Annotated in this window: 83 protein-coding genes and 1 pseudogene; 48 read left to right on the top strand and 36 right to left on the bottom strand. The window is 52.6% G+C overall.

All coding sequences use genetic code 11. The features are described from left to right. The first annotated feature begins 131 nt into the window (after positions 1 to 131). Entirely contained in the window at positions 132 to 317 is a 186-nt protein-coding gene (locus tag GGR27_RS12635) for a hypothetical protein (protein ID WP_168037837.1), read from the top strand. Next, positions 314 to 1,132: a hypothetical protein gene (locus tag GGR27_RS12630; RefSeq protein WP_168037835.1), complete on the top strand. Its 819-nt coding sequence runs from the start codon at positions 314 to 316 to the stop codon at positions 1,130 to 1,132. Before GGR27_RS12635 ends, GGR27_RS12630 begins: the two co-directional genes overlap by 4 nt. 116 nt (positions 1,133 to 1,248) lie before the next feature. Here GGR27_RS12630 and GGR27_RS12625 read toward each other — a convergent pair whose 3' ends face one another. From GGR27_RS12625 to GGR27_RS12600, 6 genes are all read right to left on the bottom strand, one after another. Continuing rightward, the gene (locus GGR27_RS12625) at positions 1,249 to 1,671 is read right to left on the bottom strand and encodes a hypothetical protein (protein ID WP_168037833.1); all 423 of its coding nucleotides are present in this window, start codon (positions 1,669 to 1,671) and stop codon (positions 1,249 to 1,251) included. A 121-nt stretch (positions 1,672 to 1,792) separates the two neighbouring features. After that, positions 1,793 to 3,079: a cation:proton antiporter domain-containing protein gene (locus tag GGR27_RS12620; RefSeq protein WP_168037832.1), complete on the bottom strand. Its 1,287-nt coding sequence runs from the start codon at positions 3,077 to 3,079 to the stop codon at positions 1,793 to 1,795. Between the two features lie 56 nt (positions 3,080 to 3,135). Further along, positions 3,136 to 3,861, bottom strand: coding sequence for a hypothetical protein (locus GGR27_RS12615; protein WP_168037831.1), 726 nt, complete (start codon positions 3,859 to 3,861; stop codon positions 3,136 to 3,138). A gap of 1 nt (position 3,862) precedes the next feature. Then, a complete protein-coding gene (locus tag GGR27_RS12610) occupies positions 3,863 to 6,253 on the bottom strand; it encodes a hypothetical protein (protein ID WP_168037830.1) in 2,391 nt (796 codons plus the stop codon). Between the two features lie 349 nt (positions 6,254 to 6,602). After that, a complete protein-coding gene (locus GGR27_RS12605; protein WP_168037829.1) occupies positions 6,603 to 7,979 on the bottom strand; it encodes a serine hydrolase domain-containing protein in 1,377 nt (458 codons plus the stop codon). Between the two features lie 241 nt (positions 7,980 to 8,220). Next, a complete protein-coding gene (locus GGR27_RS12600) occupies positions 8,221 to 9,108 on the bottom strand; it encodes an ROK family protein (protein ID WP_168037828.1) in 888 nt (295 codons plus the stop codon). A 398-nt stretch (positions 9,109 to 9,506) separates the two neighbouring features. On the opposite strand from GGR27_RS12600, the gene GGR27_RS12595 reads away from it, so the two are divergent. Further along, positions 9,507 to 10,025, top strand: a complete 519-nt coding sequence (locus GGR27_RS12595; protein ID WP_168037827.1) for a hypothetical protein — start codon at positions 9,507 to 9,509, stop codon at positions 10,023 to 10,025. A 93-nt stretch (positions 10,026 to 10,118) separates the two neighbouring features. Here the strand turns inward: GGR27_RS12595 and GGR27_RS12590 are convergent, their stop codons facing one another. Continuing rightward, entirely contained in the window at positions 10,119 to 13,157 is a 3,039-nt protein-coding gene (locus GGR27_RS12590) for a T9SS type B sorting domain-containing protein (RefSeq protein WP_168037826.1), read from the bottom strand. A 280-nt stretch (positions 13,158 to 13,437) separates the two neighbouring features. On the opposite strand from GGR27_RS12590, the gene GGR27_RS12585 reads away from it, so the two are divergent. Then, on the top strand, positions 13,438 to 14,886 hold the full coding sequence (locus GGR27_RS12585; protein ID WP_168037825.1) for an MBOAT family O-acyltransferase: 1,449 nt from the start codon (positions 13,438 to 13,440) through the stop codon (positions 14,884 to 14,886). A 164-nt stretch (positions 14,887 to 15,050) separates the two neighbouring features. After that, positions 15,051 to 15,800, top strand: coding sequence for a hypothetical protein (locus tag GGR27_RS12580; RefSeq protein WP_168037824.1), 750 nt, complete (start codon positions 15,051 to 15,053; stop codon positions 15,798 to 15,800). Between the two features lie 125 nt (positions 15,801 to 15,925). On the opposite strand, the gene thrS is transcribed toward GGR27_RS12580, so the two are convergent. Beyond that, positions 15,926 to 17,854 (bottom strand): threonine--tRNA ligase, encoded by a 1,929-nt coding sequence (gene thrS / locus GGR27_RS12575; RefSeq protein ID WP_168037823.1) that lies wholly within the window; start codon positions 17,852 to 17,854, stop codon positions 15,926 to 15,928. Between the two features lie 242 nt (positions 17,855 to 18,096). Here thrS and GGR27_RS12570 point away from each other — a divergent pair, with 242 nt between their 5' ends. From GGR27_RS12570 to GGR27_RS12555, 4 genes are all read left to right on the top strand, one after another. Next, complete coding sequence (locus tag GGR27_RS12570; RefSeq protein WP_168037820.1) at positions 18,097 to 19,299, top strand: hypothetical protein; 1,203 nt, start codon at positions 18,097 to 18,099, stop codon at positions 19,297 to 19,299. Continuing rightward, a complete protein-coding gene (locus tag GGR27_RS12565) occupies positions 19,296 to 20,297 on the top strand; it encodes a vWA domain-containing protein (protein WP_168037818.1) in 1,002 nt (333 codons plus the stop codon). The genes GGR27_RS12570 and GGR27_RS12565 overlap by 4 nt, the downstream gene beginning before the upstream one ends. 123 nt (positions 20,298 to 20,420) lie before the next feature. Beyond that, entirely contained in the window at positions 20,421 to 21,260 is an 840-nt protein-coding gene (gene lgt / locus GGR27_RS12560; RefSeq protein WP_168037816.1) for a prolipoprotein diacylglyceryl transferase, read from the top strand. A 167-nt stretch (positions 21,261 to 21,427) separates the two neighbouring features. After that, positions 21,428 to 22,522 carry a hypothetical protein gene (locus GGR27_RS12555; protein WP_168037815.1) on the top strand — a complete coding sequence of 365 codons (1,095 nt, stop codon included), beginning with the start codon at positions 21,428 to 21,430 and terminating at the stop codon, positions 22,520 to 22,522. A 143-nt stretch (positions 22,523 to 22,665) separates the two neighbouring features. Here GGR27_RS12555 and GGR27_RS12550 read toward each other — a convergent pair whose 3' ends face one another. Next, a complete protein-coding gene (locus tag GGR27_RS12550; protein ID WP_168037814.1) occupies positions 22,666 to 23,643 on the bottom strand; it encodes a DUF6807 domain-containing protein in 978 nt (325 codons plus the stop codon). Between the two features lie 350 nt (positions 23,644 to 23,993). Between GGR27_RS12550 and GGR27_RS12545 the strand changes: the two genes are divergently transcribed. Next, positions 23,994 to 24,548: an outer membrane beta-barrel protein gene (locus tag GGR27_RS12545; protein WP_168037813.1), complete on the top strand. Its 555-nt coding sequence runs from the start codon at positions 23,994 to 23,996 to the stop codon at positions 24,546 to 24,548. A 467-nt stretch (positions 24,549 to 25,015) separates the two neighbouring features. Here the strand turns inward: GGR27_RS12545 and GGR27_RS12540 are convergent, their stop codons facing one another. The 3 genes from GGR27_RS12540 to GGR27_RS12530 form a co-directional block, all read right to left on the bottom strand. Next, complete coding sequence (locus tag GGR27_RS12540; RefSeq protein WP_168038428.1) at positions 25,016 to 25,861, bottom strand: metallophosphoesterase; 846 nt, start codon at positions 25,859 to 25,861, stop codon at positions 25,016 to 25,018. A gap of 161 nt (positions 25,862 to 26,022) precedes the next feature. Beyond that, positions 26,023 to 26,595 (bottom strand): pseudouridine synthase, encoded by a 573-nt coding sequence (locus tag GGR27_RS12535; protein ID WP_168037812.1) that lies wholly within the window; start codon positions 26,593 to 26,595, stop codon positions 26,023 to 26,025. 10 nt (positions 26,596 to 26,605) lie between these two features. Beyond that, positions 26,606 to 28,276, bottom strand: a complete 1,671-nt coding sequence (locus GGR27_RS12530; protein ID WP_168037811.1) for a hypothetical protein — start codon at positions 28,274 to 28,276, stop codon at positions 26,606 to 26,608. A gap of 316 nt (positions 28,277 to 28,592) precedes the next feature. On the opposite strand from GGR27_RS12530, the gene hisF reads away from it, so the two are divergent. Continuing rightward, positions 28,593 to 29,351, top strand: coding sequence for an imidazole glycerol phosphate synthase subunit HisF (hisF, locus tag GGR27_RS12525; RefSeq protein ID WP_168037810.1), 759 nt, complete (start codon positions 28,593 to 28,595; stop codon positions 29,349 to 29,351). 191 nt (positions 29,352 to 29,542) lie between these two features. Here the strand turns inward: hisF and GGR27_RS19840 are convergent, their stop codons facing one another. After that, positions 29,543 to 31,675, bottom strand: coding sequence for a 4Fe-4S binding protein (locus GGR27_RS19840; protein ID WP_209037938.1), 2,133 nt, complete (start codon positions 31,673 to 31,675; stop codon positions 29,543 to 29,545). 56 nt (positions 31,676 to 31,731) lie between these two features. After that, positions 31,732 to 33,111, bottom strand: coding sequence for an NAD(P)/FAD-dependent oxidoreductase (locus GGR27_RS12510; RefSeq protein WP_168037809.1), 1,380 nt, complete (start codon positions 33,109 to 33,111; stop codon positions 31,732 to 31,734). Positions 33,112 to 33,803: 692 nt separating this feature from the next. Between GGR27_RS12510 and truA the strand changes: the two genes are divergently transcribed. Then, a complete protein-coding gene (gene truA / locus GGR27_RS12505; protein ID WP_168037808.1) occupies positions 33,804 to 34,604 on the top strand; it encodes a tRNA pseudouridine(38-40) synthase TruA in 801 nt (266 codons plus the stop codon). 20 nt (positions 34,605 to 34,624) lie between these two features. On the opposite strand, the gene GGR27_RS12500 is transcribed toward truA, so the two are convergent. Continuing rightward, entirely contained in the window at positions 34,625 to 35,143 is a 519-nt protein-coding gene (locus tag GGR27_RS12500; RefSeq protein ID WP_168037807.1) for a class IV adenylate cyclase, read from the bottom strand. Positions 35,144 to 35,273: 130 nt separating this feature from the next. Here GGR27_RS12500 and GGR27_RS12495 point away from each other — a divergent pair, with 130 nt between their 5' ends. Further along, entirely contained in the window at positions 35,274 to 35,573 is a 300-nt protein-coding gene (locus GGR27_RS12495) for a helix-turn-helix domain-containing protein (RefSeq protein WP_168037805.1), read from the top strand. 75 nt (positions 35,574 to 35,648) lie between these two features. Here GGR27_RS12495 and GGR27_RS12490 read toward each other — a convergent pair whose 3' ends face one another. Beyond that, positions 35,649 to 36,410 carry a hypothetical protein gene (locus GGR27_RS12490; RefSeq protein ID WP_168037803.1) on the bottom strand — a complete coding sequence of 254 codons (762 nt, stop codon included), beginning with the start codon at positions 36,408 to 36,410 and terminating at the stop codon, positions 35,649 to 35,651. Between the two features lie 101 nt (positions 36,411 to 36,511). Then, positions 36,512 to 37,552, bottom strand: a complete 1,041-nt coding sequence (locus GGR27_RS12485; protein WP_209037937.1) for a helix-turn-helix domain-containing protein — start codon at positions 37,550 to 37,552, stop codon at positions 36,512 to 36,514. A gap of 705 nt (positions 37,553 to 38,257) precedes the next feature. On the opposite strand from GGR27_RS12485, the gene GGR27_RS12480 reads away from it, so the two are divergent. The 10 genes from GGR27_RS12480 (at position 38,258) to GGR27_RS12440 (ending at position 53,568) form a co-directional block, all read left to right on the top strand. Beyond that, positions 38,258 to 41,398, top strand: a complete 3,141-nt coding sequence (locus tag GGR27_RS12480) for a DEAD/DEAH box helicase (RefSeq protein ID WP_168037801.1) — start codon at positions 38,258 to 38,260, stop codon at positions 41,396 to 41,398. A 127-nt stretch (positions 41,399 to 41,525) separates the two neighbouring features. Continuing rightward, entirely contained in the window at positions 41,526 to 41,831 is a 306-nt protein-coding gene (locus GGR27_RS12475; RefSeq protein ID WP_168037799.1) for a GIY-YIG nuclease family protein, read from the top strand. Positions 41,832 to 42,543: 712 nt separating this feature from the next. Beyond that, on the top strand, positions 42,544 to 43,293 hold the full coding sequence (locus GGR27_RS12470) for a DUF4391 domain-containing protein (protein ID WP_168037797.1): 750 nt from the start codon (positions 42,544 to 42,546) through the stop codon (positions 43,291 to 43,293). A 205-nt stretch (positions 43,294 to 43,498) separates the two neighbouring features. Next, positions 43,499 to 45,409, top strand: coding sequence for a site-specific DNA-methyltransferase (locus GGR27_RS12465; RefSeq protein WP_168037796.1), 1,911 nt, complete (start codon positions 43,499 to 43,501; stop codon positions 45,407 to 45,409). 181 nt (positions 45,410 to 45,590) lie between these two features. Next, positions 45,591 to 47,552, top strand: a complete 1,962-nt coding sequence (locus GGR27_RS12460) for an ATP-binding protein (RefSeq protein WP_168037795.1) — start codon at positions 45,591 to 45,593, stop codon at positions 47,550 to 47,552. 98 nt (positions 47,553 to 47,650) lie between these two features. Continuing rightward, the gene (locus GGR27_RS12455; protein ID WP_168037794.1) at positions 47,651 to 50,641 is read left to right on the top strand and encodes a restriction endonuclease; all 2,991 of its coding nucleotides are present in this window, start codon (positions 47,651 to 47,653) and stop codon (positions 50,639 to 50,641) included. 50 nt (positions 50,642 to 50,691) lie between these two features. Continuing rightward, entirely contained in the window at positions 50,692 to 51,273 is a 582-nt protein-coding gene (locus GGR27_RS12450; RefSeq protein WP_168037793.1) for a hypothetical protein, read from the top strand. Positions 51,274 to 51,447: 174 nt separating this feature from the next. Next, positions 51,448 to 51,579 (top strand): hypothetical protein, encoded by a 132-nt coding sequence (locus tag GGR27_RS20295; protein WP_262887734.1) that lies wholly within the window; start codon positions 51,448 to 51,450, stop codon positions 51,577 to 51,579. A 157-nt stretch (positions 51,580 to 51,736) separates the two neighbouring features. Further along, positions 51,737 to 52,462 carry a hypothetical protein gene (locus tag GGR27_RS12445; protein WP_168037792.1) on the top strand — a complete coding sequence of 242 codons (726 nt, stop codon included), beginning with the start codon at positions 51,737 to 51,739 and terminating at the stop codon, positions 52,460 to 52,462. A gap of 230 nt (positions 52,463 to 52,692) precedes the next feature. Next, on the top strand, positions 52,693 to 53,568 hold the full coding sequence (locus GGR27_RS12440; protein ID WP_168037791.1) for a hypothetical protein: 876 nt from the start codon (positions 52,693 to 52,695) through the stop codon (positions 53,566 to 53,568). Positions 53,569 to 53,630: 62 nt separating this feature from the next. On the opposite strand, the gene GGR27_RS12435 is transcribed toward GGR27_RS12440, so the two are convergent. Genes GGR27_RS12435 through GGR27_RS12410 form a run of 6 tightly spaced genes read right to left on the bottom strand, consistent with a single transcriptional unit; the run spans position 53,631 to position 62,398 of the window. Next, complete coding sequence (locus GGR27_RS12435; protein WP_168037790.1) at positions 53,631 to 55,160, bottom strand: tetratricopeptide repeat protein; 1,530 nt, start codon at positions 55,158 to 55,160, stop codon at positions 53,631 to 53,633. Beyond that, entirely contained in the window at positions 55,150 to 57,360 is a 2,211-nt protein-coding gene (locus tag GGR27_RS12430) for an ATP-dependent DNA helicase (protein ID WP_168037789.1), read from the bottom strand. The genes GGR27_RS12435 and GGR27_RS12430 overlap by 11 nt, the downstream gene beginning before the upstream one ends. 55 nt (positions 57,361 to 57,415) lie before the next feature. Beyond that, entirely contained in the window at positions 57,416 to 59,104 is a 1,689-nt protein-coding gene (locus GGR27_RS12425) for a DNA-binding transcriptional response regulator (protein ID WP_168037788.1), read from the bottom strand. After that, a complete protein-coding gene (locus GGR27_RS12420; RefSeq protein ID WP_168037787.1) occupies positions 59,101 to 59,709 on the bottom strand; it encodes a hypothetical protein in 609 nt (202 codons plus the stop codon). The genes GGR27_RS12425 and GGR27_RS12420 overlap by 4 nt, the downstream gene beginning before the upstream one ends. Beyond that, the gene (locus GGR27_RS12415) at positions 59,709 to 61,070 is read right to left on the bottom strand and encodes a hypothetical protein (RefSeq protein ID WP_168037786.1); all 1,362 of its coding nucleotides are present in this window, start codon (positions 61,068 to 61,070) and stop codon (positions 59,709 to 59,711) included. The genes GGR27_RS12420 and GGR27_RS12415 overlap by 1 nt, the downstream gene beginning before the upstream one ends. Further along, on the bottom strand, positions 61,067 to 62,398 hold the full coding sequence (locus GGR27_RS12410; RefSeq protein WP_209037936.1) for a reverse transcriptase family protein: 1,332 nt from the start codon (positions 62,396 to 62,398) through the stop codon (positions 61,067 to 61,069). The genes GGR27_RS12415 and GGR27_RS12410 overlap by 4 nt, the downstream gene beginning before the upstream one ends. Positions 62,399 to 62,886: 488 nt before the next feature. On the opposite strand from GGR27_RS12410, the gene GGR27_RS12405 reads away from it, so the two are divergent. The 4 genes from GGR27_RS12405 (at position 62,887) to GGR27_RS12390 (ending at position 67,133) form a co-directional block, all read left to right on the top strand. Next, entirely contained in the window at positions 62,887 to 63,915 is a 1,029-nt protein-coding gene (locus GGR27_RS12405; protein WP_168037785.1) for a helix-turn-helix transcriptional regulator, read from the top strand. A 38-nt stretch (positions 63,916 to 63,953) separates the two neighbouring features. Continuing rightward, positions 63,954 to 65,111 (top strand): PDDEXK family nuclease, encoded by a 1,158-nt coding sequence (locus GGR27_RS12400; RefSeq protein WP_168037784.1) that lies wholly within the window; start codon positions 63,954 to 63,956, stop codon positions 65,109 to 65,111. A gap of 67 nt (positions 65,112 to 65,178) precedes the next feature. Beyond that, complete coding sequence (locus GGR27_RS12395) at positions 65,179 to 66,057, top strand: DUF922 domain-containing protein (protein ID WP_168037783.1); 879 nt, start codon at positions 65,179 to 65,181, stop codon at positions 66,055 to 66,057. Positions 66,058 to 66,401: 344 nt separating this feature from the next. Then, complete coding sequence (locus GGR27_RS12390) at positions 66,402 to 67,133, top strand: hypothetical protein (protein WP_168037782.1); 732 nt, start codon at positions 66,402 to 66,404, stop codon at positions 67,131 to 67,133. A 66-nt stretch (positions 67,134 to 67,199) separates the two neighbouring features. Here GGR27_RS12390 and GGR27_RS12385 read toward each other — a convergent pair whose 3' ends face one another. Further along, a complete protein-coding gene (locus GGR27_RS12385) occupies positions 67,200 to 68,195 on the bottom strand; it encodes a hypothetical protein (RefSeq protein ID WP_168037781.1) in 996 nt (331 codons plus the stop codon). Between the two features lie 546 nt (positions 68,196 to 68,741). Between GGR27_RS12385 and GGR27_RS12380 the strand changes: the two genes are divergently transcribed. The 7 genes from GGR27_RS12380 (at position 68,742) to GGR27_RS12350 (ending at position 77,209) form a co-directional block, all read left to right on the top strand. Continuing rightward, positions 68,742 to 69,140: a hypothetical protein gene (locus tag GGR27_RS12380; RefSeq protein WP_168037780.1), complete on the top strand. Its 399-nt coding sequence runs from the start codon at positions 68,742 to 68,744 to the stop codon at positions 69,138 to 69,140. Positions 69,141 to 69,147: 7 nt separating this feature from the next. Next, entirely contained in the window at positions 69,148 to 69,696 is a 549-nt protein-coding gene (locus tag GGR27_RS12375) for a helix-turn-helix domain-containing protein (protein ID WP_168037779.1), read from the top strand. 10 nt (positions 69,697 to 69,706) lie between these two features. Next, positions 69,707 to 70,144, top strand: coding sequence for a hypothetical protein (locus GGR27_RS12370; protein WP_168037778.1), 438 nt, complete (start codon positions 69,707 to 69,709; stop codon positions 70,142 to 70,144). Positions 70,145 to 70,273: 129 nt separating this feature from the next. Beyond that, complete coding sequence (locus tag GGR27_RS12365; protein WP_168037777.1) at positions 70,274 to 71,734, top strand: DUF3375 domain-containing protein; 1,461 nt, start codon at positions 70,274 to 70,276, stop codon at positions 71,732 to 71,734. Beyond that, complete coding sequence (locus tag GGR27_RS12360) at positions 71,727 to 72,326, top strand: DUF4194 domain-containing protein (RefSeq protein ID WP_168037776.1); 600 nt, start codon at positions 71,727 to 71,729, stop codon at positions 72,324 to 72,326. The genes GGR27_RS12365 and GGR27_RS12360 overlap by 8 nt, the downstream gene beginning before the upstream one ends. A 145-nt stretch (positions 72,327 to 72,471) precedes the next feature. Further along, a complete protein-coding gene (locus tag GGR27_RS12355; protein WP_168037775.1) occupies positions 72,472 to 75,900 on the top strand; it encodes an ATP-binding protein in 3,429 nt (1,142 codons plus the stop codon). 115 nt (positions 75,901 to 76,015) lie between these two features. After that, positions 76,016 to 77,209 (top strand): Wadjet anti-phage system protein JetD domain-containing protein, encoded by a 1,194-nt coding sequence (locus tag GGR27_RS12350; RefSeq protein WP_168037774.1) that lies wholly within the window; start codon positions 76,016 to 76,018, stop codon positions 77,207 to 77,209. A gap of 330 nt (positions 77,210 to 77,539) precedes the next feature. On the opposite strand, the gene GGR27_RS12345 is transcribed toward GGR27_RS12350, so the two are convergent. The 4 genes from GGR27_RS12345 to GGR27_RS12330 all read right to left on the bottom strand — a co-directional run bounded on the left by GGR27_RS12345 (position 77,540) and on the right by GGR27_RS12330 (position 86,068). Continuing rightward, complete coding sequence (locus GGR27_RS12345) at positions 77,540 to 80,206, bottom strand: hypothetical protein (protein ID WP_168037773.1); 2,667 nt, start codon at positions 80,204 to 80,206, stop codon at positions 77,540 to 77,542. Between the two features lie 410 nt (positions 80,207 to 80,616). Next, positions 80,617 to 82,887 (bottom strand): T9SS type B sorting domain-containing protein, encoded by a 2,271-nt coding sequence (locus GGR27_RS12340; protein WP_168037772.1) that lies wholly within the window; start codon positions 82,885 to 82,887, stop codon positions 80,617 to 80,619. 234 nt (positions 82,888 to 83,121) lie between these two features. After that, positions 83,122 to 84,141, bottom strand: coding sequence for a hypothetical protein (locus GGR27_RS12335; RefSeq protein WP_168037771.1), 1,020 nt, complete (start codon positions 84,139 to 84,141; stop codon positions 83,122 to 83,124). Then, positions 84,134 to 86,068: a phospholipase D-like domain-containing protein gene (locus GGR27_RS12330; RefSeq protein ID WP_168037770.1), complete on the bottom strand. Its 1,935-nt coding sequence runs from the start codon at positions 86,066 to 86,068 to the stop codon at positions 84,134 to 84,136. Before GGR27_RS12330 ends, GGR27_RS12335 begins: the two co-directional genes overlap by 8 nt. Before the next feature lie 309 nt (positions 86,069 to 86,377). On the opposite strand from GGR27_RS12330, the pseudogene GGR27_RS20595 reads away from it, so the two are divergent. The 4 genes and pseudogenes from GGR27_RS20595 to treY all read left to right on the top strand — a co-directional run. After that, positions 86,378 to 86,662: pseudogene (locus tag GGR27_RS20595) on the top strand (5-methylcytosine restriction system specificity protein McrC); the annotation flags it as partial. Positions 86,663 to 86,665: 3 nt separating this feature from the next. After that, positions 86,666 to 86,890, top strand: a complete 225-nt coding sequence (locus tag GGR27_RS20095; protein ID WP_245184655.1) for a hypothetical protein — start codon at positions 86,666 to 86,668, stop codon at positions 86,888 to 86,890. 586 nt (positions 86,891 to 87,476) lie between these two features. Continuing rightward, the gene (gene treZ / locus GGR27_RS12320) at positions 87,477 to 89,285 is read left to right on the top strand and encodes a malto-oligosyltrehalose trehalohydrolase (RefSeq protein WP_168037769.1); all 1,809 of its coding nucleotides are present in this window, start codon (positions 87,477 to 87,479) and stop codon (positions 89,283 to 89,285) included. Positions 89,286 to 89,288: 3 nt separating this feature from the next. Further along, a complete protein-coding gene (gene treY, locus GGR27_RS12315) occupies positions 89,289 to 91,496 on the top strand; it encodes a malto-oligosyltrehalose synthase (protein WP_168037768.1) in 2,208 nt (735 codons plus the stop codon). Here the strand turns inward: treY and GGR27_RS12310 are convergent. Continuing rightward, a complete protein-coding gene (locus tag GGR27_RS12310; RefSeq protein WP_168037767.1) occupies positions 91,493 to 92,752 on the bottom strand; it encodes an ATP-binding protein in 1,260 nt (419 codons plus the stop codon). The two genes, treY and GGR27_RS12310, sit on opposite strands and share 4 nt — an antisense overlap. A 367-nt stretch (positions 92,753 to 93,119) precedes the next feature. Between GGR27_RS12310 and GGR27_RS12305 the strand changes: the two genes are divergently transcribed. Both GGR27_RS12305 and GGR27_RS12300 read left to right on the top strand, forming a co-directional pair. After that, positions 93,120 to 94,829 carry a glycoside hydrolase family 13 protein gene (locus GGR27_RS12305; protein ID WP_168037766.1) on the top strand — a complete coding sequence of 570 codons (1,710 nt, stop codon included), beginning with the start codon at positions 93,120 to 93,122 and terminating at the stop codon, positions 94,827 to 94,829. A gap of 33 nt (positions 94,830 to 94,862) precedes the next feature. Further along, positions 94,863 to 95,180: a low molecular weight protein tyrosine phosphatase family protein gene (locus tag GGR27_RS12300; RefSeq protein ID WP_168037765.1), complete on the top strand. Its 318-nt coding sequence runs from the start codon at positions 94,863 to 94,865 to the stop codon at positions 95,178 to 95,180. Positions 95,181 to 95,266: 86 nt separating this feature from the next. Here GGR27_RS12300 and GGR27_RS12295 read toward each other — a convergent pair whose 3' ends face one another. Together GGR27_RS12295 and GGR27_RS12290 are read right to left on the bottom strand one after the other, a co-directional pair. After that, the gene (locus GGR27_RS12295; RefSeq protein ID WP_168037764.1) at positions 95,267 to 96,154 is read right to left on the bottom strand and encodes a toxin-antitoxin system YwqK family antitoxin; all 888 of its coding nucleotides are present in this window, start codon (positions 96,152 to 96,154) and stop codon (positions 95,267 to 95,269) included. Between the two features lie 60 nt (positions 96,155 to 96,214). Further along, on the bottom strand, positions 96,215 to 96,823 hold the full coding sequence (locus GGR27_RS12290) for a Uma2 family endonuclease (protein ID WP_168037763.1): 609 nt from the start codon (positions 96,821 to 96,823) through the stop codon (positions 96,215 to 96,217). 274 nt (positions 96,824 to 97,097) lie between these two features. Between GGR27_RS12290 and GGR27_RS12285 the strand changes: the two genes are divergently transcribed. Then, a complete protein-coding gene (locus GGR27_RS12285; RefSeq protein ID WP_168037762.1) occupies positions 97,098 to 98,174 on the top strand; it encodes a hypothetical protein in 1,077 nt (358 codons plus the stop codon). Between the two features lie 55 nt (positions 98,175 to 98,229). On the opposite strand, the gene GGR27_RS12280 is transcribed toward GGR27_RS12285, so the two are convergent. The 3 genes from GGR27_RS12280 to proS all read right to left on the bottom strand — a co-directional run bounded on the left by GGR27_RS12280 (position 98,230) and on the right by proS (position 101,566). After that, positions 98,230 to 99,156 carry a mechanosensitive ion channel family protein gene (locus GGR27_RS12280; protein WP_168037761.1) on the bottom strand — a complete coding sequence of 309 codons (927 nt, stop codon included), beginning with the start codon at positions 99,154 to 99,156 and terminating at the stop codon, positions 98,230 to 98,232. Between the two features lie 233 nt (positions 99,157 to 99,389). Further along, the gene (gene tnpA / locus GGR27_RS12275) at positions 99,390 to 99,866 is read right to left on the bottom strand and encodes an IS200/IS605 family transposase (RefSeq protein ID WP_168037760.1); all 477 of its coding nucleotides are present in this window, start codon (positions 99,864 to 99,866) and stop codon (positions 99,390 to 99,392) included. A gap of 230 nt (positions 99,867 to 100,096) precedes the next feature. Beyond that, the gene (gene proS, locus GGR27_RS12270; protein WP_168037759.1) at positions 100,097 to 101,566 is read right to left on the bottom strand and encodes a proline--tRNA ligase; all 1,470 of its coding nucleotides are present in this window, start codon (positions 101,564 to 101,566) and stop codon (positions 100,097 to 100,099) included. Between the two features lie 314 nt (positions 101,567 to 101,880). Between proS and GGR27_RS12265 the strand changes: the two genes are divergently transcribed. Then, a complete protein-coding gene (locus GGR27_RS12265; RefSeq protein WP_168037758.1) occupies positions 101,881 to 103,119 on the top strand; it encodes a hypothetical protein in 1,239 nt (412 codons plus the stop codon). A 378-nt stretch (positions 103,120 to 103,497) separates the two neighbouring features. Here the strand turns inward: GGR27_RS12265 and GGR27_RS12260 are convergent, their stop codons facing one another. Continuing rightward, entirely contained in the window at positions 103,498 to 104,334 is an 837-nt protein-coding gene (locus GGR27_RS12260; RefSeq protein WP_168037757.1) for a carboxypeptidase-like regulatory domain-containing protein, read from the bottom strand. A 393-nt stretch (positions 104,335 to 104,727) separates the two neighbouring features. On the opposite strand from GGR27_RS12260, the gene GGR27_RS12255 reads away from it, so the two are divergent. The 6 genes from GGR27_RS12255 to GGR27_RS12230 all read left to right on the top strand — a co-directional run bounded on the left by GGR27_RS12255 (position 104,728) and on the right by GGR27_RS12230 (position 111,049). After that, positions 104,728 to 105,501, top strand: coding sequence for a glucose 1-dehydrogenase (locus tag GGR27_RS12255; RefSeq protein ID WP_168037756.1), 774 nt, complete (start codon positions 104,728 to 104,730; stop codon positions 105,499 to 105,501). A gap of 192 nt (positions 105,502 to 105,693) precedes the next feature. Beyond that, positions 105,694 to 106,920: an acyl-CoA dehydrogenase family protein gene (locus GGR27_RS12250; RefSeq protein ID WP_168037755.1), complete on the top strand. Its 1,227-nt coding sequence runs from the start codon at positions 105,694 to 105,696 to the stop codon at positions 106,918 to 106,920. Continuing rightward, positions 106,913 to 107,992, top strand: coding sequence for a phosphotransferase family protein (locus GGR27_RS12245; RefSeq protein ID WP_168037754.1), 1,080 nt, complete (start codon positions 106,913 to 106,915; stop codon positions 107,990 to 107,992). Before GGR27_RS12250 ends, GGR27_RS12245 begins: the two co-directional genes overlap by 8 nt. 24 nt (positions 107,993 to 108,016) lie before the next feature. Further along, positions 108,017 to 108,637 (top strand): hypothetical protein, encoded by a 621-nt coding sequence (locus tag GGR27_RS12240; RefSeq protein WP_168037753.1) that lies wholly within the window; start codon positions 108,017 to 108,019, stop codon positions 108,635 to 108,637. Next, positions 108,634 to 109,449, top strand: a complete 816-nt coding sequence (locus tag GGR27_RS12235; RefSeq protein WP_168037752.1) for a tetratricopeptide repeat protein — start codon at positions 108,634 to 108,636, stop codon at positions 109,447 to 109,449. The genes GGR27_RS12240 and GGR27_RS12235 overlap by 4 nt, the downstream gene beginning before the upstream one ends. 262 nt (positions 109,450 to 109,711) lie before the next feature. After that, entirely contained in the window at positions 109,712 to 111,049 is a 1,338-nt protein-coding gene (locus GGR27_RS12230; protein WP_168037751.1) for a patatin-like phospholipase family protein, read from the top strand. A gap of 214 nt (positions 111,050 to 111,263) precedes the next feature. Here GGR27_RS12230 and GGR27_RS19835 read toward each other — a convergent pair. Next, on the bottom strand, positions 111,264 to 111,559 hold a 296-nt coding region (locus GGR27_RS19835; protein ID WP_209037935.1), incomplete at its 5' end, for a hypothetical protein.

Genomic DNA, 111,559 nt, shown 5'->3' with positions numbered 1-111,559 from the left:
GTTCGGGCCGGAGGCCCTCGGCCTAAGGTTGGACACGTGCGCTTCGAACCAGCCCCTAAACTTGTTTATCCGCAAAAACCTTTACCTTAGTACGTACGCTGTAGCACCGCCGCGCGCCAAATATTCACAAAATGACCGTCGTACAGAGCGATAAATTCAGGAAGATCAAAGAGGAAGACCCCACTAAGATCGACAAACTCATCCGCCACTGGGTCCGGCGCGGGCTTGGTTTTTCCGCCGAGCCGGTGGAGGTCGAGGGCAAGCGCTACATCCTTAAGCCCGTCATTTCCGCGGAGCCCATCGACTTGCCTCGATGAATATTGCCTTTGGTGCGCTCGTCCTGCTGATTGCCCTTTTACCGGGCATCGTATTCCGGTTTTCGTACCTCAAGAGCAATTCTATTCGCAAGTCCATTAATTCCGGACTCCTCAGCGAAGCTATTTTTATTCTAATTCCGGCCCTGCTCGTTCACCTGGTTTGTACGCCCCTGGCGGAAAGCTGGTCGGGCCGTCCCTTCGAATTCGATCAGTTTTTCTACCTCATCGTGCCGCCGGGGAAGGACGGTTTGCTGGATTTGCAACTGATTGAGAACAGCCTCTCCCCCTTCTTTCTTTATATTTTGCTCGCCACCTGCTTTGCTTTTGGCGTTGCTAAAGCGGTCCGCTACGTGGTCGTCTACTACGACCTCGACAGTCGTTTCAAGTTCTTGCGCATCTACAACGAGTGGGACCGTTACTTTACCGGCCACGCCCTTTCCCAAAAGGACCGCAAAAAGGTCGATTTTGTCTACGTCGATGTCGTCGTGACCATCGGTGGTTCCCGAATGCTCTACAAGGGAACGCTCGACAGCTACACCCTCAACGACGCCCACAGCATCGATCAACTTACCCTCTCCCAAGTATACCGCCGCCGGCTAGACGACGACGGCTTCGAGCTCGACCGCGCCACCGGCGAATCACCGTCACCCGCCACGAGCAAGCGCTACTACCAAATGCCGGGCAACTACTTCATCATTCCCTTCGCGAGCGTCCAGAACTTTAACATCACCTACATTATGCTAGAGGAGATCGCCGAGGAAGAAGCGCTTCCCGAAACGGTACCAGCAGTGGGCACGGATGCGGGTGCCGGGTAGGTGGGGATTAAGGAGCAATGATTGAGCGTGTTCAGTCCGGATAATTCCGAAGAGTTAGCAGAGAAAGTTGTTGGTAGTTTTAGCTAACTACTTTATCACGATCACGGAATGCTCAATCACCCGGGCGGTTCTCTCCGGTCCGTGAGCAAGCTCCTTACTGAAAATTCTTCATCCGCCCCCACTCCCTGTTCGCTGAAGTGCACCCGCAATTGCAATTCCACTGAGTAACGCAGCGCATCCTCCTGGTGCAACCGGAAAGACCGCACGGAACACCGATTGTGCGCGCCACCTACGTAGATGCTTATCTCGGTTTCCACTAAAAGCCGGGCGTGCGCGCGTTCGGTTTTGGAACCGACGAGAAGGTCTTCGTCCACCCAGTCTAGCATGACCTCGGTGTCCTCTTCGCCGTCCAGGTAAGGGAAAGGGGCGAGGGGGATGAGTATTTGCAGGTAGTTTACCCCGGCCTCCGGATCGAGTTGGTAAATACTGATCGTGCCGGCAAGGGCGCTGGTGTTTTGCTGTAAATTAATGTGGTGCATGGGAGGGGAACAAACAAGGGGGATGGTTCGTCAACTGGACTTGAAGTCATGAAGTAGGTCGGGGTCGCTCCGCGTCGCTAAATAACCTTGCACCCGCGTCAGCGGCAAATCGGTAAAGCCGTTACACTTCTTCTTTCACCGCCCCCACCTGCGGCACCCGGTAAGTGGTGTAGCCAATCGGATTTGCCCGCGCCTTCTTGATGGCCCGGCCGGAGCGGTGCTTATCGAAGATCATCGCGCCGGTCATAATTAGGCTGGTGCCGAAAATGACGAAGAGCAGAATGCCCGCGTCAAAACCTTTCACCAGCGCGACTTCCGGAATGTCGTTGAACAACAGCACGGTGATGAGGCCACGCGGGGCGACGAACAACTGGGGCATGATGTCCTTACCGACCAGCAGGCGTAGGAGCACGAAGCGGATCAGGTAAATGGACAACAGGATCGCGAGACTAACCAGCGCGACTTCCAAACTAAAGAGCGACGTAATGGCAATGGTGAGACCGAAAACCACGAAGAACAGCGTCCGAATCACGAAGGCGGTTTCCATCGTGATGACGTGCAAACCCTCGTAAATATCACGGGCCTTACGCAGATCGAGGAAGCGCTTCATCGGGCCCTTGAAGAAAAGTTTCATGTTGGCGATCATGAGGCCAAAGACCAGAATCATGATCAGCGAAGAAAGGTGGTACGTCTTGCCGATGGCGTAAAACATCATCAGCACCGCGATGAGCAGGAAGAGTTTGGTGTGGCTCTTGATGCCCTGAAAAACCACGAGGACAACGTAGGAGATCAGCAGGGAGCCGAAGACCGTCAGGCCAGTCAGGCCGAGAAAGGTGCCGAAGCCGCCGCCCTGGTGGTCGCCGCCGCCCGCGATGTCGGAATCGTGGCCCAGTTGCCCGGCCAGGAAGAAAAACAGCATGATGCCGAGGATGTCGGAAAACGTGCTTTCGTAAATGTGGAATTCCTTTTTGTCGCCGCGCAGCTCCGTAACGCTGGGGATGATGATCGCGCTGGAAAGGATGGACAGTGGCGTAGCGTACAGCCAGGCCGACGTGCTCGACATGCCGTCGATGAAGTACATCAGCAACTCGGCCGCAATCCAGGTGGAGGCGAGCAGCCCCACGAGGGCGATGCCGAAAGATTTAGCGATCGGCCAGTATTTTTCCGGCTTGAGTTCCAGCTCCAGGGCAGCTTCGAGCACGATCATGATCAGGCCGATGGTACCGAGTGTCTTCAGGGTGCCGCCGAGTTCCATGTCCATCATGAACGGGAAAATGTACTGCAAACCGATACCCAAAAAGATGAGCATCAGCACGGACGGGATGCTGGTCCGCTTGGAGATCTCCCCGAAAAAGAAAGAAAGAATGATCACGACGGAACTGCCGATGATGAGCGAATAGGTATCCATGGTTATTCTTTAAGATTGGCGTAGCTGCGTTGCTGGCTACGGCGCTTTAGGGTAGATTATTTGGCGGGGAAGGTCGAGGTGTTATACCCCCATTCCCCGAGCAGCGAGCGAAAACCGTTGGTGTACCGCTCGTCGACCAGGAGTACTTTTACGTACATCTCAGCGCCCTCCGTCGCTGGTGACTCGATTTCGGGCCGGTACGACCAGTCCAGGTACGGGCAGTTCAGTAGCAGCTGATCCAACGTAGCGTTCAGCCTTTCTTTTTCTTCGTCCGGGTTCACGGTCAATTCCAGAAAATTACTGAGTTGGTTACCGCTCACGAGCGTCAGGCCGTGCTCCCGAAGTTTGGTGTAGTCCACGATTTGCGTGCCGACGTTCGTCTGCAGGACCGCCGCCAGCGGGCCGAGCGAGCGGACGATGGCTTCTTGCCCTTCGAAAAATACTTCCTGCCCTTTCTTTAGGTGTGTCGTTAGCCGCAGAAAGCGCCCGTTGAGCAAGTTGCGAATTGGCGACCAGGCCAGCGCCACCACCACGGCCAGCACGACGCCGTGGGTAACCACGTTGATGCGCAGGTAGAGCACGATCAAAATGACGACCGCCACCAGTTCGTACCCCACGCGGAGGCCACGCCCGAACCGCAGCAACCTGAGGTTGCTACTTTCCCGTCCGGTCAGGAGCCGCTTGATCAAGGATAAGTTCAGGATGATTACGTAACCCAGAATTAGTACGGCCGCGACCTTTAGGAAGAAACTCCACTGTACGGTAGAAATGAATTGTTCCATATCAGATTTCTTGGGATAGGTGAATATTCGAAGCCGGGATGAACCCGTGACTGGCCAGTTCCCGCTCGACGTCACTGACGACCGCCGGCAGGATTTGCAGCATACCGTTCGGGCCGCGAACGAGAATACCCAACTGGAGGTAGCGCTGAATCAGTAACTGAAACTGGTCGTTAAAAAGCGGACCGAACTGTTTCCGGAGTTGGTATTCCGAGGTAGACCGATCAACGAGGATGGCCCGCAGGAGAATGCCCGCGTCTTTGGAGAGCACCACGTCGAGGCTATTCTGTGCGAGGTGGTCCACCCTGACGCTGTCTTCATCGTGGGGCCGGATAGCGTAGGCCCACTGGCGTAAACCTTCCCCAACGTGCCCGTGAGCGCGGTAAGTGAACGTTTTGATGAGCCGTTCGAGCTTCAGTGGGCTCAGCTCCTCCCCGTTGTCGTCCACGATCTGCATTTGCGTGGCGCCGTGGCGAATGTAGATGGCCTCCCCGATCTCCTGGGGCGTGAGCCGTCGCATGGGGAACGTGGCCTGGAAGTAGCGGTCGACGTCGAAGTGCATCCGCAGTTGATCGTAGAGCAGGGCATCGGCGCAAACGACAAAGAAGAGTTGCCCGGCGTGCTGGTCCAGCTTATCGAGCAGCCCCCGCACGTCGGTGGCCAGCGGCGAATCGCGGTCTTCCCACCGGGCCAGATCGTCGATCAGGACCATCCGTTGTTTCCCACGGCCATTGGCGATCACGAACTTGAGGGCTTCCTCCAGGTCTTCGGTCGGCTCCAAAATACGCCCGCCCATGGTCAGCCGCTCGTTGGGGCGCAGGTCGACGTAGCGGTTCTGAAAATACCGGTGGCCGACCATCTCACCGAAAAAGGTTTTTCCCGAGTGGCGGCTACCCGTCACCAGAATCGCGCCCCGGAAACCGAGGGTCCAGTTCTTAACGATTTCTCCCGTCCGGTCGAGTTCCCGCTGCCGGCCCACCCGAAAAGACTCGCCGAGGTAACCGGAGTTAACGAACATGCCTTCGTAGTGAGAAGTCGCGGGGTTTGGTCGCCGGGTGTTGACCAGCCGGACGACGCGTTCCGCCGGGCTCAACCCTTCGCTCTGGAAGCTGTCGATCCCCTTGTTGACCAAGCGCTGCCACTTACCCACCGCCCAGTCGCGAAGTTCCACCAGCCCCGATACCTGGGATTTTCGGTACTGACTGAAAGTCTGCTGTAGGTTGAGTTGCAGAAATTCCGGGCTGAAGGCGTGCTTCACGGATACTTCTTCGTGAAGGATAGTAAGCGTCTTTTCCCGCAGCGCCGTTAGCCCTTCGGCTGATTTGCGCAAGTTTTTCACCAACTGCTGCATGGTCCGTTGAATTTCTTCGTCGGCGGTGCTCTGGTCTTCCTGCTGGTCGAACTCCAGGCGGTTTTCGCCGGTGCGGAGGGCGACCAGGAGGCGGTTGTTGATCTGGTTACGGCGGTTGTAGAGGTCCTGAATTTCGGACATCAGTTCCGACTGCAACCAGGCGCTGGTTTCCTGGCCAAGGTCGAGTTCATTTTGCTGCAAGAGCCCGTGGTCGGTCCCGATGATTAGGTCGGTTTCCCCGGGCAATTCCGTGGTTAGCGCGCTCAGCCCTTCGATGAAAGCACCGACCGTTTGCGGGGCCGGGGTTTTGCTGGAGTTCGTGCGTAATTGCTTGATCAGCTCGCGCGCGCTGACCGGTTCGTCCGCCCCTTCGGCTCCCCGCAGACTGGCGTCGAGCGAATCGTTGAGTTGGTTCAGGTAGTCCAGATAGTCGTCAAAGGCACTACCGAAATGATGGTGAATGCGCGCGAAGATCAGCCGCGTTTTCTCCAGCAGGAACGCCTGCCGGTCGAGCTCCTCGATTTGCGCGACGAGGACGGCAAACTGCCCTTCGTGGGCGGTGAGCGGGCTTTTCTCGAGTTTCCACTTGCTCAGGTGCTTTTTGAGGTAGATGGGCCGGTTACCCATTTCGTGCAGGCCGTCGAGTAGGTGCCGCGACGCTTCCGTCGCCTGCAGTTGACTGTCGCGGTCGAATTCGTGGAGTGTGTCCGCGGCCAGTTCACCTTCATTGACCAACACCTGCCCGCGGTGGCGTTCGAAGACGACGTTGCGCAGCAGGATCAGAAAATCTCGTGCTTCGTTTAGCCATTCGTAGACGACGTAGTAGGCCACCTCGTTACCCGCATCGCCGGCCTCAATTTCAAGTTGCGCGGCCCGCCCCACGGCCTGGATTGCCCCGACGATACCAAGATTAGCGTCGACAACCTGCCGTAGCTCCGCCGGGGAGTCATCCGGGGTTCTGGTCGCGGCGAGTCGATCCGCAACGTCATGCTCCAGGGTAGCCAAGAGTTCTCCGAGGGCGGGTTGGGTGGTGGTACCTGTCATGTCAATCGGGGTAAAGGAGCGCTAACTCTTGGGGGATCGAATAAGGGGCTCCAAGGTAAGCAAGTCCGACGGATCATTAATGTCCTGCGCACGTGCAATTATTGTCGGGCAACTTTTTTTGCGCGAGCGACCCGAATAGGTTGGCACTTAATAATTGCGGTAAGGCACCTGACTTTGGACGCGGGGGGGCCGTTCCCCCCGTAGTGTTGAACCCCATAGGTGCATCGCGACGCACGCTCGCCCACTATCTTGGTTGCCAAACGTCTACGAAAGCATTGGTGGATAACCAAGCATAATGACTCACCTTCCCGAACCAGTCATTTATTATAAAAAATGCCCCGCTAAAACCTCACAAGCGCATCCCTTTTATCTCCTTCCCCCGCTGATAAAAGATCAGACCAGTCACCTCTCCGGCTTCATCTTGCGTAAAGGTAACGTCGATGGGTTGGCCGTCCAGGTAAAAGCCAGCGGGGGCGTGGGGAGTGAGTGGGAATGGCGGATAATTAGGCAGCTCCATCATCAACCGATCTTTTTTGACTCTAAAGGTTAGTTCGGTCTTCTTCTCTCCTTCCAAAAGAAACTTACCGGTAAAGGCCCTGAACGTCTTGGGGTCGGCCGCGACCGGGCGAAACAATCGTGGGATCACGACTTCCTTGCCGCGGAGAAAGTCGTCGGCAATGCGGGCGAGCGGTACGTAATCAGAACCGTAATTACTCAGCATGATGATAACGTGGCCCCGCTCGGGGTAGCGCTCCAGATAAGTCAGGTAACCCGCCCAGCTACCGTTGTGGCTGAGGTTGAGGCCAAGATCCTCGTCCTGCATCACTTCCTGGCCAAAGGCGTAACCGGACAGTTCGCCGGGGGTAGTAAGTACGGTAGCTTTGCTTGCGGGAAGCAATCGGTTCGTTCGCATTCCTTCCGCGTACTGAAACAGATCGTCGGTCGTCGAGTGGACCATCCCGTCGCCGACGACGTTGGCCAGGAGGTAGGCCCCGTCGGGATCCTCCCCCTCGTCGAGGCGGATCATTTCACCGGTCTTCTCATCGGGCCCGTAGCTGCCGGCGGTGTTATCGTCAAGTTGGGAAGTGGGGGTGGGCACGGAGGTACGGTTCATGCCCAGTGGGCGGAACACGCGTTCCTTTAGAAAGTCTCCGTAAGTCTTACCGCTAACCCGCTCGATCACGGAGGCGAGGAGCACATATCCGGTATTGCTGTAATCGCTGGCCGTGCCCGCCGGGAAATCTGCCTTGGGCCGTTTCTCGGCGAGGAGGTTAATCACCAGCTCGTTGTCGTAAATCCGTTCGAACGATCCGGACTCAAGGACGGCGTCCATATAATTGGGCAGTCCACCGTAGTGGTGAATGAGATGGCGCAGGGTGACGCCTTCATAAAAGGCCAGTTCCGGAATGTACTCGCCCAGTAAGTCATCGTAGTTAAGCTTTCCGTCGTTTTCGAGCAGCGCGATGCCGAGAGCCGTGAACTGTTTAGAAACCGAAGCGAGACGAAAGACGGTCGCGCTGTCGAGTTGGCTGCCATCCTCGAGCTGGCGATTACCGAAGGAGCCGCGGTAGACAACCGCCCCGTCTCTGGCGACGAGAACATTACCGTTGTACGAGAGCTCCGCCGCGGTAGCGTCGAGGGCGGTGGCCAGCGCTTGCACGTCAGTCTGGGCCGTTAGCGTATGAGTAAGAAGTATCGGTAAGAACAGGAGTAGGCGGGTGACCATGGTACGTGAAGGGTTGATTAGGTAGAATGCGTAGCCAGAAATATTGCCGCCGTACTTCGTGCCACCACAAGATAAGCAAGTGGACGGGTAAATCGAAAAGAGGCAAAATCAGGTTCTGTGCTGAGATCAAACAAGCCGACTCCCCTCCTCCCCGGGACGGTACGCACTTTCAATTCGTTGGCCGTGCTTCGTTTGGCCCCGTAGGAACATCCCCACAAAAACTCGGCACCCGCGCCAGCGCCTACAACAGAGCCGCCCCGAACACGCCCGCCGAATCCCCCAACATAGGCCGCAGAAACACCGTATCCATCCGCGGATTAAACAAGTGATCCGCCACCCGTGGCACGCCCAGCGTGTACAGTTCCTCGATGTTCCCAAGCCCGCCGCCCAGCACGATCGCGTCCGGATCGAGGACATTAATGATCGTCGCGATGCCCTTGGCGAAAAATTGCAACCAACGATCCAGCGCCCGGACGGCGTGGCGATCACCCGCCCGGTAAAGCGGCACGATCTCCCGGACGCTCCGGTAAGTACCGCTCAGGTTGGCGTAGTAGCGCTCGATGGCTGGGCCGGCCAGAATTTGCTCCGCGCAGCCCACCCGGCCGCAGTAGCAGTGGCCGCCGGAATTATCCAAGAACATGTGGCCCCACTCGCCGCCGATCCCCTGCGCGCCGGCCAGGATTTGTCCGTTAATGACGATGCCGCCGCCCGTCCCCGTGCCGAGAATGGCACCGAAGACGACCTTGGCGTTGGGCACTTTATCGGGGACGCTGCCCATCAGCGCTTCGGCCACGGCGAAGCAATTAGCGTCGTTGGCCAGGGTGAGCGGCACGCCAATGGCGGCTTCCAGGTCCTTACCCAACGGCCGGCCGTTGAGGACGACCGTATTGGAATTTTTCATCAGCCCCGTCGGCGGGTCGATCGTGCCGGGGGTGGCGACGCCGATTTTTTTGGGCTTTAATTTAGTTGCCGACTCCATTTGTGCCACGAGCAGCGCGATGCGGCTCACGATGTGTTCGTAGCCGCCCGCGCGTTCGGTGGCGATGCGGCGGCGGTCGACTACTTGGTTAGTGTCGTTGAGGATTACGCCTTCTATTTTGGTGCCGCCCAGGTCTATTCCCCACTTCATTTTTTTGGTTTTTGGGTAATTTACGGAAAACCTCCTCTCCCTCTTATCCCTCTCCAAAGGCAGAGGGACGATTCATTGTCGAGGATTATTTTGAGTTGACTGCGTATGGGGAATGGACTAGACACATTAAGTAGCGTAGCCATTTTGATAAATTGTAGAGATAGTAAGGCATCCAGGTAGAGCTGTAAGAGAAGATGATGGAAAAATTCATCTGTCATATTTCTCACACTCCAACGACTATCACGTCTCCCCTCTCCTTTTTGGAGAGGGGCCGGGGGAGAGGATTTCTAAACCACACCCCAACACCACCCAACTTCCACCGTTAACCTAACATCGAAAACAAAACCCCACCCAACCAAGCCCCCTACGAACGCGTGATCCGCGTAGCCTGCCTCCTGATGCTGAGCCTTCTGATCGCCACTTACCTCTTTCCGGACTTCACCGCCGGGGGCTGGTTCACCACGGTCGTCTACGCACTGGCGGTGGTTATTTTTGGGATGATCGGTCTGGAGATCTACAACGTGAATAAGCTCTCCGGTCTGGGGCAATTCTACGTTTTACGGAATTTCACGTTTTACGGTCACCTCGCTACCTTGGTAGTCGTGGTGGGAATAGTGCTGATGGGTTTACTGCGAGACGACACGTCCGGTGCGGACACCTTTCCGTTTGCCGGCCTGGTCGCCTTGCTGTTCGGTTACGCGAGCCAGACTTATTCCTACGTCTATCTGGATTCCGTTGTGCTTCGCAACCGGATCGGGACGACGACCAATACCATTCCGCTGTTTAACATCGACCGGGCGGAGGAAAGCGACGAGGGGCTTTACGTGACGAGTAATGACGGCGGGGCAATATTGATCGAGCGGGGTAATCTTTCGGCGGAAAATTATGCGGCGTTGAGGGAAGGTTTGCTGGATTGACTCATTGTGAGGGCAACTCTGCTCTTCCCGTAAAATCCCTGCACCCGCGTCCGCGCCGCATAAATATGGAGAACTTTACTTTCTCTCGCTAACCTAGCGCGTCAGCGTCACGTCCCCGGAAAGCGTCTCCACATCACCGTTAACGAACTCCACGACCGCACGGTACACGAACACCGCCGGGTTAATCGCTCGCCCGTCGACGTTACCGTCCCAACCCAGAGAAGGGTCGTTCGGGAGGAAATTTTCGTTCTCAAACACTAGCCCGCCCCAACGGTGGTAGACGCGCAGTGACGTCACTTCCCGCACCGCCCGGCCCGCGAAGACGGTGAATCCGTCGTTACGCCCGTCGCCGTTCGGACTGAAGCCAGACGGTACGTAAAGCGGCTTTTCGATGAGCACGTTGACGCGCAGGCCGACCGAATCCGTGCAGCCAGCGGCATTCACGCCGACCACCACGTAGTCCGTCGTGCGGACGGGTGCGGCGCGGACGCGGGTGCAGAGTGGATCCAAACAGAGCAAGGAATCCGGGCCCCAGAAATACTCGACCGGTACGTAGTTGGACGTGGCCCGCAGGATCGTATCGAAGCCCAGCAAGATGGTGGTTTCCCGCCCCGGGTCGACGACGAATTCATCCGGTTCCGTCAGGCTCCCCGCTAGGGAGTCCGTGCACCCGTTCGCGTCCTGCACGTAAAGCGTGTACTCACCCGCCAGCAGGCTGGTGAGTACCGAATCGAGCTGGAAGTTTTCCCCATCCGCGCTGTAAGTATATCCCGGAGAACCGCCCGTGGCGGCCAGTGCAAACCCGCCCGTCGGCTCCCCGAAGCACAACAGGTCATTAGTCGCAACGATACGCGGAATAATCTCGTCCGGCTCCGTAACCAAGAAGGCATCCCGCGTTTCGCAGCCATTCGTATCCGTCAGTAGGACGGTATAATTGCCAGCTTCCAAGCCCTGGCTGGTTTCCTCCGTGAAGGCGGTACCGTCGAGAAAATTCACGCCGTAGCCCGGCCGGCCGCCGGAGGCCAGGGTGTCGAGCGTCCCGTCGCCGTCCCCGAAGCAGGTAATGTCCGTTCCGTCGACCGAGAAGTTGATGACCGGCGGTTCCGTGATTTCGATGGGAAAAATACCCAAACAGCCGGTCGCGTCCCGCGCGGTCACCGAATAAGCACCCGGCGGGAGGCCGGTCCGGACGTTGTCGCCCTGAAAGCCGTCGCCGAGGCCAAAGTCGTACTGATAACTCGGCGTCCCGTTGGCGATGCGAATGGTGATGGCGGCATTTTCGTCACCGGCGCAGACCGGTTCGGTGAAAATTTCCTCGCCCTGGACCAATCCCAGTTCCAGTTCCCGCACTTCGATGTCCTGGTTGATCGGACAATCATTGGCATCCCGGGCGCGCACGTTGACCGTCCGCGAGGCGATCGACCCCAGCTGGTTATCGTCCGAAAAAGGAGCGCCGTCGAAACTGTACGTGTACGGCCCCTCGCCACCGCCGGTGACGGTAAACTCCAGCGCTCCGTTCGTCGCCCCGCCACAGTCCGGTTGGGTGACGAGGGTGTCGAAGGTAAAGGGGTCCGGTCCGCCCACTACGAAGCTGAACGCTTCCGTGCAGCCGGACTCGTCGCTTACCGTGACGGTGAAATCGCCGACGTCGAGCGTGGCGATGTCTTCGGTCGTCTCCCCGTTGCTCCAGACGTAACTAAGGGTCGTAGGGGAAAAACCACTGCTGGCCGTTAGGTCGATCGCACCCGACATGTCGTTGGGGCAAGTCAGGTCGGACGGGCTTCCCGTGGCGCTAAACTGGCCCTCGCAACAGGTGACGGTGACTTCCTGGAGGTTAGCAATTTCGCGGCATTCACGTTCGGTTTCGATAATGAGTTGAACGTTGGGGCTGCCGGGCGCACCGAAAACGATGGAGTGGGGCCCGGGCCCGCTGGCGAGGCGGGGGGTAGCCGTCGGGCCGAAGTCCCACTCGCGGCTGACGATGGCGTCGAGGGAAGTAGATCGATCTTCAAAAACTAAGGCGTCGCCCACGCAGATTTCACTGGTGCTGACGGTGAAGTCAGCTTCGGGGCCCACGAACGTCCCCGTTCCACCGAACTCGATGGCAAAACCGTCGCCGGAACCACTGAAGTTCATGATCACCAGCGCGTAGCTGCGGCCGGCAACCATGTCGATCGCGCTGACGAAATTATCGTCGCCATCGTCACAGCCACAGTTTTCGGCAACGTCGTTGCTGCTTTCCCTTAGACCGGTTGCCCGCAAACAGGGGCGATTGTCCAGGTCATCTTTTCCGTTAGTCTCCCCGGAGAACATCTGGCGCAGAACCGTGCGGCTTCCGCAATCGTCGAGGCCGTTCGCTAGTTCGTACACGACGAAGTCGATGTCTTCGTTGAAGGCAACCCCGGAGGGCGTGATGGTAAAACCCAGGGTACCCGCCCGGTCGCAAGTCCATTTGTACCAAGCTGAGTTTTCTTCGGTGGGCCGTAGGTTACATTCAACATCGGCGAGCAGGCGATCATTCACGTCCCCCGACCCCTGAAGAAAATCAACGGCGAACGGCGACTTATCGCACAGGATGACCCCGGTCCCACAGTCACTACTGGGTTCAACGACCTGATCGAATTGATTAACGCAGAGCTGAAACGTGCCCTGATTACCGTTGCGCGCGCTGACCTGAATGCGGTAGGTCTGGCCGGTGATGAGTTCGTTAAAAATGATGTTGCCACCGTTCGGTAGCTGCCCCGAGCGGGGGTCGACCACGGGTGAGCGGCAGCCAAGTTCTTCGCCGAGCGCCCCGCAGCCACCGGCGTAGAACGCGAACTGGGGCGCATTTATCGTCCCGCCGGGGCCGGGGTTGACGTCGCCGGTCACGATGATGTTGGCTGAGTTGCGCCGGGCAATAAAGGTGAACCACACGTCGCGGACTTGGTCGCGCTCATCGATACACACGGCGTAGTCGCCGGGAGCTTCAAAAGAGCGCGTCGCGCCCACGTTGGTAAATTCCCCGACGGCGGAACAGTATTCCAGCTGGTCGGGCAGCACTACGGCGCCGGCGCACTCGTCGTTGGCGGGTTGTGCGTAAAGGACTAAAGAGGATGTAATAAATAAAAGGGTCAGGTAAAGCTTAGGCATAGGGCGGTGACTATCCGGTAGTAACTGTAAGATAGACGCGGGAAGTGTGCCTAAACGTTGGGTTTAAGTTAGTTAACTTGGTTTTAAGGGCTGGGGCGGCGGCGGCCGAGTGAGGGGACAAGAAGCAATAGTAATAATTACCATATATTTAGGCCATCGACAATAGCACAAAAGCTAGTTGCTTCAGTCGCGAGTATGGTGCTCTTCTCCGCAAACAGCGCGCGCCCACCGTAGAACGAACTTTTGATTTATCTTCGGTAAAAATCCGTAGCTGTCCTTTATGCTCTTCAATACGCCCGAATTTGCGGTTTTTCTACTGGTCGTCTTTGCCATTTACTGGCTAGCTTTGGGTGGGCGGCGGCGGGCTCAAAATGGCTTTCTGCTACTGGCTAGCTATTTTTTTTACGCTTGCTGGGACTGGCGTTTTCTGTCGCTCATCATCTTAAGTACGCTGGTAGATTACACCATCGCTCGAGCCCTTGCTGCGACCGTAAAACTTACGACTCGGCGCCTGTTGCTGGGGCTTAGTTTGGTAGTCAATTTAGGAATTCTGGGCGCTTTCAAATACTATAATTTCTTTCTGGACGCACTGTACAGCCTCCGCCCGGATTTACAAACGGCCCTGGGCTTTAACAGCCTTGATGTGTTGCTGCCCGTCGGCATTAGTTTTTACACCTTCCAGACCCTTAGCTACACTATCGACGTGTACCGGCACCAACTAAAACCATCGAGCGACCTAATTTCTTTTGCCGCATTCGTCAGCTTTTTTCCTCAGTTGGTGGCGGGCCCTATTGAGCGGGCGACAAATCTGCTGCCGCAGTTTAACGGCAACCGTCATTTCGACCGGGTAGCGGCTACCGACGGTCTTCGACAGATTCTCTGGGGTCTAGTCAAAAAAGTTGTTATTGCGGACACCTGTGCGCCTTTCGTCAACGAAATCTTTGCCGGAGCACCTGACATGAATGCTAGCGCGCTTCTCTTTGGTATCGTCTTGTTCTCGTTCCAGATTTACGGAGATTTCTCGGGTTATTCGGACATCGCAATTGGTACCGCTCGGCTTTTTGGTTTCAACCTAAAACGTAATTTTGCCTTCCCCTATTTCTCGCGGGACGTTGCTGAGTTCTGGCGGCGCTGGCATATTTCCTTGTCCACCTGGTTTCGAGATTACCTATACATTCCGATCGGAGGAAGCAGGAGGGGTAAGTGGACGGTCGTCCGCAACGTTTTCATCGTCTTTCTGGTCAGTGGTTTTTGGCACGGTGCGAATTGGACTTTTCTGGCTTGGGGCTTTATGCACGCGCTGTTCTTTCTGCCCCTTCTGCTGACGAACAGCAATCGCAATCACTTAGGCATCGTCGCACAGGGCAAGCTGCTTCCATCCTGGCGGGAAGCTATTGCTGTTCTCATCACATTCAGCCTGGTGAGCCTGGCCTGGGTCTTCTTTCGCGCGGATTCCATCGGCCACGCGTTCGTCTACCTCCGGGGCCTGGTATCACCGAGTCTTTTGGCAATACCCTCGGTAGCAGAATCGAAAGATCTAGCGGCGGCTTGCTTGCTAATTCTTGGATTTACGTTGGTAGAGTGGCTTGGCCGCGCGGATGAATACGCGACGGAAACTTTCTTGCTCCGGTACAGTACGCCAGTGAGATTTGCCGCCTATTATCTTCAATTATGTTTCGTTTTCTGGTGTGCCGGTACGGAGCAGGCCTTTATATACTTCCAATTTTGAAAGCTTTCCTACTCCGGTTTTCTTTGTTCTTTTTACCACTTATTCTAGCTGGGCTAGGTCTGGAAGCTTTGGTCCGGCATATTCCAAATGACTTCCAGGTAAAATACCGCGAACTTAACCGACTCATTACATCTACGGAAACGTTAATCCTAGGAAATTCGCACGTGGTCTACGGTATCAACCCTGCCCTCCTCGAACGGCCAGCTTATAATGCCGCGTTCGTCTCCCAATCGCTGGACGTCGATGCGGCAATTTTGAAAACCTACCTGCCTCGCGCACCCCGGCTCCGCACCGTCATCCTTACGGTAGATTACACCGCACCGGGTTACAGACTTCACCGATCTGCCGAAAATTGGCGGGCTAAGAACTACCTGCTGTATACACCCGTAGAAGTACCCCATAAGCCCGCCCATCATTTCGAAGTACTAAGCCTTCCTTTACCGATTTCCGCCGAACGGATATGGGAATATTACGTAGAAAATAAAGATCCGGACTTGATAACACGAAATTTAGGTTTTGCCGTAAGCGTAGTTCAGGGGGAAACGGAATTCAACAATAATGGTCGAATAGCGGCTGGTCGCCACACCAATTATGACGAACTCATCCGCCAAGAAAATGAAGCATCGCTGGTGAAAATAGCAGAATTGTGCCTCCAGGCGAACGTGAAGCTTCAACTAATTACGCTACCCTATCACGAGGATTATATGGTAAACCGCGAGCAGTCTCAAGTAGCGCTTCAGGAGGAAATGATCACGAATTTGACTGATCAATTCAGCAACGTCAGCTACGATGATACCGCCGCCAGGGATCAGTATTCCGAGAATAACTTTCGCGATTCGGACCACCTAAACGAGCGGGGGGCGACTGTATTCACCACTCGGCTGAATGCACTTTTAAGAGGCGGTAGGCGGTAGGCGGTAGGCGGTAGGCGGTAGGCGGTAGGCGGTAGGCGGTAGGCGGTAGGCGGTAGGCGGTAGGCGGTAGGCGGTAGGCGGTAATTTCGGGATCTACCAGCCTACCGCCTAATTCTTCCTACCGCCTACAAGACTAATTGCTCACAAAAAAACGCCGCAAACTCCGGCAACGTCATTGTCCCCTTATCCCCTTCGCCCTGAACGCGAACGGCGACGCTAGCGGCCGCTACCTCGTTTTCACCGACGATGAGCATGAAGGGAATGTGCTGGGTTTCGCTGTCGCGAATCTTGCGGCCGATGGTCTCGTTGCGGTCGTCGACCAGGCCGCGGATGTCGTGCTCGGCAAGTTGCTTTTGCACGTTCCTGGCGTAGTCGTTGAAGCGCTCGCTGATCGGGAGGATCGCGAACTGCTCGGGGGCCAGCCAGAGGGGGAATTTGCCGGCGGTGTGCTCGATGAGGATGGACACGAAACGTTCCATGGAGCCGAAGGGGGCGCGGTGGATCATGACCGGGCGGTGCATCTCGTTGTCGGAGCCGACGTACTCGAGTTCGAAGCGATCGGGGAGGTTGTAGTCGACCTGGACGGTGCCGAGTTGCCACTGGCGGCCGAGGGCGTCGCGGACCATGAAGTCGAGTTTCGGACCGTAGAAAGCGGCTTCGCCGTAAGCGGTGACGGTCTTGATGTCGATCTCCTTACAGGCGTCGATGATGGCCTGCTCGGCGGAAGCCCAGTTGGCGTCGGTGCCGATGTATTTATCGGGCGTTTGGGGATCGCGGAGGGAGATTTGGGCAGTCACGTCGTCGAAGCCGACCATGCCGAGGACTTCCTGAACGATGTCCACGACGGCGATAAATTCCGCCTTAACCTGCTCGGGCATGCAGAAGATGTGGGCATCGTCCTGCGTAAAGCCCCGGACGCGGCTCAAACCGTGTAATTCGCCGGTTTGCTCGTAGCGGTAGACGGTGCCGAACTCAGCCAAGCGCAAGGGCAGTTCCTTGTAAGAGCGCGGCCGGAATTTATACATCTCGCAGTGGTGCGGGCAGTTCATCGGCTTGAGGAGGAATTCTTCGCCCTCACGTGGGGTCTTGATGGGTTGGAAGCTGTCTTCACCGTACTTGTCCCAGTGGCCGGAGGTCACGTAAAGCTCTTTCTTGCCGATGTGAGGCGTAGCGACCTGCTGGTAACCGGCAGCTTCCTGCTTCTTTTCGAGATAATTGGCCAGGCGTTGGCGGAGTTGGTACCCCTTCGGCAGCCACATCGGGAGGCCGGCACCGACCTTTTCGGAGAACATGAACAGTTCGAGTTCCTTACCGATTTTACGGTGGTCGCGCTTCTTGGCTTCTTCGAGATTGTGGAGGTACTCCGTAAGGTCTTTTGCCTTGGGGAAGGAGATGCCGGAAAGGCGGGTAAGTTGCTTGTTGCTGTCGTCGCCGCGCCAGAAAGCACCGCCGACTTTCATCAGTTTGACGGCTTTGATCGCGCCGGTATTCGGAATGTGCGGGCCGCGGCAGAGGTCGGTAAATTCACCCTGGGTGTAAAAGGTAATGGTGCCGTCTTCCAGCGTTTCGAGGAGTTCGAGTTTGTATTCGTCACCCTTTTTGGTGAAGTAGGCCACGGCTTCTTCCTTGCTCACTTCTCGACGAACGTAATCGTTTTTCTGCCGCGCCAGCTCGATCATCTTCTTCTCAATCTTCGGGAAATCTTCGGTGCTGATGGATTCACCGTTGGGCGGCTCGACGTCGTAAAAGAAGCCGTTTTCGTTGGCCGGGCCGTAGCCGAATTTGATGCCGGGGTAAAGCGCTTCGAGCGCTTCGGCCATCAGGTGGGCGGTGGAGTGCCAAAAGGTTTCTTTACCCTTGTCGTCGTTCCAGGTGTGAAACACCATGGTTGCGTCGGCGGTCAGGGGCAGGTCGCGGTCGGTCAGTTGGCCGTTGACGGTGGCGGAAACGACGTTGCGGGCCAGACCGGAACTGATGCCCTCGGCCATCTGGAAAGCGGAGGTGCCGGGCTCGTACTGGCGGACGTTGCCGTCGGGGAATTTGATGTTGATCATGGGGGCTAAAGCTGTTTTTTCCCTGCTTACGGATGAGGGGGCGGCAAAGGTAGTGATTTGGTGGGCGCGGTCGCGGGTGCGGGGTTTAGGCGGTAGGAAGAAAGAGAGGCGGTAGGCGGGTAGGAAGATTAGGCGGTAGGTGCGCGACGGAACTACCGCCTACCTTCCTACCGCCTACAAGCCTACTTACCGCCCATTTCTTTTTTACCTTTACGACTAAACACAAGGCACCAAAACCCACCATGCGCGCCAGCTTATTCACCCTCCTTTTCTTCGCCAGCCAACTAGCCCTGCCCGCCCAGCAGAGCACGAACGAACGCGTGCTAGCCCGTGCGGAACTGGCCAGTAAGGATATCGAAATCGGTGACCAAATTTTCCTAAAGGTTAATCTTTCCGCACCGCCGGGGACGGAGATCGGGGCACTGGAACCCACCTACCTGAATACCCTGACCGGGATTGAGTTAGTAGAAGGCAAAGCACTGAACGTCGTAGCCGAAACACCAGAACGCTTATTGGAGCAACGCTTCCTCATCACCAGCTTCGATACCGGCTACATCGCCATCGCGCCACTACCCTACGTCTACCAACTAGCGGACGGGACGCGCGACACGACCTACACGAACGATTTACTTCTCCACGTCAGCGCCTACCCGGTGACGGACGATTCGGAGCTGCAACCGATCAAGCCCATCATCGAGGAGCCCCGGAACTGGCTGGATTTTTGGCCGCTCTACTTAATTATCTTACTTGGTGCGGCCGGCTACGCCGCTTACGTGATTGCCAAGAACCGCAAACGCATCGCCCCGCCACCACCGCCACCGCCGCCGGCGGATTTACAGGCCCTTAACGCGCTGAAGGAGTTGGACGGCAAGCAACTTTGGCAGAAGGACGAAACGAAAACTTACTACACGGAACTGACGGACATTCTGCGGACTTACTTACAGGATCAATTCGGCATCCAGGCAAGGGAAATGACCTCGCGGCAAACCGCTGCGGCGCTGAAGAAAAGTGTCGGTATGAAGCCGAACCTGCTCACGGAATTATCCGAACTCCTTCAACTCTCCGACTTGGTAAAATTCGCCCAGGCCACCCCGGCGGAAGAATTGCACCCCCGGAGTTTGGAACGGGTGCGAAAATTTGTGCGTGCAACGGCCGAGAAAGAGGCAACCGTTCCGGAAATGGTAAAGCCGACCAGTACGGAAGCCCCGACGTCTACTTCCGACATAGTTGACGGACCGGGCGGAACCGTAATCGTGGAGACCAAGATCGACCAGGAGGTAAAATCCCAAAAAACCCCGCTCCCTCCCCCCGACATTGCATCCCGACAAAGTACGGGACTAGCTGATGGCCAGCCCGCGACCGCGCCCAACCCCGAAAAAAACAACGAAGTAAAAGCGCCCACCGAACTACCAGACCAAGAGACCAAACCACCAACCGACCAATGACCGGCTTCTGGAACCAATTCGAATTCGTCTTCCCCTGGCTGCTACCGCTCGTCATCGTCCCGCCCCTGATTTTTCTGTGGCAACTGCGGCGCGACGGCGAAGTATCGCTGCGCCTGCCGAGCACCGAATCCGTCCGCAACCTGCGGAGTTGGAAGAGTGTCGTCCGCCCCTGGTTACCATTATTACGCGTCGCCGCCTTGTGTCTTTTCATCATCGCACTGGCCCGCCCGCGCCTCGACCTGAGTGAAGAATCCGTAACCGCCGAAGGCATCGACATCGTCCTGACGATGGACCTCTCGACCTCGATGGGCGCCACCGATTTCCAACCCAACCGCCTCGAAGTAGCCAAAACCGTCGCCCGCAACTTCGTCCAACAACGCGAGTTCGACCGCATCGGCCTCGTTGTCTACGCCGGCGAAGCTTACACGAAAAGCCCGCTGACGGTCGATAAAGAGATCGTAGACCGCTTCATCGCCGAGCTGGAGATGGGTGAAATCACCGACGGCACGGCCATCGGCACCGGTCTGGCCACTGCCGTCAATCGGTTGAAAGACAGCGACGTCGCCAGCAAGATCATCATCCTACTCACCGACGGCGAAAACAACGCCGGCTACCACAGCCCGGAACTCGCCGCCGAACTCGCCAAGGAATACGGCATCCGTGTCTACACCATCGGTGTCGGGTCCGGTGAGGCGACCTACATGCCCTCCAGCCCCCTCGGCGGCGGTGGCTACGCCTTCAAGCCCACCCGCGGCACGGTCGACGACAAACTCCTCGCCTACATCGCCGAAACCACCAACGGCCGCTACTTCCGCGCCCGCGACACCGAAGAACTCGAATCCATTTACGGCTACATCGACGAGCTGGAAACGACGGAGATCGAGACGACGATCTTTAAGCGGTACGAAGAACGGTTCGGTTATTTCCTGCTGATCGGCTTAGGTTTCCTCCTACTGGAAACCGTCCTCCGTTACACCATCCTGAAAAGCGTTCCGTAACGAACGTACCTTAGCACCTCATTTTACTCGATGGAGCGGCTTTGCCGCGACGATCTCGTGCGGCAGCCAAATCGCATATCGAGTGCACGAAGTACTGTGAAACAAATCGCATATCGCATATCAATGCTAGCATACATAACCTGGGACGTAAGCCCCGAAATCTTCTCCCTCGGCCCCATCCACGTCCGCTGGTACGGCCTCATGTTCGCCTTCGGGTTCATGATCGGCTTCGCGCTCGTGCGCCGGATGTTCCTGCGGGAAGGGGCACCGGAGGAATGGCTGGATTACGTTTTCTATTTCCTGATCGGCGGCACGATTCTCGGCGCGCGGTTCGGCCACGTGCTGTTTTATCAGTGGGATTATTATAGCAGTAACCCGGGGCAGATTCTTAAAATCTGGGAAGGTGGTTTGGCGTCGCACGGCGGCGTGATCGGGGTGGTGACGGCCTTGTGGTTGTTCAGCAAGATCATCTCCAAGAAATCATTTTTCTGGATTTCGGATAAGGTGGCCGCGCCGATCGCGTTGGTGGGGGCGATGATTCGCTTCGGTAATTTGATGAACAGCGAGATCGTGGGCGTGCCGAGTGAGCAGCCGTGGGCGTTTTTGTTCGTGCGGGCGCGGGGGGTGTTATCGGAGGTGCCGCGGCATCCGGTGCAGATTTATGAGTCGTTGAGTTACCTGTTCACGTTTCTCGTCTTGATCGCCCTTTACTGGCAGCGGGATATGTGGAAGAAGCCGGGGTTCCTGACGGGGCTTTGGTTCGTGATGATCTTTGGCTTCCGGTTTATTTGGGAGTACTTCAAGTCGGACCAGGGGGGATTCGGACAGGCCTTGACGACGGGGCAGTGGTTGAGCGTGCCTTGTGTTTTACTGGGGTTGGGGATGATTGCGTACAGTTACCGGGCGCGGCCCTTCAGTCCTGCGGGTGAAGAGTTGGATAGTGGTGCACTTCCCCGCCGGTAGAAAGCTATGAATCAGGGGGCGCTGTCCCGATAGCTATCGGGAGTGCCATGTTCTTCAGGAGGAGTTGAAGTTAGATAAATAGGGCAATCGAGTTTTGCAACCTATTTTAGTCGGGCAATACGCAACCGTACGCCGATGCGCTCGTCGCTGGTTAAAATACATTCGTCATGGCTTTTCGCAGTTTCGCCTCCTGTTTTTCACCCGTTCCATTTCTCCGACCGGGGACGACTAGGTTTTATCGAGCCGTGGCCGTCGGGCTACTGCTCCTATTTTGCGTGACGGCTGGTAAAGCGCAGGCTCCCTCCCCCGAACCTAGCACCCGCGACAGCGCCCTGGTGATTACCTCCGACGTAGATCTATTTTGGTCCGCCTACGACCGGATCGTTGAAGAAGAAGACCACGCTAAACAGTTGCAGCTCATCAACACCCTGTACATCGAGCCGGGGACGGAAGGCCTGACAAAATTCATGGCTTCCCGGGATTACACCGACACGATGTACGTCAAACTGATCAACGCTTTTCCAAAATTCTGGACCTCGGTGCGCGCCAATACGCTTCAGGCCCACACCGTTCGGCCACGGGTAGCTGGTTACGTAGCCAGGCTGAAAGAATTATTCCCGGAAATGAAACCGGCAAAAATTTATTACGCCATCGGTGGCCTGAACTCCGGCGGGACCGGGGAAGCGGGCACCGTGATGATGGGTACCGAAGTCTCCGCCGGCGACCCGAGCGTCGACGTTTCCGAATTCGACTCGGACTGGCTGGCCGGCGTATTCAAAAACCAGACGACGGAAAACCTCGTGGTGCTGGCCATTCACGAGTACGTACACACTCAACAAGCCGAATACACCGACCCGGAAGGCGTCAACGTAGCGGCCGTCGCGCTCGTGGAAGGCAGCTGTGATTTTATTTCCGAACTCGTCGTCGGGCAACCCCTTCCGGCTACCTACATGAAAGTCGGGCGGGAACGCGCGGGCGAATTGAGGGCGGCATTTCTTCAGGATCTTTACGGTACCGACTTCAACCGCTGGGTTTACAACGGCGGCGATACCGACCTCGGCGCGGCGGATCTGGGTTACTACGTAGGTTACGAAATTTCCCGCCGCTACTACGAGAACACACCGGATAAGCGGACCGCAATCAGCAGCATCATCCGGTCGGACTGGACGGACGCCAAGCTGCTGGATAGCTTCATCATTGCTTCCGGCTACTATACGGAGGAGGAACTCACGACCGCGCGGAGCCTACTGAAGAAAGAGTGAAATTGTTAGTATTCTGTCCCGAATAACTTTTAAATCTACCCCGTCAGCCAGCTACACCAGAGTAAGTAGCGCCATTTTTGACCCTAGTCGTGACCTTCGAGAATAGGCACCAGTGCTAAATTTTTGTGATCGCTTAGCCACTGCTATTCCCACGCTAGTTCACTCAGAAGACCGGCCTGCGGCAGGCCATCAAACGTTACGAACCGGTACCGCGCCACCACGACCTCCCCCGGTGCAATGAACGCCGGCGCGAAAACTACCGGTGAAACACTGAAGTAGGGCAGGTTCGGGTGCACTCGCACCGGTTGCGGCCAGCTTAGATTGTCGGGGTGAGGGATGACTGCCAAGCCTGCTTTCCCGTTCGGGAGACTACCGTACATGGCCGTCCAAATGGGCTTGGTGTGGTTGGCTGAATCGCGCGCGAAGCCATCGCTGGTTAGAAATTGCGCCGGTCCGGTGAAGTTGACGGAGTCCTTTGGGTTCCAGTGTTTACTGCCGCGGACGCCGAGGCCGCCGTAGAGGTGTTGGAGTAGGAAAAGCGTGTCTTGCGTGGTGTTTTGCTGCCGGCTCGTCAGGTCCCAAACGTAAACATCTTCGCGGTCGTGAACGGTAACTTCGAGTGTTTCTTGCAGGACCGCCAGCGAATCGTTTTCTATTAACGCGTAATGATTTAGCGTCGTTTCGAAGTCGATTTTTTCGTCTTTACCGGCTGTGTCCACCCGGGAAGTCTTCACGTGGCGCACCGTCGCCAGCCCCTTTTGCGTATTCCAGAAATCAACTTCTCTGCCCCGGAATTTGGTCTTCGTCCAGGCGGTAAAAATACCGTGCTGGTGGGCGTAGCCGACGGGGAAGCCGTCCGTTATTATTTGCCCGGAGGGGCTGTAGACCGGGTGAAAATACCCGCTGCGGCGGTAGTGATTGGGCAGACCGGCGGGTAGGTTTGCCGTTATGTTGTAGCTAAGGATTGGCCGGTTGTTATTCAAAACGATTATTTCCCTTGCATCACTGGAAATAGTTAATTGCGATGGTTCCGCACGTTGGTCGGGGGCGTGCCGCTGGCTGCTGGAACAGGTTGCCAGTGTGAAAAACAGGCAGTAGAGGAAGAAGGGGTGAAGGCGCATAACTTAAATATAGGTAAGGTGGCACCTTATTGATTCCCGGGGGTTTCGCCGTTAAGCCTTATTCATGGCAATCAGGTCCTTATCGAGAAAAATATCTACCCAGCGCAAGCATTCCCGCGCTCTGAATAACCAATAACTATAACGCGCAAACGAGTTTTGTCCCGCAGGTTCATACCTACGCATACTTTAGTGCTGCTGCTAAAACTCGGGGGGAAGCCCCCAACGGTAGGCCGTGATTGAACATCGCAAAAAAGCTAACCACTATTGTACATTTGTAGCGTACGGCGCACGGAACCCTTCGTTTTTTTAGCACGTACGGCTACCTTTTAAACTCTTTTGACACCCTTAATATGTTACGTGGATTTTTTCTGCTGTTGCTACTTGCAACACTGGCCCCCAACCTCTCTGCTCAATCCGACAATTACCGGGCATTCGAGTGGGACATCATTCAAATCGGCTACGCTTCCCCAGTTGGCAAAGGATATACCGATGGTTTCGCCTTCGGTACCGAAGTCCGGTACAACATTACCGACAGAATCAGCGCCGGCATCAACCTCGAAATTGCCCTTTTTGGTGCTGAGGGTGGCAATAAACTGTTAGACATCGGTGCCACCGGAGGCTACACCCTTACTGGCGACTACTACTTCGTCGAAGATCGTACCACTCGTCCTTTTGCGGGCTTCGGCGTGGGGCTTTACAGTGGCGGTGCTATTACCCTTGATTCCAACGGCCCTAATGACCCCGATGCGTTCGGCGGCGGTTCTACTTTCGGTGTCAGCCCTCGAGTTGGCGTTGAATTAGGTCACCTCCGAATTGCGCTCGAGTACAACCTTGCCTTTGGCGACAGCGTACCGAGCTACATCGGCATCACCTTCTCCCCGACCCTATTTGGTGGTTTGAAGTAAATCGATTGGCGCCAGCAGAATTCCGGGCATTCAGGATTTGTGGAGTTTTCTGTTTTTAAGCAACACCGCGTTTTTTAGCCGCGGCCGCGGGATGCCGGGTACTGGGTGAAGAAGCCGTAAGTATTTGGCTATCATTGATGCCGCTGACCAGCTACCCTCACGTAACCATATTATACCACATAAATGCAAAAGTGCAAAAGCACTTAAGAGCAGTGTATGCTAAGCCTAATTACTACTTGCTCGTTCTCTTGTGCTTACGTGCTTGTGTGGCGAGAAAACCCTGCGTAAGGTTAGTGAATAGGTGACTTAATGGATGAAATTTTTTATCACAGGAATATAAAGTTTACGGTGGCGGCAATTAATGTTGGATAGCGGGTCTCATTTTACGTGCGGTACGCATTGTGGGGGCGCGCATGGTGTACAGGTTAGTTCTAAACGTTGCTAAAGTGTACCGATTCACAATTTTCCTAGACTGCTGCTTTGCTTAATTCAAACACCGTGATCTCCGGCCGCACGTTAAACCGCACCGGAAAACTACAGCCCAGCGCCCGGTTAATGTACAAGTCACGCCCGTCACCCAGGTCGAAGTGGCCGGCCGTGTACCGCTCGTTCTCAACCGGCAGGAGTGGCGGCGGTAAGAAAGGCGGCTTACACTGACCACCGTGCGTATGGCCGGAAAGAATCCATCCTTGGTAGCCGTTCCAAACGTCGAGGTCACAGACGTCCGGATTGTGGCAGAGTACGAGGTTGGCCGCTTCCGGTTGGTAGTTGGCCAGGGCGGTCGTGGGGTCGAAATTAGTCCCCCACAGATCATCCACGCCGATGATGTTTAAGCCTTTTACGTCAGCGGTGGTGTTGCGGAGGACGGTGATGCCGCTGTCCTTAAGTACTTTGCTGATGCTCTCGTCGACCCCCGCTTCGCGCCAGTTTCTGCCGTAGTCGTGGTTGCCGAGGATGGCCACCGTAGCTACGCTACCCAGGGCGGCGTTGGCCATAACATTCCGAAGTTGCGTGAGCTGCTCGGGGCCATCGTAAGAGACAAAGTCACCGGTATAAACGACGATCTCCGGATTTAACTTCTGCGTTTCAACGAAGGAGTCGAGGATGTACTGATAGTCGAAGCGGTCACCAACGTGCATGTCACTGATCTGCACCAGCGTCTTGCCTCTGAGCGTCTCAGGTAGGTTTACGATTGGTAATTTTCGGTGGACGAACTCTAACCAGTAGGGTTCTATTTGCCAGGTATAAAGACCGGTGGCGGCTCCGGCGAGGGAAAGGCCGGCGGCGGTGCGGAGGAAGTTTCTGCGGGAGATCAAATTATTGTAGTGCTTTGTATTACAAAGCTATTACAAAAATTGATTGCCACGCTTGGCTTTAACGGTTATTAACGAAAACCTATGGCACGGACCGGCTTTGCCATTTCCGTACACTAAGCTAGCTAGTTTGCTCCTTCCGGGCAGTCTGCTGCGTTCCGTCAGACCTGTAGTGCATCCATCTCGCGAACTTCTCCTGCTTCTAGGTCACCAAGTAGAATCCGTCCAATCCGCACCCGTACCAGCCGGATGACCGGGTGGCCCACCGCCGCCAGCATCTTACGCACTTGCCGGTATTTACCTTCCCGAAGCGTAACGGAGACCCAGGAAGTCGGGCCATGGTTCGGACGGTGAATGCGCTTAGGTGGGAAGCAGAAGTTGGGATCTTCCGTTAGCAGGCGGACTTCACAGTCTTTAGTCCGGTACTTTTCACCCGCGATGCCAATGTCTATACCGTTCGCAACTTGCGTTACCGCGTCCTCCGAAATCTCCCCAAAAACTTGCACGTAATACTCCTTCTCCACCGCCGCCGACCGGATTTGCTCACTCAGTTTCCCGTCGGTCGTCAGCAGCAAAAGCCCTTCGGAGTTCTCATCGAGCCGGCCAACGGCCATGGTACCGGGGACAAAATCGTGGAGCGGACCGAGCATCTTTTTGTTCTTCCGGGTGGTGTGCTGGTGGGTGAACTGGGAGAGGGTGGAGTGGGGTTTGTTGAGCAGGTAGTGATGGTGCACGGGGCGGGGCTTAGTCGGAATACTCGAAAATTTCGGGAAAGTTGGCCCGTAAGTAAGTGAATTGGTCAGTGGTCAAAAAAATCACCCCGTGGCCGATGCCGTAAAATTTTGCGGAGTCATCGACGAGACTTTCATTGATGAGGTCGAGAAAACCGGGATCTAGCCAGTCCCTTTCGACTCGTAATTCACGAGTGTACGATCGGCCTCGGTACTGAAAACCATATTGTGTAGTGGCGGCGTCAAGATTGTGAGCAAAATTATCCCGTACAGCGCTTGGCGTGAACTGCCCGCGGGAAATGGAAGCGAGCTGCTGCGTCAGTTCCGCATAGGGATTAACGAAATTACCCGTCTCCCAACCTAGATAGATAGTTTGATCGGGAAGGCAGTGGAGTAGTTCGGCGACGTTGGCAACTTGGCTGGCATAAGCACATCCTTCCGTAAGAGCGCGTTGCGTTTCGGTGTACCCTCGGAACAAGCCGATGGCAGCAAACTGCTCAACTGCCGCAGGCAGATCGTCAGTACTAAGCCGGTTAGCGTACGTCTCGTATTCCAGTAGATCGGTCGCGGCGGTAACGTCCCACAGGCGCGCTTCCTCCACGGTGAGCAAGGCGAAGAGTAAGCTTTCCTCCGCGTTCCACGACGACTGATCGTACATCGCTACGTAATGGAGCCGGTAGTCGGAGGCTTGATCCCGGAGGTAGCGATTGAGGGACTGTGTGATCTCCCGGCCAGGTTTGAAGCGTATCTCGTTCTCTTCGTTCCGTGCGGTGGTACGCAGGTCGGAGCCATGGTCTAGTCGATAATCGATGCCCTTCGCTCGAAAGGATATTTTTACCCCCTCTTTGATCAGTTTGCCGCCGGGGGATTCTTCTGCTGCCACGTAAGTATTGGTAAGTAAATCTTCATATCCCAAATCAGGAATTAATTGACGGAAATCGACAAATAACTTTTGGTAGGCTTCCTCAGCCTTGGCGGGAAAGTCGGACAATTCGTAGGTCAACACCCGGCTGCACCGTCGCATTACTTCCGCCAGGTCAAGCAGAGTATCCATCGTGGCGGCAAATTTTTGAGCACCAGCTTCACTTAACGAACCCAGCGCCACTAACTGGCGGAGAAAGCGTCGCTCCTCCGCTTTTCTATCGGCGAAAGTGTCGAGGTAGTCGACTTCTCGCCGCGCTGTTTGCAGTACGTCACTTTCGCGCCTTAATGTTTGCCGCTTAATATCGTCTAATAGCTTTTGGCGGGTCCCATCATCGATGAGCCCGACACTTAGCAGGGCGTTTACTACGTAAGTCCGGGATCCTCCGAGGGCGCTGGTCCGGTGGCTGATTAGGTCCCGTTCGTCGGCGTCACCCATGAGATTGAGCCCGTACTGCATGATCCCGTTCGTACCCAAGGAGTCCGTATAGACCACTGCCCGCTCGATTTTCCTGCCGGGTGCGTTGAGAAGCGCGCGCTTCAACTTGGCCTGCAGTGCATTCGTTTCGGCCGACGTTGGTGTCCGGCTCGCTAGCTGTGTCTGCATTTCTTTGCGGACCTGCATTAATTCCGCTAATCCGAAGCGAAAAGCAAAATCTCTGGCAAAGGCCTGCTCGATGAACAAGAGAATGCTAGCCCGCGATCGCTCGGTTTCCTCTTCAGCGAGCGCTCGTTCTAATAGCTTACGTCCCTGTTCGTTCAAGATATTTTCCGCAACTAAATTGGCCGTTATTACTACTATTTCCTGGTCATTTAGCTTTTGTGCCGTGAGCGATTCATTAATCGCTAGAAACCACAAAATAATTATCAAAAGAGGCAATCGCATAGTATTAGAATAGGTGACTCAAAGGTAGGCATCTAACCTAAATTCCTAGCCCTTCACCCCATTTGGCTTGCACCCGCGTCCACGCCCATCTGCAACATATCTTTGCGCGGACGCCGGTGCCAGAAAAATGAGCATGCGCAAAGATCATTGGACCGCAGACTATAGACCGCAGACCCCAGACCAAAAACCCAAAATGCTAGCCAAAAGAATCATCCCCTGCCTCGACATCAAGGACGGCCGCACCGTAAAAGGCGTAAACTTCGTGAACCTCCGCGACGCCGGCGACCCCGTTGAACTCGGCGCGAAGTACAGCCTGGCCGGGGCCGACGAGCTCGTTTTCCTCGACATCACCGCCACCCACGAACGCCGCGACACCCTGGCCGACCTGGCCCGCGACATCGCCCGCCACCTCAACATCCCCTTCACGATCGGCGGGGGCGTCAAGGCGCTGGCCGACGTGGATGTGCTGCTCAACGCCGGGGCCGATAAGGTGGCCGTGAACTCCGCCGCCGTCCGCCGCCCCGGGCTGATCGACGAGCTCGCCTACGCATTCGGGAACCAATTTGTGGTCGCGGCCGTGGATGCTAAGTTTACCGACGGCGAATGGGTCGTCTACCTCGCCGGCGGACGGATCGCTACCGAACGCAGATTATTCGAATACGTCAAGGAAGCACAGGAGCGCGGCGCCGGTGAAATCTTGTTCACGAGCATGGACCACGACGGTACCAAAGCCGGTTTCGCCAACGAAGCGCTCGCTAAGATGTCAGACTTACTCAGTATCCCGATCATTGCCAGCGGCGGGGCGGGGAATAAAGAGCACTTTAAAGAGGTCTTTACCAAAGGCAAAGCCGATGCGGGATTGGCGGCCAGTATTTTTCACTTCGGGGAGGTGGGTATCGGGGAGTTGAAGTCTTATTTGGCGGGGGAGGGAGTGCCGGTGCGGCTTGTTTAGGAAATAGGCGGTAGGCGCGTAGGAAGATTTAGGCGGTAGGCGGTAGGCGGTAGGTGCGTGACAGGCTACCGCCTACCGACTACCGACTACTCTTCCTACCGCCTACGTTCCTACCGCCTACATTCCTACCGCCTACACCAATAATTCTCCCAAATCAAACATCCCCAACCAGCACTAACTAAACGGGAATACTAAAAAATAGAAATCCCTCCCTCCTCACTAATCGCCAACGGCCGCTCCGTCCAGTTGTCCTCCACCGACATGTCCTCGATGTGGATATTCCGCTCGGCCACCGCCCGGTCGCCGATGTCCGCCGATCCGTTCTCCAAACGCAATACGCCCCGCGGACAAACCGCCGCGCAGACGCCGCAACCGACGCAGCTGCTCCGGACGATGTCCTGCCCCTTCATCGCGTAGGCCCGCACGTCGATCCCCATTTCGCAGTACGTCGAGCAGTTGCCGCACGAAATACACTGCCCCCCGTTTGTCGTGATTCGGAAGCGGCTCTGGAACCGTTGCACCAAGCCGAGGTAAGCGGCCAGCGGACAGCCGAACCGGCACCAGACGCGGTTGCCCATTAGCGGGTAGAAGCCCGTACCGACCACGCCCGCGAAACCGGCTCCGATCAGGAAACCGTACCATTTTTGCACCGCGCCGGTGTTACCGAATAGGTAGGTTTCACTGCCCATCGTGAACGTCCAGAGATTAAGTGCGATGATCGCCACCCCAACCCCGACGGCCAGGGAAATACCCAGTCGGCTGATCTCCATCTTGGATTTTAGGTAGCTGAATACCGTAAAGCCAATCCCGATCAACAGCAATACCGTAAACACGATCAAAAACGTCGACCGCGTAAACCAGTAATCATTATTCGGGAGAAAAGAATAGATCGTCGCCGCCGTCATCAGCGTCGCGAACACCAGCACGCCGTTGACGATGATCCGCTCGAACTTCCACGCGCGGACGGATTTGTCCGACAACTGCCGCCAGGGGTCACCCATCGTTTCGGCCAGTCCGCCGCAACCGCAGACCCAGCTACAGTACCACCGCTTACCCACCAGATGCACCATCAACGGCACGCCCACGATGACGAGGAAAATGCCCCAACAAATAATGAAGACACCTAAGCTACCGGGATTGTCGACGAAGCCTTTGATAGACCAATCGAAAAAGAAGTCGTAATCCAGTGGCCAGATACTCTTTAGATCTTGGTATGGCAGCGTCGCTTTGTCACCATACCAACCTTTATTGAGTGCTAGCAATACCTCCGGGATCATAAAGGCGAAACTCAACTGAAAGAACATCACCGAAATTGTCCGGATGACCTGATACTTGTTGTGCCGGTACTTCGAAATCATCCGCACGCCCATCACGATCATGATCGTAGTGTACATCAGGCCGTACAGAAACCACTGGCTCGCCTCGCCGCCGGAATCGTTCCCGCTGACCGCCTGGTAAATGCCCTCGCTGATCGGGCTCACCATCGCCACCCAACCCACGACGTGCTGGCTGGCCCAGTAGAGCAGGACGTAGAACCCCATGAAGTACAAACCGGCGAAAATTCCCAGGTAGCTACTCAAGCCCTCCGGCCCAGCATCGCGCACGTCGCGGCCGAAAGAATGCTGTGCGAAGAGCACCAGCCCGATGATGATTGCGGCGACCAGACCCGTCGCGGCCGGCCAAATCCACTTATCGTCCATGTAGTAGAATCCGTAGACGAGTATGCCCAGCGTCGTTGCGGCCAGGAAGAAACTTCGCCAGCCGAGGTCGAGGCCTTTCGTTAGTTGGCTGTGGTAGATGTGGTTGTGCTTGATCCCCGGTTGCGTCTGGAATTTCGGGATGATGTAGAGTAATCCGCCCAGCGCGGCCAGGCCGATCGTCAGGAAAAAGAACAGCAGTGGATTATTCGATACTGGTCCACTAGCCGCGTTTTGCATCCACCCCGTCAGTTGCGATTTGAACTGCCATTTGGGTAATTCGACCTCCCATTTTTCCTTTCCCTCGGGAATACCTGTTTCGGCCAGCGTGGCGTCCACGTCCGCGCTTGCCTGGTAGAATACTTGCTTTAGCGCCTTTTGGGCGGAGAAGGTTGTGGTGTAAGTTTCCTCGAACAGGCCATACTTTTCTGCGGCGTTACGCAGGGCTTCTTGGTGCATTTGACCTACTTCGGGCGCGTCGTCCTTAGCGAGGTTGGCGACTAGGTCCTCGGCGTTGAACTGGTAGTTGTCCAGGCTGAGCATGAAGGTGAAGATCAGGAGGGCGATGGCGAAGAGGGCAAGGCCGACGTACTGAAGAACTGATTTCTTGGTGCTGGTGGAAGGCATAAATTATTTTTTTGGCGCGGGCGCTGGTGCCGTGTAGGTTAGCAGAAAAGCAGGGTTTACTCGGCCTTTACGAAGGCACGGGAGGCTTTTTTACCAAAGCCCAAGTAGCGGAGTGCCGCATTCAGGCCACGCTTCTTTTTCAGGGTGAGGTTTTTGCCGGTTTGTTGGTTGTAGAGAGCGACGACCGCGTGCTCGTACTGCTCGTAGAACTCCGGATCGAAGTTGGCCATGCCGAGTTCTTGCAGGACTTCTTCGACGTGTTTTCCGTCCAAGATCCATTTTTCGCAAACTTCGTGGCGGTATCGGATGCCCATCAGGTTGAAGCCCCGGATCTGGCCGGTGCTGGCTTCGTAGTTGATCCGAACGGCCTTTTCACCATCCCTGTGTTCCCAGTAGAGACTCGACAAACCATCACGGCCGTGCGCCGGGACTTCGCCATAAACCTGATATTCGATGTCGATAAATTTAGCCGAGTTGAACCAGACACCGGGATCGTATTCCGCCTTTCTCCCGAGAACATTATAAGCCACCGTTTCGCCCATCATCTGGCCGGTGTACCAAATGGCTTCGATAGCCCGGCGGTCTTTCCTCGGCTCCCGAAGTTCGGCGCAATCACCGATGGCGTAGACGTCCGGGACGGAAGTTTGGAGGTAGGTATTCACTTTGATGCCCTTACCAAGTTCGAGCCCTTCAGCGTCGCGGAGGAAATTGATATTTGGGTGGACGCCGGCGGTAAGGCCGACGAATTGGGCTTCGATCGTTTCGCCATCTTTCGTGCGGATACTACCGGCCGCGCCGCTGCCGTCGTCGATAATTTCGTCGAGCTCGGTGTTGTGGCGCAGGTCGATGTGGTGGCTTTTGATGTGGCGGCTGACCATCCGGCTCTCCTCTGGCGGCAGCGCGTTCGACCAGTAGGAATCTTCCCGGACGAGCAGTTTCACCGGGATTTGCCGGCTGTGCAGCATCTCGGCCAGTTCGATGCCGATCAGTCCGCCGCCGACGACGACGGCTTGTTGGATCTTGTCGGTGTGGTCTTCGAGGTATTCGAGGTCCTGGGCGGAGACCATGCCACGGACGCGTTCGAGGTCCTCGCCGGGCCAGCCAAATTTATTCCAGGTAGAGCCGGTGGCGAGGATAAGCTTGTCGTAGGCCATTGTCGTCCCGTCGCCGAGTTGCAGTTTCTTCTCGCCGGTCAGGACGCGTTCGACGTAGGCGCGTTTCAGGTCGATGCGGTTCTTTTCCCAGAAATAAGGTTCGTAGGGCATCAGGTCTTCCATCCGTTGGTGGCCCATGTAGACGTACATGAGGGCGGTGCGGGAGAAGAAAAAGTCCGTTTCGGCGGAGATGATCGTGATGCGGACGGCGCTGTCCAGCTTGCGCAGATAGCGGGCGGCGGTGACGCCGGCGATTCCGTTTCCGATGATGGCTACGTGCATGGGGTGGAATTGTAGTTAAATGATAGCATCGTCGCAAACTACGATACCGGGGGTATATGTGTGCGCAGGACAGGTTGTTTTGTAGTTTTTGGACATATCGTTTTTTTTGCGCGGTCCCGATCCCGATCCCGATAGCTATCGGGATCGGAAGTGCCGGGGAAGTTTTTGAAGCGCAAGTAGGATATATATGTGAATAGTTTGAACCGATCGCGTTAGGAGCCCTCTCCCCCGGCCCCTCTCCGAAGAGGAGAGGGGGACGTTATAGTACGTTGTGAGTACAGAATTACTGATGCACTTTTACTTAATAATCGTATAAGCTCTATGTACTCGGACAATATTAAACGTACATCTTGTAACCCTCTCCCCCGGCCCCTCTCCGAAGGTAGAGGGGAGACGAGGCAGCTCGCTACGCTCGTCAAAATGTTATAATAATATTGTCCAACTACTTATGTTATATTTCTCACACTTCGAAGCCTATTGTTTCTCCCCTCTCCTCTTCCGGACCTCCATAGGAAGCAGCGCAGCTACCGCGAAGCAGCCACGAAGTGCAAGGGGTCGGGGGAGAGGGTTATGTTAGGAAGAGCAAATCCCTACTCTTCATATATGCCCCTGATCCCGACTAAGTCGTCACAACAACGCCCTGCCAAAACTCAACCTGAATCAACCCCCACCAAAGCCTACCTTCACAAACCATGCCCGACTACTTCCTACGCATAGCCTACGACGGCACCAACTACCGAGGCTACCAATGGCAACCCGGCGGGGTACCGACGGTCCAGGCCGCCATCGAGAAAACGCTGAGCCAAATCCACAAAACCCCGGTAAGATTCAACGGCTGTGGGCGGACGGACGCCGGCGTCCACGCGACCCAGTACTACGGTCACTTCAACCTGGAAACCGCCCCGCCGGATAATTACCTATTCATCCTCAATAAGCAACTACCAAGGGGGATTTCGGTACACGATTACTTCGCCGTCCAAGAAAATGCCCACGCCCGGTATGATGCTTTCGAGCGGACGTACGATTACATCTTCCACGGCACCCGCAACGCGCTTCTAGAACGGTACAGCTCCCTGCTCCCCCTGACTAACTTTGCACCGGCGACCACGCAACAAATATTAAATCAATTAGTCGGCGAGCACGATTTCTATGCCTTCTGCAAATCGCCCGACCAGCACAATACCACCCGCTGCACGATCACCGAGGCCCGGCTTTACGCGAACGAAAACGGCACGACCTACCGAATACGCTTCGTCGCAAACCGCTTCCTGCGGGGCATGATCCGCATTTTGGCCCGGGAAGTGATCGACGTAGGTCTCGGCCTGCAAACGACGCAGGAAGTGCTGGAAAAACTGGAAACCGGTGAGCGGGACGGGGTAATAAAACAGGCTCCGGCACCGGGCCTTTTCCTGACTGGCGTCCGCTACGAATACGCGAACCGGGAAGCAGAATTACCCGCTATTCATTCGGGGCCGTGGCGAGAGATTGTCTGAAGCAGGGCGCTACTTTAGTACTACCGAGACAGCAAATCACTATAACTACTTTCCACCAAATCCGCGTGGACGACGCCTAAATACCGCATGTATCCCTCACACTGCGTCAGCAACGCCTCCCGCTGATCGGCCGAATCTCCGATGGCTTCAATCTCAATGAATTCACCGAGCCCGACGACCGTGTCCAAGTGAAATTTGACATTGCCGATGAAGTAAATCTCGCGCTGTTTATCGACGGTAATCCAGGTACCTAGGGCTTTATCCAACGTAATGGCTAGCTCGTCCACCAGCGCGCGAGTGGGGATTTTCGTAAGGGAAACCGTGCTATCCTTCGGGCCGACCTGATCGCCCCGCTGGTAGAAAATCAGGCTGTGTTCGATGTTCCCGCTGCGGAGTTTCAGGCGACCGTCGGGTACGTTGAAATAGTGGTCCACTTGGTGGTCGGTACCGCGGAACTCGGCTTTTTTGGTTTGAAGAAGGGTGCGTTGTTGGGCGGTGCGGGTGGTACGCGCTTTTATTTCTATCAGGTGTTTTTGCATAATTTAAAATACGGGTTATGAATCACTCCGTGGTGACCCGAAGACAAAAGATATATCTACGTACGAGACAAGAATGCTTATTACTAATATTTGAGTAACTTAGCTTTGTGTTCCGCGTTATTACTAAAATATGAATAGTAGATCAAAATACAGTGTTCAGAAGCTTCCGGCGGACGTCCTCTCCGAAACCGCCACAAAAGTAAAAATTTTGCGTAAGCAACGAAAGTACTCCCAAGCCGAGTTAGCCGAACGATCCGGCGTTTCGCTGGGGAGCCTCCGCCGCTTCGAGCAGACGGGGCACATCGCGTTTGAATCTTTATTGAAAATCAGCCTGATTCTGGGCCGATTAACGGATTTTGAAGGTGTGCTCGACGCACCGACGGATTTAAAAAAGATCGAGCGCCTGTTCGATAAAAAGCTTCCGGAATGATGTCATGGACGCTACCCTACGCCCGGAAGAAAGCGGGAGATAGCGGCGGCCCTGAAGTAGTAGAGCTGATCATCCCTACCGTCCACCAATAACCTGCGGACCAGTCAAAAACTCAATTACGGCCGGCCGGCGTAAAACATCTTCCTTAATGAGCTGGTCGGTCGCGTCTTTGCCCCGCGGTGGCTCGTTGATTTGTAGCGACCGGAAGGTACCGTCTTTGAGCGGAGCCACCACGATGATGTGGCCGTGCGACAGGTCGAACAGTCGCAGGTTGACGAGCGCGAAGCGGTCGTTTTCCGCCGTCCAGAAGGTGATGAATTCTACTTGGTTGAGTTTGTTTTTGATGATTCCTTCGCCGGTGATGTCCGGATGGTTGCGGGAAGAAATGAGGCTAGTTACCGTCGTGTAATCTTCGGCATCGATGGTGTCCGTTACGGTGATGAGCGTGAAGAAAACTTGGTTGTTAGCGCCATCCAGATACGGAAGTTGGTGGGGGTTAGCGCCCGCGCCGAAGGTCTGGTAGACGATCGATTTCCCATTTATCTCAATTGGCCGGTAGGTGTTGCCGCCACTGAACACGCCATCGAATTTCCCCTCGCTGAGCAAGTCGTAGTCGGGTACGGGAAAGATGCCCGCGGTCATCGGCCCCACGTCGTCGTAGAAGGAGATGGCTTCCAGGTCGTCGGCGAGCATTTTGCGGTCCCAGGTCGTGCTGTCCGCTACGTAGCGGAGGTGTTGGGCGCGGAGGGTTTCGGTTGTTTCAAGGGCGGTGTTTTGGGCGCGGACGCTGGTGCAATGTAATATCAGGAAGAGCAGGGGGAAGGGTAAATACCTCACAGGTTAGTTGATTTGGTGTGGCCACAAACTTCCGACCTCGACTAGGCTAGTTGGCTAAATAGGTGGGTCCGAAAAAGGTCCGGACCGGGGTGGGTTTAATATTACGCCCCCTCCCCCAACCACTGTTTTCCCCAGTGTTTGGCGGCTTTGCGGCTGCTTAAGCCAGCTTTGCGGTAGATGTTATTGATGTGGCCCTTCACCGTCGCTTCCGAGATGAACAGCGTGGAGGCGATTTCCTTATTGCGGTGGCCGGCTACGATTAGTCGGAGGACTTCTTCTTCGCGGGCGGAGAGTTCTACGGGCGGCTCCGGCACGGCGGCGGGGGGCGGAGTTATTGAGGCTTCGGGAACCTTTGATGGTCGCCCCCTACCCTTGCTCCACAGTAATCCGCCCAGCACCAGCGACAGCGCCAACAAACCACCGCTCAGCCAGCGCAACCAGCCGTTCTCCGTGCGGTACGCCGCCGCGCGGGCCGCGTCGAGGTCGCTCCGTAGCCCGTCCGAATAAACACTCCGTAAATCGGTGTCGGTGAGGGCGTCAAGCGTCCGTTCCAGGCGTTCGGGGCCGGGGGTAATCCGGTAGGGCCAGTGGCCGAGCAGAAAGGTTTGGAGCGCCGGGCTCGCGCGCTCCAGTGAGCCGCTTAGCTTCTCGATCCGCTTGCCGTCGATGAGCGCGACGAGGCGGTCGGATTCTGCGGCGCGCTCTTCCTGGTTGAGGGCATCCAACTCGGCGGCGACTTGGTTGATGTCGGCGTTGACACCCCGGTCGGTCACGACGGATAATCCCTTAAAATTAATCGTGTCACCGGGCGCGGCGAGGAAATGGATGTAGTGCCGCTGGCGGAAGTTCATGCTAACCGGCGGGTGCTCGGCGGGGTCGACGAAGCGTAGGCGATAGAAACCCCGCCCCCGTGGTAGGCTCGTGTTTACGATTTGGTAGTGGCCGGTGCTGTCGATGTCTGCTTGGGTGAGGATTTGTTGATCGCTGATTAGTTGGAAGTGGTTGTGGCGGTCGATTATGTCTAGGTAGACGGTTTTGGCGTTGAATGCTGCCGGGGCTTGCCCCTGTAGCACTGTGGGGTTGGGTTGGGCGGTTAGGGGTGGGGTTAGGTGGAGTAAAATTATTAGTAGGGGGGTGCGCACTGAGTTTAAGGTATTGACGTGAATGGGGGAAATATTCCCTTAGCTCAAAGGGATTATTTTCGGATTTAGGATTTAAGGTGATTGCTCGGCTTGATGGTATTTGCATTAATGGGTATCAGGATTTTCAGGTTTTGGTGGTTTCATCGGTTTTTAGATTAACAGGTGTTAAAATTAGTCTAGTTTTGGAGAAAAGCTTTTTGGACAGGCACTCGCCGGGGGTAAAGGGGCGGGGTTGCAGCCAAGATTTCATTTGTGAACTTTACGTGTCAAGTAGTTGATTGTCATTAGTCTCGTGCTAATAAGTATACTTTAGTACTAGAGCTTTTTTGCGCAAAAAAAATAACGAGCAAATAGCAATAATTATTCATAAATTTTACCTGTAAAACAAATTAGCAGTACTCGTTGTGAATTTTCGTTATTTGGTGAGATGATTATAAGAGATCAGTATTCATTCCATTTTGGTAGCCGTTTCGCTTACCCTTGATAGTATCCTGAGAAGAAAATTGATGAAAGGCTCACACGCAACGAGTTCCACTACCGATAGCTGAAGTTTGGCTAACTTCGGGGCTTTCGTAATTACACTTTAGCAGTATACTTTACAACCTAGTAATATTTCTGGTGCTCATGGTCATTACTTGAATCCCGCCATACTCACTACTCACCTGTCTAATTCAACTACCTACGGTCGCCGTCTACCCCTAAGCAATGATCAACAACCAAACCACTTACCTACACGATACCCTAAGGAAATTAACTAACCCTGAGTCCAGTATTTCCATCCAGTGCGGAACCCCTTCCCTATACGCCATCAATTACCTACTGGCGGACCTGCCCTTCTTCAAAGAACTACGCCTACTAGTCAGCAAACCTACCAAAGAATTTCGCGGCATAACCCAACACCCAAGCGACCACCAAGCGCGCACGCGGTTAGATATCAATGCCGTTAGCACGCAACTGAGTAACACTTTCCTAAAACGGACCATCCTCAAACAAGGCTTCTGCGGCACAAATGTAATCATCATAAAAACCGGAGAGCGCACAGCCACCTTTATCTACACCGTCCCCGACTTTGACCTACAGTTATTAGGCGTACAGGCTGCAAAGCAGTTAACGTTGATCTTACCTCAATCAGTGGAGACCAGTACCCATCTGCAACAAGCCTTCGACAACACCTGGCACGAAGCAACACCAATCACCGAAGCATTAGCTTACAAGATCGAGCGCGGCGGTGAACTCGCAACACCGCGCGACCAATACCACTACACCCTCAGCCACCTCTTCGAAGACTACAGTCGCCTCGAAGACCGCGAAAAGATTGCTCGCAGTGGATTCTTCGATTCCAACATCTGGGGCCTGCTCTACAACTTTCAAAAAGATGCCGTTCTCGGTGCCATTGACAAAATTGAAAAATATGGCGGCTGCATCATCGCCGATAGTGTAGGACTTGGCAAAACCTTCGAGGCTCTCGGTGTTATGAAGTATTACCAGGACCGAAATTTCCGCATACTCGTCCTCTGCCCGAAGCGCCTGTTTGAAAACTGGGCCGTCTACCGCAACAACGACCGGAGAAATATCTTAATAAAAGACCGGTACAACTACGACCTTTTGTTCCATACCGATCTAAGCCGGGAAATGGGCGAAAGCAATGGCGTAGACCTGGAGAACTTTAATTGGGAGAACTTCGATCTGATCGTCATTGACGAAAGCCACAATTTCCGCAACAACGTACCGAGCAAAAAATATAAGACGCGCTACGAAAGACTGATGGAGGACGTGCTGCAGAAGGGCGTAAAAACGAAGGTGTTGATGTTGAGCGCAACACCCGTCAACAACAAACTACGCGATCTACGGAACCAGGTTTATTTCATTACCGAAGACGACGACCATGGCCTCCAAAAGACTGGCATCCACAGCATCAACGAAGTTATGAGGCAGGCGCAGAAGCAATTCAATGCCTGGCTAGAAGGCCCTACAAAGGACCGCGACCAGCTCATTGAAGCGCTGGATGGACGGTACTTTAAGATTCTTGACCTGTTAACCATTGCCCGCTCCCGCAAGCATATCGAAAAATACTACGACACCAAAGATATCGGCACCTTCCCCGAAAAGCTAAGGCCACAAAACGAGTATGCGGATATCGATGCCTCCAATGAATTTCCGGACATTGGCACAATCAACACCCAACTTCTCAAACTCAACCTGGCCAATTACCAACCCATGAAGTACATCCGCCCCGAAAAGAAGGCGGAATACGAAGCACGCTATGATCGGGAAACGACCACCGGCTCGGTATTCAGCCAGGAAAGCCGGGAGGAAAGCCTCATTAACCTGATGCGCGTCAACTTCCTCAAACGCCTGGAAAGCAGCATTGCCAGTTTTCGAATTACGATGGAACGAATTCTTAATGGTATCGACGGCTTAATTAGTAAAGTAGAATACTGGCAAAATAACCAAGGCGACCTCATTATCGAGGGATCGATAACGGATGATTTTGCGGAAGACGATCTCGGTCCGGATCAGGTGATTGGCGAGAAGGTCAAAGTTTTAATCCAGGATTTAGACCTCATCAAATACAAAGATGAACTACAGCGTGATCGTGAATCCATCGCCTCAATCCTGAAAATGGCCCGGCACGTGAGGCCGGATCGCGATGCTAAATTATTCCAACTCAAAACGGCAATTCGCAAAAAGTTGGCGGAGCCAATCAATGAGGGAAATAAAAAAGTCCTCATTTTCACTGCCTTTGCCGATACCGCCGACTACCTCTATGCTAATCTGGCTACTTGGGTGCGGGAGGAGTTTGGTTTGTTTAGTGGACTGGTAACGGGTGGCTCCGGCCGCAACAAGACCAATCTACCCGGCAGCGATAGTAAGTTTAACGACATCATCATCAACTTCTCCCCCAAGTCAAAAGGTCGTGGTCGCTTTACGGAAGCGATCACCGAAGAGATTGATTTGTTGATCGGCACCGATTGTATATCGGAAGGCCAGAATTTGCAAGATTGTGACTACCTCGTCAACTACGACATCCACTGGAACCCCGTCCGCATCGTCCAGCGCTTCGGCCGGATCGACCGCATTGGATCCACCAACGCCAAAATTCAATTAGTCAACTTCTGGCCCAACATGGAGCTGGAGGCTTACATCAATCTGATCAACCGCGTCAAAGGCCGCATGGTCATCCTCGACATCAGCGCGACGGGCGACGAAAACGTCATCGAAACCGACCAACTCGAAGGGGAGTTAGACTACCGCACCCGCCAGCTGAAGCAGCTGAAAGACCGGGTCGTCGATCTGGAAGACCTTCAGGGCGGAATCAGCATCACCGACCTGACCTTCAACGATTTCAAAGTCGACCTCGACCACCTCACGCCTACGGAGCGGGAACTGCTCGACATGGTCATCCCCGGTCATTTTGCCGTGCTCCACAATCACCACGCCGAACTCGCTTCCGGTGCCATTTTCTGCTTACGCGATCGCGAGCCGGAGATGGACGGTGCCGGTAATAACCCACTTTACCCTTACTACCTCGTTTACGTCCGCGATGATGGTACGCTCCTCTTCACACCGCGCCAGCCTAAGCGGACGCTGGATGCGCTGCGTAGTTTGAGCCTCGGCGCGACGCAGGAGGATTTGGCGCGGTCGCGGGTGCAAAGGGAATTGGTGAATAGCGAAGCGGGCTTGGCGCGGTACCGGAAGTTACTTGAAGTGGCGCTTGGTAGTATTCAGGGGGTGATGGAAGGTTCCGTGGTGGATAGTTTAGCCAATCCTGGAGGGACGGCTGGCGACAGCAGCCAGATTAAAGTTGACCGGCTGGAACTGATCAATTTTTATGTGGTAGTGTAGCTTCGGCTTCGCTCAGCTACCAGTTATTTGCTACCGGATACCAGCTGCCGGGTACCGGGTACCGGCCAGCCACTGAGCGAAGCCGAAGTGGCCATAGTAATATATTATTCGACAAAAGTCAGAACTCATGGATGCTTATATGTACATTTTAAAATGCAGCAACGGAAAGTATTATACCGGCAGCACCAAAGACTTAACCCGTAGATTAGAGCAACACCAAAACGGTCAGGGAGCCAACTTTACAAAGAAGCACCTTCCCGTTGAATTGGTCTATACCGAGTATTTTGATAGGATTGATGCAGCTTTTGCTCGCGAAAAACAAATTCAGGGATGGAGCAGGAAAAAGAAAGAAGCACTAATGGCACGAGATATTGAAGCACTTGAGAAAGCTGCTAAATGTCAAAACTCGTCGAAGTCACTAGACGCGGACTAGATTCGCTTGCTTCGACTTCGTTTAGTCTCCGGTGGAATTTACTGGCTTCCAGTAGTGGCTTCGGCTATGCTCAACTACGACGTAGTTTGTCCCCCCCCCGCGCACCTTGTGCGCGGGGGGATATTTAAAGCAACACCGATCACTGAGCGCAGCCGAAGTGATCAGCGAATATCGTTATCTCTCCGTAGTGGCTTCGGCTACGCTCAACCACCGGCGGAATTTGTCAACCCCTCGCGCACAAGGTGCGCGGGGGGATATTTAAAGCAACACCGATTAATGAGCGTAGCCAAAGTGATCAGCGAATATCGTTATCTCTCCGCGGTGGCCTCGGCTACGCTCAACCACCGGCGGAATTTGCCATTCCCCCGCGCACCAGGTGTGCGGGGGATTTTTAAAGCAACACCAGTTACTGAGCGCAGCCGAAGTGATCAGCGAATATCGTTATCTCTTCGCAGTGGCTTCGGCTACGCTCAGCCACCGGCGGAATTTGTCATTCCCCCGCGCACAAGGTGCGCGGGGGGATATTTAAAGCAACACCGGTCACTGAGCGCAGCCGAAGTGATCAGCGAATATCGTTATCTCTCCGTAGTGGCTTCGGCTACGCTCAACCACCGGCGGAATTTGTCAACCCCTCGCGCACAAGGTGCGCGGGGGGATATTTAAAGCGACACCGGTCACTGAGCGCAGCCGAAGTGACCAATACTGACACCTCATGAAAAACCTCTTCCAACTCCCCCACCCCGCCCAAAAACAAACCCCCTTCCCAAAATCCTTCTTCACAAAAAACAACTACCCCCTCACCCCCGCCGAAAAACGACTCCTCAAAACTCCGAACCTACCCCTGAGTAGTGAATGGACCGGCAGCCTAAAGCCTACCGCCGGCAACGTACCCGCCCACGGGGAAGGACCGGACCGCTTCGCGGAAATACAGTACTTCCGTATCCACCTAAGGGAAGCCGATTACGATAGGTCCGCGAAAAAGCTCGCCCAGCTCTATCACCGTTACTTGCCTTATCCCCTAGTGCTGACGCTGCATTCTGACACCCGCTATCGAGTCAGCACCGCTACCAAGCATATTCCCGCTACTAAGGGAAGCGCAAGTACTAACCTCACGGAATTCACCAGCCCCACCGCCAGCCTCATCAACGCCGATCCGCCGCAAGTGGCTTTCGAGCGGGCACTGGCCTTCCCAAACATCACTGCCCTCCACCTCAAAACCGTCTACGAAAGCTACCTGCGCGCCGTAGTCGCCTTCAACTGGCAACACGCCGCCGGCTCCGTCGTACAAGTAACTAACCCTTACCTCAGCCAAACGAACCTGGAAGAACGCCGCCGCCTGAAGAAAGAAGAAAACCAGTTGGTTCAGCAAATCCGTAAAAGCAAGCGCATGCCGGAACGGGTGGAATTACAGTTGAAGCTGAACGTAGTAAGAAAAGACCTTGCGGAACTAGCTGAACGCTAAACTTCTATTATCTTTCGCCACTTCGGCTACGCTCAGTGGCCGGTATTTTATCCTGTCTTACGTCGAGCGTAGCTCGACGGGGATATTATAGGGAGCTCCGGGTGCTGAGCGTAGCCGAAGTGCAACGTATACTTTTCCTTTCGATCACTGAGGATATTCGACGGCGCTCAGTAGGGTCCGTAGCCGAAGTGAAAACCTCCACCAAATGCAAAAAATCACCAAAGACCACGAACTAGCCGCCAGCCAAAACCCCGTCACCGAAAACATAGAAAAACTTCGCCAACTCTTCCCCAGCATCGTGAGCGAAGACAAGATCGACTTCGAAGCCCTCAAGCAACTACTCGGCGACGAAGTAACCGAAGACGAAGAATACTTCCGCTTCGTCTGGCCCGGCAAAAAACAGGCCCGCGCCGAAGCCCTCAAACCCAGCACCGGCACCCTCCGCCCCGCCCCCGAAGAAAGCCTGGACTGGGAGACTACCCAGAACGTGTACATCGAAGGGGATAACCTGGAAGTACTGAAATTGCTACAACGGAGCTACGCGGGGAAGGTGAAGATGATCTACATCGATCCACCCTACAACACCGGCAAGGACTTTGTCTACAAAGACAATTACCGCGACAACCTCGCCAACTACCGGGAAAACTACGGAAGGAAAGATGAGGAAGGCAACGCCATCGCCACACAGTCGGAACGGAACGCGGAAAGTAGTGGGCGGTACCATTCTAATTGGTTGAATATGATGTATCCGCGTTTGCAGTTGGCGCGAAATTTGTTGCGGGAGGATGGGGTCATTTTTATTAGTATTGATGATAATGAGATTGAGAATATTACAAAAATTGCAAATGAAATTTTTGGAGAAGACAACTTTCTCGAAGTGTATTTATGGGAAAGTACTTTTAGACCTGATAATAGTTCCACTCTATATAGAGAAAATGCTCAGTATGTACTAGCGTTTGTCAGGAACCTGAAAGCACTTGGAAGAATTTATGGTTCGAAGCAAGGAAGTGTTGGTCTCCCTTCACTGACAAAAAACTCCATGAAGGCTTCAAAATTATCGTTCCCACCAAACACCGTCAAAGCTCAGTTCGGTGATGGAAAATATCTTAGTGGAGAAAAAGATTCGGGGTATATACTACATGAAGATGTCATAGTGAAAAGCGGAATTATTGAGAATAGCTTTTCAATAACCGGACGCGTAATTTGGGGACAGAATTATCTAGATAGCGAACTAGAGAAAGGCACTGAAATAATATTCAAAACTTCTGACTTTGTGCCTTATTCAAAAAAGGCTGAAGATAAGAGACTTGCTCCCGAGACAATCCTTCCTCAAAAAATCGTGAAGGATGTTCTAGCAGGTAGAGCAGAAGTTAGTAAGCTTTTTGAAGAAGCGATTTTTGACCATCCAAAGCCATCAAGTTTAATACAATACTTCAACAACTTTTTCGATGATGATAACGCGGTAATTCTAGATTTCTTTAGTGGTTCCGGATCAACAGCTCATGCTGTTTTAAATTTTAATTCAGAGAAGAATTCCAATAGAAAATACATACTGGTTCAGCTTCCTCAAGCTACTGATTTAGATTCCATAGCCCACAAAGCCGGCTACCATACCATCGCCGAAATCGGTAAAGAGCGCATCCGCCGCGTAGCAAAAAAAATCCGCGAAGAGGAACCGGAAAAAGCTGCGGAGATGGACCTCGGTTTCCGCGTCTTCAAACTGGACAGCAGCAACATCGAAGCCTGGGATCCCGACCCTGATAACCTGGAGAATAACCTCTTCAGCGAAAACATCAAACCGGACCGGTCGGAGTACGACCTCGTCTACGAAATCCTCCTGAAATACGGCTTGGATTTGAGCTTACCCATTGCGGAGCGGACGGGACCGGACAAGCGGCACACGCTGTACTGCGTTGGCGGCGGGGCGCTGTTTTTGTGTTTGGGGTCGGGCATTACGCGGCGGTCCGGAGAAGCTATTTTAGCGTGGGCGCAGGAAATCGGTGCGGAAAACCCCAAAGTTGTTTTCCGGGATACGGGCTTTACGAGTAGCGTGGAGAAGACCAATGTTTATGAGGTGCTGCGGAGTGGTGGGGTGGAGGATGTTAAGTCGGTGTAGCTTCGGCTAAGGCCGATCCTGAGCCCGCCGAAGTGCTCAGCTACCGAATGTGGCTGCGTGGTTTCTAGTTTGAACCGAAGGGCTCAGCTACCGCATTTGCCGGTCTGGACTTCCTCGCTACTTTGCTCATTTCCCTACCAATCCATGCACCCGCGACCGCGCTAAAAGACATTAAACAATCATGACTGCTAAGGAAATATTAACGCTGCTCAACGCCACGGATGAATTAGAAACCGTTGAAGCGAAACGGGCGTCCAAGATGGGAAAATCCATCGCGGAAACTATTTGTGCCTACACAAACACGGGGGGAATTACGGAGGGCTACATTCTAGCGGGCGTGGTTCGAGAAGAAAGTTTATTCCCTTCCTATACCGTAGTTGGCGTCCCCGATTCAGATGCTTTTCAAATGGACGTGGCTAGCCAGTGTGCAACGTTGTTTAACAGGCCGATTCACCCCCGAGTTACCGCTGAACAAATTAGCGGTAAAACAGTAGTGCTGATCACGGTTGCCGAAGCGGATGCTACCCGCAAACCGCTCTACTTCAAAAAAGGCGGCCTACCGGGCGGAGCGTGGATAAGGGTTGGCAGCACCGACCAGCGCTGTACGGAAGAAGACCTGGAACAGTTCTACGGGGATCGAGACCACTTCGACGGCTCTTTTCTAGACCGCACCAGTATGAAAGACGTAGACGAGGAAGCCGTTCGGGCTTACCGAAGATTGCGCTCCTCCGCTAATGCGGACGCCATCGAACTTACGTACTCCGACGAAGAGTTGCTCTTGTCGCTGGATTGCCTTGCGGACGATGAGTCGGGAAGATTGACCGTAGCGGGTTTATTACTGTTTGGCAAAGCAAGTACGTTACGGCGTAAATTCCCCATGCAGCGAGTGGATTACATCCGGGTTACTGGCAACCGTTGGGATCCAAATCCCTACGACCGGTTCCGATCAATCGATATGCGTGGGCCGCTACTCCTCATGGCATTTCGGGCGGTGGAAGCTATTGATAATGATTTACCGAAACAATTTCGGCTGTCCGAAGGTCAACTGCAAGCTCAGGCACTAACCATTCCGGGCTTAGCGCTGCGTGAAGCCGTTGTGAATGCACTAATGCACCGCAACTACCGAATCAGCGGAGCTACTCAAATTGTACGCTACAATAACCGGGTGGAGATCGTCAACCCGGGTTTTAGCCTGAAACCAGAAGCTCAGCTTGGGGAAAAGGGCTCCCGTACCCGTAATCCACGCATCGCCGCGGTGTTTCACGAAACGAATCTAGCGGAGGCTAAGGGTTCCGGAATCCAGGTGATGCGTCGTTTATTACGCGAAGCGGACTTTTCTCAGCCCACATTTACTTCAGACCGGGAGCGTAACGAATTCACGGTAAGAATGCTGCTTCACCACTTTCTGAATGAAGAAGACCTGGCTTGGTTAGCTCAATTTGAAGCATACGATCTTAGCGCGGAGCAAAAGTTTGCGTTGATTTTCATGCGTGAAGTCGGTGCGATCAACAACTCTACTTATCGGCAACTCGTCGATGGCGACCTTATCCAGGCTGGTCAAGACTTGCATCATTTACGCAAGCTGGAATTGATCGAAAAGAAAGGAAAAACGAGAGGAACCTACTACGTGCCTAACTTCCAATCCGCCGCCACTGAAGCGAGTAGTGACGGCCAATCCGGCCCACCCGTTGAAGGAAGCGCGGCCGAAGTAAATCCTCGCGTTACTTTGCGGCAAAAATCGGCCGCTAGTGTACAAGGCAACGGTACTAGTGTACAAGGCAGAGACACTAGTGTACAAGGTGAAAACACTGGTGTACAAGCTGATCCCATTGATAGACAAGAGAACAAAGCTACCGTACAAGTCGGCGCGCTTAGTGTACAAGAGCAGTTGCCAAAAGAACTCAAGCAGCGCGTTGAGCTACTCGGAAAGCGTGCGGATAGAACTATACTGACGGATTTGGTTGTGGATTTATGCGCTTGGAAAGATCTTACCTTGCAAGAGTTGACGGAAATAACCGGCCGGCAGAGGACGGGGTTGGTTACCAATTATATTACACCGTTGATGGAAGCAGGCAGAATTGTCCATACCATCCCTGACATGAAGAAGCACCCCGATCAGGCCTACCGCACCGTGCGGGAATGACGGTTTCCGTTCTACCCTACTTTGCACTTTATCCAACTCTCCGCACCCGCGACCGCGGCCCCTATTTAGCTCATCGAAATTTCCACACTAACTAATTTATGAAACTAAAATTTCAATCCGACCTCGCCTACCAGGAAGCCGCCATCAACGCCATTACCGGCTTATTCGACGGCCAGAACATGTATGAGAGCCGCTTCACGGTCACGAAGCCTTTGGCGTCCCGATATGGATCGGGACAGATGCAGATGTCGGGGGTGAACGATTCGATTGGCTACGGGAACAAGCTGGAGTTAACACCCGAAGAACTGCTGCGTAACGTACAGCACGTACAACGGAGCAATCATTTGCCGGTAAGCAGCGATAAGGAAGTCCGGGAGATGGAGTTCAACGTGGAGATGGAAACGGGGACGGGCAAAACCTACGTCTACCTCCGTTCGATGCTGGAACTAAATCAGCAGTTCGGATTCACGAAATTCATCATCGTCGTACCGAACGTCGCCATTCGGGAAGGCGTATATAAAAGCTTGCAGATCACCAAAGACCACTTGAGCGGGCTGTACGATAACGTACCGTACCAATACTATGTGTACAACTCGAAGGAACTGAACCAAGTGTATAGTTTTGCAACAAGTCAGCAGTTGCAGATCATGGTAATCAATATCCAGGCCTTCAACTCAGAAAACAATCTGATTAAACAGAAGAACGACAAGACTTCCCTGAGCCCGTTACAACTCATCCAACAAACGAACCCGATCGTAATCGTGGATGAGCCGCAGAGTGCCAACAACTCCACGAAAGCACGGGCGGCCATTAAGGACCTGCAGCCGCTGGCTATTTTCAATTACTCCGCTACGCACAAGCGTGACATCAACTTACTGTACCGGCTCGACGCCGTGGCTGCTTACCAGCAGAAACTAGTGAAGCAGATCGAGGTAGCGAGTGTGGTGCCGGAAGGGTTTGAGAATGAACCCTACGTTAAGTTGATCAAAGTGGCTGGCGGGAAGAACCTCTACGGCCAAGTGGAAGTCTTTGTACGGGAAGGAGGAAAATCTAAGAAAAAGAATATCCAGATTAGATTTGGCGACAGCCTGGAGTTATTGACGGATAATGATGTTTACCGGGACAACTGGAATGTTTCGGACATCGGGAACGAAAAGGGGAAGGAGTACGTCGAGTTTATGAATCATAAGTCGGTCACCATTGCCGAACCGATCAGCAGTTTCCCCGAGACGGAAATTCGCCGCTTCCAAATCCGGCAGACCATTCAGGAACATTTGGACAAAGAGAAACGCCTGAATAAACGAGGTTTGAAAGTGCTTAGTCTGTTCTTCATCGACAGCGTCGCCAACTACCGGGTGTACGACAACGAAGGTAACGCGAGCCACGGTCCGTTTGCGCAGGTATTCGAAGAGGAGTACACGAAACTCATTCAATCCCGCCGTTACCGGGATTTGTGGGAAGACGAGATTGCTAACTTAGCGAGTCACGTTAGCGAGGTGCACGATGGCTATTTTAGTAAGGATCGGAAAAGTAAAGCCAGTAATAAAAAAGATAAGTTCGACGCCTATAAAGACACGAAGGGTACGACCAGGGCGGATAACGATACTTACGAGTTAATCATGAAGGACAAGGAGCGGTTGTTGAGCATGGATAACCCGCTGCGTTTCATCTTTAGCCACTCCGCGCTGAAAGAAGGTTGGGATAATCCGAACGTCTTTCAGATTTGTACTCTGAAAGATGCGGGCAGCAGTGAGATTCGCCGCCGCCAGGAGGTTGGTCGGGGTTTGCGTTTAGCTGTCAATCAGGACGGGGAACGAGTTTACGGCCACGAGATCAATACGCTGACGGTCATGGCGAGCGAGAGCTACGAAGAATTCGTCGCCGGTTTGCAGGACGAGATGGAAGCGGACGCCAGCCGAAAGTTTGGCGTGGTGGACAAATCCGATTTCGCCATTATCACGTTTACCGACCCCACCACCGGCGAGCTCGTCAACATAACGAAGAAGGATTCCACAATTCTGTGGACGGCGTTGCGGGCTGAAGATTACCTAAGTGCTTCGGGTAAGGTTACCGATACGTTACGCCAGGCTTTGAAAGATGAGTCAGTGGTCCTCCCGGAAAATTATCAGCCGGAGGAGATGAAGGAACAGGTTTACGCAATTCTGAAGCGGAAGGCGGGTTCCCTGGAGATCAAGAACAGCAAGAATCGCAAAGCGATTTCCGTTAAAAAAGAGGTGCTCCTCAGTCCAGAATTTAAAGAATTGTGGGATCGGATCAAATACAAATCCCGCTACTGGGTGGATTATGACGAGCCGACTTTAGTACGCAAATGCGTAGAAGTCATCCAGCGCGATCTCCACGTTTTCTCGGGCTTACTTCGCTTAGCAAAGGCACGCGTTGACGTCACGGAAGCCGGCGTCTCTTCGTCTAAGGAGAGCGAGCAACTCGTCAACCCGCAAATGGATGCGACATTTATTCCCGACATCATTGGCTACCTACAAAATGAAGTCAACCTAACCCGGAAGACATTAATCGATATTATCAAGGAGAGCAATACGGTGCGCTTGATCCGGCGTAATCCACAGCAATACGTGCAACAGATTGTCAAGATCATCAAAGACACCATGGCCGGTTTCATCGTGGACGGAATCAAGTACGAGCGGATTGGAGAGAACTACTACTGGCAGCAGGAACTATTCAAAGATGAAGAATTGGGCGGCTTTCTGGAGAGCAATCTGACGGAAAGCACCAAAAGCCCATACGAGTACGTGATCTACGACAGCAAAGTAGAGCAGGATCTCGTGCGGGATATGGAAATCAGCCAAGATGTCAAACTCTACGCTAAGCTGCCGAGCTGGTTCAAGATCGATACGCCGCTGGGTTCTTACAACCCCGACTGGGCAGTGTTACTGGAGCGTGACGGGGAGGAAAAACTATACTTCGTCGTCGAAAGCAAAGGCAGCGTCAGTGAGCTGGACTTGCGGGACCGGGAGAAGTTTAAAATTGAGTGCGGGCGGCGGCATTTTGCGGCGGTTGGGGCGGGGGTTGAGTTTCGGGTGGTGGCTGGGTTTGGGGGGTTGAGCGGGTGAGGAAAAGTTAAATTTACTTAAGTATTCCTACGCTCAAATAAACCACATCAATGAAAACATTCTTCAGATTTTTATGGGACTTGGCCAGAACGCTCAGTTTCCTGATCGTCGTATTGTTCCTGGCACTAGCTATTTTCCTTTTCTATAATCCGGCACTTTTACGAGGTCAACAAGACGACACGCCGTTTCCGGCAATGAGCGGGGTAGATTACGTTGCGTCATCCGAGGACGCGGTAAGCGCAAATTTTGGAAATACTTTTAAAGAAGAACAGCCTAGCCGTATTGAGATCACCTTAGCGAACGGTATTGCCTACTTTAAACCCGACATGATCATTTCCGTGGAAGATGACACTCTTACCTACCTTACGGAAGCTGGCGTCAAGAATTTTGTGATAAATCGGTATCAACTTGCTCCAATTTATGCGGCGTGTGAGAAAATTGAAAGATTGCAGTTCGTAAAGGGAAAAAATTGCGTTTTGAATTGCCGATACCTCATTTCAATAACCAGCAAGCCAATAAGGGCTGGAAATTATGCCTATAATTATTACGTTGAAATGGAAAGTGGACGGGTGATTAAGACCTCCAAGAAAGTACAACAAACTTTAAAAAGGATCATGGCTGGTAAGCAGTGATTTGACAGGCTACCGGTTAATTTGGTCGGTTCACTCCTAAATTTGGTCATCACAGCTTTTCGATGTTTTGAAGCGCCAAGTCTCCCCCTATATTTACACTATCAGTGGCCACTGAAACGGAGTATCCCGAAAATCCGCTAACCGAGTAGGGGTTAAATTTAAACACATTTTATTATGGCTAAGCAAACTACGTCTAACCACAATGCCGATATTAGCAACCCGAATAAAGGCACGGATGGTACTAACAAAACCTACGACACGAACCAGGGTAACCGGAGTAAGCAACTGCAAGACTCGAAGAAGTAGAAATCTCTGCGCCTTTGAATTAGGACTTTAGTGACACCTACCGTGCTCCTTTTCTTACAGTATCAAGTGGGGCGACCTGGAGAATATTCTCCGGGTTGCCCTTTGATCGTTGTGGCTCTTCTTTGTATACTGCACTATACTAAGAAACAGTCACTTTATGGATTCCAGTAAATTTCGTATTCCCTATCTCGACGACTCCTTCGATGTTGACCTAGCTTCACTTCAACACTACCAGTTGTACCCTTCCATGCTCCCGTTTGTTGGCTCGCACTACCAGCGGATGAATAAGCGGGTGCTGGTAATCGGAGAGAGTCACTACTTACCACAGGGCAGGGAAGCTCATTTAACCTCAAAAAATTGGTACGACGGAACCGCCGCAACTTCCCTGAATGACGTAGACCGAGCCTGGATTAATACCCGTGGCACCGCAGGTTCTGGCGAGGATCAACGATACGGCAGTAGGGCGTTCAGTATATACCGCAACGTAGAATATGCGATCCGTGAATTACTGGAAGATGATGAATTGCCCACGGATAATTATTTACGGTACGTATCCTACTACAATTACTTTCAGCGACCAGCGGAAACAGGGGTGAGTTTGGTCCTCACGGATGAAGATAATTCGGTAGCCTATAATCACTTAGCCGGTTTGTACAAAATTCTTTCTCCTACGCACTTAGCATTTGTTAGCAAACTGGCTTATAATGCTTTCTGGGCGCAGTACCAATCGGGTGACTTCCGGATGCGGGAGATTTTTGGAACACCGCACCCCAGTTCTTCTTGGTGGAATCGACCGCACCAGCATGATTACTGGGGGGAAAAAGAGACGATGACGGGGCGTGCTTGGTTTTTGCGGCGGGTGGGGGGGATGCGGTTGGGATAGGTGAAGGAAGAATACAATATGACTACAAAACACTGACCATCATTCAATATCGAATCGGATCCAGTAATTCGACAGTAATTTAATATTAGGGATTTGTAGAAATATTAAGGGGCAAGGGAGCTTGAGATACTATCAGATTATAACTAAGTTTGAAAGTTTTATGAGTGAAGGGACATAGTTCTCAACCATAGAGCCCCATTACTAGTTGTTGTCACAGCAAACACTACACTATGAGCGAGAACAATAAGAGCGTTAAGGTTATTGGGATAGATCCTGCGCCTAGCAACGACAGCTACATCTTTGACCCTAGCGGTGTTCTTAATTGGACGGCTGGTAGAAAGAACCCATGCAAAAGTAAAAGTGATTCTCGCGTTATTCGGGCTACTCCGTACCAATTACTGTCTGCGGTCAAAAAGCTTGCAAGAAAACAAGACGAGAAGGTATTGATTTGCTGGGATGCACCCCTAACTGGATACGTATGGGATGAGGTCCAAAAGATTACTCAAGGCCGATTATACACACGGCCTATTGAGAAGAAATACCAGGATGAAAACCTGCCGAACGGAATTAACACACTGGGTTTTGCAGCTGCACCACATTGGACCATATCTCAACTAGCCTTGGAGTATCCACGGATGATGAGTGATGACAAATACAAGACTTCTCCTCCAATAAAGCTACTAACTAAAAACAAAAATCGTTCACTAGAGTACTTCTCAAGTCCTAAGGTTGTAGAGGTACACCCCGCAGTCGCAATGTACTATTGGTTGAAGGAAGAAAGCTTTACCGACGATGGTGACAATACTTTTCAAGGAGATCAGATAAGCTGGAAATACAAACCCAAATCTAAGAGTGAAAAGAATAAGGAATATCGAGTTACGCCCAAAGATTGTTTCAAAAAATTAGAACATCGATTTACAGTACTAAAAGAGTTGGATTTGAAAGAGCCACTGAAGGTTGCCCCGGGATATTCAAGAGATGGACCACTGGACGCGATTGTTGCCTGGCTATTGGGACGTTTGTGGCTCGATACAGAGGAAGTTACGCTGGATGGAGATAGGGAAGGTGGTGCCTGGTTATTGCCAAAGTCAGCAGTAACTGATTAGTTACATTTTACAAAGGTTGATTAAGCAATCATCCCTGTAATAATCAAAATTGAATTAAATCTTCATATGACTCCACTTCGTGATAAGTTTATCTTTACCACCTTCCACCCCCAAGATTCTTTCTTCTTATTCCAAGAAAGAATAGCATCACCGACAACCTCCTGCCCATCAACCAACCCGTTCCTTTTAATCGTCCCCGGATCAACGAAAACCTTATCGACAAAACCAAAAGATTGATTTTCGCGGCTTCTAAACGTACCCCCAAATGGTTTAAGAGCATCCGTTGCCGTTTCGGCAGGTAGCTTTTCTACGCTGAGCGCCTTGAAGAAACCTTCACTTCCCTCTTTACTGAATCTTACTTTAAGTATATCCCCAATTTGAGGTTTTATTAGCTGCCGGGAATAATTAAAGAAGCCATACTTGGTATGGTCCTTCACAAAATTGAGCATTGACTTATTCTCATTGACAAATTCAACCACGACAATCTCTTCCGGGACATCTCGGAACAAGACATCCTCCGCTTGCTGAAGGTGTTGCAAATAAATAGATTTGTTAGATTTTTTGGCTTCTGCCGACTTGTACCAGTCTTTATTTATCCACTCAGTAACCGGGCCGGGAATTTTCCACTTGTTCTTTTTCCGCGTCGCAACAACTTGCTCAATTTCCGTCCGAGCCTCGTCGTACAATTCACGCTCGATCAGCATACCGGCAAAGGTCTGCCTCATTTTGAGAATAAAGCCTTCCGGCGATTTTAGACTTAGCGCTTTACAATAGCAAGCAAATTGAATATCGTCTTCTTCCGGCAATATTTCCGCCATCAGTTCCCACACCCAGAAGTCGTTCTTCTTTAGTTTGGCGAAAGGCAGGAACGTTTCCAGAGCGTCTTCTCCCTCGCCGGTTGCCAGTAAGAGCTTGGCTTTAAAGTAGGCGGGGTATTGGTATTCCGGATGGTCTTCAATTACCTGATCCAACAGCGGAAAAAATACCTCAACCTTATCCCTGTTGACTTTAGTCGACCCAAAGCTGTTAACTGCCTCACCGGTCAGCAGTTTTTTAGAGTAAGCAATGTAAGCTTGCTCGGCAAGCGCCATAATTCGCTTGCCATTGTATTCCTCCTTCTGGTAATCTTCCTCCCGAAGATTATTTAGTCCCCACCATTCCACGAATGACATATACTGAGGCCAGTCATTTTTTCCTTTTTGGAAAGCCTTAAAGAGGAAGGAGTACCCCTCGGAAGGCTTTGTAAAATGGAAGCTTCTAATGCAATTGAAAATTTTACTAATCTTGCCATAATTGACGGTTTTTTCACCGTGCAACGCGAATACCATACTGCCGACTTTCCAGGCGACTTGATCGAAAACCATGTCTTCGTCAGCAGGAAGTTCAAGTTCTTTCAACGCTTTGAGATTTGCCAGAAAAATCTCAAAACCTTCCGGACTAGCATTCGCTTTCAGGTACTCATAGTAAACCCAGGAAGCAGCACGCTTATTCCAGATGTTGCCTGGCTCGAGCAGAAGAGCTTCACTTGCCATCTTATGTGCCTCTTCGAGTTTACCCGCCTTCCGTAACTGACCAATTTCTTTAAATGACATGTGCTGCTGTTTTTAGATTCTCCACGACCTCTTTTACCTTATCCAAAATTTCTATACTGTTACACAACTTCTCAATTGGCTGTACCGTACTGAAAAACCCTTTGCCGTTGTACACGAAGTCGAAAGTGCAGGACGCGTTTCCTTTCTGTATGGTGTAGCGTTCCCGGTGGTTGAAGTGCTCCACTTTGGCAATGTCTGCCTCACCGTTGAGCTCCCTCTTTAAAGAGTCGAACAGGTTTTGCAGAAATGGCTTTTCTTCCACTGTAGCCAGGTCGAACTCAATTTGTGGGAGAATTCCCTCAACTGAGTTTCTGTCCACAACGACTGCTGCCATTATTTCAAAGTGTTTTGAGATCTCGTCGAAGAGTTCATCAGACGAGGTGAGCTTTGGTATCTTTTGAAAATTGGGCTTGAATACATCCTTACCATTTACCCAGTATTTGAATCCGGCGGTTTCGTCTTCTCGCTCAAAAGTGTACCAAATCTCGTATCCTTTTCTTTCACACGCCACAACATCGATGTAGTGCTGACGCAGGAGATGCCAACGTTCGATAAAGTGATCCTGAATACTTACGGGAGCGTCTTGTAATTGATGCTCTTCGAGCATGGGCATAACTTCACTGAAGGAGATTTCAATCGTTTCCGTCGGTACTCCGGTCAGTTCCGCCATAGCCTGTTGTAACCCTACGTCCACAAACGTCATCTCGGAGAATGAGGAAAAACGGGGTGGGTTAATGCAGTATAGTTTTTTGGATGCGCGAGTGATTGCGGTGTAAGCCCAGCGATAGAAGAGTTCGTTGGTCCTGCCACTTTTGCCGGGTTCATCAGTAAGCAAGTTTTCATTACCGTGGGATGCGTAATCCCAAAATACGAAGGCATTATTCCAATCTCCTCCTTGGGCCTTGTGGCAGGTTACGGCGTACCCGTATTTCAGTTTGACACAATTGAAGTATGGGTCGTTCCTAATCGCTTCAGTATAGGGCGGCGATTTTCTCTTTAATTCTTTGTGTCGTTGTTCAAAGTCAATAAGTAGCGCGCGTTGGATGTCCGGGTTGATGTCATTATCACCGTTCAGAAAATTCTCCAGCATGGGGCTCTCGAAAGAGCGGACTTGACCATCGCTTCCTCTCGTGGCTAGTACGACCGTCCGCCAAACCAAATCGACTGAGACGCTTTCTTTTGCTTTCTTGAAATTGATCCGTCTGGTCTCGAGGTCCGGACTTGCGGACTTGACGAGCGCGAATTCACCGTTAAATACGCCGAGCCGGTGGTTGTTCGCGCCAATGATGACGGTGTCAGTTTTCTTAATCGGCCCATCACCACCAAATTTATCCGTGCGTATTTGGCTGTTGATATCTTTTGCCAGCTTATTGCTATGGCAGATAATGATCTTGATGCCCTTTGCGGCATTATAGGTGGCTATAAAATCAGCGTATGATGGATTAAGGATTCCCTTGCCATTTGCAGTGAGATCGAAATCATTGAATGCCTGGGCAGTGATACTCCGCCGTATTTTGGTTGCCGCGGCAAGAATACCGCCACCACCTCCCTGGCGTTTGACTTCTTTGAGTTCGCAATGCTGTACGGTCAGCTTGTAAGAGTCTTCTAAGTAATTAGCATCTAGCGCCGGAGAGAAGTTCATGCTTACGGGAGGCAGTTGGGCGGGGTCGCCCACAAAAATGACCTTGCTTTCCTTGCCAGGCTCTTGAATTTGCGCGTAAGCGAACAGGTCATGCAGTAGCTTGCCCGATCCAAACCGGAAAAACTCTCCCTGGCTCGGATCGTCTGAGACCATTGATGCTTCATCTACGATAAAGATAGTGTCGTGAGCGTGTGTTGGGTTCCGCAACTTAAAGTGGTAAGTGAAATCGCCCGTGGCTTCCTTATCGCCCTTATCCTCATCATCGGTTACAAGTCGATCATAATCGTAAATTCCGCTGTGGATGGTGGTTGCCTGGCGACTTGTTTTTTGGTTGATGACGTTGGCGGCACGTCCGGTTGGGGCCATCAACTTTACTTCTCGGTTTGCGGCTTCGAGGTAGTTGGAGAGTCCTTTTAATAGGGTTGTTTTGCCACTTCCGGCGTAGCCTTTTAGGAGGAATACGCGGTCTTTACCCTTCAGAAATTGCTCAAGTTGTTCTAGTGCGCTTTGCTGATCGTTGGTTAGGGTTAGGTCTTGGAAGTGGTCTTTGATTTGCATTTGTTATTTTGTTTGATGCAAAGTTGGGGTCTTGGTGTGTGGTGGATGTGCAGTGTTATAGACTTAGGATAAGTTTGTATACAACTTCGAAAACATCTTTAGTATCACCCATCTGGATTAGTGCAATTGAATCATTTTTGATTAAATCAGGATGATGAAAATTATTTCTGATTTCAACTAGCTTGAAGATGTTAACATCTTTGACATTTGCTTTATCAGTAACGTTTAGCATTTTTTCGTTATATACTATTCTTTTATTTTTGGATTCAAGGCGACGTCCTGTCTTCCTCTTTGTGTTGTAGTCAAAGTGCTTAAGGTACTGATCGCTGCCTCTCCACTTATGATAGTATTTGCCTCCTACTTTTACTGAATCATTTTCATCAATAAGTTCCTTGCCACATGCCTCAATTATTAAAAAATAATAAGTGAAGCTTGGGTCATATCCGTATCGATTTCTTATTGAAAGTAAGGAATCAAACGCTAACTCCAGATAAATTATAATGGCTCTTATAAACTCACCATTTAATTTGCGCTGCTTTCTTTGTCTTTTCAAGTGTATTGTACACTCATCAGTTTTATCATACATTTTTTTCAGCCATGAAGCGGACAACAAACTAGCATCAATTATACCGCAAAGTTCTGATATAGAATTTCTATAATTTCTCGCATCCTTTCGTATAAACCCATTGACACCCTGTTTTTGGAGTGATTGTAAATTTGCTATTTTATTAGTTGCCGAAAATATGATAACGGAGATTCCGGGGTTAATCTTCTTTGCCGCCTTCAATATCTCAGTTCCTGTGAGCTCACTTGGATTTGCTTCAAGATCAAAATCTTCATCACACAATCTAAGATCTAATATAATTACGTCAGGATTAAAGTCAATAATTTTACTAGTCGATGCACCAATGATCTCAGCTCTAGAAACGGCCGCCTTAAAATCAATATCTAAATGATCATAAGTAATATCTTGATTTCCTTTCACTAATAATTTAAAAAAATCGCTCCAGCCTTTTTTAAACTCATCATCAATCAGTAAAATACTCCCTGCCCCTTTAATTTCCGGCACCTGTATAGGATCGAGGGGCTCAACAGGGTAGAGTTCAGCATAATGCTTAAAATTCAACTCTGTATTAATATTATTCACTACTTGAGGTATCGCGCTATCAAAATTCAAATATTTTGACCATCTTGATAAAGCCAATTCATTCTCTACACTATGGTGTGACAGATAATTTGGCGATGAATTGACTTTCGTTTTATTTAAAAAATTAGCATACTCCTTCTCATTAAGAAGCGAGTCAGATTGTGGGCGCCAAAACTTGATTATCCAATCATAGTAAGTCTCTACCTCAGAAAAGTCAAAACTAGGGGTAACGAATATGCCTGTCGTGAATAGAAAAGCTCCATAGTCTGACAACTTAGCTAGTTGTTCTTTACTCTCATGTCCTATAAATACTATTGGCACTTTAGTATGATTCATCAAAGGTGATAATCTAATATGCAAAGCTAATCTCAAACCAGATAATTCCAAGTAATTGCTATCCGATAAAGTAACCGGCAAAAATACAACGTTGTACCGATTATCTTTTAAGGAAAACATTAGCTCACGGTCAGCTTCCTTATCAAATGAAAAATTTGGAGATGCTAGTGCAGCTTGAGTAACTTCAAATTTCATTTTATGCTGAAAAGCATCTATAAGCTGAGATGGTAGGTTGTCATTATGGATTAATAATGCATTCATAATGCAGCGATTTTGTATTCTATCGTTTGATTAAACTTTTCAGGTTGAGGGTCAAAGCGCCGAATGGCAGTTTCAAAAGGTTCAATTTTCAATTCAATGAGGTCTCTTAAGTCTTCATCCTCCTCAAGAGATAGCTTGGTCTGTAATAATCTATATTTCAAAAACAGCTCCAACTCGTAATTATCTCCATATTGGAATTTAAGAAGCGGAAAGCCTTCTTGGTCTGTATACTCATTAAATAGTGCTGATAATTCCTTTTTATATATTTGGTTTGAATTCATTGAAAGGAATTGCCTTTTACCCGCGGTATAATTCAATTGATTCGACCCACCACTAAATAGAATCAAATCTATTTCACGCTTCTCAGTCATTTGAACTAAGAATAATAAACCTTGGGCAGAAAACGCAGATCGATGAGCTACAACAAGAGCAATTAATTGATCAACCTCAAGTTCTTCTTTATTTATTTTATCGATAATAATACGGCAGTCATCTCCCGCCGGAAATAGAAGGCCGCTAATTGCTTTTAGCGCTGACAGTTCCGCTTCAGTAAAGTATTGAGCTTGTCGCAACGGTCGATCCTCAATAAATAATATCTTCTTCATTAAACTGGAAATTTTAAAATATACGTGAATCCTAATACAGGTGCCTGTAAAATATTTGGAATTACTCTCCACTCATTATCCTCCACCCCGTTGTAGAGGATTTTAAGTTCTGCATTTATGTCTTCTCCGTTATCGTCTTTAAATTTAGATTCTACAGAAAAATCGCACAAACTTAGTAAAATTGTCCTTAGTATGGACATATCTCCAGAATCATATTCCAATGTCAATTTAGGATCGAGAATTGATTTGTTGGCAAAAGAGTCTGCATGTCGGATCTTCAAAATATATTCATTACTACTACTTTGCAACTTACAGCTAACATCTACAGATGCACTCGCTGGACGAGCTCTTATCATATCGAATATCCGCTCAACTGCCTTCAGAACGTACTCGGTATTAGTATAAAAGCTACATTCTTGTAAAGAAATGAATGATTTTACCTCGTAACCCGACAATTTTTTTCTAACCAGTCTTTTAATACCCAAATATAGATCTGAATCCCTAAACTCAATCTCTTTTTTAAAGAGATAAACAGCGTTCTCAAATTTATCAATAGTTGTCCCTAAAATACTTTTTTCTGGTCTTGCATCTTCTGGAAGTTTCATTGTAAACGGCGACTGCGCTGCCCCCCCCTTGTTGTCAAAGTTCTTCTTACACCAATCTTCTATAATCTTATCATATTGCCATCCAATGGCCATTTCATAAGTTCCCCATCCGTATTTCTTATTATTGCTGAGATCTTTTTGTAGTTTAGTCAATTCTTTTTGAATTAAAAACGGAAAAATCTTTTCCCAATAAAGATCAGAGCTATAGTTTTGCATGTCATAAACCTGGTTATTCGATAAATCTTTATTTAAAGCCTCTACGAAATCGCCGTAAGTTTGGTAAAGTCCTGTTTGATCCCAAATATGTGTACTATACTTAAGGGCGGAATTATTTTTCGTGAACAATTGAAGCCACCCTAAAACTTTTTTAGGATCATGCTTTCGTTTCTTCCTATAAGTAGTATTTGTGGCTTCTCTTAAAGCCTTGATCGAACTTGCCGCATGAACATTCGGAATATGAGCTAAATCTTCAAATTCTTTCATCCCCACTTCACTTTTAAAGAAAGCATTAAATTGAGAAATTTCTTCAACATTACTAACACCGGATAATAGTGCTTCCGGGATAGGACGTGACCTGATTTCATCTTTTTTATCCTCAAACACTACCTCCTCAATCCGCTCCACCCGACCCTCTAACTGCCCAGCAGAGAGATCACTCCCCCCAGCCAACCCCAACACCCGCGCCCGCTGCCGCTCTGAAAGCTTTCGTTCATTCAGTAACTCCCCCAAAAAGTCAAGCTTATTTTTTCGTTTCATTCTTCCGTGACTTCCTCTCCATAATAAGCATTCATCGCCGCATCGATGCCTTTCTCTTCCCAAAGATCCAAGATCTTGGTGAGCGGATCTAACGGAAGCATTAGTTTCTCATAGCGATCCTTAAGCCCAAGATAAGTGCTATCGGTTTCTCCTTTCACCATTCGGAGAAATTCTAGCTTGCCGCCAATCACTCGACTCATTTCCGGGACGTGCATTTTCACGTGTCCCTTATCACCAACATAGTCACGCGCGAAGATGTCTTCCGCTTTCTCAATACCGTACTTCTCCCAATAATAGAGCCACATGCGTAGTTGCTTCACGTAGCGCCTGCGAACATTTACTTTCTCGCTTACAGAAAGCCCCGTGACTTCCTGGCAATAGCCACGTCGTTGTAATCGAGTCTTTTTAGGATTGATTTTGAAGCCCTGGTCCTCCTCAATTATCCGTACGAGTTCGTCGTTAAATTCGTCTTGATTGTAGATGTTGTGGAGCGAAGAGAAAGTAATATCATCGGCGTAGCGTGAATAGGTAGCGCCGAAACGGTTCCCGAGCCCGGTTAAGCGGCGATCCAGCTTTTCACAAAGCATGTTTGTGATGGTGGGGGAGGTTGGGCTTCCTTGTGGAAGAACCGTTTTGACTGCACCTCTTGCGATACGAAGTTTCACTCTTCTCTTAGAATTGATCACCTCATTTTCTTGCAAAATCTGCATAATGAGTTCGTAATTTGGATCATCCTCTGACATAAAAATGGACTCTCCTACAAATCGACTCGGTGGACGGTGACCGACTTTGATATCTCCATTTTCATAAAGAGGCTGTGTACAAAGTGAAGCAAGTAAGAAAGCTAATGGCTCTTTGCTACCATTTAGTTGTAATGGACCAAACATAAATCCAAGCTTAACGCGATTCCGGTTAAAGGAATGAAAAAAGTCCTTCAAATCAAGGTTCAGGACATAATTTTGACCTACGTGCTTCCGCGCATTATCCACAATGGACCGCCCTTGGACGAATCCCGTCGCCGCACAGTGCGGCGTGTGCATGCACTGGAGAACGAAATTAAGCGGCTGAAGAATTGCCTTCAATCCTTTGACGGGCGCATGTATTGTGCGGACTCCACCCGACTTTTTGGGAATGGTAGACTTACGATAACGCCTTGGGCAAATCGTGGGATTGGCATAATAAGTCAATAATTTAAGCTTCACCGGCTTGGTCTCTTGCCCATAAAGCATGGTTCTTGCCTTGCTAAGCAAATTCACTAAACCCTTTTTAGAAGATAACTCTGCTACCAAGCTCTTTATCTCCTCCCGCTGTGCTTCCGTAGCCTTCATGTTGCTTTTTTAAAATCCTTTGAAAATACCCGTCCGATACTCTATTTGTATGAAGCTTTAAATCCTCATAAATTCATAAAAACCATAATCATTTATTGATTAAGATCCTCAAAAGAGCCCAAATCTCTCTGGGCCATTCGACCGGACTAGTAGCCCGGAAGAGATGCCGATCATTGCACCGGTCGGAACCAGTGCCAGCATCCACGAATCAATATCTTGAGGCTTAATGAGTTGACCAAACGGTCAAATCACGTTGCCCGTGGACGGGTATTTCAAAGAACTGACGCAAATGTAAAGTGGTGGGGTGCACTGTATTTGCACAGCAAATGTAGTCAACTAAAATCCTTTCCCTGAATCAATTCTACCGGAGCTAATCTTCTTTCAATACCCGCTTATATTTGCGGTACTACCTGTAACAATCTAGCCCGCTTCTCCCCAAGTCACTGCACCCGCGGCCGCGCAAAACACCCAGCAACAAACACATACCCATGGCCGTCAACAAAAACGCCCTCCTCCGCTACAAAACGCTAGATCGCTGCTTCCGCAACACCGGAAGGCAGTACTTCATACAGGACTTACTTGATGAATGCAACGCTGCGATCCTCGATGAGAACCCAGATAGTAACGGCATCCAAGTACGGCAACTCTACGCGGACATAAAATTTTTGGAAACTGAAGCTGGCGGGGGAATCGAACTCAGAAAGGATAAGATCGGGAAGAAGCCTTACTACCGCTATCGAGACCCCACGTTTACACTCTACGGGCAGGAATTGAATGAATCCGAAGCTACGCAGATGCGTGCCGCGCTTGAAATTCTCACCCGCTTTTCCGGCTCACCACAGTTCGGCTGGGTTAACGAAATGATCCCTATGCTGGAATCCCGGTTCGGGTTGGTGGAGCGCAAGGGCGAGATCATTAGCTTTGAGAGTAACGTCGATCTTAAGGGAATAGACTTCCTGACGCCGCTCTTCAACGCCATCGTTAACGAACGCGTCCTCACCGTCGAGTATCAAGATTTTCAAAGTCCGGAACCTTACGAGGTAACTTTTCACCCTTACTACCTTAAGCAGTACAATAGTCGATGGTTTGTCTTTGGTTATAACCCGGAAGCGGACGTACCTAACTGGAACCTCGCCCTCGACAGAATTGCTTCCGTTACCGAAACGTCACTAAACTATAAGCAAACGGTTATCGACTGGGAAGACTACTTCTACGACATCGTCGGGGTGACCCGTCAGGTAGAAGGGAAAATTCAGGAAATTATGCTCCATTTTACGGCAGACGTCGCTCCCTACGTACTCACCAAGCCGCTTCATCCATCGCAAAAATCAAGAATGCGGGTGTCAGGGTTGAAAGTAGTCATTAAGGTCATTCCCAACTTTGAATTGGTGAAACTTATCCTGTCTTTTGGGGAGCAAGTTGCGGTAGTTTCACCGGTTGAATTTCAAAAAGTCGTTGCTAAGCGCATCGGTGAAGCAAACGCTCATTACGGCAAGCGTACGATACTGGCCAATTGAACGATAATTTGCAGTACTGCACAACTCATTTCCTTACCATGCCAGACTCCATCTTCCTACTAAACCCAGCCGGCCAACTCCAGGAACTAACCGAAGCCCCCTACCTCACCGAAGCAAAGCTCCAGGAACTCCTGGCCGCCCACCCCGACCTCCTCGCCGGCAAACAGCTCGACGAGGAGTCGCCTCGCCGCTGGCTCTTCATCGACCGGGAAATGGGGGTGCCCGACCGGGCGGACGCGGGTAGCCGCTGGTCGCTCGATCATTTATTCATCGATCAGGACGGTATCCCCACGCTGGTCGAAGTGAAACGGGCGACGGATACGCGCATTCGTAGGGAGGTCGTGGGGCAGGTGCTCGACTACGCCGCTAACGCCGCGGCTTACTGGACCGTCGAGGGCATCATCGCGAGTTTTGAGAAGGCTTGTGCCGATCGTGGGGAGGAGAGTGATACAGTGCTCAATAAGTTTTTGGGCGCGGACGCGGGTGCCGGGGAAGAAGTACAGAGTGCCAGGTTTTGGGAATCTGTCAATACCAACCTCCGGGCCGGAAAGATTCGAATGCTCATCGTGGCGGACTACATTCCTTCGGAACTACAACGAATCATCGAATTCCTCAACGAGCAGATGAGTCCGGCGGATATTTTGGGGGTGGCCATCAAGCAGTTTCGCTCGGGGGAAACGAGGACGTTGGTCCCCCGGGTCGTTGGCCTGACTAGTGTGGGTGCCAGCAAAAAAGTGCGTCGCAGTGGCGGGGCAACCACCCGTCCTCGCTGGACGCTACAAGAGTTTTACTCGGAACTAGATAAAACCAGTATTCCTGCGGGTCAAGTCGCAAGAAGGATTGTAGCGTATTTTGAATCCAGGGGTTTTGTCATGGTTGGGGGTAAAGGCAAAACTCCATCAATCATTCCTGAAATTCACGATCCGCTAACGGTCTACCCTTTCGCTATGGCATCCCGAAACTGGCTGGAAATGTACTTTCAATACTACGTAACTAAGCCACCATTTGACCAACTGGTGAAAAGACAAGAATTGATGGATCGACTAAACACCATCCCCGGAGTCGAGCTGCCAGCGGATAAAATCGATAAGCGACCCAGTTTCTCTCTCGATCTACTGGCACCCGAAGAAAGCATGCGCACTTTCCTGGCCACCTTCGATTGGTTCTTAAAAGAAATCCAGTCGGTCACCAATTAACGTTCTTTACGTCTTCCAATAAACCCTGCCCCCGTCCCGATAGCAATCGGGACGCAAATAAAAAATAATGCCCTTCCGCCACCCACTAACAATCCTAACCTACCTACTACTAACCACCCTAACCCAAACCTGCCAGTCCCCCGCCCCCACCCTAAGCCTTCAAAACCAACGCCCCGCCCAGCCCCCAACCGCCCCCTTCGGCCTCATCGACCAAACCGAGCGCCCGGCGGCACTGCCCGCCGACGCCCTATTAATCGGTGAAATAGAAATAAAGGAGAAGGGCTTTACCATTAATTGTGATTACGCATCCGTCCGGAAAGCAGCGGAGACGGAGGCGCGTAGGGCCGGGGCGAATTTGCTGGAGATCACGGAACACCGGTTGCCAGACTACGCCAGCACGTGCCACCGCATCAGGGGGCGGCTTTACCTGGTGGCGGAGCCGGAGGCGTACGAAGACCGGGTGTACTGGTCCGCCGAGCGCCGGCTGGGGTACCGGAACTTTCGGGGAGATACGCTGGAACGGCCGTTTCAGGCCGCGACGTCCACTAATATTACGTACGCCCTGAGTGCGGTCACGCGCTTCGGTAAGTACCGGCTGCGGGTGCAAAGTTATTTTGATCCCCGGCTCTCTTATTTTAAACACGGACGGCAGGACAGCACCGTACTTGTCCACGAACAAGTGCATTTCGACATCACGGAACTGTACGCGCGCAAATTCCGCCGCTACGCCAGCGAGACGACCTTTAATCGCCCTACCGTGCAGGCCGAACTGGAGCGTCATTTTGCTTCCCTCATACCCGATTGGCAACGGGAGCAGGACCGCTACGATTCCCAGGTGTACGCGAATCGCAGTTTACAGCCCGGCTGGACGATAGGTATCGCGGCACAACTGGACTCACTAGTCGATTACGCGGAGCCAGAAGTGATTTTGCGGATTAACAAGTAAATAAGTTGAATTATTATTGGTATCAAGTCCAAAGTTTGCGGATGAATTAAATTCATTAATCTCAATCGAGCGAATCGGTAAAAAACATCATTCCGTAGCATTCGAAACCGACGCACCTTAGCTACCGCGGTTACGTTTTGCGGGGCGCGGCCGCAGGTGCAAAGTTAGTGTGCGAGAGGGCACAAACAATTTGGCCATATCCCCAAAAGGACCGAAATTTACTTTTACGGACGGGGTTATCTACCCCGCTCCCGAACGGGAAACCGTACCTAACCCTGCATCTACGTCCGCGCCCAACTTTTTTGAAACAAAGTGAAGCGTCGTCACCCCCTAATTACGACACCATGCAATTGACCCCTGGCACTTTTTGGAACGTATTCCCCCCGTTCAAACGGGTGCTTCCCTTGTTATTCCTACTCCCACTATCCGTCGTAGCGTACGGCCAGACGAGTACGGTAGCCACTGCGACACACATTTTCTGGAGCCCCGACCACCCCTTGCGGCAAAGTGATTACAGCACCACCGTGACCAAACCCGACCCAGTGAAGCACTGCCAGGAGATCGGTCTTTGCTGGGGTGCTTCCGTCGTCCTCTTCTCCGTGCTCGACGAGCCGAAACGAAAACGCGACCAGGGCAAAATGCTGGAGAAGGTTTACTTCGCACCCGCCTTTTGCAAAGACTGCTCCTACGCCCTCAACGACAATACACTCGATTTCCTGACGCAACAAATCGTCTTCGACCTGTACGAACTCAACGCGCGGAAGAACCGGCGGGACCTCGCCGCTATCTACGACCAATCGCCGAGCTACGGCATCGCCACCGTCATGTTCAAAACCGTGGAGCGGGACAATGAATTGGTCCGCAAAAAGATAATTGCGGAACTCACGCAGGAGGTGTACGTAAAGGATGTTCCCGGAGCTTACGAGAAATGGCGGATAATTGTCGATGATCTACTTCTGGAAATGACGGCATTCGCGACTACGGAAGCGGACCGGATGCGGTTCATTACGGATGAGCCTTTGTCCGGGGATTACCGGAAGGCGGAAACCGTTATCGGAACGATGAAGGTGCAATAGTTTCTACGGATAATTTAGTTTTCACTCCGGCCGGTACCTACCTGAATGCGGTAGCCTAATCCGCTTTTATTCAGTAACCCCGTAGGCATCCCCAAAAAATCCGTCCCAGAGCAACAGCGCACTCCCCAAATCCCGCCCCACCCCGAGCTCCCCGGCCTTGAACCGGACCGTCGTCCCCCGAAAAGTGAAGGCGTAATAATATTGCCGGACGGGCACCATCGCGCCCGGGCTCAACCGCCCGCCCGTGGCCGCCCAGCGGTAATAGTCAACGATCGAATCCAGCTTGGTGAGCTGATAATCGACGGTGACGGGGGGTGGCGCGCAGTCGCGCAACACCAGGCGCCCGGGGCAGCGGGGGAAGGCGTGGTCCGTTCCGAAGACGCCAATTTCGCTCGGTCCGTCGCCGGAAAACAGCACGTTGCGGAACCACTCGGCGTGGGCGTCGTAGAAGAGTTTAATGGTGCCGTCCCGAAAGTGAAACAAGTAGTAAGGTTCCGACAGGGGCAACGCCTCGATGCAGTCAACCTTGCCGGCGAAGCGAGTGGCCACGACGGCGTTGCGCTGCGCGGTGATCCGGGCCGCCGCCGCGCGCTCCTCACCGGACAGCGGGTTGTCTGCATTGCGGATAAACAGGGAGGCTACGTCACCGGCCCCGCCCGGAGCAACCGGGAGCAGCAGGGTATCGAAGGGAATTTTCCGCGTGAAGGGTGGTAGGAGGAGACCGCCGCTGGCGGTACGGCTGGAATGATTGTCGTCGGCATAGAAAATACTACCGTCGTTCAATTGCCCGACTTCACTGACCGGGTGGACTCTCCCAACGGGTACGTAGTCCGCGCCGTTGCGTTCGTAAACGATCAGGGTATCGCGGCTGAGCAGGCTGAGGTAGCGGTCGTCGTGGCAGGTTTGGGTGCGGCGGCACGTCGTGCGGACGAAGTCCGGATGGGCCGCCATGGCCACGTCGAATTCGGGGATTTCGGGGTATTTGTCGGTCTCGCCGGGCCAGCAACCAGTGGTGGCGACGAAGCAGGTCAACAAAATGGATATGGCGAGTAGTTTGGGCATGGGTGGGCGTCACGGGCGGCTATTGGCGGTGCCGGCCGCGTAAGGTAGATAACGGTTCGTTCTTTTAATTTGGGCGCCCCGACAAAGTACGGGACTAGCTTACGCGTCGCGGACGTCCCGACTAAGTGCGGGACTCGCTTTGGCTTCGCGGGTGCCGGGTTTGGGGGAGAGGAGCGAAAGTAGTTGGGTAATATCCGTTACTACGATCAAATTTCGTGGTCCCTAAACCGGGTACCCCCATCACTTCACTCAAGGCACTTGCTGCCCCGATCCCCCAAGTAAATGTGTCAATCTTTTCTAAGTAAGCACAAAAAATGGTATTTTCACCGATCCCGGCAAAACTTAACCTAAAAGTTTAGAAGTGTTCAACATAACGCGTACATTCGAGGTTCCGGAGCAGGCAAACGTGTGTACAGTGTCCGATTCGCGGAGGAAACTTATGACGATGAAGACGAGCACGAGTTAAATAAGGCGTATCGACTATGGCAAAGCGATGAATGGTTATTTGACTTCTTCAGGAATAACCGAGCGGCACTATCGTTTTTCATGGATAAACCCGATGTGATAGAAGCCATTAACCGCACGAAAGACGACAGCAAGGATCTTTTCACCCGCCTGATCCAAGCGATGGCTAAGACTGACGGGGGTGATGCCACCGACTTGGATACATTATTCACAACCGTTCACGAAACGCCCCGCTCAGTTGACTTTGTTGAAACGAAAATTAAGGGTAGCCGCTTTAAGAGCTGGCTGCGACTCTTCGCCGTCCGTTCTTCTTCCGGGGTGTATTTTATAACCGGCGGGGCGATCAAGCTCGAACGAACCCTCCAGGATCATCCGGCTACTCAGCGGGAACTAGACAAAGTCCGGGCCGCCGCTCGCCACTTCCGTAAGGAGGACCCTGACAAGTTTTTTGAACTTTACGAATTCCATTTACACCCGTAACATCAATATGGCAAAGGATAAACTCAGACAATATCTCAACAAACACGCTAAACCTGCCGTAGGGTGGCAGGATTTAGTCGACGACGTACTGAATGACGATCGCGATGAGCGACGCTTTAAAACCAGCGTCAATTACCGCGTATTAGAATACTTGGACCGAACGGGTATGAAGCGGCAAGATTTTGCGGAGAAAGCCGGTATGTTGCCACAGGCACTAAGCCGTATCCTGAAAGGGAAGCAGGATTTACGGGTTAGTACCCTGCTGAAGTTAGAGAAAGCATTAGGAGAACCACTAATCAAAGTTCTTCGGGAACCGAACCGGGAGGAGAACCCCATTATCAGACAACCTAGCGTGGTGATGATCGTACAGGCCGAACAAGATTCTTTTACGCAAGTCACCGGGCTTGACGGTCTCGAAAACCTTCCGACCAGCAATTACCCCATCTCACGCGTAGATCAGCTTCTCTACGGTGGCGACCCACGTGAGGTTTCCGTCGTGGATGGTTTGCGTACCGACCTGGTCGGGGCGATGAATTTGGTAATACACAACGCTTAACTTTAGCCTCATGACCGTTCAGGAGCAGATTGGATTCACGTTAACTAAGATTAGCCAGCGCTCGATCACCATTAGATGCGGGGTAACCATCACTACCGCCCAGCCGCCCATCGACGGCAACATTGGCTTTGGTGCGGTAGTAGCTACGCGCAGCATTGTCGTAATCCCCACTATCTCCTTTTTACAGGATGACGAGGCTTTTATTTCACTCAGTATCGAAGTCGTTTTTGCTTTACGACAAACCGCCTGGGAGGCGCTCGTTACGCAGGATGGCCATCTTTTGATTCCGGCCGGTTTTGCTCAACACCTCGGGGTTATTGCTATTGGTTCCTGTCGCGGGTATCTAAGTGCCAAGTTGGAGGCTGATGCGGCTTATCGGGATATCATTTTGCCTACTATTGACCTTACCAAGATGTTGGTGGAGGATGTTCTGGTGGAGTTAGCGTGATTGACCTCGTGCAATGCTATGTTGCCACAATTTACAAAGCACTGCAAAGCAAATAGCGTGCGGAGCGTATTACACTCCCCTACCCCTCCCGACTTAGCTGGGTCTCAATTTTTCCCTACCTTCCGCTAAGTGTCCCAAACCCACGATTCCACCGCCCATTTACTACGCGAACACCCCGCCGTCCGCTTGCTCCGTAAGGATTCCGCGCCCCTAATTATCACTTTTTTTAAAAACACTTTTCACGAAGCCCGCAAAGCGCAATTCGGCAGTCGCGAACTAACCACCAGGCTCACCGACCTTCTCTTCGTCATCAACGATAGTGGCCAAGGCGCCGACAACGACACCCGTTACCCCCGGCCCGCCCGCGAGTACCTCGAAACCTGGACGGACGAAAACTTCCTCCGCCAATTCTACGAGCGGGACGCCGACGAGGCCACCTTCGAACTCACCGCCGCCGGCGAACAAGCCCTGCAGTGGTTCGCCGAGCTGGGTAAATCGGAATTCGTCGGGGCCGAATCCCGCCTCCGCCAGGTCTTCGAGCAGATCCGCCAACTGGCCGAAAATACGACCGAGGATGTAGACGCCCGCCGCCAACAACTGCTGGAACGCCGCGCGGCCATCGATACACAACTCGCGGCCCTCGACCGCGGTGAACTCGCTACCCTCGGAGAAACGGGCATCCGCGAACGACTCCAAGACATCGAGGAGACTTCCCGGCGGCTACTCTATGATTTTCGGACGATCGAAGACAATTTTCGCCGCCTCAACGCCCGCGCCCGTCAGGAACTAATGGCCCACCACGCCAGCCGGGGAGATGCCCTGACCACCATCTTCGACGGCCGCGCCGAGATCCTAGACTCCGACCAGGGCCGTACCTTCCGGGGTTTCTGGGAATTCCTGATGGACGAGCGCCGCCGCGACGAACAGGAAGCCTACCTCCAACAAATCTTCGACCTCCCGGGGCTGGCCGAGCGCCGCGCCACTTCCTTCCTGCCCCGTATGGAATCAGCCCTCGTCGACGCCGGCAACCGCGTTAACCGCACTACCGACCGCCTCGTGGAGCAACTCCGGCGCTTCGTCCAGACCCGCGCCTACGCCGATAACCAGCGCATCACCTCGCTAATCTCCGATATTGAAAAACTGGCCGGTGAAGTCAAGACCGACCCGCCGAAACAACACCGTTTCACTACGATTGCCGGGCTCGCCAACATCAACCTCCCCATGGACCGGAGCCTCTACGAGCCGCCCGCCCGGCTCGACCTTACCGGAAACCGCCCGGTGGCCGGTGACGCCGACGCCGTCGTAACCGATGCGTTGTTCGAGCAGGAGTACGTCGACGTTCGCGAACTCAAAGACCGTATCAAAAAGTTACTCCGCAACCGCCGCCAGATTAGTCTCGGGGAGATTGCCGAAGCCATCCCACCCCGCCGTGGACTTACCGAGCTAATCGCTTATTTCGGCATCGCTACTCAATACGAAACCAAGAACCGCGCCGTGATCAGCGCCGGGCGAGAAGAGACGATCGCCTACGCCACGCCCCACGGGGAACGAGTGGCGACCTTCCCCGAAACCCTTTTCCTCAATGAGTGAATTACAACAACTACGGGACCAGTTCGGGGCCGCCGCCGTTCGCCTCTTAAAGGGTATTCTGTACCGCGACCGCTCCGTCGAATGGGAGCAATTACTCCAACATCGCGGCGGCCTGGAAGACTACTTCGCGACCCTCAACCTGCAACTCCTCGTTGATGAGCCGGAAGGTTATGCCTATCTCCGTCAACGGGAACACGACCAAGAGGCAGCCGACTTCCCCAACCTCATGAGCCGTCGCCGGCTGAGCTACCCCCAGACCATCCTTCTGGTCCTCCTCCGCAAGCGCCTCGCCGGCTTCGAAGCCGCCGGCGACGAAGTCCGGCTGGTCCTGTCCGGCGAGGATATGGTCGACATGATGCGCGCCTACTGGGACGAACTGGACACCAACGAAAGAAAACGCGAAGAAGGCGTCGAACGCGCTATCAAAAAGTTGGTCGACTTCAACTTCCTCCGCCCCATCAAAGGCGAACGCGACCGCTATGAAGTCCGCCGCATCCTCAAAGCTTACTTGCCCATTGAAGAAATTCAGGCCATTTACGTCACCTTAAAAACCTACCACCGCCAACGCTTCGGCTCCCCCGAAGAAGAGTAACCTGAAGGGGATATGCGATATGAGATTTAGCTGCCGCACTCCCGTTCGTCGCTTCGCTCCTCAAAAGGTGCCACAAGTAACAACGGCAGCGAGAGCAACAGCGGTAGCAAATCAAGAATCGTATATCGCATATCAGAAAAACCGCATGACCCTAGACCTAAACACCAACATCGACAACGCCCAGGCCGGCTTCCGCCTGACCACCCTAGAAGTCCTTAACTGGGGCACTTTTCACGATAAAATCTGGACCATCACGCCCGGTGGCCAAAATGCTCTCCTGACCGGAAATATCGGCTCGGGAAAATCGACTTTGGTGGATGCGATCACGACCTTGTTGGTGCCTAACCGCCAAATCGTTTACAATAAGGCAGCCGGCGCGGAGACGCGGGAACGCAGCCTGATTACTTACGTGCAGGGTGCGTACAAAAACGAGAAAGTCGGCGATTCAGCGCGGGCGCGTGACGTGTTTTTGCGCGAAGCCGGTAGATCGTATTCCGTGCTTATCGCCAATTTCACCAATGAGGGTACGGGGGAAAAGGTGGCGCTGACGCAGGTGCTGTGGACGGTAAAGGGGAGTAAAGTAGAGCGGCTCTATTTGGTGGGAACAAAGTACCTGTCCGTATCGGCGGATTTTAGTGATTTTAATCACGATATCAATACGTTACGCCGCCGCTTAAAGGGACGGAATGACGTAGAGGTGCACACGAGTTTCACCCGCTATTTCAATGAGTTCCGCAGGCGCTTCGGCATCAAGCAACCCGAGGCACTAGACCTCTTCTACCAAACGGTGAGCATGAAGCAGGTAGGTAATCTGACCGAGTTCGTCCGGGAACGGATGCTTGGCCGCACGGAAATCATGGAGGAGATCGATAGTCTCGTAAAGAGCTACGCCGAGGCGGATACGGCGCACCAGGCCGTCCAGTCGGCGCGCAAGCAGCTAGAGACTCTCGAACCCCTCATGAATGCGGACGGGAAGCGGAAAAAGACCCAGGCGAGCATCCGGGAACTCAACGCTGTCCGAAACGAGATTCCCCGCTATTTCGCTTACCGGAAATTACTCGACCTGAAAAGGGCGCTGTCGCGGGTGCAAAGTGAATGGGAAAGTAACCGCGATGAACGGGCCACCCAGCAGCGCCACGTGACCGACATAGAGAAAAAACTAACCCGCTTGAACGTGTTGTTGAGTAGAAACGACCTGTACCAACAACTTGAGTCCGTAAAGCACGACATCGACAACGCCACTCAGGAACTCGACCGCCGCCGCACCCTGGCCGATGGCTATGCCGCCGACCTCGAACGACTATGCACTTCGCTGGAAAATACCTCCGCCTACCTTCCTGCTACCAACCCCCAAACCTTTGCCGATCAGCGAAGGAAATTTACCGAACGCCTTCAACAAACCGAGACTGACCTAGTCGAGACGGAGGAGGAACGGAGCCGGTTATACGTAGATCAGAAGAATGCCCAAACCGAACTTCGAGAAGTAGAAGACGAGCTAAAATCCCTCCGCGAACGCCCGACCCTCATCCCCAGCAGAAACCTCAACATACGGGCTAAATTATTAGCCGAACTCCAACTGGAAGAAGAGGAGTTACCCTTTGCCGGGGAACTCCTGCGGGTAAAGGAATCCGCGCGGGATTGGGAAGGAGCCATCGAGCGGGTTCTGCACGGTTTGGGGCTAAGCATCCTGGTGGCCGACCGGCATTACGAACGGGTCAGCGAGGCCGTCAACCGACTCAATCTGGGTGGCCGAGTGGTTTATCTGCGCACACTCACCCACCGGGGCAAAAACGCTAGCCAAGTCGGCAGCCGGAACTTACCCACGAAGGTCGAGATCAAAGGCAACACCGAACACTACGACTGGTTGGAACAGGAGCTGACCGTCCGGTACAACTACGAATGCTGCGAAAACCTGGAAGACTTCCGCCGCGCCGCCCGGGGCCTCACCCGCAACGGGCAGGTCAAAGCCAACCGGATGCGCCACGATAAGGACGACCGGTTCCGCATCGACGATCGCAAGCAATACATTCTGGGCTGGACGAACCTCGAAAAGATCGCCGCACTCGAAACGGAACGGGAACGGTTGGCGGCGGAGGTAGCCCGTTTCACTACTCTTCTGTACGACCTTCGCACCCGCGGCCGCGCCCTGAATGAACGACGGGACGTGCTGCGCGACCTCGTGAGCAGATACCCGGAATTTCGCCCGCTCGACTTTGCCGAAAGCAGCCTACGCCTCCAGGATTTGCACCGCCAGCGCGAGAACATGAAAGCTAAGAGCGGTGAGCTCGATACGCTGGAAACCCAGATCCAGGCCACTACGAGCGAGTTGAAGGACGTACGAGCACGGGTGACCGATCTGATCAAAAAAACCGGTGGGCTCGAAAATCAGACCCTGCAAACGGCCGACGAAATGTACCGCCTGCTGGAAGAAATCGACGTGCCCAGACCGGATGTTGCCCTGGACCCCGCCAATCCCGACGTTCCGGCGATAATAAATGCTTACCGGACCGTAGAAACAAGCGCACGAACCGCCCCGGCCGGCCTCGAAAAACTACTCGCGGGGCACCCCACGTCCGACCCCACCGAACGCCAACTCCTCACCCGCCTCGACGGTGAAGACGGGCTAATTACCAAGCAAAACAAAAAGCTGCGGACCAGTGAAATTCGTATCACCCGACAAATGTCGGACTACCGCACCGCTTTTCCGAACGACTCCCGGGATTTCGACGATAGCCTCGCCTCCCTGCCCGATTACCACCGCCGCTACGAAACCCTGAAGCGCGATAAACTCCCTCAATTCGAAGATCAATTCCGTCGCCTGTTGCGGGAGGGGACCATCCAAAAAATGGTCATGTTCCGCAACCGCCTCGACCGCTACACCCGCGAGATAGATACCAAGATCAGCAGCATCAACGAGCACCTACGAGACATCGATTACGACGCCGATCTGGGTACTTATGTAGCCATCACGAGCGAGCGCGTTAACAGTAGCGACATAACCAGTTTTAAGCAAGATTTGAAGGCTTGCATAGCGAATACAATAAGCGACGGAAAGGATGTTTACAACGAACAAAAATTCCAGCGGGTGAAGCAACTTCTCGACCGCTTTCGGGGCACCACCGAAACCGACCGCCGCTGGACGGCCCGGGTCACGGACGTCCGCCAGTGGTATGAGTTCGGCGCGGACGAGCGCTACCGGGAAGATGATAAGAGCAAGGAATTTTATACCGACAGCAGCGGCAAATCCGGTGGACAGAAAGAGAAACTCGCCTATACCATCCTGGCCAGCGCAATTGCCTTCCAGTTCGGATTGCAGGTAGGCAAAAGTACCGACCGCAGCTTCCGCTTCGTGGTGATCGACGAAGCCTTCGGCCGGGGGTCGGACGATTCGACGCGCTACGGCCTGGAATTATTTAAACGCCTTAATTTGCAGTTGCTGATCGTTACGCCGTTGCAGAAGATAAACGTAATCGAGGATTACGTAGCGCACGTTCATTTTGTGGATAACCCCGGGGGGATGAACTCGCGGGTGCGGAATATCAGTATTGCGGAGTATCGGACGGGGAAGAAGTGACGAACGTGCGCGGTACGTATTATGATACTTTTTTCGACCACACAAACACGGAAAGCTCGTACGCAGCAAGTTTATTCTACGAAACACGCTTACGTAGTGATATAGATATTTAACCATGATTTCACCGACTGAAATAAAGACCAAAGCTGAAAAATGGTGGCCGGACGTTTTGCGGGCGTACCTGTCCGGAGATACTTATTTTCCGCAGTCCATTCCACGGATCGGCAAGGCCAAGACGCCGAAGACTTGGGAGGAGTTCGCGCGCGTCAGGTCCGAGCAAGCTGCTCTGTCGCCCGGTGACGGAACTCGGTACGACCTTGCGTGGCGGGAGGTGGAGGCCCGTAGTTTGGGCCGGCAACGGTTTATTGACGGGATTACCATCAGTAGTTTGCGTCAATACTTGACGTTGATGGGAAAAAATCAGGATTACGAGCGATTTGTTACGGCGGCCGGGCTTCTTCGAGCGGAGCTACCGGAGTTAGCAGCATGGTTATCGGAACGGGTGCTAGACGTGCTGACGTACGGTGACGTTTGGCCGGAATTAATTAGAGTGATTAAATATTTCCAGAACGACCATTTGCCCGCAACCTACTACATTCGGGAGCTACCCGTACGGGTGCCGACTAAATTTATCGAGACCCATAAAGCGGTGATCTCTTCGTTACTGGAAGCTACGGTCATGTTGGACAAACCGGCTTTCGTGGGTAAGGGTAGCTTGGTAAATAACTTCGAAAAGCGCTATGGTTTAAAATATGCTCAGCCACTGGTCCGCTTACGTTTGTTGGATCAGTCGTTGGCTGACGAACACTTGAGCGGCGTCAATGACCTGAGTCTTCCCCTGAATCAATTTAATCAATTGAAATTACCCCTGCGCCGCGTCATCATTATGGAGAATAAGACTAGCTACCTGATGAGTTTCCTGACTTTGCCGGGACTAGCTGGCACGGCCGCTATTTTCGGCGGTGGTTTTAAGTCAGGCATACTAGCGGGTGCCGCCTGGTTACACAAGGTCGAACTGCTTTACTGGGGGGACCTGGACGCCCACGGCCTCCAAATCGTGAATCGGTTACGCGGCCACCTCCCGTCGCTACGTACCTTTTTGATGGACCGCGCTACGCTGGACACTTTTGCGGAATACCAGGTGGACGCTACGCCGAGCAAAGTAGTTGAACTTCCAAACCTGACGGCCGACGAACTCGATTTGTACGATTACCTGAACGACGACCAAATTCGGTTGGAGCAAGAACGGATACCGGTTTCGGCGGTACGGGCGGTTCTGGCGGAGCTGGTAGCAATCGGAGGTGGATAGGTGACGCTTACATCGGTATAAGTTTCAACATAGGCCCCGTGTTTCTTTACTCCGGCAGGTCGCCCGGAGTATCGACAATAAAAGGCTACTGCTGAGTGCATGCAAATGGTCCGATTTAAAACAAAGCGAAACGCTGCACGAACGGCTTTGGGACCTGGCTCCTACCTTTCCTTTCTACCAAAAAAAAGAAGTGAAGACGGTCGTAGTCGCCCGTTCCGGCGGAAATTTTGGGCCACTGGAGGTATTGAAGGCTTTACGGTAAGCACTTCGGTCCACTCCCACTCATAAGAAATAAATTGCCCCCCCGATAGCTATCGGGTCCGCGCAATACTATTCCCAAACCAACTCCGCCCCCGGGTGTAAATCATAGCACCCGCGACCGCGCCGCAACAAAAAGTGCTTATTGTACCGGTCATCCCGGTCCACCTCGTTCTTGCTCAGAATACTACTCACGTACTGCCGCTTGCGCCGGTATTCCGGTAATAAGGACTTAGGGGTATCCTGAATTAAATTCATAAAGTCAGTGATCATTAAACACTGCTTAGCGACGGGGTCTTCCGGGCCATAAACCTCGCGGCGCATGGCGGAAAGGAGGTTGGCGACGAAGAACTCCATACTCCGGGCGTTGAGGACGTACTGGCGACCGTCGTACCGGCAATACCCGACCTGCGGGGCCAGCTTCGGATACCAGACGTGCAGATCCGCCGCCTTCACCTTACGCCGGTCGAAACCGATCAGTAGATGTTGCAGCGCGGTGCGGCCAAAATGGTCCTGAAAACCCTTGCTTGCCCCCTTATCGAGAAAATAATACAGCATATCCTGCTGGCAATACTGGGCGGCGACCATGAAACCGGTCATGCCCTCTTCGTAGGTCGTCAGGTTGTGGCCGTACTTATTCATCAGGTGCTCGACCTTTTTCCGGTTGTTACTGCGTACGTAACTGAGCAGCACTTTCTGGGCCTTTTCGTACTCCCCAATGTAGAATTTGGCCGGGCCGTACCCCGTTTCATTCATCAGCCGACGAATGCCTACCGTTTGGTGGCGGGCGGCATAGAATTTTAATAGTCGTTCCAAGTCTTTTTTAGCCGCTTCTTGCGGGGCGGCGAAGATGCGTTCGGCCAGGGCTTCCGCTTCTTCGACGCCAATGAACTCTTCCCCCCGCAGACGGGCCCGGATGGCTTCGGCCTGCTCGGTCTTGCCCTGTTGCTCCAGGCGTTGCGCCTCATCGAGCCACTCGTCGTTGCTACTCTTCTGGACTTGAATGTCCACTTTTTCCTTGGTGTCGACCACGCCGAGTAGCCGCAACAAATCGTTTTTGGTCGCAGATTCCACGAGGTAGATGTTCTTTACCGCGCGGGTAAAGGCGACGTACAGGGAGTTGATGTAAAACTTGTAAGCTTCCTGTTCTTTGTTGCCCTTATCCTTGGCGCGGGAGTAACGAAGTTGGTCGTCCGCGAGGTCGGCGGAGGTAACGCCGGCGGCTATTTCGCGGAAGGTTTTGTCGTAATCGCTGACGAAATTCAGGAGGATGATGTTTTCGTATTCCAAGCCCTTGGCTTCCTGAATCGTGAAGATCAGCGGCGTTTTGAAGAACTTGCTAACGCGCGCTTTCTGGTCGCGGTCCATGACCAGGACGGCGAATTTAGCCGAGTCGGCCGTCCGCTTGTTCAGGTCGCGCAACACCCGCTCTCCGTACTTCAAAAAGTTGATCTCGCCTTCGCTTTCCGCAACCGTATTGATCAGGTAAGTACTTTCCTTATCGATGGAGCCGAAGCGGGCGTTCTTGATCTTCAGCAAGTCGTTGGACAGCTTCGTGATGCCCCGCGAATTGCGGTAGTTCGTTTTGAGGATGCGCAGGGCGCTGCCCCGTAGGTCCTGGTTAAAGAAAAGGGTTTTGATCTTCGACCAGGAGAAGAAGTTGGGGTGGACGATTTGGTTGGAGTCTCCGCTCAGGATGAAATTCCCGGGCGTCGTCAAAGCCTTCGTGAGAAGCAACAACTGGACGTTGGTAATGTCCTGCACCTCGTCTACCACCAAAAAATCGTAGCTGGGTTCGATCAGTTTCAGGTAGCCGTGAGCGAGGATGCTGGCGTCGTAATATTCTTCCCCGTTAACCAGTTCTAAGTACTTTTCAAAAAGGTCGTAAACGGCTTCCCGCTCGCCAGCCAGAAAGATGGATTGCTTGATGCCCAGCCCCAGGTAGTCGGTCCGGCCGAGGTAGGCGGTTTTGGTGACGGACCCGGTAATCACGCCCTTAAATTCCTCGAATACTTTGTAGGGGTCGTCGAATTTAAAACGCTGGTGGTGTTTGCGTTGGTACCAACGTTCGAACGTCCGGTAGTCCAGCTCCTTCCCGGCGGGGATGCGAATGCCCTTCAGGTATTCGTTAAAGGACAAAAAATCCACCTCCTGCTTATCATTTTCGTAGCCGTTGGCGTAATACAGTTCACGGCTGTTGCGCACCAGGTAATCGGACAGGCTCACGTAGGCGACGCTACCCCGGTAGGTCTTCATTTTCTCCAGCGTCAGCGCCGTTTTGCCGCTACCCGCCGAGCCGATGATGATGAGCGGCGCGGGAAGGTTGTAAATCTCCTGCTGGTCGCCGTCGAGGGAGATTACCTTATCGAGGAGGTGAAAACGACTGGCCTGCGGATTGATGTAGCGGAGCGTCGGGGCTTCGTCCTCGGTCAGGTTCTCCGGCTGAATTTGCTCCGTAAAATGATTATCTTTCACCTCCGCCCCGCGCAGGAATTTCGACTTTTCGTACGCGTGGTTCGGAATCACTTCCAGCAGCAGCGCGTAGGGCTCCGAATTGTACCGGGCGAGCTGAAATAGTAGTCGGTTGGTTTTATCGAGCTTCGCGCGGTAATAGCCGTTGTTCCGCATTTTCTTTACCTCGGCCGACTTAAAATCATCCGCCGCCAGTTGCTTTTCTACTTTGGCTACTTGCGCTTTCAGGTTGCCGTAGTCGAAGTCGTTGTAGTGGAGGATTTTCATTTGAGGGTCAGTTTTTGGGCGCGAACGCGGGTGCCGGGTAAGCCAAAGATAGTGCGAAGCTTTTCGCGGTTGTGTACGGCCCCGGCGGGACGGTCTAGGTCGAAAGTATCGATACACCAAGCCTTACTATCGCGGCGATGCTTTTTAAAAAAAAGATCCACTCTTAGCTATGCGGTAGATGGGTGAAGGGTCCCCCATATGCTCAGCCTGGTCGGCCTTTTTTATTCAAGCATCACTACGCTAACGGCGGCTTATGTAACGCAACTTCCAAAATAGACCACGAGGCAGTTCGGTACGCTCGTCAAAAGGTTGCGGTAGTATTATCTGACTACTTAAAGTAGCAAAATTATGCAGCATTAATCAGATTAAAATGCATATCCACTCTTTCGACTCGCGCAGTAACTTCGCCCTCACCGAACCAACAAAACCACCCCACCCCGCACCCGCGTCCGCGCCACCTCCCGCTCATCCGCCCCGGCAACCGACACCTTGTACAAGTAAGCCCCCGCCGGCACCAGCGCCCCGGCAACGCACCCGTCCCAAGCCGGCTTATCCCCGGTAGAACTGAAAAGCAGCCCGCCCCACCGGTCGTACACCTCCAACCGCACGGCCGTGAAATCAACCGCGTACACTTCGAAGACATCATTCACCCCGTCCCCGTTCGGACTGAAGGCGGACGGCACGTAAAACCGCGTCGGACAAAACTGACGTACGAACGTAGAATCCGTCGCCACGCACCCGTTCTCGTCGGTGACCGTGACGGAATAAGTGTCTTCAGCATCGACTTGGATCGGATTCTCCGTGGCTCCAGTATTCCACTGATAAGCGGAAAATGCCCCGGCGTCGAGCAGCGAAGTTTCTCCCCGGCGCGCGCAGAACGACGCGTCGCGCGTAAGCTCAACCGCGGGCAGGTCGTCCACCCGCACCACCACCTCGGCCGGGAATGTCCGGCACCCGTTTACGTTGCCGACGACCGCGTAAACACCCTCATTTTCGGATGCGGCGGACGGCAAGTTGACGACTTGGGTAGCTTCGGTAAAGTCGTTCGGCCCCGTCCACTCGTAGCGGGCGTCGGGTAAATCGAAAGCGGCGAGCTCAACGGGAAATCCGGCGCAAACACTCAGATCGGGAGAAGCTTCCAGCGCCTGACGCGCGGTAACGGCGACTTCCCTAAAGTTAGTGTCCAGCGTGCCGAGGCACCGGTCTTCCGTGACGAGGCGTACGGGGAAGTTCCCCACCCGATCGTAGCTGCGGGGGAAGGTGGCGCGGGTGTCGACGGAGCCGTCCTCCAGCGTCCACTCGTGGCGGAACCGGAGGGTATCCAAGCCGGTGTCGAAGCGGACCGTATCCCCGAGGCAACCACCCTCGGCAATCGGATTGGCGTTGATGTTGCGGAACGCCGCCCCGCCACCGTAGGCGTAACTTTCCGCATTCCCGTAGCCGTAAACCGTCACGATCACCCCGCAGCCGGAGGAGGTGATCGTGTGGCCGCCGGCGCTGACCGGCACGCGGGCGAAGGCGTACTCCCCGTCGGGGCCGATTTCCGCCGGCACGGGTAAGGGCCGCCCGTCGAGCGTGATGCCCGCTTCGTCCCCCGCGCGGAAGGTGATGTTGAGATAGTTCTCGACGATGTCCTCCAGGTTGGAGTTATAGACCGTGACCGTGTCGAGCGTTTGGGTGAGGTCGTTGAGCAGGAAAAAGGAGGGGTCGCCCAGTCCGCCGGGGTGTCCGTTGCAGGATAACCCGAGTAAATACTGTCCGGCCAACACGGGTTTGTCGCTGCGAATGGCCAGGGCTTCCCGCGCCGAAAAGTCCCGGAATTCCCCCGCGTCGAGCACAAAAGTTTGGTTCGCCCCGCCGGATACGGTGACGGCCGTGCCGTCTTCGGAAGCGAGGATCCGGTAGAGGTTACTGGTGTTGCGCAGCGTCGGCACGCCGAGGTAGCGCGTCCCCCACTGGCTGATCGGGTAGTTGACTTCCAGCAGATTATCGAAGGCGGGGCAGGAGTTGTCGGGCACGCCGGACCACGATGCGCCGGCGTACAAAGCCACGGGTGCGGAGGCGGTTACGCGGGTGCCGGTCAGGTCATCGATGCCGGTCTCGGCGCGGACTTGGTAGACCTCCCCACGGTCCAGCACCACGTCGATCGATGCTTGCGCGTCGCGGCCGCGTTCGGTGGGGGCGGCGAGTTCGGTGATGCTGATTTCGGTCCCGTCGGTGGTCGCCACCACGGCAAAAGTAGAAGGATAGTTGACTTCTCCTCCGGACCGGCCGGTATAGGCTAAAACGCGGTAATCCGTCCCCAACGCCGGCGTCGGTAGCACCAGCGTGGCTTCGGAGCGGAATCCAAAATATTGATGAATATAAAGGGAGATTACCCCGGCGGATTCTATGTGTACGGCCGTTGTGGTCACCCTTTCGGAGCCCAATGTTTCGGCAGCTGCGGGCAGCATTACTTGAGCTACCGCATTGGCCGCTACGGAGAATTCGCTGCGGTAACCCGTGCCGGGTATGGTGATCGTGCCCGTCGTGGCCCGGCGGGCGGTGATGAGGGCTACTTTCCGGTTACCGGCGTCGCGGTGTTCGGGGAAGGTGAACCAGAAGTCCGTGCCTTCGCTGTTTTGGGCGCTGGCGCTGGTGCTGAAGAGGGTTAGGAGGAGCAGGGTTAGTAGGGGGCGCATGGCTAGTAAATATAGCTTGCTTTAAAGTTAGCCGTGTAGTTTTTTTTTAATCAGGTTTATGTTATTGTTGCGGCTTCGTGTTCAATCTCGTCTGTTTACACATTCTGATGAATTTGTAACGTATACCACCTCTAATGGCGTGTCATTCTTTGTTACATTTGAGTACTCACCTAGTGATTTATTTTGGAGAATACTCTACGAATTAGGTAGTATAAATAATTAACTCTATTGACATTACAACTCACTCCTAGGATCATAGCTTTCAACGAAATCTGTTATTGCATCCTCAATATCTTTAGAACTGTTGGCTGTTTCCACTACCTTAGCACGCTTTGCCCCCGACGCTTCAAAAAAGTCAAGCCAAAAAGCCTCCAAAATACTGTAGTCCGAAGGAATTTCTTTCACGCTACCACTCACGGATCGAGATCTGTCAAAAACTTCGAGTAAAAGTACTTCTACGTTTGCCAAATCCGGATTGTTTACTGGCGTAATTCCGAGTCCACTACTGTCTAGAATACTTCGTAAATCAGCATAAGCATCATCCTTACAATTGCACGCACGACGAAATTTCTTAAGCTGATAACTATTAAGCAATCGACAATTTCCTTTTGGACAAGAGCCGGAATGTTGACTAACATGCTCTAGGTAGCCATCCGTGATGATGATTAGGATGTTACGGCTTTTATCGACCGCTTTAGGCGAATTCGTAGGATTGGTTAGCTTGAAGTCCGATTTAGTGAGACCTTGTTGTAGGAAACCCCAAATATCTGAAGTATAGTAATTTCCTTTACTGCCTTCATACACTTGTTTAACAGTTTCTTGAAACTGTGCCAAGTCCTGATCTAGTGTTTTCTCAGATTTACCCCGAAGGTATTCAATTCGTCGCGCTTGATTAGTGCCAAAGGTTCCAAGATCAATAGTTAAGTATTCAGCCAAATCATTGAAATTGAGAATATCGCGCCGGTTGATCAGCTTAAGTGACAGGCGGTCCCTCTGCATTGCTATTCGGTTATACTGAGATAGAGACTTCTTGAAAGTAGAGGCTACCGCTTTGGTTACATCCTCATCAGTGATACTCCTGGGATAAAGATCACCATTTAGCCGATTGGAGAGATCTGTGGCAATGACAATATTATTGTGCCATATACTACGCGGTACTTCTTGCTCAGCAAAAAGTATTTCGGCATTATCATTTTGCTTGCAACTAACAAACAGAGTGAAAAACACTATTAAAACAAGATATTTATTATACAAGGTTTTGCTTTTTAAGGTCTAACCATTCAGCAGAAACTTGTCTGCCTTCTTTAACTTTCTCATCTGCTTTTGTAGCTGAAAACTCTCTGTAAAGCCACTCGGACCATCCACCCATTAAAATATCTATTCGACTGCGAAGCGCGCTTATATTGACTGGTATACGGTTTCTGTTCAAAGAATCGCTAATGTTTTGTTGACGACGTTCGAGCGCTAGCTTCTGGCGGTCTGTTTGATGTTCTATTTGTACTTGTTTTGACTCAGACTGATTTTTTAGGTGTGTTCTTCGTGTTTCTAACTGTGCTTGCTTACTATTCATATCAATTTGCTGCATGCGCAAGTTAGACCTTGTTTCTCCTAAATCAGCCTTTCCCACATTTAGAGCTTCAATCTCAGCTGTTAGTCGCTCTCTTTCTACTACGTTACGATTATGATTTACTGATCGGCTTAAAGCATTAAACTGTGAGTAAATATTCTCTAACAGAAAACCCCATAGCACATATGGAAGAGCTCCGATCATCAATATCGTGTAGAATCTTGCACTAGAGAAAATCATGACCCAATCCCAGTATTCTGAAACGCGACCTGCCTGATAGTCAATGTTATATACATTTTTTGCAATTAAATAGGCAAGAAAAATGTCAATCATTACAGGAGCCGTTATGCATAAGATCCTCTTCCAACCTGTCATCTTTACGTATAGCAGCCCAATCAAGATTGGGACTGATGTAAATAGCATGATAAAACTAAACGTCATGCTCCCCCGCTCCCATGCTAGTGAAATCGCCTCTGCATTGAATATTTCGACTTCCGGTAGTGTACCATACACGCTGAGAAATTCCATGGCGTCTTCTCGACCGTACATGATTGTGTATATTATGGAAGAATAAAATACGACGAGGTAAAGCGACACAATTCCTAGTATCAAGATCTCTGGAATTAGTCTCCGAGGAAAGGGCTGTGGTGTCTGATCTAAATTGATTTTATTTATTTTCTCTTGAGTGCTTTCAATTTTACGATCACATTCTGATATTTTAACCTCATCCACTGTTTTTTCCTCTTCCCTAATTTGGGATTTCTGGTACTCAGTGCGAACAATTTGTTGCTCCAAATCCGCTTCATCAGCTCGGAGCCCTGAACTCAATAACGCTAGACGGCGTTCGCACTCTTTGTCGATCATCACCCCCTCGCTGATAACAAGGTTTTTTAGTTCTCTCTCCAGCCGATCTCTTTCAGCTGGGTCAATTTCTGTGTCCCGGAGTAGCTGCTCATAGACGCTATCCAGTTTCATGTCCAACATTTCCGGATTACCTTGACTAGCTTTTGCTAAGCTTTCCCCTTCTTCTTTTAGCTCGTTGCGGTCGAAGTCGAGTACAGTGCTCTGTAAGTACTTCGAAATCCATTCGTCAACTGCATCAACAGCTTCTATTTCAGAACTAGTAGAAGAAAGGAGCTCTGTTGAACGAATATCATAGTTATTTGCTTGCTCTGTCGTCGTTTCTGACTCACTGAAATTCTTCCTTAGTCGAGTAAACTCACCAATAAACTTTTCAACAACTGCTATTTCTTCACTTATTTGTACATTTTCGCTATTATTTTTCCTGGCATTTACTGTCCAATTGTAAGATCCATTGATTACCAACTGCTCGTCTATCACACAGAACTTGTGCTGCATTCCACCGTAACCAGCTCTGGGATAACGCATTAGCTGTCCACCAGATTGGAGAAGAGATGAGTAGTCGATATCCCTGTTGGTTGGATTATCACTTATAATAACTTGAACATCTATTCCTGCCCGAGCTTTGCCTGCCAATAGTTCAATAAGTTCGTGATCGGTGAAAAAGGCTTGAGCCACATAAAGACTAGTCGTGGAAGCATGCAGGTGCTTGGATATAGACATAGCTATATCATTGAAAAGTACTGTACTCATAGTGTTCGTTGAAAGCCTCTCCTCTGTTAACGTAGATATACCTGCAGTCCACTAAAGTGGTTGCATAGCAAACGTAGACAGTTAAAATCTAAGCTTTGTGTTTGAGTTGTGAAGTGTGGTAAAAGGAAAGAACAAGGGTTGTCCCAACTAAAAGTTAGCGCATTCTTTGCTTTATAATTGATGCAATGTACGAAACATTAGTGTCTGTGTTGATACATCCATTGATGCTCTCGGTAAAAAAGTCAAAGTAGAGCACCGTCTACAATTTTGCCTGAGAACTCAATTTGACACATATCGGAACAGTAAGCTATACTTTTCGACGCCAACCGCCTCTGGGAATCCTTCCTCGAACGCACCCTCCGCCGCCACCTTCCCGGCCTCACCGTCAGTGGCCAATCCAGGACGTCCTATTGGCACAGCGAGCGCTACGGCCCCTCCACCCTGCGCCCCGACCTCACCATTTCCGACGCATTCGGCAACACGCTGGCCGTCTTAGACGCGAAGTGGAAAGTCCCGAAAAACGACCGGCCGGGGTCGGGTGATTTACAACAATTATACACTTACGCCTATCATTTAAATGCCCCCAAAGTAGCCCTGTTGTATCCGGAAACGGGGGCACGGACGCAGGTGCAAGGAAAGTTCGTGAAGAGCGAAGACGAGGGGGCGGAGCGAACTTGTGACGTATTATTTCTACCGCTTTCTCCCGGGTATTCCCGCCAAGATTGGCAGGCGGAGGTGGCTGCGCGGATTGCCGACTGGCTGGACTACGGGCAACCAGACCCGAAGGGCGGGGAGTCGATAGTTAGGACGCGTTTGCCGTGACGGTTCCATTAACCAGTAACCTTACGAAAACTAACGGTAACACTGACTTTAGTCAGGTCCCCGATTGCTACAGTATACACACGAATTTACGAGCTATGATTGCACGAGCGGTGGATGGGTTATCACTATCAGACTACCTGAGAATATCAGTACTTGTTAATCGTCCCTTGAGCCTGGCCAATGGTTTGGTACTTGGAAGGCGTAAAGGAATCTGTACTGTTTGAGCCACCACCAATTATGTACTAAAACCACTAGCTCAGGTTACCCAAAAGCGTTGTTCAAAAAATTAAGCGAGTAGGCGAGTTTACAGATTTTAGCCTTCCAAGTACCAAACCATTGATCAGCCAGGCTCACAGGACAAGAATTTTGCTCCTTTTTTTCCAAAAAGGAGGGCGAAACGGGCAGAAACGAGAATGATGTAAAAATGTATGCACACTGTAGCCCGGAAGCGCGTCTATTATAACGTAGGATATGGCCCTACGTTTTAGTTATCTTAGCCATAGGAGCTGCATCACTACAGCTAAATAATTTACTGATAAAGAGCTCATCAGCGGTAAAAAAGTAGCGAACCTTAAACCCCCAAACGGTGGTTCAACCACAAACATCCCTTAATCTGAAAACCTTCCCCAGCCTCCCCCTCGGCCCCCAACCACCCGACGCCCACGCCAAGCGCCGCTTCCGCGTCTGGGCTCCAAAACCCAGTCGTATCGAGTTGATCGTGGCCGGCAACACCCACCAGCTACAACCCGAAGGCCACGGGTATTTCATTAGCGACCCCATCCCGGCCCCGGCGGGCACGCGCTATCACTTTCGGCTGAATGATGACGATAAGGTTTATCCCGACCCGGCGGGGCGTTATTTACCAGACGGCGTACACGGTGCATCGGAAGTAGTGGATATTGCGTCCCGATTGCTAGCGGGACAAGTGCAAAGTTTTTCCGGACTAGCCCTCGACGAAGCCGTCATCTATGAACTACACATCGGTACGTTCACCGAAGCCGGCACCTTCGAGGCAGCGGAAGCAAAGCTGGATTACCTGAAAGATCTGGGCGTAAATTGCCTAGAACTAATGCCACTCGCCCAAACCCCGGGCGACCGCAACTGGGGCTACGACGTAGTCGCCCCCTTCGCCATTAGCCGTGCTTACGGAGGGCCAACTGGGCTCAAAAAATTCATCGACGCGGCTCACGAAAGGGGTATCGCCGTGCTGATCGACGTGATCTACAACCACCTCGGCCCGGAAGGGAATTACCTGCCAGCCTTCATGCCCGTCTTTACGGAAGCGCACCATACGCCCTGGGGATCGGCCATTAATTTCGACCGGGCGGGCTCCGACGGGGTGCGGAATTACTTTTTGCAGAACGTCCGGATGTGGCTGGAGGAATACGGGGCGGACGGGCTGCGGTTGGATGCCGTCCACGCTATCGTCGACGATTCGGCGGAGCATTTCCTAGCCAGTCTTTCCGCGGAAGCCGATCGGATCGGTGAAGAACAAAACAGAAAGATCATCCTGCTGGCGGAGTGCGATTTGAACGCACCCCGTTTCATTACCCCTAAAGATCAGGGTGGTTACGGTCTGACCGGACAGTGGGTCGATGAGTTTCACCACGCACTCCACGCCTTGCTTACCGGAGAGCAGAACGGTTATTATGAGGATTTCGGTAGCCTGGAGCAACTGGCGGCGGCACTCCGCGCCGGCTACGTCTATACCGGCCAGTATAGCCGGCACCGGCAACGGAATTTCGGTATTGACCCGGCGGCTCACGGTTTACGTCCAGGGCAGTTTACCGTCTTTTTGCAGAACCACGACCAAGTCGGTAACCGGATGATCGGTGACCGGTTGAGTACTAGTCTTGCCCAGGATAAATACTTACTAGCGGCGGCCACCTACCTGTTCTCTCCCTTCGTGCCGATGATCTGGATGGGGGAAGAGTACGGCGAAACCCGCCCGTTCCCCTACTTCGTTCACCACGGCGACGAGCCCCTGATCGAGGCCGTCCGGAAAGGGCGGGCGGCGGAGTTCAAGGCTTTCCAACGGCCCGGTTTGTCCGTGCCCGATCCGCAGGCGGAGGCTACTTTTACCAGCGCGAAATTATCCTGGCCGGAGGAGTCCCCCATCCTTGCTTTTTACCGTACTGCCTTGCACCTGCGACCGCGCCCTCCGAAAAGCTTTGACTTGATTGAAGTTGACCTAATTAAGAATAATACGGACGATGGCGGCGGCCTAACCTGGACCTGGAAAGGCTGGAACGCCCGTGCCTACGCTAATTTTACGGATGAGCCGATGACTATTCAGACCGGCGGCAATATCTTACTGAGTAACAATGATGCCAAGCAAAGCGGGGACAAAATGACCCTGCCCGCCTACGGATTCGCCCTCGTTTCAAAGACCTGAACCATGACCCAACCCACCGCCACCTACCGCCTCCAACTTCACGAGGGTTTTACCGTAAGCGACCTCCTAAAACAACTCGATTATCTCGACGAACTGGGCGTGGACACCTGCTACGCCAGCCCCATCCTCGCCGCCGCCCCGGGCTCTACCCACGGCTACGACGGCACCGACCCCAGCCGCCTGAACCCCGAAATCACCACCGAAAAAGACTGGGCAGAACTGCACCGCCGGCTAGCCGAACGGGGGATGCACTGGCTACAGGATATCGTGCCCAACCACCTGACCCTGCATCCCGATAATGCCTGGCTGCGCGACCTTTACACGAAGGGAAAAGACAGCGATTATTACCGTCATTTCGACGTCGACTGGGACCATCCGGATTTCGACGGCAAGATGATGCTGCCCGTCCTGCACGACGGCGGCGGCGACCTGAGCGCCTGGCCTACGCTAGAAAATGGTGAAACCGTCTACAAAGCCACGCATTGGAAAGAGGTGGACGAGCACCTGAACTACCGCCGCTTCTTCACGGTAAATTCCCTACTCGGCATCCGGGTGGAAGACGAAAAAGTATTCGCCGACGCGCACGAAAAGATCCTAGCCGAGATCCGCGCCGGCCGCATCCAACACCTCCGCCTCGACCACGTGGACGGGCTTTTGAACCCAACGGCTTATCTCCAAAAACTCCGCAAAGAAGTTGGCGAAGACGTAGGCATTTGGGTAGAGAAAATCCTGGAACCCGGCGAAAAACTACCAGCCGACTGGCCCGTCCAGGGAACGACCGGCTACGACTTCCTGGCCGCCGTGAATCGCCTGCTGACCAACGACGAATCCGCCACCACCTTTTCCGACCTCTACGAACGCCTGACTGGTGAGCCGTTGCCGGAGTACTCCGAATTGGTGTTTCGTAACAAGTTAATGTTGGTGGAAGAACACTTTCGTGGTGAGGTGGCTAATCTGCTGCGGCGTTGGAAAGAAGTGCTGCCGGAGGAGGTTTGGGAGCACGATTTCCGCGAGACATTGACCCATTTCCTGGCTGGTTTTCCACATTACCGTATTTACCCGGGTGGCGGTCCGCTGACTGAGGAGGAGTTGCGACACTGCCAGGAAGCTGCTCTGACGGTAAGTAAATACGCGCCCAAATATGGCCGTCAAGTACTCCGTTTTGTCGGTTGGCTGAGCGCACAGGATTTTCAGGACGAAGCGTTGGAAACCCTGCAACGCAGCCAACAATTGAGCGGTCCGCTAATGGCTAAAGGCGTGGAGGATACTACTTTTTACCAGTACTGGCGGCAGGCGCATTTAAACGAAGTCGGCAGCTCCGCCGCCCCGGCCGACCGAGTGACTATTCGGGCATTCCACAAATTCATTCTGGCCCGGGGGAAGAGTTCCATGAACGCCACGGCCACCCACGACACCAAACGGGGGGAAGATAGCCGTGCCCGCTTGCAGGCACTGACCTTTCACCCGGGAGAGTGGGAACGCTTCGTGAATCGCCTCCGGAACCGTATTGGTACCGGTGCCCTGAAGCCGCGCAGTTGGTACCTCGTCATCCAGAGTCTCATCGCCAGCTACCCGCTCGACCGTAGTGAGGACGCCGCAAACCTTCGTGACCGGGTGGACCGCTACCTCGAAAAAGCCCTCCGCGAAGGCAAAGAATTCAGTGATTGGGCCGAGCCGGATACCGATTACGAAACGGCGGTGAAAGACTTGGCCGCAAGAATTATGGACGACCGGGAACTCAGTGAAGCCCTACGGGGATTGCTGCGCCGGATTCAGCCGCAGGCACGCCACAACAGTTTTGCGCAGTTGGTGCTGAAGTGTACCGTCCCCGGCTTCCCGGATGTTTATCAGGGCACCGAAAGCTGGGATCTTAGTCTGGTCGACCCGGACAATCGTCGGCCGGTGGATTTTGACCGTCGGCGGGCTTGGTTGGAAGGAAAACGGGACCAGGAATACGATGCGCAGCCGAAAATCAAACTGTTGAAAACCTTGCTGACGCTGCGCCGCGATAATGCCGACTTCTTTGCCGAGGCGGATTACGAGCCGCTGGCGGAAGGGGACGTGGTGTTTGGTTTTGCGCGGACGCAGGGTGCAAAGCGTTTGGTCGTGAAGGTGGCTAAGCGGCCGGATACGGTGGTTAGTGGTCCGGACGGGGCGGATAATTTGTTGCCGGATAGTGGTGGATTGGGTTTGGGGGTTTGGTGGGCTTAGTACAACAAGCCAAACATCCAAAGCGGAATCTTATTCGCGTGCTCGGTACTCGTCGTATCCGCCACCACGAAATGATCATCGTTCTGGCCAATTTGTGCGAACCCCTTTTTAGGACCGCCCACTTCAAAGATGACGTGTCGCTCTGGGGTGAGAAAGGAAAAGTCGCCTTGCTTCGGAAGTCGAATCTCTGGTGGGACCAGACCTTTCGCATAGGTCAGTTGCTTAAGTTGACTAAGGAAAAAGGTTTCCCGGAGCGTCCCGGTAGTGACCTGTTGCGGGGCCAGGGCGTGCAGTAGATTTGGGTTATCCAGGTAGATCTTGTCTGGTTTACTAAGGGCGGAAGTACCTTTTGCTTCTTGCCGTAAAGACGTAATGATGCGGGCATCCTCCAGCAAGGACAGGTAGCGGAGTAAGGTGACCCGGCTGATTCCAGTACGCTCCGCCAGTTTAGATATGTTTGGTACGAAGGGCACCGACGAAGCAATGGCGTAGAGCAAACGGCCGAGTTTACCAGCGTTGACGGACGTACCATCCGTAGCGTAAGGAATATCGTGTTCCAGGACGGTTTGCACGGAACTGGTCAGACGATCGGCGTAGGTGATTAGTCCGTTCAAAAAGTAAGGATAGTATCCCCGCTGCCAGTATTCGGTGAGTAGAGGTAGTGGAGTAGGTAATAAGTCAGCTGATTCCTGGGCTATTTCACGGTGATGCGCTAACAGGTCAGACAGCGTAACTACCGGCAAGTTAATTTGGTGGCCCAGCAACAGATACTCCCGAAACGACAGCCCCGCAAGACGATAACTAAGGGCACGGCGGCTCAAGTCCGCCTGGCGATTGAGGATGCGCACCACCGAAGAGCCGGTCACGACAACTTTTAGGCGGCTGCGGTAGAGATCGTATACTTGCTTTAACTCTGAAGCCCAAGTGTCGTATCCGTAGCGATGTACTTCATCGATGAACAGATACTGACCACCATTCTCTAGAAAAGCTTCGACAAAATCAAGCAAGCGATTTGCCTGAAAGTACAAATCACCCATATCCACGTACAACGCTTGTTGCGGTGGTAATTCGAGTTCGGCCAGACGTTGCAGAAGCAACGTCGTCTTGCCTACGCCGCGCGGCCCCAGCAAAATGACCAACGGATCTTCCCACTGAATTTCGCGCAGTAGTGGACGCGTATAAGTAGAGCTTACTTGCTTGAGTGCTGCTTCGGACCGTCGATATAGTTGCTCCAAGTTGTTTAACGGACTATACATATTTGCACCTTATTTGTTTAACGCATTAAACAATAACAAGAATAAATTACTTCAAACCCATTAAAACCCCCATTTTCCCGTCGCTCACTTTAAATTTACACAAATCGTATAAGATTTAAAGTCACCGTGTCCTTCTTAGGCCCGGAGGGTCGTCTCTCGTAGCGTGGGGATGCTTCCCCACGTTTTAGATTATCCATAATTTTGATTATCCACAATTTTGGTTACCCACAATTTTGGTTATCACAATTTCAGATTAACCATCATTCCAAATAACCCACCGTTTCGGATTATCCACCAATCTACGTTACCGATATTGGCCCCATCGTTTCCAGCCATCCACATTTTAGCCCCCCCAAAAAACACCCCCATGTCCACCCACCCCTGGTACAAATCCGCCATAATCTACCAAATCTACCCCCGCAGTTTCCAGGACACCACCGGCGACGGCATCGGCGACCTACGCGGAATAATAAACCGCCTGGATTACGTTGCCAGCCTCGGCATAACCGCCGTCTGGCTAAACCCCGTCTACCCCAGCCCCAACGACGACAACGGCTACGACGTCAGCGACTACCGCGGCATTATGCTCGAATTCGGCACCATGGCCGACTTCGACGAACTCCTCACCGGCCTCCACGCCCGCGGCATCAAACTGGTCATGGACCTCGTCGTCAACCACAGCTCCGACGAGCACCGCTGGTTCCAAGAAAGCCGCAAAAGCCGCGACAACGAATACCGTGACTACTACCACTGGTGGCCCGCCGAAAAAGGCACCCCACCCGCCCGCTTCAGCTACTTCGACCCCACCGGTGGCTGGACTTACGACGAAACCACCAACGCCTACTACCTCCACTATTTCGGCCACAAACAGCCCGACCTCAACTGGCAAAACCCGAAAGTCCGGGAAGAGGTAAAGGACGTGATGCGCTTCTGGCTAGACAAGGGCGTGGACGGCTTCCGAATGGACGCCTTTCAGTTCGTGGGTAAAGACACTACTTATCCGGAACTGCCCCCGACAACCGCCGCCAACGCCGTAGCCGTGTACGGGTTGCGGCCGGAAGTCCACGGCTACTTGCGCGAGATCAAGCGGGAAGTGATGGACCACTATGATGCCTTCACGGTAGCCGAAGGTGCCGGCTCCACGATTCAGGACGCCGTAGATCTTTCGAGCCCTGAGCGGGAGGAACTCAACATGGTCTACCACTTTGAAATAGCGGATTACGCCGCCAAAAAAGAGCGCTTCGACCTGATCGGCCTCAAGGCATTATTTACCAAGTGGGATCAAGGTTTAGCCGGCAAAGGTTGGGACTCTATTTACCTCGGCAACCACGACGTCCCCCGCATGGTCAGCAAGTACGGCAACGACTCGCCCGAGCACCGCGTCGCCTCCGCCAAATGCCTCAACACCCTGCTGCTCACCATGCGCGGCACCACGTTTACCTACCAGGGCGACGAGCTCGGCATGACCAACGTCGATTGGCCCACCATCGAGCCCTACCGCGATCTCCAGGCCCGTAATCAGTACAAGACAGCCCTCGAACGCGGCGACGATATGAACGAGCACCTATCCTTTTTAAATAAATTCAGCAGGGATAATGCGCGGACGCCGGTGCAATGGTCGGACAAAAGCAATGCCGGTTTCACCACCGCCGAGCCCTGGATCGGCGTTAATCCGAATTACCGATCCATCAATGTGGTAGCCCAGGAAGCGGACCCAAACAGTGTACTCCACCACTTCCGCCAATTAACGGCGCTCCGGAAGGCATACCCAGTACTAGTGCACGGCGGATACGAACCAATTTTACCGGAGGATGGGCGCATATTCGCTTATGTCCGGACGCTCGATGAAGCAAGTTTATTCGTAGCGATGAACTGGTCGGAAGAAACCGTTGATTGTGTACTACCGGAACTTTTTGTCGGCGGGCGGCCATTGGTAGATAATTACGGATCGGCTAATGGTGAAGAAGATATAGATTCGAATGAGGTGAATTATTCCTCTTTAAATCTACAAACTTCTTCCTTCTGCCTATCACCCTGGCAAGCCGTCGTACTACAGTCATCCACACCCAAACCTTAGCGGAGTCCGCAACGCAGCATATCATTTTAATTAATGAACGTATTATTCCTCTGTTCCCGCAATCAGTGGCGCTCCCGCACCGCCGAGCATATTTTTCGTGATGTGGACGGTCACTGCGTCAAGTCCGCCGGGACTTCGCCATCGGCGCGCATCCGGGTCGGCCCGGCACTACTGAACTGGGCGGAACTGATCTTCGTAATGGAGCAGAAACACCTCGCTATTTTGGAACGCAAGTTTCCGGACGCAATAATTGATAAAAACATTATCGCGCTTGACGTGGCCGACGACTACCGATACCTGGATGAGGAATTGATTCACGAATTGCGGGACGGGGTGGCGGTTTATTTGTGAGAGTATACCTTGGGCGTCCCGATCCCGATAGCTATCGGGATCGGGGCAAGTGCAGAATAATTTGCGGAAGAGCGGCGGTCAGTCGCCTACTCCGCCGGCAGTTCGTAATATACCGTATCGGAGAGAGTGTAAGCCCCGCGCTGTACCAGGGCTCGTTGCAAACGGCCGTCGGGGAAGTGATAGGTAACCTTATAATTATCTGCCTCCGTATCCAGCTTTTGCTCGTAGCGGAGATTAGCAGGTCCGTAGTGAGGAATTAAATACCGTATTTGTATTCCTTTATCATCGTACTCGTGCTCTCGCTGTAGTACGCCATCTTCACCGTATAATCGATACACGCCGGTTCGTAAACCACGTCGGTAATGGTAGGTTGCCAGGAGGCTACCGTTGGGGTAATAATGGTAGGATGGGCCATGGCGCAGGCCATTTACGTAAGTGGTGATTTCTTCGGCGCAGCCGTTGGTGTAGTAATTTACGGTGGTACCGGTTAGTTTTGGAGCGGTAGCGTTTCTAGCGTGCACGATTCTTTCCAGCCGAACTTTGGTTTGGTAATAATCATCCTGGTCAACCCTCAGTATAGCCCGGTTACCGCGCATCATCGCGGAGGGCGTGCACAGACTCAGGTTAGGTATGTTGTCTAGCTCGTAGGTAGAAAAGACAAGCCATTCCTCCCCGGTAGTAAGATTAACGCCACAGGAACTATTAAATCCCACTTCCCAAATTGTTTCCGTACGCTCTCCGCGGTAGTGACGCAGGGTAGTTACGTGTAATAGGCGCCTACCGGGATAATCAATGTGACTCCTTCCAGAAGACGGCTTCTTTACCTCGGTAATGGAATCGATACGGACGTGGCTCACGAAAGTATAGCGCAGAAACGTAGCTTCGGTCAGTTCCTCGTACGGACACATACAAGCCGTTAACGGGCTGGCGCAAAAGCAGCAATACAGAACCGATAGCCAAAAAAATATTTTCATGTCGACAAGACGTTGGATTTAGCCTTCCTGGTGCACGCTCGCACGAACGGACCACTTATTTCATCCCGTTACTTGCTCGTCGCGCTCAACTTCTTTTTCCGGAAATTCGACATTCTCGTAAATGTCCTTTAGCGCGATCTCCGCCACAACGCTTTCTAGTGGTACGGCCGCATCTATTCCATCGTAAGTATCCATCTTCATCAAATCCCCCCGCCGGCGGAAGATCGTGACGAAGGGCTGATCTTGATCGACGAGCACGTATTCCTGGAGGGAAGGCACGGAAAAGTAGTACCGCAGCTTAGCGCCGCGGTCGTAGCCCTCACTGCTTGCGCTGATCACTTCCACGATGAGGCGCGGATTGGTGATTGCCCCGGTCAGCGTAGCGGATTTAATGAGCTTAGGGCACGCTAAACCTGCGTCGGGGTACACGTATCGTTTGGCTGATTTGATCTCCACTTTGATTTCGGAGGTGAAAGCTTGGCAAGCACCTGTTTGCTGAGTAGCACTCCTCAATGCGGCATAAACATTACCGCAGATCACACCGTGCTCCACCGTCCCGCCCGCCATCGCAAAGATCTCACCGAGGTGGTACTCGTAGCGTTGGTCACCCGCCCGCTCGATGGTGAGGTAGTCCGCTAACGTGAGGTATTTTTCTTCCGGTAGTCCCATGGTTGAATAACGGTTTTACCTCAAGATAAGGTTGAATGTGATAACTTTGGTGGTAACCCCATCTTCCCTGCTTTCTCCCGAATTCACTTTGCACCCGCGAAGCCATAGCAAGTCCCGCACTCAGTTGGGGCGACCGCGACGCGAAAGCTAGTTCCGTACTTTGTCGGGGCGCCGTACTTACCTCTCGTCAATAGGGAATTACGGGAACGTTAAGGCGACGAACATCGGGCCCAACCATCATCTTAAAGTTACGTCCAGTCCTACCAACAGCATTATGCGAATTATTCTATTTATCAGTTGTTATGTCGTATTCGTTTGTACGGTGGGCGCGCAATCCGCCGCCCTACGCACGAGCCCCAAAATAATCACCTTCGTTAAGTCCCCCACCGGGAAGCTGATTGATAGCCTGGTCTTCCGTACCAGCACCGAAGAGCGGGCGACGGGTATTTCCTTTCGAGGCGATAGCCTGCAAACCAAAATCGCCGTTATTCCGCTAGTGGACGAGCTTTTAATTGCCGCTTACGCGGATGGCAATTATCTGGGAGATGCCGCTTGCTGGATCGATGAGCCCGCGGCGAGGATTCACCTGTCTGTTTTTGCCGGACGGGTGCGGGTGGATTCGGTCGATCGGGGCATTTACCACCGGAATTTTCAGCGCACGCTACAGAATTTACGAGCGTTGACAACCGAAACACAGTTAAAGGTGGGTTACCTAACCGCGGCTGCGGAATACACGCAAACCATCATTACGTCCCTATTTATGGAGCAGTTTATGCGCCTCCCCACGTTCACAAACGAGGACAGGGACAACGTGGATCTGTTCCTACAAATGAATACTTCCCTAGTTAGCACGCATCCTTATTTCGATAATATCTACGGTCGGCTTAATATTCTTTATGATAACCGCGGCGTCGTGACGCGCCGCCGCGGATACCTCGATCCGCTTGGGAAGCCGGTCAATTACGAACTCCCCAAAGCACCCGCCTATTTGGTTAATTTCTATTATTCCACGGACCCGAACGCACCATTACAACACCAACAAATACAGGACCTGATCGTTAACGCTGGTCAGTACCCGGGGCTACACGCTTTTAGCATCAGCACCGAACCGAGTTTGGCGGTGTGGAAAAACTACGTACGCGAGAATCGTTTCAGTTGGCCGCATTTGCTGGAACCACCGAACAGCAAATTCCCCCTTTCGGTGGACTTAGCACAATTACCCGGCAATATTTTTATTCTGCTCGATAAGCGGCGGCGACCGATCGGGGTGTATGATTCGGTGGACTTACTCGTCAGGGGTTTGGACCATTTCCAGGCGTCCGGGGATATTAAGCTAGCCAAAAAGAACTGATGAGTAGGCGCGAGCTCAACCACGTCCATCACTGCTTTCCGAAATTGCTACATCACTACAAATTCTCCGCTTCCGAATTAGGGGTATTATCAAATTCCACCCGGATCGGAATATCTTTCTCCCCGCCGTAAAGTTTGACTTCCGTAATGTCCGCCGGCATGCTGTAGCCCGTCCGGTCGATGGCGTTCTTGACGTCGCGCATGACGAGGCCGCGTGATTGCAGGGCGTTGGCGCGGTAATCTTTCGTGTAGAGCCAAAAAAATACTTTCAGGTTGACGGTGCTCACGGCTAGTTCATCTTCGACGACGAAGTTTTCGTGCTCGCCGTCGTGGACTAACCGGTCGTGCCCGTCCAGTACTTCCTGAATAACCTCTTTTGCGCCTTCGATATCATCGCCGTAGTCGATACCCACGCCGAAGTCAGTCCGGATGAAGCCATCCGCGGTATAGTTCTGCAAAGGCTTTTTCAGCACGTCGGCGTTGGGAATGTAGATGTCTTTGCCATCGAAAGTTTTCAGGTGGGTGTACCGCAGGTTGAGGCCCCGTACCCTTCCGAAATGGTCATCGAGTCTGATCGTATCGTCTACGTCGAAGGGCCGGTTGAAGGCCAGCACGATGCCGGCGATAAAGTTTTCCCCAATGTCCTGAAAAGCAAAACCGAGTACGACCGCGCCGACGCCCGCCGCGCCGAAGATGCCGGCTGCGATGCCGCCCAGGCCCATGGCCCGTAGCGCCAGCAGCACTACGCCCAGGATCAGTAGGATTCGTAACGTGTTCGTTAGAAACCGGCCCATCAAAGGATCATCCATTTGTGACAGGATCTTCCGTCCGGCTATCTTGGCTAGCCAGCGGGCTACGAAGAGGCCGATGATGAAGATTACCAGGGCTAGGAGTAGGCCGGGGATGGCACCGATTAGGTCGTTCCAGAGGTCGGTGAAGACGGTTTGTAGGGTTTCTACTTGGGTTTCTACTTGGTCTTCCATTTTGGGAAAAGGTAGGGATTGGAGGTTTCTAGGAAGTCGCCGCTGTGATTAGCGGCAGCATCATTGTCAAAAGAAAATGGAAATAATCCCCATTTCGATCAAAGGTAGTGAAGGGACCTTGCCGTGGTGATTAGAAATGGTCAGAGTATTGTTAATAGTGTTAGAAAGGAATCATCTATTGTATCGCAAACGTGGGGGTGAACCCCCACGCAACGTTAGACGACCCTCCGGGCCTAGGTGCGATTGGGGAAGACGTACTGGGGTGTGAAGTCGGCGTGACCGTAGGATTTTAGTATTTTGGTGTATTCTGTTTTGAAGTTGGGGTAATTACCTTTGGGGGTGTGGTGGGCACGTTGCTCTCTAACGTAGGAGCGCAGGCCGGTTAGGTTGCGGTAGTCAACGGAAAAGGTGCCGTAGCCGTCTTGCCACCTGAAGCCGAGGTACTTATTAGACACGGTAGATATCCACCCACTGGATACTGATTTAACGGCTGCAATAACATCTGCCGCACAACTCGTACGTGGTAGGGTGTGGATCACGTGAACGTGATCATCCGTCCCGCCGATCTCGATAACCTTGCAGCCCCATTTGTGAAATTCCGCCGCCATCACGGCGTGCAATTCGGCTTCAATCTCGAGATCGATCCAAGGGTCACGATACTTAGTACTCCACACACTGTGCAGAATGATCCGGTCATAAGATGCAGGCATGTTACTGTATTCTGTTTGTTCTAGGGCTACCCAAAACTAACAAAATACCGCAAACAAAACAACTTGTTCTTCTTAGGCCCGGAGGGTCGTCTACCGTTGCGAGGGGGTTCACCCCCTCGTTTATGATCCTTCACAATTTATTTCAAAACTCAATCATGAGCTAAAATGATAGCCTGATTAGCATCTTCAAAATCCTCCAAACAGGTCTAATCTCAAATTAGCTATCCAAATCAATAAGCCCGAGCAAAAACAACCCGCCGCTCAGAAGCCCCCCCAGTCAAAATACACTTCCCAACCTCCCCAACAGAATCATTAGGAATACACCGAATAGAAGCCTTAGTAAGCTCCTTAATCTTCTGCTCCGTCTCCGCAGTACCATCCCAGTGGGCATAAATAAACCCAGGAATATCTTGGTCCAGAATGGCTTGGAATTCTTCCATCGTATCGACCGTGTGGCTGTGTTCCTCCCGGAAATCAAGCGCCGTTTGGAAAAGGTTTTGCTGAATTTCTTCCAACAAACTAGCGACGTGGTCGACGATACCCTCCAGCGGCTGGCTAGCTTTTTCCTTCGTATCGCGGCGAGCCACTTCAATGGTACCATTAGCCAGATCGCGCTTACCGAGCCCAAGCCGGACGGGAATGCCCTTCAACTCATTCTCAGCGAATTTGAAGCCGGGGCGTTTTTTCTTATCGTTGTCATAGCTCACCCGGATGCCACGAGATTTTAGCTCGGCCATGATCTCGTGCGCCTTGGCGTCGAGCTCCTCGTTGGGTTTCGGGATGGGGATGATGACGACCTGAATCGGAGCCAGCTTGGGAGGAAGCACCAAGCCTTCATCGTCGGAATGTGTCATAATAAGGCCGCCGATCAGGCGCGTAGAAACGCCCCAGCTCGTCGCCCAAACGTATTGCTCTTTGTTATTCTCGTCCTGAAATTTCACCTCGAACGCTTTCGCAAAGTTCTGTCCGAGGTTGTGGCTCGTACCGGCCTGGAGGGCCTTGCCGTCCTGCATCAGCGCCTCGATCGTGTAGGTATTCACGGCACCGGCGAAGCGTTCGCTCTCCGTTTTCACGCCGCGTAGGACGGGCATGGCCATAAATTCTTCGGCAAACGTCGCGTAGACTTCCTGCATTTTCAGCGTCTCTTCCTGGGCTTCCGCTTCCGTGGCGTGGGCGGTGTGGCCTTCCTGCCAGAGGAATTCCGCGGTGCGGAGGAACAGCCGCGTGCGCATCTCCCAGCGGACGACGTTGGCCCACTGGTTGATCAGCAGGGGCAGGTCGCGGTAGCTGGTGACCCAGTCGCGGTAGGTGTTCCAGATGATGGTTTCGGAGGTGGGTCGGACGATCAGTTCTTCCTCCAGTTTGGCGCTCGGGTCCACGATCACGCCCTCGCCGTTAGGGTCGTTCATGAGCCGGTAGTGGGTCACGACGGCGCATTCCTTGGCGAAGCCTTCCACGTGGGCGGCTTCCTTACTGAGGAAGGATTTCGGGATGAAGATCGGGAAATAGGCGTTCTGGTGGCCGGTCTCCTTAAACATGTCGTCGAGCTGCCGTTGCATCCGTTCCCAAATGCCGTAGCCGTAGGGTTTGATGATCATGCAACCGCGCACGGCGGAGTTCTGGGCGAGGTTGGCGTTCTTGACAATGTCAAGGTACCACTGGGAATAATCTTCGTTTCGGGGGGTAACGGCGCTGGCCATAAGTTGAACTATTGTCTGTGTTTCAGCGTTTTAATTAGGCGCTGTCGCGGGTGCATTGTAGTTATGTTAAGAGCGAAGTTAGTGGGAACATATCCCGAAAATCCTTGCTTTTCCTCATAAACCTTGCACCGGCGACCGCGCCCCGCTCTTCTTTCCACTCGTGAAAAGAACCGGGTAGGGTCGGTTGACTTGCTTTAACCTATTTACCCTAAGTTTTTGCGGTTCCTTAACTGTTAATGAGGCGCAAAAGTACTACTTTAGACCCCGTAATCGCAGTGCTTCGCAAACCGTGCTTACGCCAAACACCAAGAATTATGAAAAAGTCTTTTGCACTACCCTCCGTACTGGCCACGCTCGCGCTGGTCTTCGCCGCCGCCCCGGCCGTGGCGCAGTACGACGACGTCTACTTCAGCCCCTCCGACCAGGAGTTTTCTTACAGCAACGACTACGTCGCTGAGGACTACGCCCAGCCGGCCGTCGCCGACGACGTTGACAACGATTCCTATTACGAAGGCGACGCCGTCGATGCCGCTTCCGATTATGAATACGCCAGCCGCATTCGCCGTTTCCGCCGCCCGGTCGGTAACTTCAACTACTACGATCCTTACTACGTGGACGCCGGATATTACGACCCGGTTTTCCGCAACAACTTCAACACGGTGTTGATCTACAACACGCCCAACGTTGCTTACCAGCGCGTCCTGACCCCCTACGGACCGCAAATTATTGCCGTTAATAATTTTGGCCCCAGAAATGGCTTTAATTCCTGGAACAGCCCCTACGGTAACCGTTTCAACCGTGGCTTTAACAACTTCGGTGGAGGTTTCAATAACTTCGGCGGCGGCTTCAACAATTTCGGTGGAGGCTTCAATAACTTCGGTGGCGGCGGCTTCAACAGCTTTGGTGGCGGCGGCTTCGGCGGTGGCTACTACTGCCCCCCTTCGTTCGCGGGCACTAGCTACACGGTTGGCAACAGCACCGCCAACCTGAGCAACCGTCGCACCACCAGCACCCCACGTGGTAGTACTACATCAATTGCTGATCGCATCAGTCGGTCTAACGCCACGAGAAGCACCGGTACCAACACCAACCCCTACGACAAGTCAGCGACCACTTCCGGCCGCTCCACCCGGGGCCGTTCCACTGCGACCCGCGCCAGCAACCGCCCGACGAGCACCCGCTCCACTACCCGTAGTAGTAACGGACGGATTGACAAGTCCCGCACGACCGTTCGTCCCACCACCCGGTCCGCTACTCGCGCGACGACGCCCACTACCCGTTCCGCTCAGCCCAGCCGTAGCACCCGCAGTTACACCCCGAGCCGGAGCCGTACCGTCACGCCGAGCCGCTCCACCTCATCATCGCGTAGTACCCGCAGCTACACCCCGAGCCGGAGTTCTTCCAGCACCCGTAGTAGTTACACGCCGAGCCGGAGCAGTTCTTCCAGCACCCGGAGTAGCTCATCCAGTAGCCGTAGTTCCTCGTCCAGCCGCAGCAGTGGCTCCAGCAGCCGTTCTTCCTCCAGCAGAGGAGGTGGCCGTGGTGGCAAATAAACTTATTCCCCCAGAGGTTTTCCTTGAGGAATGAATCAGCAGCCTTTCAACCTACCCACGAAGCTTTGCTTCCGGGTAAGTTGGAAGGCTTTTTTTATTGTGGGAAGTAGTTACTCAAATGATGTCATTACTTGTCTTCCCCACCACCATTACGTCGGTAAGGGATTATCATTACCAGCTATTTCCGTTCTCGTTAATTGCTAGGTTCTGGTGAAAGTTACCGTCAATAGTGCGCTGGATCGCTAGTACTTCAAAAGTTACTACGAAGCGAATTCCCCCATCCTTTTTCCGGTGATGTAAGCATTTACCCCGCCCACGATCAGCGAAGGCTGAGATCGACACGGTGACATCACGTACCCGAGTAAAATCTGTCCCACATCATTCCTTAGCGTAGCCAACCCTTGCTCGAATATTGGGTGTCATATAAGTATCCTTCCACCGACCGTCAGACGCGCGTGCGAAGCCCCTCCCGTAACCCGTTTTGGCGGCAAGATTTATTCCATCGAACAACCCGACAACGTCCAGGACCCGAAAAGTGACCAGAAACGCTCGGTCCACCTGAATCCGCTGCGCCGACAGATCGACGTTGATGTCCTTACGAACATCCTCACTACCCAACCGCAAAAAGATGCGCTCCCGCAACAGGGGAGCACCGACCAGACCCAAGTTGACATCGTAAATATTAATGTCCAACAGTACGGAGTCTGCCTTCATGGAACGGACGCGGATAATCACTTCTTCCAACCGCGCGGACTTATCCGGGGTAAGAATGGTTCCAATTTCGTAAACCCGCCGCTCAGCGGAGGGACGGTAGAGGTAGGTGCCGTTCATAATGCCGGGCATGCCGAGCCGCTTGCGTTTGTACTCGATCCGGGCCGCGGCGACTTCGGCGGTGCTAAGTACGTAGTTCGTTGCCGTTAGTTGGATTGTACGAGAGACTCCCCCGTCACGGACGTCCCCCGCCGTCAGCACCCTGGTTTCGTAGCCGATGCAGGAGAATTGCAGTTTACTAGAATCCGGAATCTGTTTCAGGTCGATGGTGAAGTTTCCCTCCTCGTCGGTCAGTACGCCAGTTGCCGCGGCGGGGGCGTATACGGTGGCGTAGGCGATGGTCTCATCGTTCTCATCCGTGATTTTGCCGGCGATACGCTGGGCGAAGGAGGTAGTTCCGCAGAGTAAACTGAAGAGGAAGAGAAGGAGCGTTAGCTTATGCATACCAGGGGTATTTCCTGGGTACTCGCGTTTGTGGGGATAAGGTAACGGCGGGTCGGGTAAAACTTTGACTGACTCAGCCTTCTGACCAAAGTCGATTTCATCGTATCGCCGTTTTTGAATAGTCGACACGTACGGCAACAAAGGCTACCACGCGAATTAACTAACCGTAATCACTACTGATGCAGCAGTAAAATTAGTTTCGCCAGCTAATTACTTTTCGTTCAAAGATGTAGCAAAACCAAAATGAAGGTTTTGGTAAAGACTGTACGCTAAGTACACAAATTGATCGTATTATAACCCTGAGTTGAAGTCGTATCTTGGGTGCATTTTAGAAGCACTACGCGTCCATTCAACGCGTTCGCAATTCAAGTAAGCACGAAATTTAAGAAACACATGAGTATAAAATCAACATTCGACCTATCCGGAAAAGTGGCCATCGTCACGGGGTCGAGCAAGGGCATCGGCCTGTCCATTGCCCGGGGGCTCGCCGAAAGCGGAGCTAAAGTCGTCATCAGCAGTAGAAAGCAAGACGCCGTAGACGCCGTTGCAAAAGAGCTCACGGAGGCTGGTTTGGAGGCCATAGGCATTGCGTGCCACATCGGTGACGGCGACCAGCGGGAGCAACTCATCGCCAAGACGATGGATACGTATGGCCGAATTGACATCCTGGTAAATAACGCCGCCATCAATCCCTTCTACGGGCCACTGGAAGCCGCCGACGAAGCCGTTTTCGATAAGATCATGAGCGTTAACGTCAAGGCACCGTGGATACTTTCCAATTTAGTCCAGCCACACCTAAAAGCCAGCGGCGGAGGCAGTATCATCAACATCTCCTCCGTAGAAGGTATTCACCCCGGATTTAGACTGGGATTATACAGCATGACAAAATCTGCCCTGATCATGCTGACTAAAAACCAGGCCAAGGAGTGGGGCCGCTACGGCATCCGGTCCAACGTGGTCTGCCCGGGGCTGGTGAAAACAAAATTCAGCGAAAGCCTGTGGTCGAACGAGCAAATGGTTAAACAGTACACGAGTGTGGTACCGCTACGGAGAATGGCGGAACCGGACGAAATGGCCGGCATCGTTATGCTGTTGGCCTCCGACGCCGGCGCTTACATGACCGGCGGCGTTTATGCTGCTGATGGTGGGTATTTGATTTCGGGGTAAATAGAATGTCCGGTCATGCATAATTGGATTTTGCCACAAAATCACAAAAAAAGCAAAAGGTACTTTAGCGCAGTTAAATATAAGTTTTCTGTGCTTTTGTGTCTGTGTGGCGAAAAATCTGTACAAAACACAATTCCATGGAAATGCATCTAGTATAATCGGTTTAAAGAATTTTTTTATTAAAGAAGGATCATGAATTTTGAATACAGCGACAAGTCAATAGCCCTACAGAAGAAACTAAAAGATTTCATGGAGACCCACGTGCTCCCAATTGAAGAGGAGATCGAGTCATTTCACCAAAACCCAGCCAACGCCTGGAAACGCTGGCCGGGACTGGAAGCCCTCAAGCAAAAAGCAAATGACGCCGGGCTGTGGAACGTTTTCCTCCCACATGCCTACGGAGACTTAAGCCCGGGGCTTTCGAACCTGGAATACGCCCCCCTGGCGGAAATAATGGGCCGCATTCTCTGGTCGTCCGAAATCTTCAACTGCAGCGCTCCGGATACGGGGAACATGGAGGTGCTTGCGAAATACGGAACGCCGGCCCAGCAGGAACGGTGGCTGACGCCGCTACTCAACGGAGACATCCGCTCGGCTTTCCTAATGACGGAGCCAGACGTAGCGTCTTCGGATGCCACCAACATCGAAACCTCCATCACCCGCGACGGCGACGACTACGTGATCAACGGCCGAAAGTGGTGGTCGTCCGGAGGGATGGACCCCACGTGTAAGGTCGCGATCGTGATGGGTAAGACCGATTTCAACGCGGAGCGGCACGTGCAGCAGAGCATGATCCTGGTGCCGATGGATACACCCGGGCTAAAGATCGAGCGAGCCCTCAGCGTTTTTGGCTATACCGACTCGCCGGAAGGCCACGCGGAGATTGTGCTGGACGACGTCCGCGTACCCAAAGCCAATTTGCTCCTGGGTGAAGGTCGCGGTTTTGAAATCGCGCAGGGACGTTTAGGCCCGGGCCGCATCCACCATTGCATGCGCCTGATCGGGATGGCGCAGCGTTCACTGGAGATCATGGCGCAACGGACCGTACAACGGAAGCCGTTCGGTAGAACGTTGGACACTTACAGCAGCATCCGGCAAGAGATCGCCCTGTCCGCCTGCGAGATCGAACAGACGCGTTTACTGGTACTGTCCGCAGCGGATAAGATGGATAAAGTGGGGAATAAGGAAGCGAAAGACCTCATTGCAATGATTAAGATCGTAACGCCGCGAATGGCCCTGGGCGTGATCGACCGCGCCATTCAGATACTGGGTGGACAAGGTGTAGGAAGCGATACGCCCCTGGCCCACTTCTTCGCGGCGGCGCGCATCTTGCGGCTGGCGGACGGTCCGGACGAAGTGCACATGAGTCAGCTTGGCAAAAACACCATCAAGAAGTACGTAAACAATACGCATGTCTAACGAAAAGAATTTGCGCCCGGTCCGGGAAGGCGAGGAAATAGATACGGCTCAGCTCAAGGTCTTTATGCTGGAGCACGCGCTGATTTCCGGAATAAACACCGATTTGGAAGTAAAGCAATTCACCAACGGTTATTCCAACCTAACCTACCTGCTGAAAACGGAAGACAAAGCGTACGTCCTGCGGCGACCACCCTTCGCGGCGCCCAAACGGGGCCACGACATGAGTCGGGAGTTTAAGGTACTGAAACAATTAAATTCCTTTTACGGGAAGAGCCCTAAAGTGTATGCCTTCAACGGAGACCCGGCAATTCTGGGTGCGCCGTTTTACCTCATGGAGAAAGTTGAAGGCACCATTCTGACGGCCTCCTCCGCCCGCGCGCGCAACATTTCTCCCGAAGAATTTAAAACTATCTCCGGTACCTGGGTGGACGCCTTTGTCGAGTTCCACCAAATCGATTACAAAGCGGCGGGGCTATCCGAACTCGGCAGACCGGCGGGCTACGTAGAACGTCAGGTGCGTAATTGGGGTAAGCAGTATTTGGCCGCGGCAACCGAGAACGTTCCATCGGCCAAAAAGGTGATGACGTGGATGAATGATCACCAGCCAAAAGAATACGATCATACGCTCATCCACAATGATTTTAAATACGATAACGTCGTCTTCGAAAACGATGAATGGAAAAACATTTCGGCTGTTCTGGATTGGGAGATGTGTACGCTGGGCGACCCCCTGATGGACCTGGGAACGTCTTTGGGGTACTGGATAACGGAGCACGACCCCGTCTTGATGAAACGGGGGCTGTCCTCCCCCACCGTACTGCAGGGAAACCCAAGCCGGTCGGATATCGTACAGCAGTACGCGCTGAAGAGCGGCAGGAACATCGACAACCTTACTTTTTATTACGCCTACGGGCTCTTCAAGATCGCGGTAATCGCACAGCAGATTTACTACCGCTATAAACACGGCCATACTAGCGACCCTAAGTTTGCGCAGCTGAACCAAGCTTCCGCGCTTTGTTGCGACACCGCTTGGCAGGCTATTCAAAAGAATCAAATTGACAACTTGTACTGACGATCATCAGCAGGATGTTTAAAAATGCACGCCGACCGTCAGCAACGGTACGAACCACGCCAAAATTTTAAACAAGCGGAAACATCGGCCAGCCTCGACCATAATATTTATGACAATCAATTTAATCCGATGAATAGTTTCGTACGCAAAGTAGGCGTGTATCTGGTACTGGCCGCCGGTCTGTGCTATTCGTGCAACAACGACTCCAGCTACCTCCGCCACGTCGGTGACAGCCAGCAAGACCTCAGCACCGACGCCGAAAGCTTCACCCTCTGCAACGACGAGTCCGCAACCATGCAGTATTTCAACATTGGGAAGGGACTAAAATACACCGGGGGAAAGCAGGCCATTCGGGAGGCGTTCCGGGAGAATTTTGTTGCCCGGGACACGACGACTTCCGGATGGGTCCGGGTGCGGTTCATCGTGAACTGTCGGGGCGAGAGTGGCAGATTCCGTCTGCTGAGCGCTGATTTAACTTACGCGGAAATGGAGCTCGACGAAACGCTCGCCGATGACATACTCGCAATCGTCAAAAGCCTCGACGGGTGGGAACCCATGGTGACGGACGGCGGGGATAGCCTTGACTACTACCAGTACATCACCGTCAAACTGGTCGACGGAGAAATAAAAGAATTGCTGCCATGAGAACGTACTTACTACCGCTCCTACTCCTCACTTGGTGGGGCAGCCCCTTAGCGGCCCAACCCAACTGCGAAGCCTACAAGGCGCAGGGCGACCTCACGAAATACGCGGCGTGCCAACAAAGCGAAAAGACCCGCTTTTACTACCAGTTTAGCAAAGAATACCAAGAAATTCTGGATACCGCCCTGGCGATCGACCCCACCTTCGCCCACGCGTACCGGGCCAAATCCACGGCCTACCTTAAGAGCGGGGATTTCGTGACCTGGAAAGAATTGATCGACAACGCGGTGACCTACGATACGCTCGACAACATCGGCTACCGCGGGTGGTGCAGGTTCCAGTTTTTCCGGGATTACCAGGGTGCCATCGCCGACATCGAGTACCTGGAAAGTACCATCCCCGGCATCATCGGCTTTTCCGCCAACGGGGATTATAACCTACGGTTCGTAAAGGGACTGTGTTACCGCGGGCTGGGGGACGTCGACGCCGCCATCTCCGTCATGAAAAACTGCCTGGCCCGGCCGAAGTATTACGTGGAAAAATACGATTACCTCCACCTGGGGGCGGCTTATTTGGACCGGGGCGATTACGACCTCGCGGAGAAATACCTTAATCTGCAACTGGAGAATTACGACATAGCCGAGTGTCGGTATTACTTGGCTTTCCTAGCTAAGCAAAAACGGGACGAGGAGCAGTTTAACGTGCATAAGGAGAAAGCCCTGGCGCTGCACAAGACTGGGTATAAGATAGCTGACCCTTACGTGGAGTATTTGGACCAGGTGGGTATTGGAACGATAGAAGCGTTGCGGTATTAAGTTTAAGTTCATTTAAAAGAGATAACCGTAGTCGGTCTTGGTCTTACCGTTTGGGGGTTGACGTACTGCCTTTGCCTTACCCATCTCCCCTGCACCCGCGGCCGCGCATCATTAATTGGCGCGGACGCGGGTGCCGGGGAGATGGGGAAGGGAGCAAGGTTAGTTGAATAAATACTGAATTTGTTTTGGTGCATTTACATATCTGAGTTTAACAGAAACTCAAATATGCCCTATCTTGGTTTCATTTAAACCACACACACACATGTCAACAACAGATTTCACCACCTGCGCCGACGTAGTCCGCGAAATAAACAGTCTCCAACTCCACCTCAAAAATACCGGTGGGCTAAACGTCTCCGACGTACGCGACGCAGCCGGCCACCAGTACGTCGACTTGGTACAGGAAGGCGGCGGGGTGCTGGGGATTGCGCTGGTGGGCTTTACCTACGTGCTAGAGGAAGTAGGCATTCGCTTCATCAACCTCGGGGGCACTTCGGCCGGCTCCATCAACACGGCGTTACTCGGGGTGGTGGGCGAGCCACACGAAGCCAAGTCGTGCCGGATCCTGGAGGAGTTGATCAACGTCGACCTTATGGCGTTCGTAGACGGCGGGGACGATGCCATCGATTTAGTTAACACCATCAGCGGCGACGCTAGTGTTTTTGAATTAATTACCAGTGGACTCAGGCAGGTGGATGATTTTTTGATCCGCAAAGAACTCGGCGTCAACCGGGGCGAAGTATTTCTTAAGTGGCTCAAAGCCGTCTTCGAGAGGTATGACATCCGTACCACCGCCGCGCTGATGGAGCGGATGAATATTATTCCCGAGCAGTTGAAGCAAGAATTCGAAGACAAGTACGGCCGCAGACTAAAGGCCCGTCTTTCCATCATCGCCTCTGACCTGACTACTCAGACCAAAGCGGAGTTTCCGCGTATGAGCGATCTGTACTTCGCCGACCCCGAAAACGTCAATCCCGCTTACTATGTACGGGCTTCCACGTCGATTCCCTTATTTTTCGATCCGCTGATTGTGGAATGTATACCCAAGGGCAACACGGAGGAAGAAAAGAAGGCACAAGTTGAAAAATGGCAAGACATCAATTCCGCTTTTCACCTGGGCGAGATACCCGACAAGGTGTATTTGGTAGATGGCGGCGTGATGTCAAATTTCCCGATCGACGTCTTCCACCTGAAGGGCGGTAAAGCGCCTTCCCGGCCCACCTTCGGCGTAAAACTCGGGGTGGACCGCCGGTCACTCCGAAAGAACAATTCAATTTTTCAGATTGCCTGGAACAGCTTCACCGCCGCCCAGCAGATGCGGGACCACGACGTTATCCTCAAAAATCAGGATTATATCCGACTAATCTCCAACATCAACGTGGAGGATATTGACTGGATTAATTTCAGCCTACCCGCCGCGGATAAGGTAAAACTGTTCAAAATGGGCGTTACTGCCGCCTGCGACTTCCTGAAGAAATTCGACTGGGAAGGATACAAGCAGCTGCGGGAAAAAGTGAGCGACGTCGTGGTTCCGTACGAGCGGGAGGTGGAGGCTACGGCTTATACGGCTAGTATTCGGCCGGCGGCGGGGGGCGAATGATGAACGGTAGTCACATTATATTTTGTATAGACTCAAACAATAGAATTGCTTCTGTAATTTGCAGTTCAACAATAGAGTTGACATATGACTTATTATAATGACTGAGGCGAGAACGTGGCAATTCTGTTCCGAAAGCCTCCTGCATATACAATACTGAAGAAAAGCTTATAACAAACAAATGTTAAAAGCAACTCGACCAGGAAAGGAATTTTCACTACATAATATATCTTAACCAATCATAGACTTCCTTTACGCTAAGTTTTAGGCTGGCATAATCGTGTGCTAGACATTCTTCATCCAATAAATGATGATATTTCGCAGCTTGAAGCGTACCATCTCTGGGGACGATCTCCTCAGCTAGTGGTAGTTCGCAACCAGCTAAATCACTAAGTAGTTTAATGATCACCTCTTTAGACAATGGTCCGGGGAGGTTTAGCATAGTGTAATCAAGAAAAACGGGCAAGTCCGTATCTTGGAAGTAACTACACATTCCCGATATGACTTGCCCTA

The organism is Neolewinella antarctica, from assembly GCF_011927835.1.
Classification (GTDB): domain Bacteria; phylum Bacteroidota; class Bacteroidia; order Chitinophagales; family Saprospiraceae; genus Neolewinella; species Neolewinella antarctica.
This window is presented reverse-complemented; position numbering and strand designations above follow the sequence as displayed.

Coding starts and splice junctions, on each gene's coding strand:
- GGR27_RS12410 (WP_209037936.1), bottom strand. CDS start 62,398: ATGAAGGCTACGGAAGCACAGCGGGAGGAGATAAAGAGCTTGGTAGCA.
- GGR27_RS19840 (WP_209037938.1), bottom strand. CDS start 31,675: ATGCCTTCCACCAGCACCAAGAAATCAGTTCTTCAGTACGTCGGCCTT.
- GGR27_RS12510 (WP_168037809.1), bottom strand. CDS start 33,111: ATGCACGTAGCCATCATCGGAAACGGAATCGCCGGCGTCACCGCCGCC.
- thrS (WP_168037823.1), bottom strand. CDS start 17,854: ATGATCAACATCAAATTCCCCGACGGCAACGTCCGCCAGTACGAGCCC.
- GGR27_RS12400 (WP_168037784.1), top strand. CDS start 63,954: ATGCCAGACTCCATCTTCCTACTAAACCCAGCCGGCCAACTCCAGGAA.
- proS (WP_168037759.1), bottom strand. CDS start 101,566: ATGGCCAGCGCCGTTACCCCCCGAAACGAAGATTATTCCCAGTGGTAC.
- GGR27_RS12495 (WP_168037805.1), top strand. CDS start 35,274: ATGAATAGTAGATCAAAATACAGTGTTCAGAAGCTTCCGGCGGACGTC.
- GGR27_RS12545 (WP_168037813.1), top strand. CDS start 23,994: ATGTTACGTGGATTTTTTCTGCTGTTGCTACTTGCAACACTGGCCCCC.
- GGR27_RS12425 (WP_168037788.1), bottom strand. CDS start 59,104: ATGAATGCATTATTAATCCATAATGACAACCTACCATCTCAGCTTATA.
- GGR27_RS12245 (WP_168037754.1), top strand. CDS start 106,913: ATGTCTAACGAAAAGAATTTGCGCCCGGTCCGGGAAGGCGAGGAAATA.
- GGR27_RS12455 (WP_168037794.1), top strand. CDS start 47,651: ATGAAACTAAAATTTCAATCCGACCTCGCCTACCAGGAAGCCGCCATC.
- GGR27_RS12345 (WP_168037773.1), bottom strand. CDS start 80,206: ATGAAAATCCTCCACTACAACGACTTCGACTACGGCAACCTGAAAGCG.
- GGR27_RS12240 (WP_168037753.1), top strand. CDS start 108,017: ATGCACGCCGACCGTCAGCAACGGTACGAACCACGCCAAAATTTTAAA.
- hisF (WP_168037810.1), top strand. CDS start 28,593: ATGCTAGCCAAAAGAATCATCCCCTGCCTCGACATCAAGGACGGCCGC.
- GGR27_RS12250 (WP_168037755.1), top strand. CDS start 105,694: ATGAATTTTGAATACAGCGACAAGTCAATAGCCCTACAGAAGAAACTA.
- GGR27_RS12435 (WP_168037790.1), bottom strand. CDS start 55,160: ATGTCATTTAAAGAAATTGGTCAGTTACGGAAGGCGGGTAAACTCGAA.
- GGR27_RS12395 (WP_168037783.1), top strand. CDS start 65,179: ATGCCCTTCCGCCACCCACTAACAATCCTAACCTACCTACTACTAACC.
- GGR27_RS12620 (WP_168037832.1), bottom strand. CDS start 3,079: ATGGATACCTATTCGCTCATCATCGGCAGTTCCGTCGTGATCATTCTT.
- treY (WP_168037768.1), top strand. CDS start 89,289: ATGACCCAACCCACCGCCACCTACCGCCTCCAACTTCACGAGGGTTTT.
- GGR27_RS12440 (WP_168037791.1), top strand. CDS start 52,693: ATGAGCGAGAACAATAAGAGCGTTAAGGTTATTGGGATAGATCCTGCG.
- GGR27_RS12415 (WP_168037786.1), bottom strand. CDS start 61,070: ATGAAACGAAAAAATAAGCTTGACTTTTTGGGGGAGTTACTGAATGAA.
- GGR27_RS12615 (WP_168037831.1), bottom strand. CDS start 3,861: ATGGAACAATTCATTTCTACCGTACAGTGGAGTTTCTTCCTAAAGGTC.
- GGR27_RS12565 (WP_168037818.1), top strand. CDS start 19,296: ATGACCGGCTTCTGGAACCAATTCGAATTCGTCTTCCCCTGGCTGCTA.
- GGR27_RS12480 (WP_168037801.1), top strand. CDS start 38,258: ATGATCAACAACCAAACCACTTACCTACACGATACCCTAAGGAAATTA.
- GGR27_RS12300 (WP_168037765.1), top strand. CDS start 94,863: ATGAACGTATTATTCCTCTGTTCCCGCAATCAGTGGCGCTCCCGCACC.
- GGR27_RS12375 (WP_168037779.1), top strand. CDS start 69,148: ATGGCAAAGGATAAACTCAGACAATATCTCAACAAACACGCTAAACCT.
- GGR27_RS12605 (WP_168037829.1), bottom strand. CDS start 7,979: ATGGTCACCCGCCTACTCCTGTTCTTACCGATACTTCTTACTCATACG.
- GGR27_RS12625 (WP_168037833.1), bottom strand. CDS start 1,671: ATGCACCACATTAATTTACAGCAAAACACCAGCGCCCTTGCCGGCACG.
- GGR27_RS12235 (WP_168037752.1), top strand. CDS start 108,634: ATGAGAACGTACTTACTACCGCTCCTACTCCTCACTTGGTGGGGCAGC.
- GGR27_RS12585 (WP_168037825.1), top strand. CDS start 13,438: ATGCTCTTCAATACGCCCGAATTTGCGGTTTTTCTACTGGTCGTCTTT.
- GGR27_RS12285 (WP_168037762.1), top strand. CDS start 97,098: ATGCGAATTATTCTATTTATCAGTTGTTATGTCGTATTCGTTTGTACG.
- GGR27_RS12280 (WP_168037761.1), bottom strand. CDS start 99,156: ATGGAAGACCAAGTAGAAACCCAAGTAGAAACCCTACAAACCGTCTTC.
- GGR27_RS12570 (WP_168037820.1), top strand. CDS start 18,097: ATGCGCGCCAGCTTATTCACCCTCCTTTTCTTCGCCAGCCAACTAGCC.
- GGR27_RS12600 (WP_168037828.1), bottom strand. CDS start 9,108: ATGAAGTGGGGAATAGACCTGGGCGGCACCAAAATAGAAGGCGTAATC.
- GGR27_RS12290 (WP_168037763.1), bottom strand. CDS start 96,823: ATGGGACTACCGGAAGAAAAATACCTCACGTTAGCGGACTACCTCACC.
- GGR27_RS12370 (WP_168037778.1), top strand. CDS start 69,707: ATGACCGTTCAGGAGCAGATTGGATTCACGTTAACTAAGATTAGCCAG.
- GGR27_RS12380 (WP_168037780.1), top strand. CDS start 68,742: ATGGATAAACCCGATGTGATAGAAGCCATTAACCGCACGAAAGACGAC.
- GGR27_RS12430 (WP_168037789.1), bottom strand. CDS start 57,360: ATGCAAATCAAAGACCACTTCCAAGACCTAACCCTAACCAACGATCAG.
- GGR27_RS12255 (WP_168037756.1), top strand. CDS start 104,728: ATGAGTATAAAATCAACATTCGACCTATCCGGAAAAGTGGCCATCGTC.
- GGR27_RS12265 (WP_168037758.1), top strand. CDS start 101,881: ATGAAAAAGTCTTTTGCACTACCCTCCGTACTGGCCACGCTCGCGCTG.
- GGR27_RS12460 (WP_168037795.1), top strand. CDS start 45,591: ATGACTGCTAAGGAAATATTAACGCTGCTCAACGCCACGGATGAATTA.
- GGR27_RS12450 (WP_168037793.1), top strand. CDS start 50,692: ATGAAAACATTCTTCAGATTTTTATGGGACTTGGCCAGAACGCTCAGT.
- GGR27_RS12385 (WP_168037781.1), bottom strand. CDS start 68,195: ATGCCCAAACTACTCGCCATATCCATTTTGTTGACCTGCTTCGTCGCC.
- GGR27_RS12350 (WP_168037774.1), top strand. CDS start 76,016: ATGATTTCACCGACTGAAATAAAGACCAAAGCTGAAAAATGGTGGCCG.
- GGR27_RS12630 (WP_168037835.1), top strand. CDS start 314: ATGAATATTGCCTTTGGTGCGCTCGTCCTGCTGATTGCCCTTTTACCG.
- GGR27_RS12295 (WP_168037764.1), bottom strand. CDS start 96,154: ATGAAAATATTTTTTTGGCTATCGGTTCTGTATTGCTGCTTTTGCGCC.
- GGR27_RS12550 (WP_168037814.1), bottom strand. CDS start 23,643: ATGCGCCTTCACCCCTTCTTCCTCTACTGCCTGTTTTTCACACTGGCA.
- GGR27_RS12310 (WP_168037767.1), bottom strand. CDS start 92,752: ATGTATAGTCCGTTAAACAACTTGGAGCAACTATATCGACGGTCCGAA.
- GGR27_RS20295 (WP_262887734.1), top strand. CDS start 51,448: ATGGCTAAGCAAACTACGTCTAACCACAATGCCGATATTAGCAACCCG.
- tnpA (WP_168037760.1), bottom strand. CDS start 99,866: ATGCCTGCATCTTATGACCGGATCATTCTGCACAGTGTGTGGAGTACT.
- GGR27_RS12330 (WP_168037770.1), bottom strand. CDS start 86,068: ATGAGTACAGTACTTTTCAATGATATAGCTATGTCTATATCCAAGCAC.
- GGR27_RS12340 (WP_168037772.1), bottom strand. CDS start 82,887: ATGCGCCCCCTACTAACCCTGCTCCTCCTAACCCTCTTCAGCACCAGC.
- GGR27_RS12610 (WP_168037830.1), bottom strand. CDS start 6,253: ATGACAGGTACCACCACCCAACCCGCCCTCGGAGAACTCTTGGCTACC.
- GGR27_RS12355 (WP_168037775.1), top strand. CDS start 72,472: ATGACCCTAGACCTAAACACCAACATCGACAACGCCCAGGCCGGCTTC.
- GGR27_RS12405 (WP_168037785.1), top strand. CDS start 62,887: ATGGCCGTCAACAAAAACGCCCTCCTCCGCTACAAAACGCTAGATCGC.
- GGR27_RS12590 (WP_168037826.1), bottom strand. CDS start 13,157: ATGCCTAAGCTTTACCTGACCCTTTTATTTATTACATCCTCTTTAGTC.
- lgt (WP_168037816.1), top strand. CDS start 20,421: ATGCTAGCATACATAACCTGGGACGTAAGCCCCGAAATCTTCTCCCTC.
- GGR27_RS12230 (WP_168037751.1), top strand. CDS start 109,712: ATGTCAACAACAGATTTCACCACCTGCGCCGACGTAGTCCGCGAAATA.
- GGR27_RS12445 (WP_168037792.1), top strand. CDS start 51,737: ATGGATTCCAGTAAATTTCGTATTCCCTATCTCGACGACTCCTTCGAT.
- GGR27_RS12635 (WP_168037837.1), top strand. CDS start 132: ATGACCGTCGTACAGAGCGATAAATTCAGGAAGATCAAAGAGGAAGAC.
- GGR27_RS12465 (WP_168037796.1), top strand. CDS start 43,499: ATGCAAAAAATCACCAAAGACCACGAACTAGCCGCCAGCCAAAACCCC.
- GGR27_RS12305 (WP_168037766.1), top strand. CDS start 93,120: ATGTCCACCCACCCCTGGTACAAATCCGCCATAATCTACCAAATCTAC.
- GGR27_RS12470 (WP_168037797.1), top strand. CDS start 42,544: ATGAAAAACCTCTTCCAACTCCCCCACCCCGCCCAAAAACAAACCCCC.
- GGR27_RS12420 (WP_168037787.1), bottom strand. CDS start 59,709: ATGAAGAAGATATTATTTATTGAGGATCGACCGTTGCGACAAGCTCAA.
- GGR27_RS12500 (WP_168037807.1), bottom strand. CDS start 35,143: ATGCAAAAACACCTGATAGAAATAAAAGCGCGTACCACCCGCACCGCC.
- GGR27_RS12260 (WP_168037757.1), bottom strand. CDS start 104,334: ATGCATAAGCTAACGCTCCTTCTCTTCCTCTTCAGTTTACTCTGCGGA.
- GGR27_RS12475 (WP_168037799.1), top strand. CDS start 41,526: ATGGATGCTTATATGTACATTTTAAAATGCAGCAACGGAAAGTATTAT.
- GGR27_RS12555 (WP_168037815.1), top strand. CDS start 21,428: ATGGCTTTTCGCAGTTTCGCCTCCTGTTTTTCACCCGTTCCATTTCTC.
- truA (WP_168037808.1), top strand. CDS start 33,804: ATGCCCGACTACTTCCTACGCATAGCCTACGACGGCACCAACTACCGA.
- GGR27_RS12360 (WP_168037776.1), top strand. CDS start 71,727: ATGAGTGAATTACAACAACTACGGGACCAGTTCGGGGCCGCCGCCGTT.
- GGR27_RS12390 (WP_168037782.1), top strand. CDS start 66,402: ATGCAATTGACCCCTGGCACTTTTTGGAACGTATTCCCCCCGTTCAAA.
- GGR27_RS12595 (WP_168037827.1), top strand. CDS start 9,507: ATGCTGAGCCTTCTGATCGCCACTTACCTCTTTCCGGACTTCACCGCC.